Genomic DNA, 96,454 nt, shown 5'->3' with positions numbered 1-96,454 from the left:
TTGGGATCCGACGTTCAATGCATACCTCGCCAAAAAGCGGGCTGAAGGGAAGCATTATTATGTCGCTGTATCCCATGCGGCGAAGAAGCTCGTTAGACTGATATATCAGCTTGAGAAATCTCATCAGTCATACAACAAAGCAGCTTAACTAATTCCGTACAAATCTTCTTTCAAGAGCATCTAAAACGATGCTCTATTTGTCATGCAGTTTTCAAGGTACTGATTACGATGAATGTGTCATCGCCACTTTATTCAAAACATTTCTGTTTTAGAACATTTTTATTGACTTTCTTTAATAGTTAGTCTTCTATCTGTGTTCTTCATTTTTAAGCAGCGTAGAGTGAAATTTTCAAGCAGTTTTTCAAAGAGTTATTTACAAACCCATATTTCCGCTATTTCCTTAACCTATCGTCACTTCTCCACCGTCTCCGGCACGGTTTTTTCTGTATATTCGGAATCGTTTGTATATAATTTATCGCCTTCGCCACCTACATTGAGATTAAGATATATCTTTCCGCTATCCGTCATCACAGCCTTATATTCCACGCCATAAGTAGGGACAATGCAATCCACAACTCTGCACTTCTCGCCTGTCTTGGTTTCGGTATCCTTATAATCAACCGCTCCTATCTCAGTTCCAAACTTAAAGTAATCATCGTACACTTCATCGTCGCCGATCATCTTTTTTATCTCCGATAATTGAGACTCGGTGTAAGCTTTGTTGATGATACCAGCATTTACATATTCAGGTTCTTTTTGCGAGTATTCTCCCTGCGCCGATACGTTCATGCCCATGCCAAGTATGCCCTTTTGAACGACATTCATAGTATCACCGTCCATAACGAAACCTAAATACTCATCATCTCTTCTTGCTCCTTAAACTTAAATCATTCAGTAGCGCATCAAGTTCCTTACAGCATATCTAAAGAACCTGTCTCTTGTGCCTTTACCTTTGCAAACACTGAGTATTATTCCCACAAAGATATAAGCCATCACAATATAACTCGTTTGTGATGAAAAGAACGGCAAGAACGTATCAGTGTATGGTATCGTCCCGGTATTTTCAAATATGTTGATCACTGTATTTTCCAAAAGGACGTTAAGACACCCTGTTCCCATCAGGAAACTGAGATCGTTTTTACACCTAAAGACCGACTTGTAGCCAAATGCGATAACAGCTATAACCAGAAGTGCAATGCCGATTGCCGGTAAAAGTCCATATCGATTTGCCTGATATGCAAGCAGATAATCCAAGTCGGGCTTTGGCAAAAATTTCAAATTCTCTTTTCCCGAACTGCCGACAAGATTCACATCAAAGAAAGATTGAACCGTTGATTCGTCCAGTGAAAAGACATTGCTCATTGTTTTATGTCCCCATCTAGCAATCACTCCGGTCTTATCGACAAATACCGATGCAGCAAACACGATAACCGCAAGTGCTGCCAGAGACAAAAGAAAATTTATCTTAAACCATCTTTTCTTGATACAATACAAAAGCTGCATGATCATAGCCGACAAAAGCACAATCTCCGTCATCACGCGCGTGCTTTTATGTATGATCAAAATGGGAACGATCATCCAAAGTATTGCCTTTAGAAGCTCCAAAATCCCGCCGCGCCTGTATTTATGCAGAACCGCTCCGTAAACCGGAACATAGAGACACATAACCGCCGCAGTCAAAACTTTCACGGAGCCAAATCCGAGATACATATTTTCAGGTTGAAACCTAAGAAATACCAGAATCAGTATTATGCCTACCGCAATCTCTTTTGCCCGCTTTGCTATCAGATTATGGCCTATCATATACACCGCGATCATGACAATTATTCCAATGCCCACACTTGTATAGAAAGTACTGTTTCCGGTTAGTTTTATTGATTTATCTTTTCCCATAAACCAATGTACAATGATGCTTATAACTCCTATAAGCGCTGCTGTAATAACTACATCCCACTCAATCTTACGATGCATGTAAAAAAACTCCTCCCTGAGCTGCGCCTCCATTCGGAGCGCTTTTTATATCATAGAAAATGAATTTCCTATTGATATAAAAAGTTGTACATTATCATAATGCCGCTGTAAAGCGAATACAGGCAGGATTCACAAAACTTTCATAACATACGTTATCATTTAGTAAGCCGAAAACACTCAAAGGAGACGACATCATGAATGGCAAATCTTTTTCTTCTCCCCCTAAGGCACTCCATGATAAGAATGTTGGGACAGCTTCTTTTGACATGCCTGTTCTTTTGGTTTTATACGGCAAAAGTCGTTAATACGAAAGAAAAGACATTCCGATATAGCGTTACAGTAAACTTTGTTCCCTTACCAACTTCACTTTCTACCTCTATTTTTCCATCATGCGCATGGATTATCTGCCTTGCTATGGCAAGGCAGATTCCTACGCTGTCATAAGATGAATTCCCTGCCTTATAGAATCTTTCAAATATATGCGGAAGATGTTCTTTTCCGATTCCTTTCCCGTTATCCTCTATAACAATAGTAGTACGCAGATTATTCTGCGCGGCAGATACCTTAACAAAGCCACCTGCATCGGTATGCTCAATGGAGTTTTTGATTATATTTGAAAGAGCCTCTTTAAACCAGTGTGTATCCACTTTGAGTTCAACACCTTCAGGAATATTGCAGATGTATTCCACCTCTGCAACTTCTGCCATGATCACGATCGGCTCTGATATATCCATGATCACTTCATTCAAGTCCGCCTTTTCTTCCTTCATCTCCAAGACTCCCGCTTCCATCTGAGAAAGCGCAAGGAGATTCCTGATAAGCCATGTCATCTTATTGATCTGAGAATCAATCTTTCCGGCATATTCAAGGCGTTGTTCATCACTGTAAATACTAACCTTTTTCTCATTATCAGATTATTCTCCATATCAATCTTCATACTTTTCTATTGGAAGTACATCATCAGGCGCAAATGATGTAAGAGAATATGCATCAGGAACCACATCTTCTATAGATGTATATTTATCATCATAGTCACCCGTTTCCGGATCTTCAAAAAACGTTCTTCCGGAATATAATTCTTTTGATGTGAGCTTATTATTTTTTAAAGAATATAGTTCAACCCATTCGTCTCCCATCCAGGCTCCAGCCATAATTATTCCTTTTATGCTCGGAGATAGAAATAACTCGTCGTGATTATAGCCAAACTCACCAACATAATGAACTTTGCCGTCACTATACGTATATACCCATACACAGTGAAAGCCTAATACTATTAATTCAGGCGTTGAATCTTTGTTGATGTCATATATTGAATAAAATGCCCCGGGACAGCCACATTCCTCAACTTCCAAATAATCAATGACCTTAAGAAAATCAATATATGCTGATTTGTAATCACTATAGGTATTTTTTTCCGCATCACTTATTATAGTTCTGGCTAAACTACGTACTCCATCTACTCCATCCTTCAACAATACAGTCTTTAATTCATTCATAGAAAAATCATTTCCAAGCAATCCTTGAATAGAATCTCCATAAAACAGACATGAACGATAACTAGAGCCATTGAAACATGTTCCGCACACACAAACAGTAGTGTGAGAAGAGGAATTACCAATAATTACAATTTCTTTTTCCCCTTCTTCCCCATCGTAGGCACATTCAAAACAATCTATGTCTGTGATTTCACTGAAAAGGCAATGTGTATTTATGGTTTCATTTGTCTCATTATCTTTTATGATATCAATAAAGGTATATTTGGTTTTAACACCGTCATCTACAAAAACGTCATTATAAACGCAGATCTGTGCAAGTCCCCGCTGAGGAACAAGCTCAGCTTCGATTTCTATCAACTTTTCTTTGGAATCAGAACATAATTCGACTGCTTTATCTTCAGGTTCCGGATCTATTGAGCTTTCTTTCCCCGCTGATCCACAGCCTGTAGTAAATATAAGTAAAAGTAGCGGTATTATTATGTGTAGCCTCATCTTTCTAATCCTTTAACCAGCAAAATTTTTCCATTATCCTTTGGACTATATCATCATACCCTTTAAAACAGCGGCATTCTCCGATTTCTTATATATGGCTCGGAATAACCTTTGGAATACATCTATTACAATTTCCGAAGTACTCTGTCATATAAAAAACCTCAGAACAGAGATGAAGTGGACGTAAAATCTTGATATTTATCCCGTCTATAACTGATTTCCCCATCTATTATTTCAGATAATGTATAATTTTCGCCATCTTTAAGGAATGCAGAAAGAAAATATAAATCGCTGTTATCCCCTTTTTTGTAAAAGGTAGTCTTTACTTCATCCGCCAGAAACTTATCATAAAGAGCTGCAGATTCAGCATCGATACTCACTTCTTCTCTGCTTTTAGGACTTTTTGTGTGATCTATCACATCTGTCTCTTCTTGAGAAGCAGCCAAATCACTATTTTCTTCTATACTCACGCCATCAGATACAGTTTTTTCTTTAGCACATGCACATAGCACCAAAGTAGCAATAATTGTCGTAAATAATAACTGTTTTCTCACTAGCAACTTGTTCTCCAAATCAATAAATAACTTAAATCAGTCATGAGTATAGATTAATAAGGCGCGGAATAGTAGAACCATTTTTCTTTATCATACATCACTCGATTTTGGAAAAAATGTTCATTAGGCTCTTCTATAAAGAATCCATCTTCTGTAATATCGGTTTTTTCAGCATACCCCCACCCGGTGCTTGCCATGTAAGATGAATCATAATATGCATAAATTTTTTCTCCCTGCTTACTCAGAATTATACGAATAGAATCTTCACTATCTTTTTTCAGAACATAAAAAATACATTCATACACATTATCTAAATTAAGATCTGCATATGTTATATCCTGTATTTCCGATGGAGAATGTCCTATTTTTCTCAAAAAGTCACTAAAATGAATATCTTTATAAATCGGATCGGTTCTGTACTCGGATACTGCATTCAGAATACTGTCTTTTTCAATGATTTCCGAGTAAAAATCAGGATTATTATTCGGAAAGGTATAATTCGAATTGTCTTGAGATGGCACATATGCTGAGATAATCTCATATTTTTCTATCGGAATTACATTATCAGGCGCAAATGATGTAAGAAAATATGCATCAGGCACTACATTCCTTACAGGTGTGAAATTTGTATCATATTCTCCGGTTTCCGGATCTTCATACACAGTACTTCCGGAATATAATTCTTTTGCTGTTAGCTCATTATTATTTAAAGAAAAAAGGGTAAATTCTTCTCCTCCCATATGAGCCCAATATTGCAGTATTCCATTCCCACTTGGATATGCATATAACTCACTGTGACCGGTGTATATCTCATCAATGCACTTAACTTTGTTATCAGTATATGTATATACCCATACATGATAATCAGCTTCGCAGCCTCCATAGTGTACAATTAATTCAGGTGTCGAATCTTTGTCAATGTCATATATTGAATATGCTCCTCCCGAACAACCATATTCATCAACTCCGCACTCATCAATAACCTTAAGAAAACCAATATATGCCGCCTTGTAATCACTATACGTAACTTCTTGCGCCGCACTTATCGCCCTTTCCGCTCTTTCCGCGTTGATCTCTGTCGAATAAGATGCGCCTTTCGACAATATATTCTTTAATGTGACCATAGAAAAATCATCATCTAACGACTCATTAATAGCCGCTCCCACACTATTCCATCCGGAAAATACCTCATACTGATATTCAGACGTAGCCTCATATATTAAAACCATGTTTTCAGAATCCGAAACACCTATAACTGCAATGTCTTTTATTCCGTCATCATTAAAGTCAAAACAATCCATATCGGTAACTTTATCCAGATGGCGATATGTATTTATGGTTGCTTTGACTTCATTGTCTTTGATTATATCAATGTAGGTATAATTCTTTTTCTTGCCATGATCCATATAATCATCATTATAAACGCTGATCTTAGCATTGCCCTGATTTTGAACAAGCTCGGATTCCATTTCGATCAGTTTTTTATTTTGGGATTCACATGCAGTTGCAAGTATAAGTATAGAAAGCGGAAGTATTATTCGTAATCTCATTGTTTGTCCTTTTCAAGTAATATATTTTATGCTATTTCATTCTGGTAAGTTCCGCATGTCCGTTTAATTCTTCATAAGATACACTCACTTCATATATGCCGGCTGCATAGCTTCCCAATTCATATTGATTGAAACAGTAAGTTATATGATCGCCATAATAATATATACTTGTAGAATCAATATAAGCTGCACCATATGCCCAGTTATAAGCATCTTCTTCTGAATTCATTTCAAATATTCCGGGACATTTGCAATAATCTTCTTTGATTTTTCCGGCAATCAAATCTTTAAATTCAGACTCTGTGCCGGAATAAAAGTTTTTCAAACTTAGTTCCTCACCTGTTGAAAGATCAAACACATAAATATCATCATGCGTAAGTCCATGAGGTCCTCCACCGTACCACCAGTAGTTCATATTAAGCACAAGGAATCGTGAATTAACTATGTCGACATCGTATAATGATTCTTCTGACTCGCCCCCCAAATAATATAGTTTTTCATCAATACATTCACCATCCCAATGCACAACACAATCAAGCTCATCTTCCGAAAAAGTGTTTATAAAGTCGTCCTTTTTTTCTTTAAGCTTTTCATTGATGACTGATGCATGTTTGGAATACTCCTCATTCAATTGAAAGAGATCATAAGAATGATTCAGAATCACCGCTCCGCAAGATGGGCAATTCATCTCCGACTCAAACTTTGTTACCGTGCCATATTTATATGCGCCGACAACTTCAATGGGACAATCAATATCATCAACTATATATCCGGATTTATTATCATCATACCCACCCAGTCTGAACCACTTAAGCTCTGCATCCTTAAGATCACAGACAAACACTTTACCATTTATAATCTGGCATCGAAATGAATCATATATCGAAACCCCTGCTTTATTTTTTAAAGGATATAACTGTTTATCTTCTTCTTTTTTTAAATCGAATACATAAAGATTTTCGCCTTTACGATCTGAATGTAACAACTTATTATCTGCAACCTGCCTATATCCGATCCCAATATCATCCAAAATAAGCTTAGAATTGCCTGTACTTATATCAACAGAATAAACCTCTGTATCACTACTGTAAGTGCCGGTACAATAAACTATATCTTTATCATAATAAAGTACCTCTCTTAATCCATCGGATAAACATTCAATTGCTTCAGCAGTTCCATCCGGCAGTATTTTAATATATTCATATTCACCCGTCTGGCCGTATCTTGTAGCCATAACATACCCGGCCTCGTCAAATGCTCTCGCCGGAGAAAAACCTGCTTTTGCAATGTGATAGCCATCTGATTCTTTGTATGGTGTTTTTTCAATATAGTATTCACCAATTTTTTTTAATGCCTCAACATACTCAGATTCTCCCTGAATAAAAGAAAAATCATCCGAAACAGTAAAAACACTCTCCGTATTTTTTTCATTCCCATAAAAACCGACATACAGCTTGCCGTTGTAATAATCGATATAATCAATCTCCCCGTTATCAGTGACTTTCACCAATCTACCATTATCAGGATCAATTGCATATAAACCAACTCTATTATCGTTATCATCCAAGCCACCATAAAATCTAACATATACTATTTCATTTATATAAAGATATTGGGCTTGCAATCCATCCTTTACGGCAGAAGCCAAATTGTTCTTTTCAAGCACCTCCTGCACAGTATCGGATAAATATCTTTTTTTATTTCCGTTTTCATCTATAAGATACATAGATCCTACAGAATTATCACCGGTCTCATAATATAATAAACAATCTTTCTGCTCAGATTCCTGCTTGGTATCACCACCCGTTCCGGTTTCTTCATTCTTTGCAGAACTGTCCTGCTCTGTCGCTGCCTCTGTATCTGTCGTTTTGTCATGGCAAGATGATAAACATAATGTAAAAACAGTGAGTAAGAGTAACGGAAATATTTTTCTTTTCATTTTTTAGCCTTTCTTGCGATAGTAAATTCCCATAACCATCAGACTCTTTCCCAATATTTATATCTTGTTTTAATATCTTTTGTCATTATTCCCCAATGTTTTCCACGTCCAAAAATAGTTGTACATTATCGCATTACTGCTGTAAAGCAGATGGGCGCAGGATTCACAGAATTTTCATAACACCTGTTGTTCTATAATCAAGTGCGGTCCTCATTGTTTTATCCTCATCCCGGTAGTAAATGCAAAGGGATATACAAATTTCCTTTCTATTCCATTATCGAATTTTACGGTGAACTTGGTCGGCACTTCATCGTCATCCCAAGAAACATCTGTTATAATGCCTTCTCCGTATTTTGTCTGAATTATCTGTTCTCCGATGATAAGATTGTCCGGAACATTTACACCGGATGTAACCGGAACAGATTTCTTTTTTAGAAGCGGAGTCGGTTTTAACAAAACGTTTTCTACCTTTTTCGCATTTGCATGCGTTTTTGCCATATCCTTCTTTTTCTTGGGTGAAAGCTCGCCTGTAAATACAGATGGTGCATCATCGTATTTAAGTATTGTCAGATTATCTTTTGCCCTGGTGATGCCCACATAAAAAATTCGGCGCTCCTCTTCGTAATCGCGCTTCTCTTGTGGTGTTGCGCTCTTAAAGTTCTTGATCATCTTGCCGGGAAATACGCCATTTATCACGTCCATCAGAACAACATTATCATATTCAAGCCCCTTGCTGGAGTGGATGGTCGAAAGAATAAGTTTTGCCGTATAGTCTTCTCTCTTTTCCGTCAGTATCTTGCGAAGCAGGTCGAGCCTTTCAAGGAAACCGGGAATGGTCTTTTCTTTTTTTGCCAGCATCTTTAATATAAAGAGCTTATTTGTGGCAATGTTGTTATCTTTCAGATAATCACCATATCCCATATATTTATCAATACGATTAAGCGCTTTGACCGGAGGCTCCATAGCCAAGTTTCTAAAATGTGTTCTGAGAGACCTTACATTCCCGAGGACTCTCCCGTTTAGATCAATACTCTCTGCGGCATCCAAAATACCGATGTGCTTTCTGTCTGCTATATAGATCATTTTCTCTGCATCAGGTTTACGAAGATATGTTTGGAACTTGAAGTAAATATTCATAAAAAACGCAGGATCCGACGGATTTAACGCAAATTTCAGTATATTGGCAATATCAACCACTACTCTGTTTGAGAAAAAAGACATATCAGTGCTTTTTATTCTATAAGAAAAATCTTCTCTCTCGAGAAGATCAATAAGCGGAATAACACTTTCATTATCTCTATAGAGAATCGCAAGCCCTGAATCACTTGCCCCGGCCATTTCAAAAAGATATTTATATTGCGATTCTCTGCTCTTTAATGTTACATAATTTACTTCTGAAGAAGCTTCTCTTTCTGCGCACATATGCTTATTGTGGCGGTTAAAGTTCTTTTGTATAAAAAGATCTGCCGTCTCAACAATCTTGGCATTTGATCTGTAGTTTTTATTCATTACGAGAACTCTTGCACCTCTATGGTCTTTTTCAAAATTAAGAAGTGCATCGGGGTATGCGGCTCTAAAACCGTAAATACTCTGGTCTTCATCTCCCACCATGAAAAGATTACCGTTTTCTCCGGCAAGAAGTGAAATTATCATATGCTGGCTTTTTGAAGTATCCTGTGCTTCATCTACACATATGTATTTGTATCTGTTCTTGAAAAAAGAAAGCATCTCCGAAGAACTTTTGAGCATTCTATAGGCATAGATCATCTGATCGTCATAATCCATCAAACTTCTTGCTTTTAATTCTGCATTGTAACGATCGTATATTTTAAAGAGGTCTAGTCCTTCGTCTTCTCCGCGCTTTTTTATCTCTTCTTCCGTAAGAAGCATGTTCTTACAATATGTTATAAGAGTGCGAACGTTCTTTATATCGCTTTCTGTAGGATACTCTTCCATTACTTCGGTATATATGTCAGTAAGGATTTTTCCGGATAACTTATCGTCCGTTATAAGATCAAAAGGCTTTTTGCCGATACGTCTTCCATATTCTCTTATTATCTCGTAGCAGATTCCATTAATTGTCCTAAATTCAAGTAAATTAGAGGAAGCTCTTCCAAATACAGATTCAAATCGTCTTGCCATATCCTTTGTTGCGGCAACGGTATAGGTAAGAGTGAGTATATTTTCAGGTCGTATTCCTTTTACATAGAGCATATATCCGAGACGATTTATAAGGACCGTTGTCTTGCCGCTTCCCGGAACTGCAAGAAGCAGAACGAAGCCCTCAACCGCTCTTACAGCTGCAATCTGCTCATTATTAAGTTTTTGTCCGTATTTATCAATAAATTCCTTGTCTGTCATTATTTCCTTTTCGCTTACCATTTCCTCAGATACCATCGAGCCTATCATCTTCAATATCAGCTAAGCTCGCGCCTGCTTCCTTCGCGCCGGTGTGCAGATGTATTTAATCTTCTCCCCAAATCTCTACAAACTTGTCAAAATGCGGAAGTCTGAGCTTCATATATCCTCTTATTTCGTCGCTGACAAGATGTTTGTTTATCAATCTGCTCCTATAAACCGAATACGAAGCTGCATTCGTCATAAGTTTTTTAATATCTTCAGCTTTACCGTCTTTGGTCTTACATATGCATCTGACAACTTCTTTTTCACCGTTACTCAAAGATTTCCAAACCAGATCATATGAATCTCTAAACATTATCCTTTCAAATTCGGGAATGATATCATTTAGTGTCTCATTCTTCTGTTTACCGAAATAAAGAGACCCAAGTACCTGATATGCATAAGCATATCCTTTGGTTTCCTCTTCGATTTTTTTTGCTTCCACAGCATCTATTTTCAACAGTTTCTGATACATGGCCGTAATATCATATTTGTTTAATCCCTTTATCTCAAGTTCATCTGCTCTCTTGAAAAAAGTAAGGTTTTTTTCTGATGAAAACTCCTCAATATTTTCAGCCAAACCTGTTACCAGCAAATAAATATGCATTCCTTCAAGTATCATCGAACCTATCATCGATAAAAGTCTGATCATTTCTGACGTCTTGGAAATATCATCTACTCCAACCAAAACATTATATTTTTTCTTATTTGCTTCTGCTACCATCTTAGTAAGCATCGCTTCATCAGAATAAAAATGCTCATTATCGGAAACCTTTTTCCCGACACTTACCTCGCCTTTACCTGAAGCCACATAAACATTTCCACTCGCCGAAACCGAAGAACTTACCTCAGTTACCCTACTCTTGGAATCTATAAAGTTCTCCATACTGAGTTTGGATATAAGAGTCTTAACAGCATCTCCTGCAGCAGAAAGAGAATATACCAGCCACTTCTTATCAGCTTTAAGCGCACGTATAACATTCCCGTATTCTACCGATTTGCCGGATCCCCTTATACCGGTTATCTTATAAACATATTTCGAGGACTCCTCGCTTGTAAAACTATTGATGATCTCATCAGCTATACATGTATCAATATAAGCCGCTCCTGCAATTCCCGGTGTTCTGGTAAACGGATCAACTCGCTTTTCCATCTTTCCTCCACTTTTATCCTTGTACTTCGTATTTTATCTTTTGTTATTATTATACTATATTTTTTATCTTTCGTTATTATTTAATATATTTTTTATCTTTCGTTATTATTTATTATATTTTGTTATCTTCACATGCTCTCACTTAAATATCAACTCCATATATCATATAAAATAAAGGGGACAAAAAATTTCTTTTTTGCCCCTAAATCTCAAAATTATTAAAGCAGTTTGATAAGCTTATCAACAACGCCTTTCATGCGCTCATCGGAAATTCCAAAATCCATCTCTTTGTAGCTCCATGCCGCGCGTCCGATTCCGTATTTATCAAAACAGCTGCATATGTCCTTATACCATTTAAGCGCATCCTCCGGAGTTGCCTTATCTATAACTCCGTATTCTCCGCAGTAGAGCTGAACATTTCTTTCCTCCGCGATCTTAACGGCCTCTGCAAGATAATCATCAAAGAACTTCGCACTTATCAGCTCCTGCTTGTCATATGATGACATATCACCTGTTATGTGATCAAGCTCTCTGTCGTTATTCTCAATATATGTGCCATATGTTGAATCATAAGGCATCCTGAAATCGTCATTCATTTTCTCGATCCAGTGCGCACCCTGATGTGTAAAAATAAGTGGCTCGTAGCAATGGAAATTATAAACAATATTCTCATCATAAGGAGCCGCAAGGTCTTTGAGCGCCTCGATACTGTTGTTGTAATATCCGCCTACAAGGATTTTTACCTTCGGTGCGATCTTTCTTATTCTTCTGATGCATTCATAAGAAATATCGTTCCATTTTTCGCAATACTCTTTTTTGGTAACTTCGTTAAGAAGCTCAAAAGCAAGCATATCTGCGTTCTTACCAAATCTCTGCGCAAATTGCTCCCAGAGCTTATAGAATCTGTCCTGATATTTTACATTGTCAAAAAAGCCTGATTCATTCTCACCGTCATCAAAGCTGTAACCAAATGTCTTATGAAGATCAAGAACCACGTTAAGTCCAAGCTTCTTGCAAGTTTCGATGGCTCTTTGTATATATGCGAAACCGTCCTCTATATAGTTTCCGGCTTCATCCTCAACAAGTTCATAGTCAACGGGAATTCTGATGTGATCGAGTCCCCATGACTTTATTACCTTAAAATCATCTTCCGTAATGAAATTATCATATCTTTCCTTAGTGTGATTGCACTGTGAAAGCCATCCCCCAAGGTTAATTCCATGCATATAGCCTTTGAATTTTTTCATTTTGTAACCTCCACCATGTTTTTGTTACCCCAATTTTTGACTCTTGTATATAATACCATAGCTATGTGGTTCTAAGGAATACCGCTCATTACATAACGCCAATTATCTTTTCTGCCAGCATCAGTCCTGCGATTGTGCCGTTTACTTTAATCTTGTTTGACATACACATATCAACTGCTTCCACTTATCCATGTTGTCCCTCCTCACCTTCTACTTTTCTTTCTCCACAAAAGGTATAACTTTAAGCTTATGATACCTGTAGCTATCCAAAGATTCTTCATATTTAGAAGCAATGCTATCATCTTCAAAAGAATAGAAATCATCTTCCGAATAGTTTCCTGTGTAAACCTCCTGTCCATCTTTATAGTAAGTTCTATTACCGTTGTCCCAGTAAACGCCTTCTATGAGTTCCATTTCTCCTTTGGAGTATTTATAGAACATCATATCTCCACTGAATGCACTGTTCGAACCTTCATTTGCTATCACGCCGTCGCCACAGAGAAAATACCGATTTCTACACCAACCTTTAAAGACATGCAGAAGTTTTCCATCCCGAATAGTGAATAAGTCATAAATCTGATCGTCATTATCACAGGACCAAGGCTCACCGTTTTCCAAAGTATCCGGACTATTGGTTCCCAGAATAAGCTCATCAACTCCGTCGCCGTCAATATCGGTTTGCAAATATCCCGCCGTAATACCGCAATTATCTTTTATGTAATAATATAATTCATACGAAAGCCCATGTTTCTCAACGTAATCATAAAGGGAATCCCAAGATTCCTCTGAAAACTCTGGCTTTGTTTTACAAATCTCTGTCTTTAGTCTGCAAATAAGATCATCGTACACGCCATAATCAACATCCGCTGTTTCCTGAGTTTCTTCATCAAGAAGGTCTTTATTATCAAGTTTAGTCCAACTTACTCTCTCCCCGTTCTTGATTTCCTCTGTAAGCCCCGCTTCCTTTTCTTTTGCCGCTATCAATCCATCAAACTCGTCAACAGTGCACAACTTAAGCCCTTTTTGGTCAAAAAACTCTCTGAAACGGCGTGCTGCCTCAAACGCATTCGAACTGCCAATATCTGCAGAAACATCATGTTCACACCACTTAAAGCTCTTAACATAATAATGTGTAAAACAATGTCCGGTCATAATACCACAATATATGTCATCAGCCTTATTTTCCGGAGTATCATTCAGATCGGCCCAATAAATCTTATACCCATCGGCATGAATTGTACCCTTGGGTAAAAATCCATATTTCTTATCCGGATCATCCTTTTTCAGATCATCTTTTTTCGTCTCATCCTTCTTTTCTGTAATATCCAACGTTTCACCGTCATAAACAAAAGGGTAATCCTCTGTGCCTACCATTAATTCAGAAGAAATATACTGATTATTTCCGGAAGCATCAATGTACTCCCTTCTTTTTTCGTGCAAATAATCATCAGTACTTTCGATATACCCATACTCATTAACATCAAAGTGCCCTGCATACTCAGAACTGCATTTAATATTATTTCCGTATACCGTCTTTAAGTGTCCGTCAATTTCCTTAATTACCAAGCACTCTTTAAACCATCTTGTCCCCAGCATATTTACTTCAAGCGCAAGTTCTTCATTGCCGTCTTTTCCGCAATCGACATATGCATATTCAGTCCATTCAAGTGTCACATAAAAATCGTCAACAGCATTACAAGAATCGCGGACAGCCCTAACAACTTCCGATAATGTCAGCTCCTTGCCTTCCGCATTTTTCAAAGAAAAGACTTTTCCTACATCACCGCTGCAATCCATAAGGACTTTTTCTTCGTTTCCAAGAAATCTCTTATATATGTCTGCGTGTTCTTTTTCCTCTGCTGCCTCTATGTCGTTTGCAGCCGTCTCCGCTGAATCCATGGTCTGTTGCGCCTTTTCTCCGGAGCACGCTGTCATGGTCAAAAGACATAACGCCAACGGAATTATTCTGCCTAATCTCATTTTGTCTAATTCTCTTTCTCAATAATAGGTATATAATCAATCTTTTGATACTTGTACTTGGCAAAATCACGAAAATCAAAAGAGTACATTCCCACGACTGAATCATCCACTTCAGATTCCTTTGAGCCGTCGGTGTAATACATGTGTTCCGTCAACTCACTGTCGAGACACGTATAAAGGCCTTCTATCAGTTCCAATTCTCCTTCATGATACTTGTAAAAAGACCATACTGTTTCAGATGCAGAACTTGCACCCTCATTTGCTATCGCACCGTTCTCACACAGATAATAGCGACTTCTTTCCGCGCCGGAAAAAACATGGGTAAGTTTGCCACCTCTGATAGCAAACATATCATAAATAACACAGTCAAACGGAGATGAATAATACTCATTGTCGTCGTTTCTGCAACTTCCAAAAAACAATTCGTCAATTCCATCACCATCTATATCTTTTATGAAATATCCAACCGTAACATCATCGTCAGCAAGTTCCCAACTCAAAACGTATGAAAGCCCCGTCAGCTCCGGTGTTAGTCCGTTATAATTGTCATCTTCTATGTTTTTCTTTAAGCGGCTAATCAATGCATCATATGCCAAATAATCTCCATCTTCCGATATCGATCTGATATTCATAGAAAAAGAACTGCAATCAAACTTGTTCCAATTCAATAAATGCCCGTTCTTGATTTCATCTGTAAGACCGCTTTCCTTCTCTTTTGCCTCCAATATCTTCACGTAGTCCTTACGGCTGTATAACTTAAGTCCAAGTGATTCCGTATACTCAATTATTCCGCGACTGTCTTTGAAGATAGTATGATTAGCCGCATCTTCCGAAGCGTTGAAAACATAAGGTGAGCTCTTTAAATATTTAGGAAAATTAATATGTCCGACCAGATTTCCGCAACAAATATCATCCATTTCATTACTCTTAGTATTGTTTAAGTCCGCGCTGTCAAAAACATATCTGTCAGGATAAATCTCAGTTTTTGCAAAAGAAAAATAATCCTGCTCATTCTCTCTTTCTGCAGACCTTCTGATCAAATTTCCGTACGGAAACCTGTCGCTATCTGTCTTCTCAGTGGCAATATAGTGGTAGTTTCCCATCCCGTCCACATATTCCTTACATACACTCTCACAGTAAGGGCTATCCTTGCTTTCAATATATCCATACTCATTAATGCATATTTTCTTTTCAAAATATTCCAAATTGGAATATACCGTTTTAAGCTTTCCGCCTATTTCCTCAATGATCACATATATTTCCCGCTCAAAATCTCCCCGGACGCCCACTCTCAAAGCTATTTCATCGTTGCCATCTTTCCCACAGTCAAGATATGCATATTCAACTTCCCCGAGGCTTACGGCTGACTCATCCACAGTATAGTAGCAATTAACGATGTTATTGATAACCTCTGACAAAACGAGTTCTTGCCCTGCATACCTCTTAAAAGAAAAGAGCTCTTCCGCGTCGCCGCTGCAATCTATAAGGACTTTTTCTTCGTTTTTAAGCAGCCTGTCATATATGGCTGCGTGTGATTCAGCTTCCGTCGCCTTAACCTGTTTTGTATTTATACCGAAACATTCCGCCACTGTTAAAAGACATAACAATGACGGAAGTATATTTTTTATCCACATATTCTTATTTCTTTCCGAATTTGTTTGACTTGAATACTAGGTTGTCTCCGGACTTAGTGAATGTGATGATTCTTTCAGGCTGCTTATACTTTTCATCCCAGTTTTCATTGTTAGGCTGATATTTGAGTGTATAAGTGTCACCTGACTTAGTTCCTGACACAAATTTACCGTCATATAAAGGCGAATCATCTCCCCACGGATTACAACCTATAAGGATTGAATCATATTTCTCATTATATGTCCAAAAAGGATAATCTTTCGGGTCAATGTTAATATCAAGTCCGGTATGATCTTTGGCATATTTAATGAGCTTATCCATTCTTACCACAGTATCCACAATAAGATCCAACTCTGTAGAACCGTAAAATTCTATCTTTTCTTCATCTGGAAGTTTGTCTTCATCTTCAGTAAGACCCTCAACTCGGTAAGCTATAACCCGATCCCATTTGATTTCTTCAGGGCTACTGTATTCAGGTCCAAGGAAGCCAAAACAATCGCTACAGGTCGCAGTAAACCTCTTTGTAAAATCGCTAAGTTCCTCATCAGATACAGGCTCGCCTTCTACCTCTGTAATTTCATCAGTAGAAGATTCTGCCTCAGCAGTTTCATCAGTTGAAGCTTCCGTTGTTTCCTCAGTAGTTTCATCAGACGCAAATTCATCTGAAGCAGTAACTTCCTCAGATGCCGATTCTTCTTTTTCACCTGAAGTCTCAGTAGTGCCTTCCAATGGAATCGGTGTACATGCGGATATAACAAAAGCAGTTGCGAGTATCAACAATGTAGTTCTTCTTTTCATTTTGCTTTTCTCTCCGTTTTCTTTTGTATTAGGAATCTCTGTGTCTTTTATTATACAGATCAAATGTGTTCAGCCTGTTAAAAAACAGCTCACCTTATAAATATAAGATGAGCTGCGCATTTTTCTCCATATCAGAAAATCTTAATTAAATAAGCGTTTTCTTATTACTTTCCAAGTTTGTTTGACTTGAATACAAGTTTGTCACCGGACTTAGTAAATGTGATGGTTCTTTCAGGCTGCTTACAAGATTCATCAAACATTTCATTACCGGGCTGGAATTTGAGTGTATAGGTGTCACCTGACTTAGTTCCTGACACAAATTTACCTTCAACTAAAGGTGTATCCTGTCCCCACGGGTTTTCACCTATAAGGAATGCATCGTATTTCTCATTGTATGTCCATGAAGGAACATCTTTCGCATCAATGGTAACATCAAGTCCGGTATGATCTTTGATATACTTAGTAAGATCCTTTTTTCTTACCACCGAATCTACTAGCTCGCCTTCTATATCAGTAAAGCCATAAAACTCCTTCTTTTCTTCATCAGTCAGATCTTCTGCTGTAAGTCCCGGAGTATAACAGCCTATAGCCTGATCCCACTTGATTTCTTCAGGGCTGCTGTATTCAGGCCAAAGGAAACCAAAACAATCGCTATTCACATCAATAAACATATTTGTAAATGTGCTAAGTTCCTCATCAGATACAAGCTCGCCTTCTGCCTCTGCTGTTTCATCAGTAGAAGATTCTGCATCTGTTGCTTCCTCAGTAGTTTCCTCAACCAAAGGCTCGTCTTCAACAGTAATTTTCTCAGAAGACGCTTCTTCTTTTCCGCCTAAAGCCTCAGTAATGCCCTCTAAAGACGGTGTACATCCTGTAACAACAAGCGCGGTTGTAAGTATCAACAATGCTCTTTTAATTTTCATAGTTCCTTTCCTCTCTTTCCAAAATCTCTTTTCATAAAACCCTGTTATCCTTTAATCCCCAATATAATTAGGATGAGCGGCATGTCTCTTTCTTATCGTATCATTATTGCCGTATGCAATATTATATACCTTATCGGTATTTGTGTCGAAATTAAAGTATAAAGTGAATGTATCAAACTTATACTTGAAGCCATATCCCTGATAAAAACTATATGTCTCTGCAGGACTACCATAAGCAGCTATAATACTATCTTTTGAATCACCAACTCCGACATTGCGAGATGTCTTTGCGCCCTGCTTATAGATGCAAAGATCGTAAGTTAACTCTTCGCCGTTATTAACAAATGTGTATAAGTTTATGTTATTTGAATCATAAACATATCTTGGTTCATCAGCTGTTGATGTATCTTTCTTTTCACACTGACCGAGGTTAGCCATAAGTGTTGACGCTCCGTCAAGGATAGAAAGTTTCTTGCCGTTATACATGATCTCAGCCTCAGAAACGCTGCTGCTATTCTGAGTTGTAGTTGCTGCAGGTGCAGGAGCTGCGTTATTAGTTGTCTGCGCAGGTGCTGTGTTGTTTGCAGCAGGTGTTGCATTGGCATTTGTGTTTGATGTTGTTGTATTTGTAGCAGTTGTTGCATTTGAGCTTGATGTAGTAGCCTGAGCTTTTCCGGTCGCAACTATATTCTTTGTAGAATCCGCGATATTTGACTTAACAGGGTACATCTTTGACAAAGTATCGTTATTATCATATGAATAGCTTACTACTGTATCGTTCTTGGTATTGAAATAAAAACATAAAGTATATGCATCAAACTTTACTGATATACCATAATCTTTATTCAAGCTAAAAGAACTCTTATTGCATCCGTTATACGCATTGTTTATTTCGGCCAATGTTGAGCCTACACCAACGCCGCGTGCTGTAAGAATACCTTTTTTATAGACTGCGATATCAACAGGAAGTTCATTTCCATCTTTTATACCTGTTATAAAAATAATGCTTCCTCCATCATAGGAATAAAAAGGCTGTTCAGGACAAGATGTGTTTCTGCTCTGATACTGTCCGAGATTAGACATTATAGTATTGGTGCTGTTCAAAACAGAGTGTACTTTTCCGTTATATACAAACTCATGATCTGCAAGCTTAGCAGGAATCGCATTTGCTGCTTCGGTAGTTGCAGTTGTGTTTGAATCTGTAGTTGAAACAGTAGATGCAGATGAACCAGTAGTAGCTGCGTCAGGGGTTGTTGCCGTTGCTACGCCGGTAGTAGTTGTGCCATTTGTGGTTGTCGCAGTTGCTGTACCTGTAGTTGTTAATGTCTCAGATGAATTCAATGTTGTAGCTGCTACTTCGGTTGAAGTTGCTGTTGTTGCTACATCGGAAGAAGCTGCCGTAGCCGCATCTATTGATGATGAAGCCGCTGATGCATCCTCGCTTGATGAAGCTTCTGCCGCCTCAGAAGCAATCATTGCCTCTCTTGCAGCCTCTCTGAGTTCAGCCTCTGTCATTTCCATTTCGCTGCTTCCGGAAGCAGAAGGTGCTCCGTTACATCCGACAATCGAAAGCATCAATGTTGAAGCAATCAAAATTGCTGTTGTTTTTCTTTTTTTCATAGTCTCCTCCAAATATTCTGCCTGTACACATTATCCATTGATATACGGATAGTTCCATGGCTGCCGCCATTCTCTCAATCCTATCCCATACTATATTTTACTCAAAAAAAATGTCATTTAAATTATAAAAGTATGTTTTTTCTGTGTTCTGTTTTTATAGGGCAAATATCATTGCAGCCATAGCTTGCCGCTCTGGCATTGACTCTATGGAGCATTTCTGCTTATAGGGTCATGCTTTACAGCAAATACACTACCTTGGAGCTCTTGTTTATATGACCCTACAGCTCATTTTTTGCCTGTAGGGTCATACCTTTCAGCAAATACATTCCCTTGGAAAGCTTGTTTATATGACCCTACAGCTCATTTTCTGCTTATAGGGTCATGCTTTACAGCAATCACACTACCTTGGAGCTCTTATTTGTATGACCCTACAGCTCATTTTCTGCTTATAGGGTCATACCTTTCAGCAAAACACTGCCTAAACAAGCATAAATAGCATGACCCTACAGAGCATTTTTGCTCCGCAGGGTCATACTCAATAAATTTCATGTTATAAATGCCTAAATATTCACACAAGAATACTCGATGTATCAAGCATACATCACGCATTCTCAGATTTGATACCGTCTGTCTTGATAATGAACTTCACGCTGCTGTCGGTATCATCGGAAGCGCCGCCGAAGGTGCTGTAGTTCTCGCCGGCTTTCTCGATAGCTGAAAGTCTGTCTGAGAAATCAGAAAGGTCGCCGTCAAATGCCTCGTAGATCTTCTTGATTCCTTCTTTGTCAAATTTAATAACTCCGTCAACAAGTTCCTGAACACCGTCATCAAGCTCGCCTGTTCCGTCGTACAATTTGCCTACTCCGTCGTAGAGCTCTCCTGCTCCTTCGTCCAGCTTTCCCGCTCCTTCATCAAGTTTGCAAGCGCCGTCATAAAGCTTGAATGCACCGTCAACTATTGTCGCATTATTGTCCGTTAAAGTATCGGCACCTTCACGAAGCTTGGAAGAACCGTCCTTGAGCTGTCCTATTCCATCATCAAGTTTAACCGTTCCTCCATAGAGCTTTTCTATTCCTGCTGCCAGCTGTGCATTTCCGTTCGCAACTTTATCCGCACCCGCAACAAGAGCATCAAGCTGAGATAATTTCTGAAGCACCGACGGATCAAGTTTTGTAAGAGTATCAAGGTGCGCCTGCTTAATAAATGTAAGGACCGCCTTAGTCTGAGCAAGATAAGCCGAATATGTGGCAATCAAAGTTGTCTGCTGCTTTGCCTGGTTCATAACTTCAGTTTTCGTAGCTGATTTTGTCTGCTCTATTGCCGCATTTACAAGCGCATCAACTTCTTCCTGCGTATAATACTGCGTTCCGTTAAGATTGACCATAAGAGATGTTCCAAGAAGCGCAGGATCTATCGCTCCCGTGCCCAAATCACTCGCACTGAAAGTTGTTGTACTCTCATTGTTTGCAGGTTTCGCCGCATCTATCTGTATATTGCCAGATTGCGCCTTGCTTCCGCTTTCGTTAACACTGTTTCCGGCAACATTGATTCCCGTTTTTCCTCCTGTGCCGTTTCCGTCACCGCCTGTGTTTGTACTTGCGTTGCCGCTGCCTGAAGCTCCTCCGTTATTTTCCGATCCTGCACCGGTTCCGGTATCACCTGCGTTTGCGCTTGCGTTGTTGCTGCCTGCAGTTCCTCCGTTATTTCCGGATTCCGCACCGATTCCGCTATCACCTGCATTTGCGTTACCGTTGCCTGTAGCTCCTCCGTTATTTCCAGATCCTGCGCCGATTCCGTTACCGCCCGCGTTCTCTCCATTATTTCCGCTTCCGCTGTTTTCACCCGGATTTTCGCCGTTTCCTCCTGCATTTCCTCCCGCGCCGGTTCCGTCACCGCCTTCGCTTGCGTTACCACCGCCTGCGTTTTCTCCGTTATTTCCACTTGTGCTGCTTTCACCTGAATTTCCACCGATACTGCCACCATTTTCGTCTCCGCCGTTTTGCACCAGTTCGCCGCCTCCGGCAGTCATCACCATCGCCGCATCATATGTCACCGCTGTAACCGCTCCGGGATTAACCTCTGAAAGTGCCGGCTTTCCTACAGCGATTATTGCATCAAGCGTATTCTTATCAACGCCCAGTGTCTTACAGGCAATAGCTGCCTGCGTGGGATCGCCGCTACCAAGAAGATATGACTGTGTTGCGAGATATGCATTTTTTACCGCAGTAAGCTGTGTTGACGCAGTCATAAGACTTGAAAGCGATGCCGCCATCTGAGCCATCTGCTTTACACCACCGTTGATTGCTTCCGTTCCCTGTGCAAGAGCTTTGGCATTGTTAACAAGATCTGCATCTTCCATTCCCTTTCTAAGCGCAGAAGTTCCGTCTTTTGCCGCCTTAACACCATCTTCCAAAGCCGCCGCGCCGTTTCTAAGCTCATGCGCACCGTCCGTATATTTTACGATTCCGTCATAGAAATCCTTTGTGCCGTCGCTGAGTTTCCCCGTGCCGTCTTTTAATTCCGCCGTTCCGTCCTTAAACTCCTTTGTTCCGTCATAAAGATCCGACACTCCGTCTCTGAGCTCTCCCGTTCCTTTCTTAAGTTCCTTGGAACCGTCAACAAGATCATTCGAACCGTCGTTTAACTTATTCATGTCATCCTTGAGGTCATCGATCTTGTCTGAATTAGAAAGATCTGACATACCAAAGTCTGAAAGCACATCGGAACTTGCCATTGTCATAGTCATACCAAGTTCAAAGTCTGTTGTATCAGCCGTTATCTCGAAACTGTTACTAAGTTTTTTCTCAAGATCCTCATCATCAAGCTCATCCCACTTATCTTCCGATATATCAAGGCTGTCTTTTAATCCCGGAACCGCAACTCCCATAACGATGTAGTTTCCGCCGTCCGAAATGACCTTTCCGTTTGAAATATCAACATTTGAGAACTTGTCACCATCGAGGATCATTCCTGACATCATTACAAAAGGAGTGAATACCTCAACATCTTTTCCATCCACATCTACAGTCTGCTTGTCGGTATTCTCATACTCGAAGCGAATCGTGACCTTTCCGCTCTTTCCCGCAAGTTCTTCGGGCTTAATTTCTTTTCCGTCAAGGCTGTATGTAATCTTCATATTTACGGGAAGTTTTTTGTCCGTAACTCCCTGATAGTAGATATCAGAACCCTTTGCCTCCCATGTCAAAGTTCCGTCGCCGTTATCCTTGAACGTCTCATCGCCTTTGACATTTACAATGTCCTTAAGTTCAGTCTTATCAGCAAGTTCAGCCGTAGCACCTGCGTTTTTGAGCCACTCGCTTACGATAATATCGTTTGCGGCGCCGCTTGCATCTGCACTCACATATACCGTCTCAACTTTTCCGGCATCGTCAGAAGATCCGATGCTCTTTGTAAGACTGTCAGAAAGTTTGTCTTCCTCGGCAGTAGTTGATACTCCTGCATTCGCCGCATCTGAAACGCTATCTTTTTTTGCACCACAGGCAACCGTCATGATTGCAAGCATCGTTGCCAGGGCAAGTGATAATGATTTGATTAGTTTTTTTCTGATCATAATTCTGTCCTCACGCTATTTTATTAACACAATCTGTAATTTTATCTTGTGACTTTGCACCCGGATTCACGCCAAGTGTAGTCTTTATTATTATCTTGTCGAATATCATATACATCGCGGGAAGCACCAGCAAAACAGTGAACATGCTGATAATTGCGCCCCTCGACATAAGATTGCACAAAGAGCCGATCATATCGATACTTGAGATAAGTCCCACTCCGAATGTTGCCGCAAAGAAGCTGAGCGCGCTGACAATTACCGATTTCATACAGGTAGTCAGCGTAATAAGAGTCGCTTCTTTTTTATCATGTCCCGCGTTTCTTTCCGACAGGTACCTCGTAGTCATCAGGATCGCATAGTCAACAGTAGCTCCAAGCTGGATGGTTCCTATGACAACTGATGATATGAAAGGTATGACCGTTCCCGTATAATAAGGAATTCCCATGTTTACAAAAATCGCAAATTCAATTACCGCAACCAATATAAACGGAAGTGACAAAGACTTAAGTACCAGTGCGATTATCAGGAACACAAATCCGATAGAAACCGCGTTTACAACCTTAAAGTCATGATCCGTTATATCTATAAGATCCTTGGTACAAGGCGATTCTCCGACAACCATCGCCTTCTTGTCATATCCTTTTACTATGCGCTGAACCTCATCAATCTGAGCGTTTATCTCGTTTGAAGCCACTCTGTAATCGGTGGTCAAAAGAACTACTTTCCAATCATCGCTTTCGAGCGCATCGAAATATTCCTCAGGAATAAACTCTTTCGGAAATGCAGGTCCCATGATAGCGTCGATTCCGAGCACTGAGATGATACCGTCGGTATTCTTGAGCTCTTTTATCATCTTATTCATGGAAACACTGTCGAGGTTCTTATCAACAAGGATCATATACGCGGAGTTCATGTCGAACTTCTCATCAATCTCTTTTGACCCCTGTATACTTCCAAGCTTGTCGGGAAGCGTATCCGTCAGGTTGTAGTAAACCTTAGTGCGGTTGTTTCCGTAAACCGCAGGGAATATGAGTGCCAGGAAGATGATGAAGAATACAAGGTAATGCTTTGCCACCATCTTCGGTATTCTTACGAATTCGGGCAAAAGAGGTTTATGCTTTGTCTTTTCAATCGCCTTATCAAAGATAAGTATCATGCTCGGCAAAATGGTAACGCATCCGACAACGCCGAATATTACACCCTTGGCCATTACTATTCCGAGATCCGTTCCAAGTGTGAACGTCATAAAGCAGAGCGCCAAAAAGCCTGCGATCGATGTAATTGAACTTCCGACAACAGACTTAAATGTTGCGGCTATGGCATTTGCCATCGCGTCGTTTCTGTTGTCATTCTTTTCAAGTTCTTCCTGATAGCTGTGCCACAGGAATATCGAATAATCCATGGTGACTCCGAGCTGAAGTACCGCGCTCAGCGCCTGAGTGATAAAAGAAATCTCTCCGTTAAACACATTGGTTCCCATGTTGTAGACTATCGCCATTCCTATGCTCAGAAGGAAAAACACAGGAATAAGATAGGAATCCATTGTGATTGAGAGAACTATCACAGCAAGTACAACCGCCATTACAACGTATATAGGTGTCTCCGAAATTGTAATGCTCTTAAGGTCGGCCACTATAGCGCTCATTCCGCTCATAAAGCACTGCTCATTCGAAATTTTCCTGATATTTTCTACTGCTTCCAATGTTGTGTCGGCGGATGTTCCGTCATCAAATACAATGAACATCATCGTCGCATCTCCGCTGTTAAACGCATCATATACATCGCTCGGAAGCATCGACATGGGTATCGACAGATCCATCAGAGAATCGTACCAGAGCACGTTCTCAACATGATCCACCTGCTCTATCTTTGCTTTCAGAGCCGCAACATCTTTTTCCTCCATACCTTCAGTCACATACAGGACAAAAGAGCCGGTTCCGAACTGATCTAGCAGGATATCCTGCCCCTTCATAGTCTCGATGTCCTTTGGAAGGTACGACAAAATATCGTAGTTTACTCTCGTATTTATATATCCGATCGCAGCCGGGATAAGGAGCCCGATTGCAACCAAGAGTATCAGATATCTTAATTTGACAATTATTCGAGAAATCTTTTTCATACTATTACTCCATTGAAATTATTGACTATCGGTCATTTATGGTATAACACTTTTATGACCATTAGTCAACATTTTAAAAGAGAAGATTTCCCAAACTTTATTATCTTTTGCTTACTCCTCTCGTCTTCCCCCATTCAACGCAAAAATCCCCTTTCAATAACCGATTAAAATGCCTGATTATCAAAAGAGGGATTATCTGATTTTACACGTTGTTAGTTATTGCTAACAACGCTATTCTAGTACATTCATTTTTCCATGTCAATGAATCCACTATTTTTGTCTTAATAACTTTCCTAAATTTATGTTATATTTAATTTGAAAAGAGAAAGGTGAAAAAATGGGAAAAGCAGACCAAAACAAAAAAGCAAAACTGGAGAGATTACTAAACACTTCCTTTGAGCTTTTTACTTCAAAGGGACTTAACAAGACTTCCATATCGGACATTGTAGAAAGAGCAGGGGTTGCAAAAGGAACTTTCTACTTATACTTTAAGGATAAATATGACATCCGCAACAGGCTTATCGCTCACAAGTCAAGCCAGCTGTTCATGCAGGCTCACGAAGCGCTCAGCCATGAGAATCTGACAGAATTTGATGACAGACTGATATTTATAATGAACTATGCGCTGGACGCTCTTGCCGCAAACAAAGGCCTTCTTTCTTTTATCTACAAAGACCTCAGCTGGGCAGTTTTCAAAAAAGCTCTAAACACAAACGTAAGCAATTCAGACGATGAATTTGGAACCATCTACAACAAGATGCTTGAAGAATCGGGTCACAAGTTCAAAGATCCTGAAGTAATGCTCTTCCTCATCATAGAGCTTGTAGGCTCAACCGGCTACAGCGCCATCATGTACAACGATCCTGTTTCGCTGGAAGAGCTTAAGCCGCACCTTGAGCAGACTGTACGAGATATAATAAAGAATAATATTGTGGAATAAAAGGAAATGATTATTTGACGATAATGAACCGTGATGGTAATATATGAATTGAAAAAGGTGCTACCGATAGACGGTTAGCCCTGAAATATAAAATGGTTAAGAAATAACCGCTCTATGTTTGCGAGGCAGAGGGCGGTTATTTTTGTGTCTTGGAATCATGCTTTCCATTTTTAAACTTCAACACCTCTTGCAATCACCATCTTCACATCAAGTGTCTCCTTATCAAGAAGCACCAGATCTGCGTACTTGCCAGGAGTGATAGAGCCTGTAACATCATAGCAGCCTGCTGCCTTGGCGGGAGTTACGGTTGCCGAATATACGGCATCTTCGAGAGAAATCGCTGCCTGCTTAACTGCATATTTAAGGCATCCCATGAGATTCGTCACAGAACCTGCAATTGCGCCGTCGCTAAGGCGCGCTTCATTTCCTCTTACAGATACAGGCTGTCTTCCGAGTTCGTACTCTCCATTGCCAAGACCAGTTGCCATCATAGAGTCGCTTATAAGCGCTATCCGCTCTCGTCCAAAAAGTTTGAACGCAGTCCTTATCATTGGTGCCGCAACATGAACGCCATCACAGATTAGCTCAGCGATTACTTTGTCTTTCTCCGCAGCAGCCGCGATCGGGCCGGGATTCCTGTGACCTAACGGTGCCATTGCATTAAACAGATGTGTAAGATGGCAGGCTCCACTTTCAAAAGCTTGTTTTGCGGTATCGTAGTCACAATCGGTATGCGCAAGCGAAACCGTACATTTCTTAGAAACTTCTTTTATAAAATCCATTGAAGGAGTATCTTCTTCGGGTGCAATATCACAGAATCTGATGCACTCTTCCGATGCCTCATAGAGCCTGTTAAACATATCTATATCGGGCTTTCTGAGATACTTCGTATTCTGCGCGCCACACTTTTGGGCTGATACGAACGGGCCTTCCATGTTTATTCCATGAAAATAAGAGAGCCCCACTTTCGTAGCCTCTCTTTCATACTCTCCATCGTATCGACTGCCGTCATCTCTTCCCTGTTCTCTCCTATACTCAGCAGCAGCCTTCATTATCTTCATAAGTTCTTCTTCCGAAAGCGTCATTGTCGCAGGCACAACCGTAGTTATGCCATTCTTTGCCTCATATGCAAGAATCTTCCCAATCGACTCTGTCATCCCATCACAGAAGTCAACGCCATCACAGCCGTGCAGATGGATATCCACAAGTCCCGGAATCGCATAGCAGGAGCTCGCATCAATTATCTTGGCATTCTGACAGCCGCCGTTTTGGCAACTGTCAGAAAAGTATTCTCCATCCACAAATATATCTTTTTTAATAAATCTACCGTCTTCCGTAAATGCAGATGCATTCTTAATAATCATCTGTACCACTCCAATCCTTCACACCACGGCAACAAACCTCTTAAATTCGCTCTCCGCATCTTCCACATATTCCAGCATTCCGCCATGAAGTTCCATGATCTTTTTAGCCACCGAAAGCCCCAAGCCACTTCCGCCGTTTTTACCTTTTATATATGGCTCAAAAATATGCGCCTTGAGTTCTTCATCCAAAAACGGGCCGTTATCGGCAACAACAACCTCAACTCCACCGCCCGTTTCTGTCATAGTGACCTTTATGGTTGTATTCTCAGGATTATGTCTGACAGCATTGTTTATAAGGTTGGAAAAAACTCGGCGCATCTGCGAGTGATCATATTTACAGATCACGGTGTCAGGTATCTCCAAATTAAGGACAAGTTTTTTCTCTTCGAATTTATAAAACATATCCGCAAGAATTCCTCTAAGAAGCGCCGCAATATTGCCCTCTTCGGGAATAATCTTATAACTTGCACTTCCAAATTTGGAGTACTCCAGCATATCCTCAAGCTGCACATTCGCAGCTTCTATCTGCTGTTCTATTACAGTCAGGCAGCGTTTTAGCTCCTCGTCAGATATATCTTCTTTCTTAAGTAATTTGGCATATCCCATTACCATCGTCATTGGAGTCTTGAGATCATGAGCTATTCCTGCGTAGAGCTGTCTGTTATGCTCATCATTTTTTTCCCTGAGCGTCTGAGCTTCTTTTAACCCCACTACCATGTTGTTGAAAGCTTCTTCTATCTCGCCGAACTCAAAGCTATCCTTTGCTTCAAGTCTGACATCAAGATCACCGCTGCTTACCTTATTCATACTGTCTGCGATTCTTCGTGCAGGATCTGAAATATATTTCTTTGCGATATGAGAAATCACGCCAAATATAATCAGGATGAAAATCACACTTGCAACATTAACCTGTGTCTTAAGTCCATCTCCAAGCCCTTCTTTGCCGGACCATCCCGCAATAACCCCCTTTATAAAATCTCTTATCCTGTTAAAAAGAAGCATCAACAGAATAACAATCGCGATCAAAAATCTAAGAAATGCCTGAAGTTTCCTGCTATATTCTTTTTTCATTTTTCTTCCATCCTATATCCCAGCCCTCTGATAGTGTGGATATACTCCGCGCCGTCATCCGATATCTTGCTTCTAAGCTTACTTATCGCGACCATGATGCTGTTGTCATCGGGGAATTTATCGCTTTCCCATGCCTCCTCGTATATTCGGTCTTTGGTAAGCACATGTCCGATATTGCTCATGAAGCATTCAACCATGCGATATTCCAGCGCTGTCAGTTCTATAGCTTCACCATTTTTATAAAGTCTCTTAAGATCAACATCCAATCTAAGGCTTCCGCATACAAGTTCCACAGCCTTGCCTTGCCCATCATATCCGTAGCATCTTCGAAGTGTGGACAATACTCTTGCCGCAACTTCCATCGGGTCAAAAGGTTTAACTATATAATCATCCGCTCCGATATTAAGCCCCTTTATCCTGTCAAGAACATCGCCCTTGGCAGTAAGGAAAAGAACAGGTACATGGCTCTTTAGTCTTATCTTTTCAACAAGCTCATAGCCATCCATAACAGGCATCATCACATCGGTTATTATCAGATCAAAGCTCCTTCTGTCAAACATCTCATAGGCGCTGTTTCCGTCATATGCTTCGCTCACTTCCATGCCATGCATCTCAAGACACACCTTGAGAAGTCCCGCTATCTGAGGCTCATCGTCAACTACAAGTACTTTGTATTTTTCTTTTTCCAATTTTCATTCTTCCTTTTATCAGTATTATCGTAACCAGCAGAACTGCCGTAAGAAGCACAGGCAACGTATATATAATATATCCGTTCAGATTATAGCTTAGCTGCACGCCATGCCTTTCAAAAGCATTCATGATACTCGCAGATGCGTTATGCATCATATGCGCACATATACTATACATAATATTACCACTATGCTCATATATCAGTGCATATAATATTCCGCTGAAAAAGACTGAAAGAAATCCCTGAAGGTGGTAACCATGAAGTTCGGCAAATATCAACGACGTTAAGATTACTGCAATAGGGATATTTATTTTTTCTCTGACATAACCGTATAAGCCCTTCCTAAAAAAATATTCCTCCGCCACCGGTGCTATCAGGATTGCAACTATATGATCAAATGCTGTTTCATCAAGTGCTACATCTTCTGTTACAGGAAAAATCCCGTTAAGTAAAAAACCGACAAAAGAGTTAAAAAGTATCATACCAATACAAACAGAAAAAACTGCTACCACGATCATCTTGATAAAGCTTCTGTCTTTCCTTAACTCCAAATCCTTGGATATTCCCTTTACATGCGAAAACCAAACAACAAACAAAACTGTTACAACTGTCCCAAAAGAGCCGCTGTAATGATCAAGCTGTTCCTCAGTCAGCAGGAGCCTCCCTTCCGCAAAAACCTGAAATCCCAGTATTCCAATAAAAAACACCAAAAAATACAAAAAAATCACTCCAACTACCGAAAGCACTCTTTTCACCATTAGTTTCATCTCCTTTGTTTTGATAAAACCATGATAAATAAAATACATTTCCGTAGATTGAAGTGAATCTTAACGTAGCCTTAATTTGATCAATTTTTACAAGGCGCACTCATTCCGAGACAAGCCTTGCCACTCACACCTGCCCAATCTTCTTCATCAGCGCACAGTACTTCTTATCATATCCGTACCTGTCGCCGTAAAGCAGCGCCTTCATAAGAGTCGAATGCGCCTCCTTATCTTTTTTGCAGACCGCGGAAGCACTGTAATAATTCTTAAGATACTCGTGAATCTCCTTATTGTCGCGGTCAACGTTTACGATATACAAGCCAAGTAGCGTTTCAAAGCCCATAAAGCGCTTATCCTCCGTAAAGCCGCCTTTTTTCATAATTCCCAGATCATCACTGCTTCCGATCATGGCGTTTGAACTAAGAACCGCTTCGTACGCAAGAATATTTTCAAAAGAACCGTCATCCTCGTACCACCTCGGAACGGGAACTTTCTTGTTCGCATTTCTTATGAGATTGATGTAATGACACTGCTCCCTGATATAAAGACTGTTGTACTTCTCAGAGTTTGAATACTTCGTATTCGGGAACGTGCTGTAGTATTTAAGCACGCTGTCAGTTTCCGCATGGCCATCCCATATCTTCATCAGGTCAGAAGTCCTTCCCATCTGGAATGAATCGGGGATTGCGCCGACAAGCTTACCGTCCGTATTCCTGCCGTCATACATTCGCTCGTTTATAAAAAGAACTCTCTCATCAAAGATCTTGTACTCAGGATTATACGAATCCATGATCTTCTTCCAGTAATTATAAAAATCAAGAAGCGTCGAGTTCTTGAAAACATGGCAGGATTCCATCTTTACACAGTACTTTGTCTTGACCATCTTAAGCGCCGTACTGTTGAGGCTCTGAACCATATTTATATCGTTTATTTCATCATCGTCCGAATCGCCCAGATGAATGCTGACTCTCGGAGACTTTTTCTTTTCCACAAAACAGATCTTATCGCACAGCTTCTTGATATGCGAAGGAACCGTCTCATCATCCCAGGTTCCGAGAATGATCGAAGCTCCGGGGAAAAATCTCTTAATGGAATACAGACATGCGATTGTGTTAAGCTCACCTGAAACTTCGATTCCGCCCGTAACCAAAAATGTCAGCTCTTCTGCCCTGACATCGTCCAAAACATCCGCAAACTCTTCCGTCACCGTATTCTTATAATTTCTTACAACACTGCTCCACTTAAGGATATTGAAATAATCAGGATTTACCTTATATTTCAATTTGTAATTCATTCCAAGATACGCAAGCTCTCTTTTTACCACAACATTATCAAGCGTCCTGTATTTTCTGCAGAGTTTAAGCCAGTCGCCGTAACTTGCATTATATTTGTAGGCCGCCGAATTGTTGATGTAGAGCGCTTTTGGAAGCACAACCTTGCTTATCGGAAACTCGACGCAAACGAAATTATTAGCAAGAAACTTCTCATACTCCCTTCGAAGCTGCGAAGAATCATCCGTCACATTCATAAGTCCGACGAAATCAGAAAAAATCGGTGTAAAACTGTTCACATAGAAGTTATACGCGATATACTGCTCCGGCGTCAGATTGCATCTGTATTCGCTCTTGTAATCTCTTTTCCCCACATCCTTATAAAGATCTGCCGAAAAAAGCTTTAGCAGGTCGTTCCTAAGTCCCATATACCACCAGTCGGAAATGCCAAAGTTAAGCACTCCGCTCTTGGAAGTCGAAAGCGCCTCGACCATTATCCTTCTTGAGACAACCGACTCCGTGGTAACGTACCTCGAAACCCTGTTATATATATCAAGAAAATCAGAACCCGTAAGGATCATATCGCTTCGCATCTTAATGCAATACTTTCTCGTGCATGCCTCAATTCCCGCGCGGCTCGAAACAATTTCCCTGTTTACGTTGTTCCTCTGCTCATGCGGATATTTCCTGATAAAGCCACATGTACCGGGGTCCTTACTCATTACTACGATATCCGCATCAATGCCATTTGCGCTCTCGCCCTCGAAGATTGACAGAATAACCTGTGCATGCGGAAGGTGCTTTCTTATGCTCTTAACCGTCTCACCGGTCGTATCTCTCACCATTCCCTGAACGACAACGCCTATATCCCTGCTGTCTATGATCTCGTTGTAATAGTCGACAGCGTACATCTTATCGAATTTTCTTTTTCCAATCCTGTTAAGAAAGCCCTTAAGCCTGTTGTATGCAGGGTGTAAAAAAGATTTAAAGCCCTTCGGCATAACTTTTTTAATTCCGTTAAAGAGCAGATTCTTAAAAAAATATCCCGGCAGAAAATAAAGATTTTTTACAAAAATAAGCAATAAGTACTTGATGTACTCCTTTGCATCGTTGCAACAATAGAAAGCATAGAGCTTCTCCCAGTCCTCGTGGGTATAGCAGTTCTGCGGCACAGCCTCTTTCCTGTAGATGCTGTTAGAAAGCGTCTTAAGTCCGATATCGTCGTTACTTAGGATTATAAGGTTTGCCGCAAAAGTCGCTTCGCTCCTGTCTATATCTTCCCTAGTGTATTTCTCGAGGTCATCGGGCGCTTTGAAACTTATGCCTTTATTTACAAGATTCATCCACAGATACGACTCCGCATCGTACCTGAATGTTGATATGGAATTATTCGGATAATACTTCCACATCATGTATTCTTCGTCTTCTTTGGAAAATAACGGAACATCAAAAAGCCTCACCAGATCTTTCGTATATCCAAAAAAGAAAATATCCGAAGGATGGTAAGCTCTTTTCATATCTGAAAAAATGTACCGCGGATTTCTCGAATAGAGCTCGCAGCATATCACCTTGTGCTCAAAAATCTTGTATTCGGTACATTCTCTGTTATATATATTAAAATAATCTTTGAATCCATCGTCGCACAGATAGAAGTCTGTTCGTAACTTCAGCGCATAGACAGTCTTTGCTTTCAAAAGACCGTGATAAGTCGACACAATCTGTCTGTTGATGTTGTTCTTAGGCGAAAACGGCACATTGAACTCATCAAATCCGCCCGGATCTTCGCTAAAAACAACTTCATCATATTCAAGACCTTCTACATCGGTTCCTTCCCATGTAGATAATATAATAAATGCTCCCGGGAGCGCACGCCTTATGCTCTGCAGGCATATCGGCGTTTTTTCCCCATCTACGTCTCCCTGTACAATAACTGTAATCTCTTTATTATCAACTAATCCCATGTCCCCTACCAATCATTGGTTAACTCAAAAGAAATCTGTACACAGATCAAGCTGCATGCAGGCACTCATGCCTTCATTCCCCCCGAATCCATGCATATCTGCCCCAACGTTGCAGAAACTGATCCTCTTTCCGTCATTTATCATTTCGTTATATACAGGAGCAACGCCAAATTCATTGTTCTCTCTCACATCATTGACTATCATCCTGTATGCATATTTCACAAAGTCAGAACCCTTCTTAAAATTAAAGATTCCAACGATTGCTTCGTTTGACATATCCTCTTTTTCCCTGACGAGTGTCACTTGTCCGTTTTCATCATATTTGACATAGCTCCACTTGGGCTGATTAGCCGGCGTTGTCATGATAAGTCCGTCATAATCTCTCATTTCATCGAGATATGCATCTATATTCGTATCAATAACCTGCGCACAGCCTGCAATCATAAGTTCATCATCATTATCTATAAATTCCTCCGCAAGGAGCACCGTGCAGGCATCTCCTTCGGTAGTTGCATCGGTAGATATAATCTCGCAGTCGGGTGTTATTTCTCTTAGAATCCTGTCAAGCTCGAATCGTTCGATGTGATCTTCCTGGCAAACATAAATAAATCTATGCTCACACTTAGGTCTGATATTCTGAGTCACATATTCGATCATCGGATGACCGAATATATCGGTAAGTGGCTTGGGAGTTTCGTAAAAAGACTCCGCATATCTGTTACTGCCACCGACCATGGGTATTACAATATTAAGCATTGGTTCTTCCTTTGTAAGTTAAAATCGTTAGTTTCACATCTCCGTTGCTGCGTCACGATATATCTTTTTCATGCGTCTGCTGCTGTCTTCCCATGAACTTTCGGGAATCTCAGCTTCGATCGGATCGTCAACAAGTCTGCAAATCCCCTCATAGATGTCCTCTTCATCATAAGGGTCAAAATAAATTGCTCTGTTGCCGAGTTCTTCATGCGCATGAGGCATATCAGCCACAGCTATCGGTCTTCCGCAATTAAGCGCCTCAATAGGCGATACCCCCGCACCTTCTACAAATGCCGGACAAATATAACCTTCCGACTCGTTTATAAGAGCCGCAAGATCAAGTCTGTTCTTGCATCCTGCGAAAATAATCTCGTCTTCATACTCCTCAAATTCTTCGTACAGATCGTCATAAAGATCATTCTTTCCTACGATCACAAGGCGGATATTTGTATCCCACCTGTCTTTATACATAATGTAAGCGTCTATGAGTCTTAAGATGTTTTTTTCTGACCGGGTATCACCGACACACAACAAAAACGGTGAATATCCAATGTCATACTTTCCCCTTACATCAAGCTCATCGAGTTCATCGTCGTCCATAATCCTGAACTCGGATGAAACCGCATTGCCTACAACTTCAATCTTTTTCTGCGAAACATCATATGTGTTTGCAATGTCCCGTCTGCTGATATTCGATACGGTTACCACTTTATCCGCATGCTTTGCGCAAAACGGGATCATAAGCTTGTTCTTCAGATACTCAACCTTATTAACATTGTTCTTATTCTTTTCATGTTCAAAAGAAATGTCATTTATGGTACACACCACAGGACACGGACTGTTAAAAGGCACGTAGTGCAGAGTGTGAAGAACATCCAGATCGTATTTATAACAAAAACTTGTTAATTCAAAAAAATTTCTTGTAAAAGCGTTATTGCTTCTAAAAGGTACAACTTTAAACTTCTTCATGTACCTTGATATATCGGCATCTTTTTCGACAAAAAGATAATACACGTCCCCCTTGTCAGGCTTGAGAGCATCCAATATTCCCCTATAAAAGCTCTCATCCTCGCTCGCGCATCCGAGCATATGTGCATCTATTCCAACTTTCATCTATATATCACCTTTTCAGATTGTTTTATATTTATCATCTTTCATCACGAAAAATGTTAAGTAAAATTATGACTTGGCAAGATCCGCACCGTAAGCTGTACATGTGGTATTGAGCTTATACAATTAGTTAGTTCTCAAATGTTTTTGCTTTCACAGGCTTCATTGTTTTAATAACCATAAGGTTAATGGATCGTCCAAATAATTTCTTACGGTGCGAAACACTTCTGCTTGCCCAGTCGTGTCCGTCGAGGTATAAAAAACTCGTTCCCCCCAAGTTTTTTCACTCTATATTTGAAATACCACATTACAAGTGCAAAAAATTTTTCTCTCTTTCCTTCTGTGAAGCACTCTGATACTCTTTCTTTTATAAGCTGTTAATCTTAATGTTTGTGTAACTTTTTACAAAATTCGTACACCTGTGAGCAAATATATGCAATTATTCAGTTTTACTGGATTGTTGGCTTTTTCTATAATTAAATTATATACAATTTGCTTCACATTTGCAACATTTGTTTTAACGTTTACGAACATTTCTTTGAGATTTTTTCCAAAAAAATTCCGAGGCAGCACATGCTTCCCCGGAATTATATAAAAAACTAATTGTTAACGAACCTCTTTGAATTCAGAACCACCCTTGCTATTTCCGCCTGAAACCTTGATAGTACCGATCTTATTTGCACGGATACCGTCATTGAAGCAATCAGGGTTAGCAAAGCGAATACCTGTCTTTGCGGAAGCCTCTTGTGTATTTCTGTTATTTCTGATCCTAATGTAAACATCCCAATTTCCGGAAGCGATGTCTGAAGGAACAGAGAATGTCCACTTATAGTTCTTGGTAGCAAGAGATGTAAGGTCGTTTGCGTTAAATGAATCAACGCTTGCCACATATGTCTTGTCACCGTTCTTAAGGATTACTTCCGTATACTTCTTTGTAAGGAAGTTACCAAAGCCAAGGTTCTTCATTGAACCGCTCATTGTAAATGTGCCGTCCTTGCTTACCTCTGAAGAAAGCTTTGACTCTTTTACAAGAATTCTGTATCCCATGTGATCACGCATGAATTTTCTGTATGAATGATCGATGTATGGTGCAACATCTGATGCGTCAAGTCCCTTAACAAGATCCGACTTGGATACATCAACATGGTTAAGTTCACTTATAAGCACCTCATCCTCACTGTTGATATTGTGGAGGTATGAAAGGTGTGTTCTGTAAAGCTCTGACATAAACTTGGAACCGTCATAGATAGGTGAGCCATGTGACTTTAATGTATCGCGGTCAACATATGCGCACTCACCGCCGTAAGGAACCTCTGTGAGCTTTTCAAGCATATCTATGCCCTTATCACGAGTGATATAAGGCCATTCGTTCTCTTCACCGAATGTTCCGTAATCGGTAGATGTTCCGAGATATCCGTCGTTATACATTCCAAGCCTTTGATTGAGCTTAAGGCTTCCGTTTGCAACTGCTGCGTTAAAGCCTGCTGCGTCATTTGCATATCCGTAATATCCCATAAGATGCTTGGGCGCTCTTACAAGTACCTTGATACTGGGATCAAGCTTATTGAGCCATCTGTCTATGATCGCATTTGAGAACTGAGGATCATAGTTGTTACATTTATCAATATCATACATTGATGAATGCATCTCACCCCAAGGTCCGAACATTCCGCACTCAACAGCAAGAACAACATCTTTGTTCCTGTTGATGACTTCGCTGAGCTGCTTAATGTGCTGACGGATAAGCTCTGTGTTGTGGTACACCGTTGAGTCACCGTCTTTTGTCAAACCGGGCTCATTTCCTACCGTCTTGTCACTTGCATAAGAGAATCTAAGTACAAGTGATGTTCCGTTCTTTCTTGCATTTGAAAGTGTATTCTCAAATGCTTTAAGGAAATTCGGATGCTCAGTCAGATTCTTGTTTCCGCCGCATCCGTTTGAACTGTTATATCCATCCTTTGAGAAACTGTTTCCACTTGAAAAGTATCTGAGATCATACATGATACTGTACATTCCACCCTTAGGATTAAGTACAGGACATGAAGAACTGTCAACCTTAACCCATGTATATGGGCATCTGCCTCTTTCGATGTTATCGGCAAGTTCTACCCCCGTATCCTCGAGGCGGATTGTTGATCCAAGTGATTCAGCTTTAACGTCTAACGATCCTGCACCGATAGTACCGATTACCATACCGAATGTCAGAATCAAACTCATTAGTCTAGTCTTATTCTTAATCATAATCATCCCCTTTTTTGTTCTTTTCGCACAGTCATTCATCTAAAGAACCACAATTAATGTCTGTGTAACTTTCTTAATAAACCATGTTTATCTAAACAACCATGTGTGTTTTCCCAACATAACATATGTTTTAATGCTTCATACCAATGAATTATATAAGACTGCGCTCCCAAATGCAACAATCACTTTAACAAATATTTTCATATTTTTTTGTGTATTATTAATGTTTGCTTTTCGCGCAGTTATCGCATTTTATTCACACCTGTATCGTTTAAGGAAAAAAAATTTATATTGTTTTTACTCAAATATGGTGCATTTTTTTGTCGTATCTGTTATGATGTACATATAATGTTACACATTTGTTACGTTTATACTTCGATATAATTAAGAGAAAACGCCATAAAAGGAGGGGTTGCAATGAAATCAGTATGTGAAGTATATAATAATAATTTTGGAATCCGTCTTTCAAAATTAAGAATGCAAAAGGGAGTTTCGGCTCGAGACATGAGCCTTTCTATAGGACAGAACGCCGGTTACATCAATTGTATAGAAAATGGCAGATCGCTTCCTTCAATGAAAAATTTCTTCTTGATCTGCGATTATCTTGGTATCACACCAAATGATTATTTTAATTACCAAACTTCTTTTCCCAAAAAGTTAAGCAGTGCGGTAGATAACCTGTGTCATCTGGATGACGACAAACTATCTCACATCTCGTCAGTCATTGAATATATGGTAGCTAATTAAGTCACTCCAAAACTAACGCATTTTGGAGGATTATGGGGATTAAAAAGGTCTGCGAACATCTCGCAGGCCTTTTTGAATGCACTCACTTCCCCGCCCCCTGTTGGGTGTGGGGAGGTTGGGCGCTTGGTGCATCAGCATTTCCAGATGTCTCTGTTATACTCTTCTATCGTTCTGTCAGATGAGAAGAATCCCGCTTTTGCAATATTTACAAGCATCATCTGTCTCCATCTGTCTCTGTCTTCATATGCCTCAAAAATCTCGTCCTTCTTCTTGATATAGCTTTCAAGGTCGAGAAGAGTCATGAACCAGTCTTTATTTAAGAGCTCATTGTAGAGCCTCTCAAGGTTCTCTTTATGCCCTACTTTCAAACATTTCCTGCTGACAATAAAATCAACCGTCTCTTTTATCACGGGACTTTTCTTGTAATAATCCTTTGATACATAATCGGCTTTCTTGTAATGTTTGATAACTTCGTCAGCGCTCGCGCCAAAAATAAATATGTTATCATCTCCGACAAGCTCGTGAATCTCGACATTTGCTCCGTCATCCGTTCCCAGTGTCACGGCTCCGTTTAGCATAAACTTCATATTACCGGTTCCCGAAGCTTCTTTTGAAGCAAGCGATATCTGCTCAGAAACGTCACAGGCGGGAATAAGCTTCTCGGCATATGATACGTTGTAGTTCTGAGCCATAACGACTTTCATGTACTTATTTACATCTTTGTCGTTATTTATTATTTCCTGAAGCACAAGAATGAGATGAATAATATCTTTTGCAATAACATAAGCGGGAGCTGCCTTTGCACCGAATATAAATGTGATCGGTCTCTTAGGCTTTTTTCCGCCCTTTATCTCAAGATACTTGTGAATTATATAAAGAGCATTCATCTGCTGCCTCTTGTACTCATGCAGCCTCTTTACCTGAATGTCAAAGATTGATTCGGGATCTATCTCGATGTTTTCATGCTCTTTTATAAATGCCGCAAGTTCTTTTTTCTTTAGCATCTTTATCTCATCAAGCTTTTCGAGAGTTATCTGATCATCCTTGTATTCAAGGAGTTTCTCAAGCTTTGTGGCATCTTTTTTAAAGCCGTCTCCGACAACGTCAGAGATAAAATCTGTCAGAGGGCTGTTGCATGAAAAGAGCCATCTTCTGAAAGTTATTCCGTTTGTCTTGTTATTAAATTTATCGGGATAAATCTTATAAAAGTCTTTTAGTTCGCTGTTTTTAAGTATCTCGGTATGTATTGCCGCAACGCCGTTTACCGAGAATCCATAGTGGATATCGATAAATGCCATATGGACTTTCTTTTCTTTATCAATGATCTGAACTTTAGAACTCTTGTACTTAGCCCTTATCCTCTTATCCAGTTCTTTGATATAAGGAACAAGCTGCGGAACTACCTTTTCAAGATACTCAAGAGGCCATGTTTCAAGCGCTTCCGCAAGAATGGTATGATTTGTATATGCACAGGTCTTGCTCACCACGCTTATCGCCTCATCAATATTAAACGCCTTCTCCTCAACAAGTATCCTGATAAGCTCAGGAATTATCATTGTTGGATGCGTATCGTTGATCTGAATCACAGCATGGTTATGAAGCTCGTGCAGATCGTACTGACGCTCCTTCTGTTCTCTGAGAATCAGATGTGCAGCGTTCGATACGAGGAAATACTCCTGATATATCCTAAGGAGATTTCCGGCCACATCCGAGTCATCGGGATACAGGAAAAGAGTGAGATTATTCTTGGTCTTTGTTTTATCGAAGTTAATTCCCTCTTTTACAAGTTTTTCATCTATCGACTCTATATCAAACAGCCTGAGCTTGTTGACACCGGATCTGTATCCGACGATATTCATGTTGTAAAGGCGCGACACTACTTTCTTTCTGCCAAAATAAATATCAAAAGTCGTATCTGTCTTCTCAAGCCAACTGTTTTTCTCTATCCAGTCATTCTTCTCTTCAACTTGGAGATTATCCTTAAACACCTGCTTAAAAAGTCCAAAATGATAGTTGAGTCCGATTCCCTCCCCGGCAAGTCCGAGAGTTGCTATAGAATCAAGGAAGCATGCGGCAAGCCTTCCGAGACCACCGTTTCCCAGAGACGGCTCAGGCTCGTACTCTTCGATCTTGGCAAGATCTTTGCCGTTTTTTGCCAATATATCTTTTATCCTGTCATAGACACGAAGATTAATAAGATTATTGGAAAGAAGTTTTCCGATCAAAAACTCCATAGAGATGTAGTATATTTTTTTCTCACCGTTATTAAGTTCCGTAACATCCATCAAACGGCTCGTCATTTCCAAAAGCACATAATAAGCTTCACGATCTGTGCAGTCTTTTAACACCTTTCCAAACTGATCTTTTGCAATCCCTTCAAGCTGCTCTTCAAGATTAAGAATCAGTACATCTCGTTGCATATTGGTATGCTTTGACATATTATTATCTCCTTATTCATCCGTATTACGACACCACTTTTTTATAAAACCTTACTTTTATATCTTAACTCTATAAATCCAAAAAGGCTACCGGCGCTAAAAGTACCGATAGCCTTCATATATGTTTATATATTCATATTAATATCAGCGATCAATAGCCTTTGTTCCTTTGTGTCTCTTGATCTTGATACCGCTTCCACCCTTGATGGTCTCTTTTACAAAAGAGTTCACGATGGCGATATAGCCCGTTCTGTTGTCTCTTGTATAATTATCTTCGAATGAAGCAAACTCTTCATCTTCATAAACAAGAGCAACCGCTTTGCCCTGGACAGTCTTCATGATGATTGTTTCTTTTGTTCCGGACCATACATATGTGTAGTCATAATCTTCGCCATCAAGGAAATTCTGCATATCCTTTGTTATTCCGTCAATAGCATCGTCAAAACTCATAATGGCGGATGAATCCTCTTCATCTTCAGAAGATGTCGTAAGAGCATCAACCTCTGCGCCAAGAATAGAATCAAGCTTCTCTTCGGGAGCTTTCGCAACAGGAGCCTTTGCTACAGGAGTCTTAGCTACGGGAGCAATTACAGGCTCGGCTACGGGCTCGCTCTTTATGCTCTTCTCCTCTTTAAATACAGGAACATCGTCAAATGCAAGTCTGTCTTCTTCAGCAGCTGCTGAGATCATTGCATCCATATCCAATGTATCTGTCTTCTCAGGTGAAGCCTTATATGTATCGCTAAACTTTCTAACCTTATCTGCATCTCTGTCTACAGGCTCGCTGCTTACAGAAAGAGACTCAAACGCATCGCTGCGGTTCTCAGACTTAATTACATCATCACGCATATCAGAACTAAACTTATCTTCACGTCTGTCTGATCCGAATCTGTCTGAACTTAACTTGTCTTCATATCTGTCAGAACTGAACTTATCTTCGCGTCTGTCCGAACTAAATCTATCTTCACGCCTGTCCGATCCAAATCCGTCCGATCTAAACTTGTCTTCACGTCTGCCGGAACCAAATCTGTCTGATTCAAACTTGTCTTCACGTCTGCCGGAACCAAATCTGTCTGATTCAAACTTATCTTCGCGTCTGTCGGAACCAAATCTGTCTGATTCAAACTTATCTTCGCGTCTGTCGGAGCCAAATCTGTCTGATTCAAACTTATCTTCGCGTCTGTCCGATCTGAATGCATCTCTTCTGTCTGCGTCGCTGCTTACAGAAAGAGACTCAAATGAATCGCTGCTCATCTCTGAACCCAATGTATCCATGCCAAGTGAATCTGTATGAGCAGCAGAAACCTTGATCGGATAATCAGAATCAAATCCGAGGTCTTCTCCCTCAGATCTCATTGCATCCATATTTGCTCTTGCACGTGTTGTATAAGCTCTGGGCTCACGATTTGAATCATCTACCTTTATCTCATCACTGAATCTTCTGCCGGCACCTGAATCTGCAGGCTTAACATCAAATCCAAAATCATCGTTCTTGAGAGAATCGCTGAATTTCTCAGTCTTCTTCTCAGCAAAAGGCTTAACAGTATAATCAGACTCTTCAGCTTTTATAGCATCCTCATATACTCTGTCGGGTCTTGCCGGTGAAGGCTTAACCGTATAATCAAATTCTTCAACCTGTATCCGGTCGTCAAATCTTCTGTCAATTCTTGTTGCGGAAGGATCTGTTGTCTTTCCAAACTCTTCCATCTTGATCTGATCGTCAAATCTTCTGTCGATTCTTACTCCGGAAGACTTCTCGGAAGATGTTCTGTCGAACTCTTCGACTCTTATCTCATCATCAAATCTTCTTCCGACTCTGGGCTCAGAAGGCTTCGCTGCAGATCTGTCGAACTCTTCGATCTTGATCTCATCATCATAGCTTGGATTCTCATCAAAATCGAAATCATCTTCATCTATTATATCTTCATCAAGCGCAGGCTCTTCCATACGCTGAACTGAAGGCTTAACAGGAATGTCAGCCCTCTCACTCTTAACATTATCCCTTGCGGAATTATTTATTTCATCAGAGAACTTAACCGTATCCTTGGGTTTTTCTTCCTTTTGTGCATTCTGAGCGGCCATTTCTTTTTCCTTGGCAAGAAACTCACCTATATAATCAGGAATTTCTTCAGTTTTATTCTCTTCCTCTACTTCTACATCTTTGCTATCGATAGGAATATCAAATACATTTTCGGGCATCTCTGCTTTTATTGCTGCCATCATGGCATCAATATCGGATAAGTTGACATCCTCTACGGGTGTATCAAATGTTGTGTTCGATTTTTTCAAAGACGAATCTCTCATATAATCACCACCTGACATATTTGGCATTGCTTTACTTATATTTACAATTTCTGCCCCCTCCGAGCGGTTCTCTGCTCTGTCTGATTTCATTTGAGTCCCTCCTTTGGAAGCTTCTTTATTATTCTTTATTTCTGAATCCCTCTGTGATGATGAGAACGTCTCCGGTTCAAAATCATCGTCATCCTCCATGTTATTTGCAAGAAGGCCGTCAACAAAAACTGTTGACATATCCTGTTCATTCAAATAGTCCTTATTTCTCATGCCGTCCATGTCTCGTCTCCTTTCGAGCGTCATATATCAAACGATATTTCACCCCGTTTAAATATATTATCATTTATTTCTGTTAGATTTTACAGTAAATTTTCTATAAATTCTTGCTTATCGCGTATTCATTATTAGAAACATTTTGTGTAAAATCTTCCCCATACCAGCATATTACACGGATATTAATAGTACAACAACAAAACATTAACATTCTAACATGAACTGCCATAGAAATCAATGTTAAAACGTTAATGTCTTGTTTTATGGGCTTTTTCGGCCCTCGGTATTCAATTATTCATGTTTATAAAGCTTCTTTTATAACAAGATGTCTCGGAAGTCCTCCTGCCATAATAGGAGTTACTTCGCCAAAGATAAGCGGACGGGCATATTTCTCAAACTGTTCTGTAAGGCCGCATCCGTCGGGCGTGATCCACTCATCGGGAACCATCTTCTCGTAATTTGCTATTGAATGAATGTCGTATGTTCCGTAAGAGCACATATAAGGGCATTCACTGCTCCAGTTGTTATCGGTTCCGCCTGTCTGATACATCATTCTCTTCATGATGATCATCTTGCCGGTCTCGCCTGCGTTTGCAGCGTTAACAGCTTCAAAGCCGCACTGATATGCTTCTCTTACATCTGTAAGTGACGCAATATGTGAAGCCGCTCTCTGAAGTGTGCTAAGCTCAACGGTTCTCGTTCTGAGTCCCAGCTCTGAGGAAAGTTTATCAGAAAGAACTTTGCACGCAGCACTCATCTGCTTATGTCCGAATGCATCAGTTGCTACGTCTCCGCCAAGCTCACATACATAGGTTCCGTCGGCAAGCTTGATTCCTTCTGAAATCGCAATAAGAATGGGTTTCTTCTTATCAGAAAGATCTTTCATATGTTTCATGAAAGCATCCATATCAAAAGGCTTTTCCGGAAGATATATCGCATCCGGTCCCGTACAGTCATCTGCTTTTGAAAGAGCTGCCGAAGCAGCAAGCCATCCGGCATTTCTTCCCATTATCTCAACAATCACGGTAGCCGGATTTCTTGTATCTGCTGCCTGGTTATCGCGAATAAGCTCTTTTACACTTGTCGCGATATACTTAGCTGCCGATCCGAATCCCGGACAATGATCGGTAACGGGAAGATCGTTGTCTATTGTCTTTGGGATACCTATAAAGCGCTGGGTTTTGCCGTGATCTTTGGCATAATCAGACAGCTGCATTATAGTGTCCATTGAATCATTTCCACCAACATAGAACAATTTATCAATATTGTTCTTTTCAAGAACATCAAAGATCTTCTTGTAATCAGTATCGTCTTTTGAAGCATCTGATAACTTGTATCTGCATGTGCCAAGTACAGAAGCAGGTGTTCTCTTAAGAAGTTCAACATTGGTCGGATCCGACAGATACTTGTCCAGATCGATAATGTTGCCATTTACGAGTCCCTCGATACCGTGTAACATTCCAAAAACTTTTTGTGCTCCAAGTTCTTTTGCCCTGACGTAAGCCCCTGCAACAGAAGCGTTGATCGCTGCCGTAGGCCCGCCGGATTGTCCGATTATGACGTTATTCATGGTTCCCTCCCAACATTAATATAGTTATCATTAATGATAGCCTCAAAACCACAAAAAGAACAAGTCTTGACTTTTTATCGCCTTTCTTTAGCTACCATTGCAAGCAATATAAAGAACATAGGTGTTGCACACACCATTGAAAAATTCGCAAATGAATATGCCATGTATGAAACAGCAGCTATGAAAGCTATTTCTCTATCTTTTTTGCCAAGTCCGGTCTCTAAAAAGCGCTCTACTACGCGGAAGATCAGATATAAATATGCCAAAAGCCCGTGGAATCCCGTACAAACGAGATAGTCGAGATACTCACTATGTGCGGAAGTAAGTGCAAGGCCGTTAAAGCGCGAAGCAAACTCAGCTGCGGCTTCAGGCTTGGCAGCAAGATAATCGTTAAGCGCATACATATATCTGTTAGGACCGACACCTATAATCTTCTTATCCAAAGGAAGACTTCCGTACAGGTCAAAAGAAAGCTTCCATATATATCCTCTTCCGTTTGCAAGATCACCGTTTCTGCTGATAAACAGGACACACACCAAATAAACCAGCATTACACCTGCCACAATCCAAGGTGCAAGCTTTGCGTCAACGATCTTGCGATCCGGTAAAAATTTTCTTTTAAATGCAAACAAAACTGCAATAAGAGCTGATACCAACATCATAGTGGTTCCGCATGAAATAATCGCAAAAACAACAAGTGCGACATATGCTCCGTAGAGCACTCTTTCAATCTTGTCTTTTGTCGTAAAGAGCATGTATACAGCTATCGGAATGATAATCGCCATATACTCGCTGTACCAGCCGTAGTTTCCAAATGTCGAAACATACAAGCTGTTCTGCGCATCTGCACTGCTTGAAAACATAGAAAGCGGATCGAATCCCGTTCTGTTCAAGATTGCCAGAATTGTCGGAAGCACAGATGAAGCTACGATAACATGCACCACCCATGTGTTATAAAAATAGTATCTGGAAATAAAGAAAAACGACAAGATCATGAGGATTATGGTAAGTGCCCCCATGCCAAATCCGGGAACACCGTAGACTGATTCTTTTATAGAATCCGACAACAATGTTGATATCAGGACCACTCCTCCAAAGATAGCCATTGCAACATCAACCTTAGAAAATGTCCTCTTTCGCAGACTTTCGTCATTTATCTTTTGCAAGTCATCTATTACAGATGTAATGACATAAAGAACAAGAGTGATCCCACACAAAAATAAATAAGCATCTGTCTTGTGTACACTTATATTTTCGTAGGTACCCTTGTTATAGATCGGTATTACAAAAAACACCGAGAGCACGTAAAAAAGCGCGACGTAGTTCTTATATTTTTTCATAATCAACCCCAATTACTCATATTTTTCCCCATCATAAAAAACGGAATATGCCGCTTCCCGTTTGCTATATGTTCAACAGCCCCTTCCAGTTGAACGTAAATAGGTCCCGCTTCATGTTATGAGGCGAGACCTAACATTTTAGCTAGTATATAATATTACACAACTATCCGTGGTTTACAACCATTTATTAACGTTCAACAGTATATAAACTACGAAAAATGAAAATTTGCGCATCTGTTACCATCCACATATCGCAAAATCTTTTCCCATGTGATATTCAGGAAAAAGACATCCCTCAAAGCCTTAATTTATCTTGAAGACTCTGTTGATGCACTGTCAGAAGCCTTCTCTGATGTCTTGGAAGTCTTATCAGATGCTCCTGTTGATGCGCTGTCTGATGCTGTATCGGAAGTCTTGTTTGATGTCTTATCTGATGCACCGGTTGATGCACTCTCAGATGCTTTCTCAGTTGTCTTATCTGAAGCACCTGTTGATGAACCTGCAGAAGCGCTCTCAGATTTCTTCTTATCCTTATCTGCGCTGTTATTTGCGGTTCTGTCTGTTTTATTGTTTGTTGTACTGTCAGTAGCATTGTTAGCAGCCTGTACAGGTGCTGTTCCTGCAGGGCTCTTTACAACCGCATACATTACGTTTGAAGATGCAGCCTGCTCAACATTGGCAGTAACCACACTTGCAATAGTGCTGGTATTATTAAATACCTTGTATGCTCCGCCTGCATAAACGGCAACTATAGAATAATCCATGCCTGCTGTCTGGAAATCTGCAGGAATTCCGATACTGATAGTACCTGCTGTTCCTTCTGTACTGCTTGTAAACTTGCCACCGGCCATCTTTCCGTAATAAACATTTATACAAGGGCCAACCGTTCCGCTAAATGAAGCCGCAACATTGTTTGCAACCGCAACTGCTGCTGAACTCTTTGTTGCATCAGTATCTGCAACCTTTACAAATGATCCTGTTCCGGGAATAGAAGGTGTAAGTGCCACACCCTGAACTTTCTTTGCAAAATAATAGCCGTCAACCGCTGACTTAACGCCTGCAACAGTTTTATTTACAGGAGCCGTTGCCTCCTTAATCATATTCTCAACTTCTTCCTGAACTTTCTTCTGTCTTGCCTCCTCAGCACGTTCTTCTTCAGTCGGTCCATCATCTTTCTCTTCTCCTGATACTGCAGCAACCGCCTCAGTAACCGGTGTCATAAAGATAGCACCCATCAAACCTGCAACTACAACGTACTTCATAAGCTTTCTAAATTCCATTTTACATTCCTCCTTATTTACGAAAATCAAAATAGAAATGCCTGTATTTTAGATGCTACTCTCATTAAAACTTTTTGCAATTCTTTGGATAGATTCTTTAGATAGATTTAAGATGGATGATTGAAAGTTTATGATTTGTTCAGAGAATGTTTATTATTTTTGGAGTTTTTATCTTGCTTGTTCTGCTTATATTGGAATTTGTTCAATAATAGGCAGTGCATTTTTCATGTCATCGTATCACTATCTCCGCCGTCATCTGCTCACATATAGTATATTTTTATTATAGGCAGTGCGTTTTTCCGGTTCGAATCTGCTCAGATATGTCTTATCTTAATTATGAGCAGAGCCATTTTCCTAGTCACATCTGCTCAATTTTCTACATCTCATAATATAGTCAGTTGAAAAAGCCTCAGTAGCTTTTATTTTTTCTAATCGCAATCCAATATTGTCTGCTCATATGCCCCTTCCCTAAATTATAAGCAGTCCATTCTTTCTTTCAGCAACTGCTCATATTTCCGCATCCCTCTATATAGTCAGTAAAAACCTCTTAATTTTGCCTGCTCATTCCATTGATTTCACAATAATGAGCAGAGAATCCCACAAAATCCGCTCTATTCCGAAATACGTAAAGTGAAATTTTAAATCCACTCTATTCCGAAATATCCCCCTTATAGTAACCATCTGCATAAAAGATGATGAACATATGCATGCCTCAAAAGAAAGCATCTGATTTTATTCATATGAAGCACCGTCTTAGCAAATTGCAAGTTTCCTTAGTGAATGGCATAGAAATGCACGACATAGATGTGCTAATCTAATACTTGAACAAAAAACAACATATTTCTAAGTTTAGTTAGCATTCAATCTTTTATTCACTTATTCGTAAATGAATCAAAAGACAGCCGTCCGCTCTGCCTGTCAAGTACATTAGCACCACAACTTATACATCATAAGGAGAACACATTTTGGAACAGATTCTGATAGTCGAAGACGATTCTACGCTTAACAACGGCCTTTGCCAGGCATTGAAGGATGCGGGCAGGCAGCTTGTTTCGTGTGAATGCATCAGCGAAGCAAAAGAGCAACTGGCTCTTGGCATGGTTACTCTTGCAATTCTTGATATAAATCTTCCGGACGGGAACGGACTTGATCTGTTAAAAGAGATCAAGGACAGCACTCCTGATATTCCTGTAATCATGCTTACCGCAAATGATACGGACAAAGACATTGTGTCAGGCCTCGAACAAGGCGCAGACGATTACATAACAAAGCCATTCTCTCTTGCCGTACTTCGTGCAAGGGTTAATACGCAGCTTCGCAAGGCTCATACAGGAAAAGACACTGAAAAATATGCAGAAACACCTTATGTTTTTGATTATAAAAACATGATTTTTTCAAATAACGGACAAACCGTGGAGCTTTCCAAAACAGAGCAGCGACTCCTGCGAATCCTCACCGACAACGCAGGCATGACCGTTAAAAGAGATACTCTGATAGACAGGCTCTGGACAGGCGATGCAGAATACGTCGATGAGAACGCTCTTTCCGTCACGGTAAAAAGACTCAGAGACAAGCTCTCTGCTCAGGATAAGATCAAAACAATATACGGAATCGGCTACAGTTGGGTGAAACAGAATGGATAATATAATTCTTATAATCGGTATCTTCTTGATTCTCGCAGCCTGCATTATCGCAGTCACCGAAAGGCTTCGCTCCAAGAGAATACTTGATTCTATAGAAAAAATGCTTCATATGGCAATGAACGGTGAATTCCCCGCAGAAACCTTCGATGAAGGAAGGCTCTCCAAGCTTGAATCGGAGCTTGCAGCTTTTTTAAGCTCCTCTTCCATTTCCGCCAAAAACATAGAAAATGAGCGCGACAAGATAAAGTCGTTGATCTCAGATATATCGCACCAGACCAAGACTCCAATCGCAAATCTCATATTATACAGCGAGCTCTTGGAAAACAGCGAACTATCCGGCGTTGATTGCACAAATGCCGAAGCGATCCATGCTCAGGCTGAGAAACTAAGATTCCTCATAGACAGCCTCGTCAAACTCTCAAGACTTGAAAACGGAATACTTGCACTGGAACCGCAAGAAGTGCCTTTAATGCCACTTCTTGAAGATATAGTCCGTCAGTTCGAGGAAAAAGCTGAAAAGAAAGAGCTTAAACTTGAGCTCAATAAAACAGATGCCAAAGCTGTTATCGACGGAAAGTGGACACACGAAGCCCTCGCCAATATCGTTGACAACGCCATAAAATACACAGAAAAAGGCTGCATCAAAATAAGCGTCATCCCTTACGAAATGTTCGTGCGCGTAGATATCTCAGACACCGGCATCGGCATTTCCGAAGAAGAACATCCCAAGATATTCAAGCGTTTCTACCGTGGAACTGACGTTAAGCAAAAAGAAGGCGTAGGAATCGGCCTCCACCTCGCCCGCGAGATAATTTCCGGCGAAGGCGGCTACATTAAGCTGTCCTCCACTCCGGGCGAAGGATCGACATTCTCAGTCTTCCTGCCTCGGTAATAATCTAAATAAACAATCATCCGCTGCCCTGTGTCGCCGAAATACCGTCTGTTACTTCATCTGAAAACACAATATTTACCGGAGGAATTGTATAAAAATATTCTTCACTTCATGATAATATCCCTATCGAAAAACGCAATCCGCGAAATATAGACAGGGTAAAGACTGCTATTTTCCCTGTCTAAAAGTCCTATCTGCCGAAAACAGACAGGGTAAAGACTGCTATTTTCCCTGTCCAAAAATCTCATCTGCTGAAAACAGACAGGGATAAACCCGCTATTTTCCCTGTCCAAAAATCTCATCTGCTGAAAACAGACAGGGATAAACCCGCTATTTTCCCTGTCCAAAAATCTCATCTGCTGAAAACAGACAGGGATAAACCCGCTATTTTCCCTGTCCAAAAATCTCATCTGCTGAAAACAGACAGGAAAGTCTTTATTGATTATGTCAAAACTGTAAGAATCTCCCCTCCATCAGAAAGATTCCGGAAAGATTTTTATGTAATAATCATTTATTATAAGTTACTGCTGTCACCGGTTTATTACTTGATAACAGCAGCACTACATTATAAAGGGAGGTCACATACAATGGGGAGAAAAAGTCAGTTTTGCACAATTCTTTTTTACGAGATAAAAAAAATCCTGACCGCTCGCACCACACTTATCTTATTTATTTTCATTGCGGCATATTCCGTTATTCAAGGAAAAATCCAGGCAAATCAACTTGATAAATTTGATATAGAAACCCGTGATCTGCAGCGCTCAATCGACGGACGCCCCATCGACGATGCGCTTATAGCAGAGACCGCGGAAGCAGCATATAAACTTGGAATGCCGTTTGAATGCTGGGATTATTCAAACTGTACTTACATGAATCTTTCGCACTGGCTAAAGCAAATTGCCGATGACAATTCCAAGCTCACAGACTACAATTCCGAATCCATTTATCAAACAAGAGACAGCTCCGTCAGCGAATCAATGAACTCGATGAAGCTTACAGAAAATGAAAAAGAATACTGGCAAACACAGGAAGAAAATTTAAGCAAGCCAATCATCTGGCATTACACCGAAGAAATAAACGGCCTTATTTCCACTCTGATCTCCCTCCCGCTTATATTGCTCTTTATGACTACTCTGCTACTTAGTCAGATCTTTGCAGGAGAGATAAAAGATAAAACGGATCCGCTAATCAAATGCACTGTCGGCGGCTGGGGTGACACATACCTTGCTAAAGTCACAGCCGCCTTTATCTGCACTCTTTTCCTAAATATCGTTATAGAGGCTGTCACAGTACTTACAAGCTTTTTTCTATGGGGAAAAGATACATGGAACATCCCTATACAGCTCTTTATGCCCCTTACTGCGTACTCCATGACGATAGGACAATTTATCCGCGCGCAGCTTATTATGATCACGGCAACCTGTCTGCTCATGACCGCAGTCACATGTTTTTTATCGGAAATCCTAAAAAGCCCCGTAGCAGTAATGAGCGGCGTATTCGGAAGCTTTCTTATAGTTTACATAAGCTCGAATCGCATCCCTTACAGCAGTCGAATGCTCTCACAGCTTTTTTGCCTGCTATCGCCCATGTACATGACCTCAGGATCGGCGCTGCGCGAATACAGGCTGATTGGAGGAAGCGGTCATTACCTTACGGCGCTGCAATTTGCTCCAGTCCTGTACATAGCGATATCAATCACTCTTATCACAAGCGGATATTTTATCTACACAAACAAAAAATAACCCACAATGAGCATTAAAATATTTTGCTCCAAAATCACATATAAGGAGAAAAAAATGGAAATCCTACGCGTTACAGACTTAAAAAAGACCTACGGAACCGGCGATACGGCGGTTGAAGCCTTAAAGGGTGTAAACCTCTCCGTCGAGAAAGGAGAATTTATCGCAATCGTCGGAACATCGGGAAGCGGCAAATCTACTCTTTTGCACATGTTAGGAGGTCTGGACCGCCCGACTTCGGGAACGGTCTCGATTGACGGAAAAGATATTTTTACATTAAAAGACGAAGAACTCACAATTTTCAGAAGAAGAAAAATCGGCTTTGTCTTCCAGTCTTTTAACCTCGTCCCTGTTCTCTCAGTCTATGAGAACATCGTGCTCCCCATAGAACTTGACGGAAACACACCAGATAAAGAGTTTGTGGACACTATCATCGACACTCTCGGACTTTCGGACAAAAGAGATTCCTATCCAAATCAGCTTTCCGGCGGCCAGCAGCAACGTGTTGCAATCGCAAGGGCACTCTCATCCGCGCCGCAAGTGATCTTGGCAGATGAGCCCACAGGTAACCTCGACTCCAAGACAAGTCAGGACGTTATGGGGCTTCTAAAGGTTATGGGCGAGCGCTTTGCACAGACTATCATCGTCATCACACACAACGAAGAGATTGCTCAGACAGCGGACAGAATCATCAGGATTGAAGACGGACTTATCGCAAACAAAGAGGTGCTGACATGGCAAAAGAAAAACGCATAAACGGACCTATGGTCAATAACAAAAAAGTGATTCGCAGTATCGCCGCCAAAACCGTAATGGCAAATCCCGGAAAGAGCCTTGTGGTAGTTCTTTCCATCGCGCTGTGTACATTTATGTTTTCAGCTCTTTTCACCATAAGCGGAAGCCTTATCGCCAAATTCCAAGATGATACCAACAGACAGATTGGCACGTCATGTAACGCAGGCGTAAAGTATCTCAACGAAGAAGAATACAACCGCATCGCTTCCGACAAGAACCTCAAAAGCGTGACCAAATCTATATTTGTGGCAACCGCAGTAAATGACGAGCTTAGTAAAATATTTGCACAAGTGGATTACCACGACGAAGCAAGTGCGAAAAAAGACTTCTGCTACCCTGAGGTAGGAAGACTGCCTGAAAAGGAAACCGAAATATCCGTAAGCAGCCTGATCTTGCAGGCATTTGGCATGAAAGCCGATTCCAAAGAAGACTATGAGAGCCTCTTGGGAAAGAATCTTTCTCTCAAGCTCTCAGGCAAAGACAAAGAACAGACCATAGACTTCGTCATAGTCGGAATACACACGGGAGATCAAGTCGCAATGGCACAGATAATCGTGGTATCAAAAGAGTTTCAGGAGAAGTTTTCTCCGACTCCCACATCATCCTACTATGATAACGCCGCATCCATGAGTTTTAATGATTGCTTCGGAAGAATCGATGCAGAAGTGGATTTCTTCTTCCCTCTCTTTTTCAAATACCAGATTGAAAAAGCAATCAAAAGAAACGGGCTGCCCGAAGATACACAGTATGGTATTAACTGGGGAAGTGTCGGTTCATCTGCGGATTTCGGCGCTATCGCATTCGTAGTACTGATGCTGTTTACCATATTCCTGTCCGGATACCTTATCATAAACAACATCTACCGCATCAATGTTTACACGGATATCCGCTCCTACGGACTACTAAAAACAGTCGGAACAAGCAGTAAGCAGCTTAAAAAAATCGTAAACCGGCAGGCATTATATCATTCAGTTCCCGGAATCATCATAGGAATCACAGGCGGAATAGTAGCCGGAAGTCTCCTGCTTCCGATGTTAATGGATGGAATGGCCATTTCCGAATCCATAGATTCCAAAGCCGTTATAAATATATGGATTCTTTTATTCTCTGCGCTCTTTTCCTATGTCACCGTTCGCATCTCGGTCAGAAAAGCAACAAAGCTGGCTTCGGGAGTATCTCCCATAGAAGCGCTTCACTACACGGAAAATAACAGTTTCCGAGGGAGACATCGCAATCATTCGGCCACCTTCACAGCTACACGCTTTGCTTTCAGAAATGTATTTAAAGAAAAGAAAAAATGCTTTTTCGTGGTGCTCTCTCTGGCTCTTTCAATGACTGTGCTCAGCACTGTGTTCACCCTGCTGATAGGATTTGATGAGAATAAATATATCTCCAATTTTTTGATGACTGACTTTTCCGTTGCCGACGCCACCACTGATAACCTTGCTGTTTCAAATAACGTCTATGACGGAATAACACAATCTTTCCTTGATGAGGTAAAAAAACTTGCAGGTATTTCGAAGCTTGGAAACGTTTATGCAGAACCTTCCATCCAGGACTTAAATGACCGTGATTATGCACGTTTCAAAGAAAGACTGCTTGATAATGAAAAAGCATATGAAAATTCTGCACGGCATCTTTCCGCTATATATTATGATGAATCCGGAGAGCAAACAAACGATGATACTTACACTATAGCCAACATATATGGAATGGATGATTATGCATTAAGCACTCTTAAGATACTTCACGGAAATTTTGATGCCGAGAAATTTAAGACAGGCAAATATATTTTGGTAAACGAATATGATTACGATGGTAATGAGAGTAATTTCGTAAGCTATTTTCTCCCGGGTGAAACAATTGCCGTAAACAATGCAAACGGCGACATCAGAGAATATGAGGTAATGGCGACAATAGACATTCCTTTCGCGGTAAGAATTCAGGCTTATACCGACATGGACGTAAATTATGTTTTACCTACGGATGAATTCCATGATTTCTTTGGAGAAAGAGCTCCCATGAGAACTCTGATAGATGCTACAGATGATGCCGAACCAGCAATAGAGAATTGGCTTGCGGATTATACCAAGAACGTAGAGCCATCGCTCACCTATACATCAAAATCGGTATTTAGAAAAGAGTTTTCATCCATGACAGAAATGTTCAAGATGGTCGGCGGACTTCTTACAACAATCCTTGCACTTATAGGAATCCTTAACTTCATCAACACCATCGTCACTTCCGTGATCTCCAGAAGGCTTGAACTTGCCATGCTCGAAGCAGTCGGAATGACCAAGAGCATTCAGAAAAAGAGTTTATGCATTGAAGGCGTGATCTACGGCACTCTATCACTACTCTTTGGCGCGATACTAAGCAGCATCATCTCTATACTGATGATAAAGCCCCTGGAGAGTGGCCTGTTTTTCTTTTCCTATATGTTCACACTCCTTCCGATCGTCGTTGTCCTTCCGTTCCTGATACTTGTCATGATCCTCATTCCTTATATCGTGTACAAGCGTGCAATGAAGGAAACGATAATTGAAAGACTGCGACTGGCGGATGCGTAAAGTGATTGAGAAAAAATAAAAGGGCTAAAAAGGCCCTTTTATTTCCAAGTCAGATTTAGTTTTTTCTTTTCATTCACACAGTCTACCAAATACAGATTAATTAAAGTCTGATAAGGTATACCCGTTTCAGAAGACTCATTTTTAAAATACTCTATAACAGTAGGTGCGATTTTTATAGTAATTTGCTTTTTTAGTTCTTTTGCATACGGATTAGGTCTGGGATTTAAATTATCAATATCATATTCCTCTAGCATATCTTTCACTCTCCTTTCTTGTTGCTTTTCTTGCAGAAATCAGTCGAATCACCGTATCTGATTCTCTATAGCAGTGACATACAATGCACACTCATCGAAAAATACTGTACTTGCTTCATCAAAACTTATCCCATGTTTTGTAATATTTATTTTGTTTTTGTTCTCGTCCCAATCAAAATAATACATTCTTTTAACCATTTATCATATTTTCACTATAATTATAATATATTTACTTTGTAATTTCAATTATATCAATACAAAAGCTCACCTGAAGAATGAATAAAAAGCGCTATAGAATCCTATAATTTTGAACTCCATAGCGATCTTATCATATTTTTAATTTGCCATCCTTTTTAGAGCATCCCTAAATTTCGAACAAAACTCTGCATACAATATACATGTAATCAATCGCATGTTCATTGCACCTAAAACAATCATCAATACTTCAATGAGCATCAGGCAAATAATATCTCTTTTGCTTAAATATGCGTCTTTCCATATACGAAACATTCCTATTCCAAAGACCGCAACACAGATTAATCCCGATATAGCCAATTCCGTAACATTCTCATGAAAAGACATTAGAAATGCTATTGCAAGGAAATTCCCGATAATAAACGGATAATGCGGTTCCATGTATGATGAATCTATCTTTTTCATTCCATTAATCGCATCAAGGACATTTATATTTAACGATCTTACTTCATTGCATATTTTCACTTTGCACAATATAGAAAAAGAGAGACAGATGACATTAATGATCACTGTAAGCAGAAAGAAATTGTATGCAAAATACAGCGTCTGCGCCCACATAATAAACTTAAGTATCATCTCAAAATCTATATATTTTACTGTACTTTTTATTATCCCTGCTTCCCTTAGTAAACTCGGAATAAAGGAAATACCAATTCCCACAACCAGTACTATAAATATCATAGTCACTCGGTAATCTGAAATATTTGCATGTGCAGCTATTTCCATCGCCAAAATGGACAGATCAAATAAAAACTCCCCCACAACAAGTAGTTCAAACATCGTTTTTCCTCAATATTTTTTGTAACTTCTAAGCATATATAGTAAAGTTTTCTTTCGAAGTCTTTTTTAATTGATTATAACTCTCCTTATCAACCTTAAGATATTCACTATAATCTTTTAGCTCATCTAAATCAGGATAACTAAGATGAATATATATAATCCTATTACTTTCCTCATCAAGCAGCGCATATTCATATCCACTGCAATATCCGTCACTTGCTATATACGCAGGATAATTATACATGGTATCATCATATTTAATATTTTGTACTTTGTGCTCCTCTTTGCCCCAATTAACGTTCTTCAGATCATAACTAATATCAGAAATACGCTTCACTTCTGACAAATAATCATTCTCTTCATAAAGAGCCTCAAGTATTATATATCCGTAAGAGCTGATCATATCCGATTTAACATCCGAATTAAAATTTCCTTCTTTTATTTTTGTCGTATCATCAGGAAAGATTAAGAATAGAGAATCCATATCATCCCAATTATTTTCAACAATCTTCGCTTTATCATAATTGGATATATCTGAAGCTTCTTCATGATTTCCCCCAAAAAAACCAATAGCCAAAATCAGAAATGCAACCGTCATCCTTATAGCACAAATCACAACAAGTATCGCCACTACCAAAATCAAAGTTTTAGTTCTCTTATTACTCGTTTTATTCTCAGGCATACACAATCATCCTCCCTACATTAAAGTTCAGAATCAAATATGGCAAAAGAAATTTATTTTTTAAAGTGTTTTATTTTGCGCCATTTTACCGGCCATCCATGCAAGAAAACATATTATCCCAGGAAACAACAAACTAAATACAATTCCCTCCAATATTCTTATAGGAGTATCCATGAGTCCAAAATTATAAAAGATAAAAAGAATAATTAAACACTGTAACAAACAACAGACAAAAGCAATAATCTTTTTTGATTTTTTCACTATATTCCCCCTCCCTATTCCGCCAACTATAATATTTATGATAATTGCATATTTATCCAATCACAACACATTTTGAGTAAACGTAGGATATCTTGTGTGAAGAATAAAAAACCGCAATAGGATACAATTGTGAATCCCATGCGGTTTTTATTGATGATAGCCAATCTTTTTCCTCAATTTATATGAGCTTTACGATACTCATTATCCTCAGAAACATCCAATCCTTCTAAAAGATACTTCTTTGGAATATAATCTTCCACATTCAAATCAAGAAAATATGGCGCAAATATTATTTCAACATATGTAACCGTATTATCTTGATTTTCAGGAATCAAAGCATAAACAAATCCACCAAAAGAATCAGCTTCCAAAGCAAGTAAATCATAATTTTTCGGCTCATCCTCCGCACAATAAAATCCTTTATATTCATCAATTCCCTGTTCCTTAAGCCTTCTCTTCTCCAATCTGTACATATCATCAGAATATTGAACTGTCAAATATGATAGAAACTGCTCTTCCCAAGGATTGTAATACGTCATCTGATATTCAAGTGTCTTCATATCGGAAGTTATAGTTTTCGGAAAAATCACCTCATCTACACTATGCTTATTGATAAATCTATCTTTTGCATTTTGCCCGATATAGTCTTCATATTTCGTAATATTAGTATTAACTTCAGGCTTAGCAAATTTATACTGTACCCAAAAAATAAAAATAGGTATCAGAGGGAGAATCACAAAATATAATAGCACTCCGACAAATAAAGCAACCAAAGTAATTTTAAATGCTCTTTTCCTTGAAAAGTCTATTTTTCCGCATTGTACATCTTTTTTTACTTTATTCTCGGACATATTTATTCATCCCCCTCATTCCTATCACTATAACTATTCAGCTACAATATTATTTGGTTCCCAAAATTCCTAGATTTCCCAATGCCCAGCATGCCTCAAATGCCATAACCCTTGAAGCTGTATCTTTATGATCTTCTAAATCAATACCATTCATAGCATGTGCACTCAACGCATCAATTTCCGCACATACAGCCCCAGCATTAGCCCCTATCAATGCCGCGCTTGCTGCTACTGCCACTTTTGCTGCACCTGCATAATATGCTGCACAGGCATGCCCAAATATTTCCTTTGCAACATCTAATACATCCATATTATTACAGAAACCATATGTAAGTAGCCATTCTGCTTTTGAAATACAATAACTTCTACTAAGATACGCTGTACTAATTGGTAAATTAGTAGGTTTCCCACCTTCCAAATACTCCATTTCACTTTTAGAAATGCATAAATAATTTATAGGCATTTCTAGTCTTTCGCTACAAATCATACATTCAATCCTCCTTATAATATTTTTGAAAAATCTATTCGCGACTAGATTTCTCTCCAACCTATAATCACCATATCGACAGCAATGATATGTGTGCGTTTCAGTATCTACCAAAACCAATATTGCTTCTTCACACCAACATAAATTCCCAATAAGACAAAAATGAAGCTTGTTCCGCCAAATCCCATGGCCAAATAATTATTCTTTGTTCGTTTCTTTCCATCCGAAAACATGTATTTACCGGCTTTTGTAATAGAAATACTATCTAAACTGTCAAAATAGATTTTCTCATATTTATTCTTTGCTTCATTATAAAGAAAAAGTTTCTTTCCATTTAAGCTATACTTATCAACCATTTCAGAATCAAATGAGATAACTATTTCTCCGCAAAGATTATTTCCATCGTTTACTGAAAACTCACAGTCACCGTATTTATTGGAATTCATTACAATGCTTGTCGACAGCTCATTTTCATAATTAAGAATCTTATCTCCATCGATTCTGATAGTATATCCGTTTCCCAATACACATATGTTTTTTTCATTTTCATATATATATCTGAGAAGTTCACCGGTAATTTTAGAACACTCAGACTGTTTTATGATTTTACTGTATCTTATATCCGCAAACGCATTGCTCTCTGCGCAATCGGAATCAATTATGTTTTCCTCCGAAGCCTGTTTCCCTGATGTGTTGACAATTACAGTTGCAGAAATAGAGACATCTCCATTAGATACTATCACTGATGTATTTCCTATCTTTTTTGCCTTAATATCTCCATCATCAGAGACACTTACAATTGATGAATCCGAGGCCTTAAAAGTTAGTTCTTGCGCTGCATCAGCCGGAAAAACTGTAGCTTTTATTTTTCCACTCTGTCCCGGTTTTAATATATAATAATCGTTTTCCAGCTCAATCTTTTTTGTTGCAACAACAACGTCCAGCTTTACATTTTCAGTAACTCCGCATGCAGACACCTTTATAGTTACTTGTCCTTTAGAAATTCCTTTCACTTCTCCGGATGAATTAACAGTCGCAATCGCCTCATCAGAAGATTCATATTCAATCTCCGCTCCAACGGTATCAATCGGATAGACTTTTGCAGATATCCTCATCACATTGCCAACCTTTAGCTTTTCTTCATAATCCGAAATTTCAATAGTAACAGATTTTTTCTTCTTTACTGTCAATTGAAAAGAATTCTCTTTTTCTCCGCATTTTACTGTAATAGTTGCAATGCCTTCCGATAAAGCATGAATCCTACCAAATCCGTTTACTGAAGCAACCGCCTGGTCACTTGAACTGTAAGAAATTTTTCTTCCCATTGCACCTGCAGGCAAAATGCTAACCGATAATAATTGCTTTTCGCCTTCAGTCATTTCTGTTTTATATTCACCAAGATCAATTTCCCTTACCTCAGCTTCAGCAACCTCTTCTTTTTCAACATTCTTTACCATCAACCGGAATGAACTGCTTATATCTCCACAAGTCGCAGTAATTGTTGCTGTTCCCTCCGAGACAGCAGTTATCCTACCAAATCCATTTACAGAAGCTACTGACTGATTATCGGAGCAATACGTAACCGGTTGATTCGATGCACTTAAGGGCAATATTCCTACCATCAGAAGTTGTTTCTCTCCAACAGACATCTGTGTATTATAATTTCCCAAATCAATCTCTGTTACTTTTATCTGAGTTTGGAGCTCATCTTTCTTAGCTACTTTTTCCGGTCGCTCTTCCGCTTCCTTTTCCTCGTTCTGATTTTCTTTCACCTGTTCTATTACTGTTTCTTGCTTATTTTTCTCTGTAAGAACATCTTTTTGCTCAGGATATTGATTCGCTGGCTCTGTCACTTTTTCAACAGTATCTGTTGATTCTTCTATTTCATCCTCCACTCTATTTTCTTGTGAATTGTTCTCATCCTCTTTTATCAACTCCGTCTCTTCTACTGCATATACTAACGGTGTACAAACATTAAACATAATACTAAGAAAAATACCTGTAACTACAATAGTCATACAATGCTTACAAAGTTGTCTTTTCATCTTATTTTCTGATTTTCACCCCTAGTTTTTCTAATGCATAATTAAAATATGTCACCTTGTCGTAAGTCACTCTGCATATTCCTGTCATTCCGTTTACAACATCCACCTTATCACCGCTTCTGCTGACCACATAATCACAATCCATTTCAACAAGAATCTTAAACACCTGATTTACACTTCCTTCTTTCCCCTCCCTACTGGAAACGTTACTATCAATCTGTTTAACCACTCCGCTTATTGTTCCATATACATTCTGTGCAAGACCATCAATTACGATCTGTACCTCATCTCCCACATGCATTCTTGCCATATCTGATGTAGATACAAATGCTTCCAAAATACTGGCCGTATTTGCAGGAGTAATGCTTGCAACTGTTTGAGTTGTTTGTACTACCATTCCATCCTTATAATCTGCAAGAAGATGAATTCTTCCTGTAGCATTTGCCTTAACAGTGTACTCACTTTGTCCGGAACCTATTGCAGAAATCTGCGCATCTATTGCTTCTATCTGTTGTTTTGCTTCAGAAATTGTTTTCTCAGCAGATGAAATCGTATCATAATAAATCTGAGAGATCTTACCTTCATTCTTTTCAAGCTCAGCTTCTATCTGTTCATCTGAATAATCATATTTTTCATAAACACTTGTATCCATTGTGTTTTGCTTTACTTGTGACTTATACGACTCAAAAGCGCTGTAAAAAAGCACATCATCAGGATCACTGTCGCTAAAATAATTCGTATCATCCTTTATAGATTTTACGAGCAATTGATTTTTCTCTATCTTATCTTGATAAGATTCTTTACTTAGTTCCAGTTGCTGCGCCTGAATATTATAATCGGTGCTTTTTACCTTAAAAAGCTCATCGCCATCCTTTACAAGCATACCTTCCGATAAATTACAATCCGTTATCTCTCCGGTATATGTGCACATGACATAATTTGACTTTTCACTTGTCACCGTGCCTGAAGCCTGTATCACATATGTCTTTGGGGTTCGAATACTCCACACCAGCGCAGCTAAGCAGATAAAAGCAACTAAAATAACAATTGCATATCCAAAGGCCGGTGGCTCTTTATCATACATTATCCGCGAATCTCTGAGTTCATCTATTGATTTTATCTTCTTTTCCATATGCAATATCAAGCCTTATTCTTCTATTTTTATTGGCATAAAAATATCTGCACTGATCACTTCATCGTCTCTATTTACAAACACAGTGTAACTAGCGCCTTCCAGTTCAATTTCATTTTCAAAAGCATACACTCCGAGCTTATCATAGGCAAACTTAATCGTATTCTCTTTACCTGTATATCTGGCAAAAAGACAATTCTTTACTCGAAGCATTAAATCCATCCTATAAGGCGACTGTACATTATTTATAAAATTGTCACTCTGAAGCATAAACTGCAAGTTAATATCAGCCTCTCCATTCTGATTCATTTCTACATTTGAATACTGTATTAAAGGACCAATCTGCTTTGCACCATGTGTAGAGATAAAAACATTCATCTTGTTGATCTCATTATCAAAAGTTCCTGTATTTATCTTTGAAAGATCCATTTTACAAGAAAGGACATTTTGTAATCTTAGCGTTTTGTTTTCTTCTACTCTTATAGATCTCATACTTGCTTAATTCCTACTTTCTCCTACTATTTATACATCAACCTCTATAAACTAAACCATATTAGTGTTTACTCCTCAGTCCTGCAATTATATTACTGATAACAGATAAATATCATAACTATCATCTTTTTCTTTTCTTGAATTTATCCCAAATAAACTCAAATATACAACTCATTGGCGGAAGAATAGCAACCAATATTGCAAATATTCCATGTTTAGTATTAAATATTCCAAACATATAAAAAATGCATAATAATGGTACACTGCTAAAAAGCGTTGTCAATATAGTTTTAGTAACTGTCTTGTTGTTTTTCATATTTTAATCTCCGTTCCTATTATCACAAAGAAAATACATTATCATGTATTTTCTTTGTGATTTTTTTACTAATCAAAGTGCATCATTACGTATTTACCGCCTTAACAGACATACCAGTACAAATCCAAAGAACACTATAGTCCAATGTCAATTGCACCAGTTGTCTTTTACCTTTGTCTCTAATTATTTTCTCGACATCTGAATAAATATCATTTGCGCCTTTTACGTAAGAAGTTGCTATAACCCCAACACCTACCATAATTGCTTGTTGAAGAGGAATAAAACCCAAAGCTTTGCCAAAAGTCGCAATAAGATCAGCAGTAGCTGCCAATCCAATCATTCCATCTAATCTGCCTCTAATAGCTTCTGCGGTGTCAGTAAATTGAGTGCTTCCGCCGCCTTCAACATAAGTCATCTCTTCTTCATCCATCAAAGAATAGCTAAGCGGCATATCAATTGCTGCACATAAACAGTTTCCCATTCTTTTTATCCTCCATTTTTCTCTCTTTTGTTTTGGCTCATTCATTCGCGACTGAATTCACCTGTCATATATCAAAACACACACTCAGCATAACTTAGGCCTATTTACTTCACTGTGAAGATGATACTAAATGCATGTTGATATCCCCCACTATTTAAAATCACGTATAAACAAGTTCATCCAAATTCTCATCCACATCTGCTTCGTCAATAACGTTTTCTTCGCTGTTTACACTAAAGTTGCCCTGTTGCATCTCCCAAAGCTTCCAGTATTTCCCCCTTAGTTTTAATAATTCTTCATGGCTTCCCTGTTCGATTATCTGCCCTTTATCCATAACAATTATCTTGTCGCAATTCTTAACTGTAGCCAGTCTATGGGCAATAATAAGCATCGTCTTTTTCCTAAACTTGTTGTAGATCATATCGAAAATAATGTTTTCTGTAGCGAAATCCAGATTACTTGTAGATTCATCCATGATATAGAACTTATTATCTTTAAGAAATGCCCTTGCTAATGCTATTCTCTGTTTTTCACCTCCGCTTAGTCCATTTCCGGCTTCCTCAAGATAGGTATGATATTGCATCGGAAGCCTTTTTATAAAGTCATGAGCATCAGCCTTTTTTGCAGCTTCTTTTACCTCATCAAGCGTTGCATTCATCCTGCTGACACGAATATTGTCATATATACTTTTCGAGAACAGCTCTATATTCTGCGGAACATACGATATTGCTCTTCTTAAAGATGAATGTGAAAACTCTTTGATATCAGCACCATCAACTGTTATTTCTCCGTTTTCAGGTTCATAATACCTTAGGAGCAACTTTGCTATCGTGGATTTCCCACTCCCGCTTGCTCCAACCAGCGCAACCTTCTGTCCTTTTGAAATAGTAAAGCTGATATTATCAAGCGCAGGCTTTCTGTTTCCATACCTGAATGTAAGATTTTTTATTTCTATATCTCCATCTATATTTGTTATTTCTTGCTGATCTTCCTCATTTTCTTCCCTCTCATAATCCAGAATTTCCGACAATCTCTTCATGGAAATATTTGCTTCTTGAATCTGTAACTGGAGCCCCACAAGATTGCTTATCGGATTCATAAAATACCCCGAAAGCGTCATAAATGCCATATAGCTTCCAAGTGTAAGTTCGTTATTGATTACCGAGCTAATTCCTACATACAACAGAACAATATTTCCCATTCCCGATATAATGCTTGAAATAGTTCCCTGTACATTTGAAAGCATGGATTCTTTGTAGCCAATCCTAAGTGACTTTATGTACTCTTTTTCTATGCTCTCAAGCTCGGTATCTTCATTTGCATTTCCCTTTATTGTCTCTACTGCACGAAGTCCTTCAATAATTTCTGAATTGAGAACCGATGCCTGCTGCATTTGCTCTTCATTAATCTTCTTGTACGGTTGCTTAAAAATAAAAACCAATATAATACTGACAACTGTCATAAATAAAATGATGGAAAAAAGCTGTGAATTCATCCGGAACAGGATGACACCGGACATAAGTGCCATTGATATATCCATGATCAGCGATAATGCTATTCCGGTAAAAATATTTTTTATAGTAAACGCATCAGAAAATCGCGTCGTTATATCTCCCGTCTTTCTTGTAGAAAAGAATTTCATCGGAAGCTTATATATATGTTCGAAATATCCCAGCATAAGAGGGATATCTATCTTAATTGATAGATGTAGCAGGATCCACTGTCTTATAAAACCAAGAATAGTTGACGTAAACGATATTCCAAGAAAAACAACCAGCATGATCTTTAGCGCATCTTTCTGCTGATAGGTTAGAATCTCATCATATATAACATTATTAAACAATGATGATACTATACCTAAAAGTGTTGTAAGCGCCGATGCCAGGAAAGCATATATAAACAGTTTCTTTTGTGGAAGCATGAGCTTAACATATCGCTCAAATATATTGATTCCTTTTACTTTACCTGTTTCAAATTCGCTGTTAGGTTTTAGTAATAGTATTGCGCCGGTAAACTTCTCATAGAAAGTATTTATTTCAATTCGTTCCAAATCTCTAGCCGGATCACCAACAACTACATGCTTTTTATCTTTTTTAAAGATAACCACAAAATGTGATAGTCCTTCTTTGGTGACAATATTTGCAATACACGGGAGAGAAAAATCGCTAAAGAAACCTTCTTTGTCAACTTTTACAGCCTGTGTCATGAATCCCAGCCTTTCGGCACATTTTGACAAGCCTATGAGATTCGTCCCTTTTAGATCTGTCCCCATCATATCGCGAAGCCTTGTAATGGTTGTCTCTTTTTTGTAATGTAAGCAAACCATTGCCATGCAAGCTGCAGCACAATCAGTATAATCATGCTGATTTACAAATGTATATCTCATTCCACAATTTTATCCTTCAAATTTTTTATTTATAATTTGTTTTATAGTTTCTTTTTCATTTAGACTTCCACAACAATTAATGATAATTGTATAATTCCTCTCACTCAATACATCTTGAGTGAACGCAGGGTATCTTGAGTAAACAAAAAACTCCGGTAGATTTACTACCGAAGCTTTCACAAAATCATTCATAAAGCTATAAAAGCTATGAATTTTCCTTTTTCAATTTTGTTACTATAAAATCCATTGTACTTATTAACTACAGTTCTTACACTCTTAATGCCAAAGCCGTGATTCTTAATGTCTTTCTTTGTGGTAAGCACATCACCATCAATGACTTTATCTTTCATTATCGTATCATTTTCCACCTTAATCAGAAGTTGCTCTCCATTATTTACGACCTTGACATCTATACTTTTTTCATCACATCCTACCTTTTCGCAACCTTCTACAGCATTTTTGAGAAGATTGTAAAAAATTGTGCAGAGATCATAATCGCTTATTTCCTCTCTAATTTTTGGGCAGCCCTCGTATTGGAACTTTATGTTTTTGTCCTGCATTACTTTTGTTTGATCATTAATCACAGCATCAGCAGCCATATTGCACGTATACTTTTTAGTTTGGTCGATGTCAACTTGTTTTTGCATACAAGCTAGATACTCCTGCATTTTTTCAGTATTGCCTTCGTCAAGATATTTTTGTAGTGCTGTAATATGTGCACGAACATCATGCCTAAATCTTCGCACTTTTTCTTGATCATTCTTTAAACCGTCAAAATAATCTGATTGAGCTTTAAGCATATATTGATACTTGATTTCGTCTTGCTTCATCTTATTATTTCTATTTACAACAAAGCTTTGCCATACCATAACAGCAATAAATAGAAACAATAGTCCCAGCATAGCAAAAGATATAATAACGTAAGCCTTTGGATCATACTCATTTCTTCTCACCATTTTCCCCAATGCAGGAATTATAAAAAGCCCTCCAATAAAGCTCGAAAAAATCACTCCTAGTTGTGAAGTAGAAAGATAATAGTCTACCTTCCTTTTTATAATAATATTCATTAAAAAATGATATATCATAGGAGCAATTAAAACCAATACCTTATCCCAAAGAGGTCTTCCGACAAGTGCTCCGTATAAATAACAATCATCTTCAAACATGGCATAAAAGAGCATTTTAGATAATGTTGATAGTAAATCCATAATTATCCAAGATACTGCCATGTATATAAGCCCCTTAACCCTTTTTCCTTTCTCTATTAACACAACAAAAAGAATGGAGCAAAGATTCGGAATTCCACTAAGCCATCTATCTCCTCCACGGATTTCAAAATATAAAAGGCAACATAACATCGAAAAAACAAAATAAATTGGAACAGATATTTTCTTCTTGTAAATTGGAAAATTAAATGCAATAAGAAAAAAAGAAAAGTATTTCAATAAATCCAACAAACTATATTCTGCGGCCCATAAAAGATCCTTCATACACTCATCCCCTCATACAAATATTGTCTATAACTTCTTAAAGCAGTGTCTTTATAACTTTTCCCAATCGGTATACTTTCTTTTGTTATCAAGTTAATATAAGCGCCGGATAAATTAGATATTTTATTTACATTAATAAGATATGATCTATGCACGCGAAGAAACGGCATCCCTCCGAGAATATTTTCGCACTTTTTTAATGTATAAGAAGTAACTATTGTCTTTTGTATAGTATGTATATCACAATAATTCGAATCCGCTTTAAGATATATAATATCCGATTTGCGAATATGATAGTCGCCACAATTGTCCGAAAAAACTACCAATGCATCAGATATCACTCTCTTATAAACCTTTTGAATCCTTGCATTAAAATCAGTTTCCTTTATCGGCTTTTGGATAAACCCTAATGTCTTATATCCATATGCATCTCCGGCAAATTCATGATGACTGGATACAAATACTATATTTAAAACATTAGGCATCTTTTCAAGTCTTTCCATTACAGACAATCCGTCGATTCCGCCCATCTCTATATCCAAAAAAACGAGATCAATATGCCTGTCAGTCTCCTTTATAATCTCTTCTCCCGAATAATATGAGTAAACCTTATAATTTACTTTTTTATCAATAAAAAATGAGTTGCATAACCCGATTATTTCGTTGTGCAACTCTCTATCATCATCACATATTGCAATATTGAATGTACCTATATCCATTACATATGCCCCCTATAATCAAGTAAATAGCTACATTTTTAAAAGATTATATCATAAAAATTCCTATATAACACTTTTGCTTTATTATGGTTTTAAAATCATTTATCTATAATCGCATTTCCATACACTCAAGATAGCCGCAGTTTACTCAATGATATACTCTCTGCTAATCGAATTGTAATATAATGCAATCTGTCATCTCAAAACAAAAGGAGGAATGTATTCATGTATCAATATGATATACTTGAACTTATTTTCGGAAGCGGCAATCCTTAATAGTCATTTCCCATCTATAAGTCGCCAAAAGCGGTCAAAATAATAAGACTTTGGCGATTTATACGCTTAAAAATGCTTATAAATCGCCAAAGTCTGTTTTTCAAGTGACATCCCTCAAACGAATGACCACTACATTGATTATTTATTCAATCTACTCAAACTGCATTCTGTAATACTTCTCGTACAATCCGCCTGTCCTTAAAAGTTCCTTGTGGGTTCCGCGTTCTTCTATGCCGTTGCTTCCAAGGACGATGATCTCATCGGCGCCAAGGATTGTAGAAAGTCTGTGTGCAATCGTGATGGTTGTTCTTCCGACTGAGAGTTTTTCAAGGCTGTCCTGAACATATCTCTCGCTCTCGTTATCGAGTGCGCTCGTCGCCTCATCGAGAATAAGAATCGGAGGGTTCTTAAGGAACACTCTTGCGATGGCAATTCGCTGTTTCTGGCCACCTGACAGTCTTGCTCCCCTTTCACCGACAAGTGTGTCAAATCCATCTGACAGAGTGTTTATAAAGCCCGTCAGGTCTGCTTTTTCAGCTGCCTCTCGTATCTCATCCATCGTGGCATCAGGCTTTCCGTAGGCGATATTCTCGCGAACCGTACCGTTAAAGAGATACACGTCCTGTTGCACAATTCCGATAAATGATCTAAGAGATCTCTGAGTTACGTCACGAATGTCAACTCCGTCTATTTTAACACTTCCGCCCGTAACATCATAGAATCTTGGAAGAAGTGAACAAAGCGTTGTCTTTCCGCCGCCTGACGGACCTACAATAGCTATATTCTTGCCTTTTTCAACATGTAGACTGATGTGGTCAAGGACGCTTTCTTCCTCGCCGTAAGCAAAAGAAACGTCCTCATAATCGATAACGCCCTCAACGTGCGTAAGCTCTTTTGCCCCATCCTTATCAACAATCTCAGGTTCCGTCTCCATGACCTCGCAGAATCTTCCAAAGCCCGCAAGACCTTTCTGAAGCTGTTCCGTAAATTCAACAAGTACATTGACCGGATTGATAAATATGTTGATGTAGAGCGCATAAATAGCCATATCTTCAACCGTCATCTGTCCTTTGGCAATAAACACACCTCCGGCCACAATAACAGTCACAAACAATAGTCCCTCGAAGAAGTTGTTTCCCGAATGAAAAAGCGCCATCTGCTTGTAATTGTCCTTCTTTGACTCAAGGAAAGCGAGGTTACTTTTATCAAATTTCTTTTCCTCAATCTCCTCTCCCGTAAAGGACTTCACGACCTTGATACCGCCGAGCGTATCCTGAAGGGATGAGTTAATTCCCGCAACCTTCTTCCTGTTATCGGAAAACGTCGCTCTCATCTTCCTGTTACGGCTTACAGAGAATACCGCCATGACAAGCACAACAGACACAAGGCACAGCGTCATTGGCACGTTTATACGCATCAGAAGTATGAAGGAACCGACTATTTTCACAAAAGAGATAAATATATTCTCGGGGCCGTGGTGCGCAAGCTCGGATATATCAAAGAGATCCGATACCAGCTTACTCATCATCTCGCCCGTATTGTGTGTGTCATAATATGAAAAAGAGAATGCTTCAAACCTTTCAAAGAGCTCTTTTCGCATGCCGGACTCCATCTTGGCGCCCATCATGTGTCCCCAATATGTCACGTACCACCTGCACAGGAATCTGATGAAATACAGAACAAGCAACAAAAGTCCTATGATCCATATTCTTTTCATTATGATCTCAGGTTCTTCAAGAAACAGCGTCTCTCTGAGTATCCTTATGAACTGCGGGAAAACGAGGTCTATCACAGACAGCACCGTTGCGCAGAGCAGGTCGAACAAGAACACTCCGATATAGGGTTTGTAATAAGGTATAAATTTCTTGATAAGATCCATTGTGTATATTTCCTTTTATGTAATTTACTCTGCATGCCCTATTGCAAGGTTGTTGAGCCAGTTCTCTTTCTTTAACCAGAAATGGAAAATAGTGATCTTGATAAAATCAACAAGCTTTACACATATAAAGAGCTCTATAGGGCCTATATCGGTGTATTTACCAAGGATAAGTATCATAGGAAGAAGTACAACCAAAGTTATTACCGCATCTCCGTACGCGCCCATCTTGGTATCGCCTCCGGATCTTGCAACCGCCTGCTGAGCATTGATATATACCCATATAGGCATAAATATCGACAGAACAATAACCATTCTTCTGCATATGTCTATAGCGCCGCCGCTCAATCTTCCATATACGACAGGCACGATAAGTGTAGTCACGAAACCAACAATCGTCATTACACATCCAAAAGCGAATGCTCCCGACAAAAGCCAATTCTTTTGCTTGCGCGCTTCTTCAAGCTTGCCTTCTCCAAGTGTCTTGCCCATAATGACACTTGTAGCAGAATAAATTCCGCCAAATGCCACAAAGAAGAGATTTGCGATAGCAAAACCCGCTGCCATTCCGGATACTACTTCCGCTCCCCCTCTGCTGTTAAAAATAGCGGTATTTACAGTCTCAGAAAGCACCCATGTCATCTCACAGAAGAGCATAAGCGCTCCTTTTCTCAATATCTCGCCAAAGAGACTGAAATCAACTTTAATACCGCTCTTTAATGCGATAGCAAAATCAGGTTTCACCTTAATATATATGCCTGTGAAGATAACAAATTCCAGTGTTCTTGCTATAACGGTCGCAACAGCCGCTCCTCTTACGCCAAGTGCCGGGAAACCAAAGTTTCCGTAGATAAGAAGGTAGTTAAACGTAGTATTGGTCAGCGTAGCGATTATAGTTACAATAAGCGGTGCCTTTACTCTTCCCATGTCTCTCAAAGATGTCGCTATACAGACAGAAAAAGTCATCGGAAGTCCCATCCAGAACATGATATGGATGTACTTTACCGCCTCATCAAGAATAAAAGGCGCCTGCGTATTTCCTAAGAGCATGAGCGACAGGAACTGCCTTGGGAAGACTCTGCACACCAGAAAATAAGGTATAAACGCAGAAAGTCCCATAAACACTTTAAAGATGAATGCCTGCTGCATTCCTGCCTTGTCTTTTGCACCAAAGAACTGTGTGAGGAATATTCCTCCCGACATGCAGATGGTATTAAGAAACACCATAAAAATAAACAGTATCTGGCCTGCGACGTTAACTCCGGACATGGACACGTCTCCAAGTCCCGATACCATGAAATTGTCGATAAGCGATACCATGTTCTGTATAAGCTGCTGGAGCATGATGGGTACCGCAATCTTTAATGCATTTCTATAAAAAGAAGCTTCTCCGAATAAGCTTCTTTTCTCCTGTATTATTCCGTTCATAATAATTCAACCTCGTCCACTCAATAAGAACAAAAAAACAAAACAAAGAGTTTTGGCAATTATAATACAAGTTTGTGTATAAATCGCCAAAACTCTCTAGATTCAAAAAACATGGTATATATCAATTACTCAACCGTAACAACCTTAGCAAGGTTCCTTGGCTTATCAACATCAAATCCCTTTGTATATGATGTGTAATAAGCTATGAGCTGCATAACAACGGCTGCAGGGAACGGCATGAACATATCATCCATCTCAGGAAGTATAAATGTATCATCCTCAGGGATATTCATGTCCTTATAAAGAGATTCTCTGGTAATAAGGATCATGCTGGCTCCACGAGACTGAACCTCTCTGATATTGGAGTATTCCTTAGATGCGATCGCACTCTGTGTAACAAGCGCAACTACAGGTATTCCGTCCGTAATAAGAGCAATTGTTCCGTGTTTAAGCTCACCGGATGCGTATGCTTCCGAATGAACATATGATATTTCTTTAAGTTTCAGCGAACCTTCAAGAAGAAGTGAGTAATCAAGTCCTCTTCCGATCATGAATGCGTTCTCTGAAAGGAGGAACTTACTTGTCATCTTCTTTACGAATTCTTTTTTCTCCAAAATCTGACCGATAACTTCAGGTACTCTCTGAAGTTCCTTCAAAAACTTGCTGCTCTCTTCCTCTGAAACAAGTCCGTTAAGTCTTGCCGCATGGATTGCAAGAAGATAGAAAACAGTAAGCTGGCTGGTGAAAGCCTTGGTACTTGCAACAGCGATCTCAGGGCCTGCATGTGTATAGATGCAGTAATCACTGATATCTGAAATCGTTGAACCTTTTACGTTTACAATTGACAGTACCTTTGCACCTTTCTTTCTTGCATACTTAATAGCCTCGATAGTATCAACCGTCTCACCCGACTGTGAAACCGCGATAACAAGAGTTCCGGGCTTGATAACGGGATTAGTGTATGTAAACTCAGAAGCCACCGCTACATCAGTGTGGATATTGGCAAGTGTATGGAAGAGCTGCTGACCTATAAGTCCCGCATGCATAGCTGTTCCGCAGGCAATAACCACAATGTTCTGATTATCTCTGAAAAGAGAATTCGGAATGCCTTCTGCTTCAAATGAAGTGCTACCGTTTACAATATGAGGTGTGTAAGTATCTTTTACGGCGTCGGGCTGTTCATGGATCTCTTTTTCCATATAGAAAGCATAGCCGCCCTTACCACCGCGACTTGTATCCCAGTCGATAGTCATGAGCTGAAGAGGAATCTCATGTCTCTTCTCGTCATGAACCACAATTCCCTTAGTTGAAAGGCACGCAACCTGATACTCGGGAAGGAATGCATATTCCTTTGCATGTACGCCAAGAGCCGCAACATCAGAAGCAAGCATTGCGCCATGCTCAGTCATTGCAACAACGATGGGACTTACGTTTCTGATCGCATATATTTTACCTGGCTGATCAGCAAAAATAACCGCAAAAGCAAATGTTCCCTTAAGCTGAGAAACAAGATCTCTTAAAGCTTTTTCAGGATCTCCGTCATACAAGCAATTCAAAACTGCGGCAGCAACCTCAGTATCTGTCTCTGAAATAAGCTTTCCCTTAAGATCATACTCTTTTACAAGCTCCTTATAATTCTCAATAATTCCATTATGTACAAGTGTTACTCTGCCATTCTGATGGGGATGGGCATTCTCATCGCTGACGCCACCGTGTGTAGCCCAACGTGTATGTCCTATTCCTGCACACGCCTCATCTGTAAGGCCGACACATACTTCTCTTAATTTGGAAACTCGTCCGGCAACCTTATTTACAGTAGGTTCCTTCGCTCCATCAGGGAAAAGAGCTATTCCGGCACTGTCATATCCTCTATATTCCAAAAGTTCAAGTGAGTCCAATAAAATATCTTTTGTGCTCTTTTTTCCGATATATCCAATAATTCCGCACATAACCTCTCCAATCAACTATATATATAAATTTTCCTATATAATATAGTATGTTTATATCATACCAAAAGCGCCTGTTTCAAGCGCAAAACCAACTAATGCTTTATTATAAAAGTTTGTTGCTTTTTAGTCAAATTTGACATCTTGTTAAACCTCATGTAAAATTTCATAGAATTATGAGTGGTGAAGATATGAAATTAAAAAATCTAAAAAACAAAAACTTAATACTGGTATCCGGTGCACTTATGGTCGCATCATTAGCCGTATGCGGCGCAGCATTTGCAACGGACGAGATCAAGGTTTCGGCAACGGAAGCGATTATCGCTTCAACAGAAGGCGTTTCGGTTCAGCCTGAAATAGCTTCTATCGAAGGAAGCTCAGCTATAGCAGACGAAAGTTCAGCTGCAGCATCTTCCTCAGTAGAACCTATCGACCCTAACGTGGTTGTACACTATGAAGTTCCTGCGAACATGTTCGCATCAGCTACCGTTAATGTAAGAAACGGAGCGGGGATTCAGTGTGATAAGATCGGTAAGCTCTCATGGGGCGCACAGATCACAGTAACAGGCGAAACAGGCAGCGGTTGGTATGAGATAGCATACAAAGACGGAATAGGATATGTCAGCAAGGATTATGTATCTACCGGAATCCCCGGCGTGCCTTTTCTTTTTGTAGGAGACTCAAGAACAGTTCAGCTTAAAACTGCCGTAGGTTCAACCGATAAGGCATATGTTGCCAAGGTCGGTGAAGGTTACAGCTGGTTCAAGAACACTGCTCTTCCCCAGATTCCCAATTACGCCGGAAACGGAACCGTAATGGTAATCAACTTTGGCGTAAACGATCTTGCAAACGCATCGAAGTACATCAGACTTGTAAACAGCAACATCGATTCATGGGAAGCTGCCGGAATCAAGGTTTACTACGCAGCAGTAACTCCCGTAAAGAACTGCAAGACAGTTTCTAACGAGCAGATAGAAAAATTCAACGCAAAGCTCAAGTCACAGCTTGATCCGAGAGTCACTTGGATAGACGGTTACTCTTACTTAAAGCAGAACGGTTTCTCAACCGGTGACGGGCTTCATTACAACAACTCAACATACAAGAGTCTTTACTCTTACTATATGTCAGTAATTGACGCTTAATTTTAAGGCTGTCGCACTTTTGTGTGGCAGCCCTTTTTGTCCCCAATTAACGCCAGCCCCAAGGGCATCAGGTCTGAAATTGTAGCTGTTTGTTTTCACAGTAAGGGTATAAGGCGAATTTTCTTGTTGTTACATATGTTGATATTCAAGGCATAAAAAGACTTAAGCTTTCATTCTTCGCTCCAAAACTCGCCCATAAATGGGCTCAAACAATTGGAGCGATAGCAGAATGAAATCTTAAGTCTTTTTATTGCTATTGAATATTGCAACATCTGTAAATACAGCAAAAATCCGCCTTATACCCTTACTGTGAAGCCAAAAGTTATCGACTTTCAGACCTAATTCCCTTGGGGCCGGGCTGTCTATGAATGAATCTACTCAAACAAAAAATCCGCCAAAAGCGACTTTCTCTAAGCTGCTGACGGGAATCGAACCCGTGACCTCCGCACTACCAATGCGACGCACTACCGACTGTGCTACAACAGCGCATGCCCTAAAGCACGATGTTTATTATAACAATCCTAAATAACGGTGTCAATCAGAATATAGTGAAAGAGCATATCTCCTGCTCATGCATGAAATATCTCGAAGATAGGCAGTACATTTATCTTGCACACATCTGCTCTTTTCTTTATTCCCGAAGATATGAGCAGAAAAAACAGCGATTCGCATTTTTCAATCGCAGCAACAATGGCCTGAGAATACTGCCTGTTTCACCATATGGTGCTACCTGCAGTATTCACATCATCAGTTCTTCGATAAGGTAGTGGTAGATCTCTTCGTTCTTTTTTTGCCACTTATCGCAGATTGACTGTGCAATCTCTTCGGTGGGAACGGGAATTGAGATGTTAAGAATACACTTTCCGTTCTCCATAGCTACAAGCTGAGCAGTGTACTCCTTGTCGCCTGTTTTTCTGTAGTCACTAAGTATGGAGGCTTCATTTCTGAGTTTCAGGCTGTTCGCTGTGAGGAATTCATCAGCCTGCTGCCTGATGGACGGATTAATTCTGTTGCCAAAAAACTTGAGCGTCTCTTCGCCTTCGGCAGTTATCTCCAGAAATGTCCTGTTTGCCATAGTTTTTTCTACGATAAGCTCCGATGAAACAAGCTCCGCAAATACTTCCTGAAGCGTCAGGAACGTCGTATATTCTTTTTCCAATATAAAGTCATAGATCTGCGACTTGCTAAGAGGTACCTCGCAGCGCTTTAGCATGTACAGAACGATCATTTTGTATAAAGTAAGATACCGTGAGCTCACAGTGATGCCTCCATCTTAAGTACTATAGTAAACGAGCCGGCGTGCCTCTCCGGCAGTTGCCGGCAAAGCACTACACTACTCAAATGTGAGCTTTTACAGCTGCTGAAATAACATCTGCTACTCTCTCATCAAAAGCTGCAGGAAGGATATTCTCATCATTAAGCTCATCATCAGGGATAAGTCCTGCAAGTGCAGTTGCAGCCGCAAGTTTCATCTCCTCTGTGATCTGCTTTGCTCTTCCTTCAAGCGCACCGCGGAAGATTCCGGGGAAAACAAGAACGTTGTTTACCTGGTTGGGGAAATCACTTCTTCCCGTTCCGATAACCCTTACTCCTGCTTCCTTTGCAACATCGGGCATGATCTCGGGAACAGGATTTGCCATAGCGAACATGATCGCATCTTTGTTCATTCCCTGAGCCATCTCTTTTGTAACGATTCCGGGAGCCGAAACACCGACAAATACGTCTGCACCCTTAAGAGCATCGGCAAGTGTTCCGTTCTCCTGATCGGGGTTGGTCACATCCATCATCTTCTCCTGCATCCAGTTAAGATCGGGTGATGTCTTGCTGAGGATTCCGGACTTATCGCACATGATAACCTTCTTAAATCCATAACGGAGAAGAAGCTTTGTGATAGCTATTCCGGCACTTCCCGCACCGTTTACAACTACCTTGCAGTCTTCCTTTTTCTTTCCGACAACCTTAAGTCCGTTGATAACACCTGCAAGAACAACGATGGCTGTTCCGTGCTGATCGTCATGGAATACGGGGATATCAAGTGTCTCTTTTAATCTCTCTTCTATCTCAAAGCATCTGGGAGCAGAAATGTCCTCAAGGTTGATTCCGCCAAATCCCGGTGCAAGATATGTAACAGCTTTGATTATCTCTTCTGTATCCTGAGTATCAAGGCAGATAGGCACTGCGTTCACGCCTCCAAACTCCTTGAAAAGAACTGCTTTTCCCTCCATAACCGGCATTGCTGCATAGGGTCCGATGTTTCCAAGTCCAAGAACCGCGCTACCGTCAGAAACTACGGCGATGGTATTGGACTTGATAGTATACTTATAAGCAAGCTCTTTATCTTCAGCTATAAGCTTACATGGTTCTGCAACTCCGGGTGTATATGCAATAGCAAGGTCCTCTTTTGATTTCACCTCAGCTTTTGAAAGTGTCTCAAGCTTTCCCTGCCATTCCTCGTGCATTTTAAGTGCCTTCTCAGCGTTAGTCATAATAGTACTACTCCTCTCTTGTCAAAACTCTTTTCCAACTATACTGTAAGCAAACGACACGACTTCGTTTCGTTTGTCCGTATCAATGTATTTGAAGACATCATATAGCTTCTTGTGTCCTCCGCCCGTGTTTTCAAGGCCGAGCGCAAGCCCCAGTGCCGATATCTCCTCCTGCGCATCAACCTGCCTGGACAGCATGAGCGCGTCGATATGGCCATTTTTTTCCATTTTGGTATAAGCATAGGCAAATGCCGCTGCCTGAACATCTTCTCCGGATGTAGATGAATATCCCAGCTCACTCAGAATTATTGAGCGAACATTTCCCGAAGTATCCCTCATGGAATCTTTTTGCATATAATTAGTAAGCACCTCGATGTTATCCATTGTTATCGTAGGTGTTGTTTCCGTGTGATTTACGTACCTGGATGCATTCCAGAACGCCGTATTTCCGTTGGGGAAAGAATACGGATGAGCCGCAAGTCCCCAGTCTATATTTCCGTAATTTGATATGGACGACGCAAATATATCTATAACGTCTTTTGCGTCATAATCACCTGTCTTTTCCGTATTATATGTCCAGCGCTGGTCAATCGGAATGTATACCTTAGCGCTTGAATTTTCGCTCATTATGGCATTGTAAAAGACTCTGAATGCTCTTGTAAATGCCGCTGTATATGTATTTACATCGGTCTTTGCCATATAATTATATTCTTTTCTGGCGTTGACCTCATTGGCAATAATCCACATACTTACATTGCCATGGCCGGTTCCCGAATATCTTCCCGCCAAAAAGCTTCCGATAGCGGCAAGTGCTTTTACACCGCCTTCATCTGCAGCGTTAAACATGTAATACGGTGCAGTTGAGCCGCTTCGGGCATCCGGATGAGTAATCTCGGGATATGTTGAAGGGCTGGCATCATTTAATATGATAGCAGCTATGTCTATCCCCATTCCATTTAGCTTCTGGAACAGATTATCATAATCATTCATTATCTGCGAGTTAAAATGATAAACCTTACCGCCATAATCATACTCAATTCCGCCGGAAGTCGTAAGTATATGCGAAAGAGGAATATTGTAAGAACAATAATTCACTCCGAGATCCGGAAGTTCGGAAAGCTTCAGCGGATGCGGAAGAATTCCCTTTATCGACTTGTGCTCCATCCCGCCATAGCTGTGCCTTGCGCACGCTTCGGGATTTGTAATGTACTTGGGATGGCTTATGCCGACAAAACCTCCGTCTTTTCTGACAGCAAGTGTAAACTTGGAAAAAAGCCTTGAATCCGCAGAATCTTTTTTCAGATTAAGCTTAAACTGTGCCTCTTCACCCTTATATATCCTGTCAAGAGGCTCTGCACCTTCTGCAAGACCGTCCTCATATGTTGCCTGTTCAAAAATATAATAGTATTTGTCATCACTTGCCGGTATTCCCGCAGAAGTCGCTTCTATCTGGATTTTGTCATCATCCACGATAGCGCAGTTATTGATGCTGGCAAATTCGGCAGTGTTCTCGGGCGTAAGTTCAATTGTTTCCGGTCTCTGCATAAGGGCTTCCGTAACCGTCATCCCCGATCCCGTTATGAAATTTATAATATCCTGATTTAAATACTCATGCTTTCCGTTATTGGTAGTATCATGTGCTACTTCAATAGTCTCAAGAAAAGATTCCGGCTCAGAATCGTCTCCGTTATATACATTTTTTAGCAAAGTTACAACTAATACAGTAACAAAAACAAGCGCAAAGGCTGTAACTATTCCTGTTAAGGCAAGCAGTCTTCTGTTTCGCCGGATTCTTTGATTTCTTGTACTTCCTTTACCGGTTCGCATCCTGCGCTTTCTTTTTTTCATCAGTCTCCCTTTTTATTTCTGTTTTTTAGTTTCTTCATATGATCCTTTATCTTAAGTTCGTAGCCATTTCCCGTCGGGTTGTAAAATTCCTTTCCATTAAGCTCATACGGCAGATACTGCTGTTCAACATAATGGTCCGGATAATCGTGGGCATATTTGTATCCAAGGCCGTGCCCAAGCTTTGCGGCCGATTTGTAGTGTGCATCCTGAAGATGCGGCGGAATCGGAAGATTTCCCGTTTCCCTGATCGCATGCTGTGCATTCTCAATAGCAAGATATGCCGCATTGCTCTTAGGCGCCGTAGCGATGTAGCTTGCCGCCTGAGCCAGCGTTATACGCGCTTCCGGCATGCCGAGTCTCTCAACTGCAAGTGAAGCTGCAACCGCCACCTGTAAAGCTTGCGGATCGGCGTTTCCTACATCTTCGGAAGCACATACCATCATTCGCCTTACTATGAATTTAGGGTCTTCTCCGGCATCCAGCATTCTTGCAAGATAGTAGACCGCAGCGTCCGGATCCGAACCTCGCATACTCTTTATAAAAGCAGATATAGTGTCGTAGTGATTGTCGCCGTCCTTGTCATATCTGGCAACTTTACGCTGAATGCACTCCTCTGCCACTTCTTTGGTTATATGTATCAGGCCGTCGCTGCTGCGCTCTGTTGTCATAACGCCAAGTTCAATGGCATTTAACGCATGCCTTGCATCTCCATCAGAAAGATCTGCAAGAAAATCTGCAGCATCATCTTCAAGAACAGCGTTATAACCGCCCATTCCTCTCTCTTTATCGGTAACGGCGCGGTTTAGAAGCACTTTTATATCATCAGCCGTAAGCGGTTTAAGTTCGAAAACGACCGATCTTGATATAAGAGCCCCGTTCACCTCAAAATAGGGATTCTCCGTCGTTGCACCGATAAGTATCACAGTCCCGTCCTCAACAAACGGAAGTAGGTAGTCCTGCTGCCCCTTATTAAACCTGTGAATCTCGTCTATAAAAAGAATGGTCTTCTTGCCGTACATCCCAAGGTTATCCTTAGCCTTGTTAACGACCTCTTCCATATCTTTTTTGCCCGCTATGGTAGCATTTATCTGAGTAAACTCAGCCTTAGTCGTACCGGCTATGACCTTAGCAAGCGTGGTCTTTCCTGTTCCGGGTGGTCCGTACAGTATTATGGAACTTAGCTTATCTGCCTGAATTGCGCGATAAAGAAGCTTGTCTTTTGCAATGATATGCTGCTGTCCCACCACCTCATCCAAGGTTCTCGGGCGCATTCTTGCGGCAAGCGGAGATTCTTTATCCATATTGTTTTCACGCATATAGTCAAACAAATCCATAACATTTTAGATTTTACTATTTTTGATAAAAAAAATAAAGGTACGCTTTCGCTGCATTGTATAATAGATTTTATAAAAAATCACAAAAAGTATTGACCTTCCACCTTATGGAAGGTGTATTTTCCTTATATCAGCAGAGAATTCAATGCGATTGGAGAAACATCAATGAAGATTAGTCAGGTAGAAGAACTTGTTGGTATCACCAAAAAGAATATCCGTTTTTATGAAGACCAAGGTCTTCTTTCTCCGGAGAGGGATCCCGAAAACGGATACAGAGAATATTCTCTTAAGGATGTTAATGAGCTTATGAAGATCAAATTCCTAAGAAAGCTCTCCGTTCCTCTGGAGGACATTCGAAGAGTTCAGGAAAAAGAACTATCACTTAGCATGTGTCTTGAAAAACAGAGCAGTAACTTAAAAAGCGAGATTACTTCCTTGGAAAGTGCGATTGAACTGTGTGATTCCGTAAAAGACAAGAATCCTGATTATTCTGATTTCAAAGCAGAAGAATATCTCGAAGAAATGCATAAGATCGAAGAAAGGGGTGGAAAGTTCATGAACGTTTCCAAAACAGATGTCAAGAAAAAGAAAATAGGAGCTTTATTGGCAGCTGCAGTATTCTTAGCTATGATGGTCGCTTACATAATCTTCTTCCTTACAGTAAGCGTAAGTGACGGAACTCCGATGCCTCTGTTCATTGTGATCATGTTTGTAGGCATTGCTGTAATAGTTGGTTGTATTCTTGCTTTAAGGCAAAGACTTAAGGAAATCGAAGGAGGAGAAGAAGATGAAGCTAGTAAGTATTGATACCATTCCCGGAGCAGAGATTGAGGCTCTCGGCCTTGTAAAAGGAACTGTTGTGCAGTCCAAGAATTTGGGAAGAGATTTTATGGCCGGCATGAAGACACTTGTCGGAGGTGAGATCAAGGGATACACTGAGATGCTCACGGAAGCAAGGCAAATTGCCACAAAGCGTATGGTTGATGAGGCTATGAATCTTGGTGCCGATGCGATCGTAGGTGTTCGCTACGGCTCATCCGCAGTCATGCAGGGTGCAGCAGAGATCGTTGCATACGGAACTGCCGTGAAAATAAAGTAAATCCGGGCCTTATATAGCGCTTGGGGCGTGCGGGCATAGGCGCTGTAATGTTTGTGTTCGGCTGCGCAGTGATTATCATGAATTTATAAAAACAGGAACCGTTTCCTTTCATGTTGTTCAGAAAAGTTAGCGGTTCCTGTTTTTTTAAATATTGATAATCATCTTGCTCGTCCGAGAACTACGCACTACAGAGCCTATGCCCGCACGCCCCAAGCGCTATATAAGGCCCTCACTTACTGCTCTGCTCTATCGTTACGCCGTCGGCGTTCATCTTAATGGTTATGTCTCCGCCTCTGGTGATATAGGTTTCCACACCTTCAGCTTCCAAAACATTAATCGTCTCCGCATCCTCATGTTCCTTCTTACTTGCTGTAATGATCGCATACTTAGGGGAGACACTTTTTATAAATTCATCAAGGTTCTTTTTGAATCGTCCGTGATGTGGCATTTTGAGGACATCACATTCAAGTCCGTCTGTCGAGATGAGTTCGTTGATACGCTCTTCTTCCGCATCTCCCGTAAAGAGCATTGTCTTATCAGCACACTGCACCTTGATCGCAAGTGATGAATTGTTGCTGATACTGCTCTTATACACTGTTGCTTCCGGCGGATAGATTGTATATACAACTCCGTCTTCTTTAAAAGAAAAAACATCCTTTACAATAAGGTCTTTATAGCCTTTTTCCTTGAGGGCACTGTAATATTCCGTTATATCATCGGAATCCTTTGATAGATATGTTGTGTAGATCTTTCCTACATTTTTGGCCCTTATTATCTGATCTGCACCTCCGACATGATCTTGATCAAAGTGAGTGATTATCATCTCATCTATGATATCTATCCCCTGCTCATCGATAAGTTCAAGGAAATTGTCGCCCTTTTTATCTGTCGCCGTGTCTATTACAACAGTGTGATTCGCCGTTCTCAAAAGAAAAGCATCAGCCTTTCCGCACTTAAACGCAGTGATAGTGATCTCTGAATCGGGATCGGGTGTAAGATTTTTGCTCGCTTCGTCCGCATAAACTTCCTCAGCCGTATCATCACCGGGCTGAAAAACCTTGGAATTATTATTGCAGGAAGAAGTTGCAAAAATTGTTGCCATCAAAGTTAAAGCCGCTACCAGTCTTTTTTTCATATGTCCCCCTTTAACTTTTCACATTTATATTGTCCACAAAAAAAAGCCATTTTAAAGTTTATATCCCGTACCTTAAATAAACCTAAATTTCATCATGCTTAAGAAATAATCTCATTACACTTTTTGTTCAGCATATTGAGAACTCTCTTTTTATCAAGGCTCCACAACGGTGCCTCAAGAAGGCGCCTCGGCCCGTCTCCCGTCATCCTGTGTACTACGGTTTCTTTGGGCAAAAGAGCTATACAATCACGCACAAGATCCGTATACTCCTCCATTGACATCACAGGAAACGGCTCGCGCATATAATCATCATACACCGAAGTCCCCTTCAATATCTGAAGATTCTGAATCTTGATGCCGTCAAGTACGGGGTCAAGCTCCGCAAGATACTTAACCGACGAAAGCATATCGTCTTTTGTTTCACCCGGAAGTCCCAGAATAACATGCACTATGACCGTTATGCCGGCTTCTTTAAGCCTCTTGTACGCATCTTCAAAGACTTTAAGTTCATAACCCCTGTCAACCTTTCGGGCGGTCTCTTCATGTATCGTCTGAAGTCCAAGTTCCACCCACACAGGCTTCTTGCGGTTAAGAGCTGCAAGCATCTCCATTACGTCATCTCCCAGGCAGTCGGGTCTTGTTCCCAGGGAAAGAATCTTAATATCATCCCTGTCAGCAGTCTCGTTATAGAGCTTGGAAAGACGCCCGACATCTCCGTAGGTATTCGTATAAGACTGAAAATACGCGATAAAGCTCTTTGCATCAGTCTTTTGCCTTATCCTTGCCTTTGCATCTTCTATCTGGACAGCGATCGGTGCGATCTTTGCCGCAAACTCACCGGAACCCTGCTCAGAACAAAAAGTACATCCCTTTGTCAGCTTTTTTCCGTCCGGAGTGATTATTGAGCCGTCCCTGTTAGGGCACGTACAACCTGATGAAAGAGAAAGTCTGTATATCTTTTCACCGTATGTTTCTTTTAAATATGTTGAAAGCTTTCGAGGCATGGCTCAGCACATCTGCTCCTTTGTTTCCTCTATGCACTCAACCGCGTGTCTTACACAATCATCGCAGTCGCACAGTACCTTTCCGGTCTCCACTCCCTTGAGTTCCTTGCAGATAGTGGCTCCGGACTTTTCCTTAAAGCTTGCAAGCATCTTTTTTGCCGTCATTACAGTCGGGGTAGTCGTATCGTTTTTTAGCCCCGCAACCATTGTTGCCGCACAAAGAGCACCGCATGTGGCTTCAAGGCATCCCATTCCCGTTCCGAATCCCGAGCCCATCTTCATAAGAAGTTCCTCCGGAACCTTAAGCTCATCCTTATACGCTTTCAGAACAGCCTGACAACAATTGCATCCACTGTGTTTGTACTGAACTGCCAATTCTCTTTTATCCATTTTTTCTCCTACCACTACGAGCAGGTGCCTTATCAAAAAACACCTGCTCGCCTGATTTTTTACCGTTTCAAATTATGCAAGGAAACCTATATCGGAAACTATCGGAAGTTCTATAGCTTTTCCTTTGAGCGCTCTCACAAATGCTACGATCCTTACTATAAAAAGTACGATCAGCATGATGGGTGATGCAATCCATCCGATAAACGGAACGATGAAGACAACTGCTGCAATAATATTTGCAACTTCGATCATAGCTGCGTTTCTTGCATGGAATCTTGCAAACGGTGAATTATTTACCAAAAGAGCTATGATCATGCCCATAAATCCTATATATGCAAGGGTTGCAAATATCTTATTATCTGCAATATCCCTTTTATCATAGTCAGAAGTGTGATCCTTTGGATCAAATGCTGTATACTGAGGAGCAAACTGGTTAAAGCTCTGCCCGTTCGGATTAAATCCGGGCTGCATCTGTGGTGCAACACCATCCTGAAAAGCATTCGGATCGACTCCCTGATTCTGGTTATATGGCTCTAAAGAGCAGCCACATTTCTCGCAGAATTTTACGTCATCTGCTAACTCTTTCCCACAATTTGGACAAATTTTCATTGCAATTACCTCCTACCCCAAAACTGCTATTTACTTTCAAATTATTGTACATTCTGTGAAAAACATTTGCAAGTTGCACACAATTTAATAATGTAATCCATTGCTTATTTTGAACAAAAAATAGTAACATTACTATATGAAACAATTAAGGATGTGATATATGAAAAGAAATGTGACCCTTGGCATACTTGCCCATGTTGACGCGGGTAAGACTACCCTTTCTGAGAGTCTCTTGTATCTTGCCGGCCGTATTAAAAAGCCGGGAAGAGTCGATCATAAAGATACTTTTCTTGATACATACGAACTCGAAAGATCACGCGGAATTACAATCTTTTCCAAACAAGCCATTTTTGATTACAACGACATACGCTTTAATCTGCTTGACACTCCGGGACACGCAGATTTTTCTCCGGAAATGGAAAGAACTCTTCAGGTTCTTGACATTGCTACGCTCATAATAAGCGCACCGGACGGCGTAACTTCACAGGCCAGGATGCTTTTTAAGCTCCTTGAGCATTACCGTGTCCCGACTGTGATCTTCGTAAACAAAATGGACCAACCCGGAACCGATGTAGGTGCGGTGACATCTGAGATCAGGGAAACACTTTCATCCTCATGCATCTCTTTTGATGAGAGTGTGCCTGAAGATGAATTCTTTGAAGAACTCGCCATGTGTGACGAAGAGCTTTTATCAAGTTTCCTTGATGGTAAAAAGATAACTCAGGAAAACATTAGCAATCTCATTCATAAAAGGAAGTGCTTCCCGATTCTCTTTGGCTCAGCCCCTAAAGCGGACGGCGTACAACAGCTCCTTGACCTTATCTGCAAGGCAGCTCCGAGTATGACCTGCGAAGCTGAAAACCCTGACGGTACGCCAAAAGAATTCGGAGCCAGGATATATAAGATAAGCAGAGATAATTCAGGAAACCGTTTGACTCACATCAAGATCACAAGCGGCGTCCTGAACGTCAGAGACAGTATTCGCGGCGAAAAAGTCGATCAGATACGACTTTATTCGGGCGAAAAGTTCGAGCCTGCAAGAAGTGCCTATGCCGGAATGATATGCGTCGTAACAGGCCTTACAGGGACAAGAGCCGGCGAAGGACTCGGCATTTTGGAAGGCAGTAATGTCTCAGAAATCCTGCAACCCATTTTATCCTGCACTCTCCTTCTTCCCGAAGATGTGAATCCCGTTCCCGTCTTTAAGCAGCTTAAAGTTCTCGAAGAGGAAGAACCTATGCTTCAGGTGACTTCTCTTGAAGAAACCGGCCAGATTGAGATTCAGATAATGGGTGAAGTGCAAAAAGAGATCCTTCGTCACATGCTAAAGACCCGATTTAACATCGACGCGGAGTTTGGCCCCGGACACACCGTATATAAGGAAACGATAGCAAATACCGTTGAAGGCGTCGGTCATTTTGAACCGCTCCGCCACTACGCCGAAGTGCATCTTCTCCTTGAACCCGGAGAACCGGGAAGCGGTCTTGTCTTTTCGTCAGACTGTCCGACCGATGACCTTGCACTTAACTGGCAGAGACTGGTCCTTACGCACCTTGGTGAAAAGAAGCATCGCGGAGTCCTTACAGGCTCTGAGATAACCGACATGAAAATCACGCTCATAGCAGGAAAGGCTCACGAAAAGCACACAGAGGGCGGTGATTTCAGGCAGGCCACCTATCGCGCAATAAGGCAGGGACTGATGCAGGCAGATTCAGTTCTTTTAGAACCGATACTCGATTACAGAATGGAACTTCCGCAAGAAACTGTAGGAAGGGCTCTCACGGACATACAAATGATGAACGGAACCGTGGGACTGCCCGATATTGAAGGCGGCAAATCAATTCTTACGGGAACTGTCCCCGCAGCATGTCTCGGTAATTACGCGCAGGAACTATCCGCATATACCAAAGGCGAAGGCCATATCTACACCACGCTCAGCGGCTACGGCCCTTGCCACAACGCAGAAGAAGTTATTGCTTCATCAGGTTACGATCCCGACCTTGATCCGGACAATCCCTCTTCTTCCGTATTTTGTATGCACGGTGCGGCAACCTTGATCTCATGGGATGAAGTTCCGGATCATATGCATCTGGACGCAAGAAAGCCCGATTTAGCAAAAAGCGATGCAGTAACAGATCTTACAAACGGCCTCGACCTCGAAGCCCTAAAGAAGATAAATACGCGCAGAAGCGCTGAAGATACACGCTCTTTTGCAGAAAAACAAAAAGACTATTTCGCCGCCGAAGACGAACTAAAGTCCATATTTGAAAGAACCTACGGAACCATAAAGCCTCGCTACACTGAGGACCGATCCGTACTTGCTTCAGCAGACAGCATTGCGACCGAAAAAAACAGAGACCTTGATATCGAACAAGAAAAACGCGATAAGCACAGAAACGCCACCGCAGCAGAAAAAGCAGCAATCGAAGCATCAAAGCACTATCTTCTGGTCGATGGCTACAACGTGATCCACGCATCAAAGGAATTAAAAGATCTTGCCAAACACGATCTCAAGGCCGCGAGAGACTCACTCATAGATACGCTGTCCAACTTCCAAGGATACAGGCGTGAAGAAGTCCTGCTTATATTTGACGCCTATAAGGTACCCGGCGGAAAAGAGCACATTGAAAAACTAAATAACCTTACAGTGATATACACAAAAGAAGCTGAGACAGCCGATCAGTACATTGAAAAGGCTGCTCACGAATTCAGTAAGAAATACAGGGTGACTGTTGCCACTTCAGACGCAATCGAGCAAGTCATAGTATTCAGTGCCGGTGCGATAAGGATGTCTGCATCGGAATTCTGGGAAGAAATTGAGGTGACACGGCGATCTATACTGGATAAGATTTTGGAAAAAAAGCATAAAGATTAGGAAAAAAGTATAAACTTTTTAACGAAATTGCCGATATATTTGTATAATAGACTGACACGGAGGTAATTGTTTCTATGAAGGAAAAACGAACACCTAAGTTCCACGCCAGCATGGCTGCTGTGCTGTTAATGGTCACTATCCCGCTTATAATAGCGCTGATCGGTAGCATCATTTTCAGTAATGTGCAGATGAAGAACATTGAGAAGACCGACGAGAAGATTTATTATGACATGCTATATACAATAAATTTTGAGCTTGTAAATGCAGACAAAGACTTGAACGAGGCAATGCTTTCAATCAGTCGCTACCTTTCAGAATTTAAGTATGCAAATATGAGTGTCCTTACAGGATATATGGAAAACACTCAGAATTGCATCGACCAGACATCAAGCAGAGTTGAAAACGCAAACGGGCTCGCCCAGACCAATTCATATTTGTATAACACTATAACTTCAGATTCCGGAGCAACTTTTACAGCAACTCATGATTCATTTGTTGCCGCTCTCGCAGAATGGCAGGAAGATTACAAACAGACAATCGGATCCGGCTCAGATGAGTACAATGCAGGATCCGGCGAGATCAAGAAGCTCACGGATGACTACGCGATTGCCAGAGGTTATCTCTCAGAGATGACTCAGATTGCCGAGAAATGGGCCAATGATGAGAAAGAGATGAACAACGCTTCAATAAACAGAAGTATCATCGTAAGCTCAACAATATTCGGCGCGATCGCAGCTGCACTCTTTATCTTTACTATCATCATGCTCCTTAACATCGTACACAACCTTAAGAGTATCTCTCTTGCGGTTAAGAACGTTGCTACGGGAGACTTTGTTACCAAGATAAGACCCAACAGCATTATAAAAGACTTTAATAATATCGCTGCTTCTCTTGAGGGAATGAGACACGAACTCAGACACGCACTCCTTAAAGTCATTACTCATGCCGATAGCGTAAACAGCAAAGCTGAGATTGCAAAAGATTCAATCACAAGCTCGCAGAAAACCACAACCGATATCAGCTCCGCAGTAAACGATCTTGCATCGGGAGCAACAGCTATGGCTGAAGATGTTCAGAGCACTTCTACCATCACGATCAACATCGGCTCTTCTGTTGACAGCGTGCTTGATTCAGCAAACTCCAACCTTGAAAAAGGCCGCCTTGTTTACAATGAATCTGTCAAAGTAAAAGAACAGCTTGAGCAGATCAAGATTCAGGACCAGAAGACAGACGAAATGGCCGGACGTGTTGCAGAGTCAGTTAACGAGACCGCAAATGTAGTTGAACAGATCTCGACAGCCGCAGAATCCATCATTTCAATCGCAAGCCAGACAAACCTCCTTGCGCTCAATGCTTCAATTGAGGCCGCAAGAGCCGGCGAAGCAGGAAAAGGATTTGCAGTCGTTGCCGATAACATCAAGAACCTTGCAGGCGATACAAACGCTCTTGCAGGCGAGATCACCAACATGCTCTCAACAATCACCGACTACTCAAACACTAACAAAGAACTTACAGAGAGCATCAAGGCCGCTACAACAAATGAAGCTACAGCCCTTGAAGAGATGAGTATTTCCTTCGATGAAATGCTAAGACTCCTTCAGGAAACCGAGGAAGGAAACAAGCAGATTGCTACTCTCGTAGAGACAATGAACTCCGATAAGGAGAACATCCTTAACTCCATCGAGTCCCTTTCAAGTATCTCCGAAGAGAACGCCGCTTCCACTCAGGAAACAAGCGCATCTCTCATGGAACTTGATACCAATATGGAATCTGTTGTAAATCAGGCAAAAGACCTCCAGCAGATTGCCGAAGAGCTTACAGCCAATGTTAAGTACTTCAAGATTCAGGTTCCTGCCAAAAAAGAAAACTAAGAAAAATAAAAGGATAAAAACTTATCGGTGATACGCCGAAAGTTTTTATCCTTATTTTTTTACATATTCTGCTCACACGGACGTTACGCTGATATCTTATGCGTTATGCTCAATAAGATAGTCGTTAAGCGCATCTACAATCTCTTCACCGTCAATACCATGTACTGCACAAGCCTCAGCAAGTGTCTCCATCTGTGAAGCGGGACAATAGATACATCCCATTCCGCACTCCATCAAAAACTGTGACGCGAGCGGATGCTTAACCAAAAGGTCTCCGACAAGCATATCTGCTGTAACAAGTGCCTCTGCACCTGACTCGTTCTTTACTTCTTCGTTTGCCAATTTAATCTCCTCACTTTCACTATTGCTACGTTCTTCATCGCTACCAAAGAACAGATCTTTTAACTTACTCATATATTCTCCGTTCCAAACACAATATCTCGTTAAACGCTCTACTCAATAAAGCTGATTATAATTCAATAAATTGTGCAAAATCATTTTAGCGCACACATTCATTTATAGCAAGTATCATTTTGAACTCTTTATACTTATATAAGAATTCCGGCCATTATAACGTCTATCGATGTTTCCATGATCTCGCTGAAGCTAAGTCCCACCTTAAGCATCTCCCTGGATGCAATAAGCTGTTTAATAGATCCTATAAATATAAGTCTGACGAAAGTAAGGGGCATATCCTTGATCAATTTCTTTTCCATAGCCTTGATAAGAAGCCTGTCGACGTTATCCCAGCTATTCTCTATCCTATAGATCAAATACTCGTAAACGTCAGGATATTTGGTCTTAAGCTGATAAACTTTTCTGAAATCGATATCTTTGTACTTATCAGGAAGACATACTATAGCAAGCTTTATCTTTTGCACAAGATCGATGGAATCATCATCGATTATCTCAATCTCTTTTTCCCTGATTCCTTCAAACACGTAATCGATAACAGCCTTTAAAAGATCGGCCTTTTTGCCAAACTGCTTATAAACCGTCTTCTTGCTTATATGCATTCCGTCTACAAGTTCATCCAGCGTAAACTTAAGTCCTTCTCTGCTAAAGCGCATTATAGTCTCGTCAATGATTCTTTCCTTTATATCATCCATGCGACAGTCCCCCGAGTTTTTCACATTATATGGCAAACATGCGATAGCTCTGCATCTTACTTGATCATGCGAGTACAGCCTTTAAGTACTCCCATACATTCTTTGCAGACTTAACAGACAGTTTTTCCTTTGTGGAATGAATATCTGCCATATCGGGTCCGATTGATATGCAATCAAGATCTTTTATCTTATTGCTGATGATACCACACTCAAGTCCTGCGTGAATTGCATGAAGAACAGGCTCTTTTCCATACAGTTTCTTATAAACGTCAACCATATGGTCTCTGAGCTGAGAATCACATCTGTACTTCCATCCGGGATAGATGCCTTCCATAGTTGTCTTGCCGCCAAAAGACTCCGCTACAACTTCAAGTTTCTTTACAAGAACTGCCTTGGATGATTCAACACTGCTTCTAAGTGACTGAACAGTCTTTGCCTTGTCACTGCTTGTTTCCACAATACCAAGGTTAACAGAAGTCTCAACAAGTCCTTCTACAGCGGCACTCATCGCAAGAGGGCCGTTTGGCATTGCAATGATCATCTTAAGAAATCTCTCAGCATCCTTTTTATCAATACATTCTGCTGTTGTCTTACCAATCTCGTTAAATGTTATCTCAACGTTTGGATCCTTAAGATCAAGCTCGCCTTTGACATCTGTAAGCGTCTTTTCAACACTTTCTTTTATCTTGGCAACATCACCTTCAGGAACAACAATATTTGCAGCTGACGCAAATGGAATCGCATTATCGGCCATTCCGCCGCCAAAGTTCTTTACATGAAGCTCCGCAACATCCATTGCCTCAAGCATAGTCCTAGCACATATGATATTGGCATTTCCTCTCTCATACTTGATCATCTCTCCCGAGTGTCCGCCCTTAAGACCAAGTACTTCTATCTTACATTCAACACCGGAAATGCTCTCTCTCTTTACCGTAAGTTCAGAAATAAATGTTGCACCCCCTGCGCAACTTGTAATAAATTCGCCTTCAATCTCGTTGTCTATATTGATCATCTTCTTGCCTTTGAGTGAAGACAGATCAAGCGCCGATGCACCGATCATTCCAATCTCCTCGTTGGTAGTGATGATAACTTCAAGCGGAGGATGCGGTATATCCTTAGAATCAAGGAGTGCAAGAATATACGCAACCGCTATTCCGTCGTCTCCTCCAAGGCTTGTACCGTCTGCCCAGATATATTCTCCGTCAGTCTTCACCCTAAGGCTGTCTTTTGCCATATCTATATCACAGTCATCTTCTTTTACTGCAACCATATCCATGTGGCCCTGAAGAATAATAGTTTCCCTATCTTCATATCCCTTAGAAGCAGGTGCCTTGATGATGACATTAAGCTCATCGTCAGATATTACTTCCAGATTCCTCTCCTTTGCAAAATTAACAAGAAAAGCACTTATCTGCTCCAAATTTCTGGAGCCGTGCGGAATCTTACATATCTCCTCAAAAAAATGAAAAACCTCTTTGGGTTCTAAGTTCTCTAATACTGACATTTGTGTTACCTCCAAAAAAATAAAGAAGCCTCTTTCGAGACTTCTTTATTCTATCGCAACAATATCGTTTTATCAACGCATGTTTTAATTTATGCAATCTTTGTCTTTGCAAGCTCTGCAAGTGTCTTGAATCCTTCAGGATCGTTAACTGCGAGGTCTGCAAGCATCTTTCTGTTGATGTCAACGCCTGCAAGCTTAAGACCGTGCATCATGTTGCTGTATGAAAGACCGTTGATTCTAGCTGCAGCATTGATACGTGTAATCCAAAGAGATCTCATATCTCTCTTCTTCTGCTTACGTCCGGCGAATGCAGAAGTAAGTGCTCTCATAACTGACTGCTTTGCAACTCTATACTGCTTTGATCTTGCTCCTCTGTATCCTTTTGCAAGTTTTAATACTCTATTGTGCTTTTTCTTGGCATTCAATGCGCCTTTAACTCTTGCCATTTAAAATATCCTCCTAAAATTTTTCAAAAACATTTTAAAACTGTTAGTGCTCTTACACTAAACACGATAAAACCTTGCTAAGTGTTCTGCTTATGGGATATATACTAAATTCGACAAAACCTCATGTAAGTATATCCCCATAGCTCGCACTAAGCTCGATAAAACCTCGCTAAGTGCTCTGCTTAAGCGTAAGGAAGAATGCTCTTCATTGCCTTTACATTTGTAGCATCAACAAGTCCTGCATGTCTCAAGTTTCTCTTTCTCTTTGTGGACTTCTTTGTCAAGATGTGGCGCTTATACGCTTTGTTTCTCATAAGCTTGCCTGTGCCAGTTACCTTAAATCTCTTGGCAGCAGCTCTCTTTGTTTTCATCTTTTGCTGCATAACTAAATCCTCCTGTGAATCTTAAGTTTATTCTATAGTGTTCAACCAAAAATAATGGTAAAAACCTTAGTTTTTCTTCTCTGTAAGGAACATTGCCATGCTACGTCCCTCAACCTTAGGCTGCTTCTCGATAACAGCAATATCGCTGAGCGCCTCGGCAAAATCTGTAAGAATGTGTACGCTTGCGCCCATATGAGCCATCTCACGTCCGCGGAAACGAAGTGTTACCTTAACTCTGTTTCCTTTTTCAAGGAACTTCTTAGCCGCATTTACTTTTGTGTTAAGATCGTTCTTGTCGATATTGGGAGAAAGTCTGATCTCCTTGATCTCAACTGTCTTCTGCTTCTTTCTTGCCTCTTTTTCTTTGCGAAGCTGTTCATACTTAAACTTACCATAATCAACAACTCTGCAAACAGGTGGTTTGGCGTTTGGAGCGATCATAACAAGATCAACACCTGCATCATCGGCTGTCTTTCTGGCATCCTGAATTGACATAACACCGAGCTGTTCGCCCTCAACTCCGATTACACGAACTTCCTTAGCTCTAATCTGTTCATTGATAAATAACTCGCTAATGGCTTTATCCTCCGCAAAATAAAAAAAGTGAATACGCAACGTATCCACTTTTCTATTCATAATAAAAAACCTGACGGTATTATTCTTGAAAAGATATTAACGCCTGCTGGCTGTGCCGCAGGGTGAGAGTGGATACTCTGCTTTGTTATCAAATACTAAAGTAATATATCATAGTAAAAAGTCTCTGTCAACTTTTTATTTCAATTATTATTTTGTCTTTACCGGAATAAGCAACAGATCGTTTGTTCCAAAGAACAGACTGTTTCTTATCATACCGATCTTGTAAAGATTCAATATATAAAACATCGCACAAAATACGGTTATCAGACCAAAAGCACTGATAAGCTCTTCAACTGTCGGCGGATAACCACGACGTCTTGTATAATTTCCAACGTATTCTGCAATCTCTGCTTCAAATCCACCCATGATTCCTGTACCTCCCCTCTGTGGTTTAAATAGTAGATATATCTATAGTACAAGAGTAATGTTTCTAATTTGTGGAATAAAAATAAAAACAATATAAACAATTATTGTCGCTGCTCACAAATAGTATAATGTATTTATGAAAAAGGGAACTGTAAGGACAACTGTTACTTTATTCCTAATAGCGATATTCATGCTGCTTTTATATGTATTCGTCGGCAGACCCATGATTGGTTTTGTCAAAGATCCCGAGGCTCTGGATGCTTTTGTGCAAAGCAAAGGAACCGCAGGTCTGTTAGTTTTTGGCTTTTTTGTCCTGATACAGACAATGTCAAGTTGCATTCCCGGACTGCCTTTTTATCTGGCTTCAGGCTATCTTCTCGGCGGCTTTAAAGGAGCTCTTCTGTGCGATACGTTTGCAACGCTCGGAAACACAGCCGCTTTTCTTATCGGTAAGAAATTCGGAAGAGATTTTTTACTATATCTTTTCCCTGAAGATAAGCTTGTGCATGTTGAAAACATAATAAAAAAAGGAAAGCCAAAGATCATTCATATTTTATTCATGCTACTGCCCCTTCCCAAGGATACATATGCCTGGCTTGGCTATTACTCGGAAGAACCGCTTATTATGTGGATTCCGCTCACATTTATTGCAAGATTCCCGCATATTTTCCTGTATACTTACGGCGGCGAGCAGCTTATGTCCAATAAGTATATGGTGCTTATCTTGGGAGGAGCCTTTGCAACGCTTGTATACGCCGTTGTTTTGATGTTACTTAAGAAAAAGAATTAGTTTCATATATCATGGAATTCCCTAATCAATAAAAAAGCATTTCGCTCGCGAAATGCTAGCGCGCGAGCGGATTGCGTAAGCAATATATTCCTTACCGCGAGCTGCGCATCCCTGCGGAGCTTTTTTGTTGAATAGGGAATTTCAGAGAAATTTCCTATTCAACAAAAAAACGCTTAACTCAATGAGTTAAGCGCTTTTAGCAACAGGGGAAGAGGGATTCGAACCCCCATGAGCGGTTTTGGAGACCGGCATACTAGCCATTGTATGATTCCCCTATTTATACGGTTTGTCGGCACATGTCGCACCAACGAATGAAATTATATCATAGCAATTTAGGCTTGTAAAGAATAAAAATAAAAGAGTTTATCTCCGTTTTTTGCCGCGATCTTCATCTTTATGATTGGACAATGGTTTGAAAATAGTCATTCTTCCCGTCCATCCTACAATTCTTGTAAGTATTATTCCCGTAATCGCTCCGCTGGAGTCTATCATTACATCTTTTGGCGAAGGCCCTCTACCGTGGACAAAAGACTGATGGAATTCATCAAGACTTGCGTATCCGACACAGAATAGTCCTGCAAAAAAGATCAGCTTCATTCCTCTTACGCCATATACATACAGCGGAAAAGCTACAGATACTCCCAAAAGGAAGTATTCCGTAAAGTGTGCTGTCTTTCTTACATAATACTGATATTTTGTGGAAAGCTGATCGATACGTTCTTCGCTCCAGCCTTTATCGAGCACCTTGTTTGTAACAGTAAAGATCTTTACCCCCACTTTGTAACTTAACTGGCTGCTGGTCGTACCTTCCTGCGATGAAAGCATAAAGATAATGCACATCATCATTATTGCAGGCAGAAAGGACATTGGTTTTAATACGAATCTAAGTGTTTCTTTTATGTATAATAAAAAATATTTCATTTTTTCCTTTTCGATGTCTTCTTTTTCACTACGCTGTATCCGAATTTTCCGATCTTTTCACCAAGAGTAAAATACTCTCCGTGTGAATAAGAGATCAGATCTGCGGCGCGCAGGTCAAATTTTCCTTTGTTGTCTAATAGTTTCTCATCAACGGTAACGCCCATCACTTCAGCCACAAACATATCATGGCTTCCAAGTTCCAGAACGTTTCTTACCTTACATTCAATATTTACGGGGCTCTCTGCGATTCCGGGAGCTGACACGAATCTTGATTCTAACGGCGTCAGATGCATTTCTTTGAACTTGTCATAGTCTTTTCCCGATCTTACTCCGCACCAATCGGTTGCGTAAGCAAGCTTTCTGTTCGTGAGATTAACCACAAACTCGCCCGTCTCCTTCAAGATATCATAGGAGTAGCGCTCCTTACGAACAGATATGGATAACATCGCAGGTGAACTGCAAACATTCCCTGCCCAGGCTACGGTAATGATATTGGGCTTCTCGCCTTCTCTTTGGCAACTTACCATAACTGCAGGTATGGGATACAGCATGTTCCCCGGTTTCCATAATTCTTTTCCGTTTTTATTTTCCAATGAATCTACCTCATTATCTTAAATATATTTTAAAAGTATACCACATCAGCGGCATTAAGTGACAAATGTATGAGGAATCATGCCAATATATCTGAAAAAGGTGAAAGAAGACAGAAAAATATCTTTTGTTAACAATATATTTAGCAACTATTGCCATTGAAACGCCAATACATGCTGGTATAATGAAAAGGGCATTTGGAATGCTAAATAAAAATAAACAAATAACAGGGTGAAAATGAATGGAAGACTAACTATTAAAGAAAGTCAATAAAAATGTTCTAAAACAGAAATGTTTTGAATAAAGTGGCGATGACACATTCATCGTAATCAGTACCTTGAAAACTGCATGACAAATAGAGCATCGTTTTAGATGCTCTTGAAAGAAGATTTGTACGGAATTAGTTAAGCTGCTTTGTTGTATGACTGATGAGATTTCTCAAGCTGATATATCAGTCTAACGAGCTTCTTCGCCGCATGGGATACAGCGACATAATAATGCTTCCCTTCAGCCCGCTTTTTGGCGAGGTATGCATTGAACGTCGGATTCCAATGGCAGACGT

At 40.2% G+C, this 96,454-nt stretch carries 77 protein-coding genes, 2 tRNA genes and 2 pseudogenes; 14 read left to right on the top strand and 67 right to left on the bottom strand.

All coding sequences use genetic code 11. From position 1 onward, the window contains the following. A pseudogene (locus DL92_RS21825) lies at positions 1 to 148 on the top strand (IS110 family transposase); the annotation flags it as partial. A gap of 263 nt (positions 149 to 411) precedes the next feature. Here the strand turns inward: DL92_RS21825 and DL92_RS0111560 are convergent. The 17 genes from DL92_RS0111560 to DL92_RS19070 all read right to left on the bottom strand — a co-directional run bounded on the left by DL92_RS0111560 (position 412) and on the right by DL92_RS19070 (position 25,445). Continuing rightward, a complete protein-coding gene (locus tag DL92_RS0111560; protein WP_026667795.1) occupies positions 412 to 840 on the bottom strand; it encodes a hypothetical protein in 429 nt (142 codons plus the stop codon). Positions 841 to 891: 51 nt separating this feature from the next. After that, positions 892 to 1,971 carry an FtsW/RodA/SpoVE family cell cycle protein gene (locus DL92_RS0111555; protein WP_074463154.1) on the bottom strand — a complete coding sequence of 360 codons (1,080 nt, stop codon included), beginning with the start codon at positions 1,969 to 1,971 and terminating at the stop codon, positions 892 to 894. A gap of 284 nt (positions 1,972 to 2,255) precedes the next feature. Beyond that, a complete protein-coding gene (locus DL92_RS19085; RefSeq protein ID WP_185750350.1) occupies positions 2,256 to 2,741 on the bottom strand; it encodes a sensor histidine kinase in 486 nt (161 codons plus the stop codon). Positions 2,742 to 2,897: 156 nt separating this feature from the next. Further along, a complete protein-coding gene (locus tag DL92_RS0111540; protein WP_026515045.1) occupies positions 2,898 to 3,959 on the bottom strand; it encodes a hypothetical protein in 1,062 nt (353 codons plus the stop codon). A gap of 161 nt (positions 3,960 to 4,120) precedes the next feature. After that, a complete protein-coding gene (locus DL92_RS0111535) occupies positions 4,121 to 4,513 on the bottom strand; it encodes a hypothetical protein (RefSeq protein WP_155841137.1) in 393 nt (130 codons plus the stop codon). A 53-nt stretch (positions 4,514 to 4,566) separates the two neighbouring features. Then, positions 4,567 to 6,063, bottom strand: coding sequence for a hypothetical protein (locus DL92_RS0111530; RefSeq protein ID WP_026654062.1), 1,497 nt, complete (start codon positions 6,061 to 6,063; stop codon positions 4,567 to 4,569). A 31-nt stretch (positions 6,064 to 6,094) separates the two neighbouring features. Continuing rightward, complete coding sequence (locus DL92_RS0111525) at positions 6,095 to 8,002, bottom strand: RsiV family protein (protein ID WP_026667794.1); 1,908 nt, start codon at positions 8,000 to 8,002, stop codon at positions 6,095 to 6,097. Between the two features lie 210 nt (positions 8,003 to 8,212). Next, positions 8,213 to 10,411 carry an ATP-dependent helicase gene (locus tag DL92_RS19080; protein ID WP_242845857.1) on the bottom strand — a complete coding sequence of 733 codons (2,199 nt, stop codon included), beginning with the start codon at positions 10,409 to 10,411 and terminating at the stop codon, positions 8,213 to 8,215. Between the two features lie 55 nt (positions 10,412 to 10,466). After that, positions 10,467 to 11,555 (bottom strand): hypothetical protein, encoded by a 1,089-nt coding sequence (locus DL92_RS0111515; protein ID WP_026667793.1) that lies wholly within the window; start codon positions 11,553 to 11,555, stop codon positions 10,467 to 10,469. Between the two features lie 218 nt (positions 11,556 to 11,773). Continuing rightward, entirely contained in the window at positions 11,774 to 12,802 is a 1,029-nt protein-coding gene (locus DL92_RS0111510) for a glycoside hydrolase family 5 protein (protein WP_026667792.1), read from the bottom strand. A gap of 210 nt (positions 12,803 to 13,012) precedes the next feature. Continuing rightward, the gene (locus tag DL92_RS0111500) at positions 13,013 to 14,782 is read right to left on the bottom strand and encodes a hypothetical protein (protein ID WP_026667791.1); all 1,770 of its coding nucleotides are present in this window, start codon (positions 14,780 to 14,782) and stop codon (positions 13,013 to 13,015) included. A 5-nt stretch (positions 14,783 to 14,787) separates the two neighbouring features. Then, positions 14,788 to 16,416, bottom strand: a complete 1,629-nt coding sequence (locus DL92_RS0111495) for a hypothetical protein (RefSeq protein WP_026667790.1) — start codon at positions 16,414 to 16,416, stop codon at positions 14,788 to 14,790. A 4-nt stretch (positions 16,417 to 16,420) separates the two neighbouring features. Continuing rightward, a complete protein-coding gene (locus DL92_RS0111490; RefSeq protein WP_074463294.1) occupies positions 16,421 to 17,212 on the bottom strand; it encodes a hypothetical protein in 792 nt (263 codons plus the stop codon). Positions 17,213 to 17,376: 164 nt separating this feature from the next. Further along, positions 17,377 to 18,135 carry a hypothetical protein gene (locus tag DL92_RS0111485; protein ID WP_026667788.1) on the bottom strand — a complete coding sequence of 253 codons (759 nt, stop codon included), beginning with the start codon at positions 18,133 to 18,135 and terminating at the stop codon, positions 17,377 to 17,379. A 51-nt stretch (positions 18,136 to 18,186) separates the two neighbouring features. Further along, the gene (locus tag DL92_RS0111480) at positions 18,187 to 19,755 is read right to left on the bottom strand and encodes a hypothetical protein (RefSeq protein WP_026667787.1); all 1,569 of its coding nucleotides are present in this window, start codon (positions 19,753 to 19,755) and stop codon (positions 18,187 to 18,189) included. 601 nt (positions 19,756 to 20,356) lie between these two features. Continuing rightward, positions 20,357 to 23,326 (bottom strand): hypothetical protein, encoded by a 2,970-nt coding sequence (locus DL92_RS20320; protein WP_026667786.1) that lies wholly within the window; start codon positions 23,324 to 23,326, stop codon positions 20,357 to 20,359. 10 nt (positions 23,327 to 23,336) lie between these two features. Further along, entirely contained in the window at positions 23,337 to 25,445 is a 2,109-nt protein-coding gene (locus DL92_RS19070) for an efflux RND transporter permease subunit (protein WP_034469012.1), read from the bottom strand. 337 nt (positions 25,446 to 25,782) lie between these two features. On the opposite strand from DL92_RS19070, the gene DL92_RS0111465 reads away from it, so the two are divergent. Continuing rightward, positions 25,783 to 26,385 carry a TetR/AcrR family transcriptional regulator gene (locus DL92_RS0111465; RefSeq protein ID WP_026667785.1) on the top strand — a complete coding sequence of 201 codons (603 nt, stop codon included), beginning with the start codon at positions 25,783 to 25,785 and terminating at the stop codon, positions 26,383 to 26,385. Positions 26,386 to 26,555: 170 nt separating this feature from the next. Here the strand turns inward: DL92_RS0111465 and nagA are convergent, their stop codons facing one another. From nagA to DL92_RS0111425, 8 genes are all read right to left on the bottom strand, one after another. Beyond that, entirely contained in the window at positions 26,556 to 27,749 is a 1,194-nt protein-coding gene (gene nagA, locus DL92_RS0111460; RefSeq protein WP_026667784.1) for an N-acetylglucosamine-6-phosphate deacetylase, read from the bottom strand. Positions 27,750 to 27,767: 18 nt separating this feature from the next. Then, a complete protein-coding gene (locus DL92_RS0111455; protein WP_026667783.1) occupies positions 27,768 to 28,820 on the bottom strand; it encodes a HAMP domain-containing sensor histidine kinase in 1,053 nt (350 codons plus the stop codon). After that, positions 28,817 to 29,509, bottom strand: a complete 693-nt coding sequence (locus DL92_RS0111450) for a response regulator transcription factor (RefSeq protein ID WP_026667782.1) — start codon at positions 29,507 to 29,509, stop codon at positions 28,817 to 28,819. Before DL92_RS0111450 ends, DL92_RS0111455 begins: the two co-directional genes overlap by 4 nt. Beyond that, positions 29,475 to 30,269, bottom strand: a complete 795-nt coding sequence (locus DL92_RS0111445; protein WP_026667781.1) for a CPBP family intramembrane glutamic endopeptidase — start codon at positions 30,267 to 30,269, stop codon at positions 29,475 to 29,477. Before DL92_RS0111445 ends, DL92_RS0111450 begins: the two co-directional genes overlap by 35 nt. 133 nt (positions 30,270 to 30,402) lie before the next feature. Then, positions 30,403 to 33,507, bottom strand: coding sequence for a WavE lipopolysaccharide synthesis family protein (locus DL92_RS0111440; protein ID WP_026667780.1), 3,105 nt, complete (start codon positions 33,505 to 33,507; stop codon positions 30,403 to 30,405). A 24-nt stretch (positions 33,508 to 33,531) separates the two neighbouring features. Beyond that, positions 33,532 to 34,263 (bottom strand): glycosyltransferase family 2 protein, encoded by a 732-nt coding sequence (locus DL92_RS0111435; RefSeq protein ID WP_026667779.1) that lies wholly within the window; start codon positions 34,261 to 34,263, stop codon positions 33,532 to 33,534. 33 nt (positions 34,264 to 34,296) lie between these two features. Then, entirely contained in the window at positions 34,297 to 35,376 is a 1,080-nt protein-coding gene (locus tag DL92_RS0111430) for a glycosyltransferase family 4 protein (protein WP_026667778.1), read from the bottom strand. Between the two features lie 603 nt (positions 35,377 to 35,979). After that, positions 35,980 to 37,614 (bottom strand): DUF4832 domain-containing protein, encoded by a 1,635-nt coding sequence (locus DL92_RS0111425; RefSeq protein ID WP_026667777.1) that lies wholly within the window; start codon positions 37,612 to 37,614, stop codon positions 35,980 to 35,982. A gap of 417 nt (positions 37,615 to 38,031) precedes the next feature. Here DL92_RS0111425 and DL92_RS0111420 point away from each other — a divergent pair, with 417 nt between their 5' ends. Further along, entirely contained in the window at positions 38,032 to 38,361 is a 330-nt protein-coding gene (locus DL92_RS0111420; RefSeq protein WP_034462185.1) for a helix-turn-helix domain-containing protein, read from the top strand. A gap of 131 nt (positions 38,362 to 38,492) precedes the next feature. Here DL92_RS0111420 and DL92_RS0111415 read toward each other — a convergent pair whose 3' ends face one another. From DL92_RS0111415 to DL92_RS0111395, 5 genes are all read right to left on the bottom strand, one after another. Next, positions 38,493 to 40,799, bottom strand: a complete 2,307-nt coding sequence (locus DL92_RS0111415) for a glycogen/starch/alpha-glucan phosphorylase (protein WP_081816892.1) — start codon at positions 40,797 to 40,799, stop codon at positions 38,493 to 38,495. A 144-nt stretch (positions 40,800 to 40,943) separates the two neighbouring features. Continuing rightward, positions 40,944 to 43,373: a hypothetical protein gene (locus tag DL92_RS0111410; RefSeq protein ID WP_026667775.1), complete on the bottom strand. Its 2,430-nt coding sequence runs from the start codon at positions 43,371 to 43,373 to the stop codon at positions 40,944 to 40,946. Positions 43,374 to 43,668: 295 nt separating this feature from the next. Continuing rightward, positions 43,669 to 44,937, bottom strand: a complete 1,269-nt coding sequence (locus tag DL92_RS0111405; RefSeq protein WP_026667774.1) for a 6-phosphofructokinase — start codon at positions 44,935 to 44,937, stop codon at positions 43,669 to 43,671. A 74-nt stretch (positions 44,938 to 45,011) separates the two neighbouring features. Next, complete coding sequence (locus DL92_RS0111400; RefSeq protein ID WP_026667773.1) at positions 45,012 to 46,277, bottom strand: O-antigen ligase family protein; 1,266 nt, start codon at positions 46,275 to 46,277, stop codon at positions 45,012 to 45,014. A gap of 308 nt (positions 46,278 to 46,585) precedes the next feature. Further along, entirely contained in the window at positions 46,586 to 47,557 is a 972-nt protein-coding gene (locus DL92_RS0111395) for a hypothetical protein (protein WP_026667772.1), read from the bottom strand. 965 nt (positions 47,558 to 48,522) lie between these two features. Between DL92_RS0111395 and DL92_RS0111390 the strand changes: the two genes are divergently transcribed. The 5 genes from DL92_RS0111390 to DL92_RS0111370 all read left to right on the top strand — a co-directional run bounded on the left by DL92_RS0111390 (position 48,523) and on the right by DL92_RS0111370 (position 55,196). Then, positions 48,523 to 49,200, top strand: coding sequence for a response regulator transcription factor (locus tag DL92_RS0111390; protein ID WP_026667771.1), 678 nt, complete (start codon positions 48,523 to 48,525; stop codon positions 49,198 to 49,200). Next, positions 49,193 to 50,092 carry a sensor histidine kinase gene (locus tag DL92_RS0111385; protein ID WP_026667770.1) on the top strand — a complete coding sequence of 300 codons (900 nt, stop codon included), beginning with the start codon at positions 49,193 to 49,195 and terminating at the stop codon, positions 50,090 to 50,092. Before DL92_RS0111390 ends, DL92_RS0111385 begins: the two co-directional genes overlap by 8 nt. 587 nt (positions 50,093 to 50,679) lie before the next feature. Next, positions 50,680 to 51,834: an ABC transporter permease gene (locus DL92_RS0111380; RefSeq protein WP_026667769.1), complete on the top strand. Its 1,155-nt coding sequence runs from the start codon at positions 50,680 to 50,682 to the stop codon at positions 51,832 to 51,834. 54 nt (positions 51,835 to 51,888) lie between these two features. Next, positions 51,889 to 52,587 (top strand): ABC transporter ATP-binding protein, encoded by a 699-nt coding sequence (locus tag DL92_RS0111375; protein WP_026656964.1) that lies wholly within the window; start codon positions 51,889 to 51,891, stop codon positions 52,585 to 52,587. Continuing rightward, complete coding sequence (locus DL92_RS0111370; protein WP_026667768.1) at positions 52,566 to 55,196, top strand: ABC transporter permease; 2,631 nt, start codon at positions 52,566 to 52,568, stop codon at positions 55,194 to 55,196. The genes DL92_RS0111375 and DL92_RS0111370 overlap by 22 nt, the downstream gene beginning before the upstream one ends. A 38-nt stretch (positions 55,197 to 55,234) precedes the next feature. On the opposite strand, the gene DL92_RS0111365 is transcribed toward DL92_RS0111370, so the two are convergent. The 17 genes from DL92_RS0111365 to glmS form a co-directional block, all read right to left on the bottom strand. Further along, positions 55,235 to 55,450, bottom strand: a complete 216-nt coding sequence (locus DL92_RS0111365) for a BrnA antitoxin family protein (protein ID WP_026667767.1) — start codon at positions 55,448 to 55,450, stop codon at positions 55,235 to 55,237. 48 nt (positions 55,451 to 55,498) lie between these two features. Continuing rightward, on the bottom strand, positions 55,499 to 55,636 hold the full coding sequence (locus DL92_RS21820; RefSeq protein WP_334291144.1) for a BrnT family toxin: 138 nt from the start codon (positions 55,634 to 55,636) through the stop codon (positions 55,499 to 55,501). A gap of 150 nt (positions 55,637 to 55,786) precedes the next feature. Then, positions 55,787 to 56,485 (bottom strand): hypothetical protein, encoded by a 699-nt coding sequence (locus DL92_RS0111355; protein ID WP_026667766.1) that lies wholly within the window; start codon positions 56,483 to 56,485, stop codon positions 55,787 to 55,789. A 28-nt stretch (positions 56,486 to 56,513) separates the two neighbouring features. Further along, positions 56,514 to 57,167, bottom strand: coding sequence for a hypothetical protein (locus tag DL92_RS0111350; protein ID WP_026667765.1), 654 nt, complete (start codon positions 57,165 to 57,167; stop codon positions 56,514 to 56,516). A gap of 434 nt (positions 57,168 to 57,601) precedes the next feature. Further along, the gene (locus DL92_RS0111340) at positions 57,602 to 58,279 is read right to left on the bottom strand and encodes a hypothetical protein (RefSeq protein ID WP_026656958.1); all 678 of its coding nucleotides are present in this window, start codon (positions 58,277 to 58,279) and stop codon (positions 57,602 to 57,604) included. Between the two features lie 49 nt (positions 58,280 to 58,328). Next, the gene (locus DL92_RS0111335) at positions 58,329 to 58,766 is read right to left on the bottom strand and encodes a hypothetical protein (RefSeq protein WP_026667764.1); all 438 of its coding nucleotides are present in this window, start codon (positions 58,764 to 58,766) and stop codon (positions 58,329 to 58,331) included. 107 nt (positions 58,767 to 58,873) lie between these two features. After that, positions 58,874 to 60,811 (bottom strand): Ig-like domain-containing protein, encoded by a 1,938-nt coding sequence (locus DL92_RS20315; RefSeq protein ID WP_051625312.1) that lies wholly within the window; start codon positions 60,809 to 60,811, stop codon positions 58,874 to 58,876. 1 nt (position 60,812) lies between these two features. After that, entirely contained in the window at positions 60,813 to 61,943 is a 1,131-nt protein-coding gene (locus DL92_RS0111320) for an HlyD family secretion protein (protein WP_026656953.1), read from the bottom strand. A 15-nt stretch (positions 61,944 to 61,958) separates the two neighbouring features. Beyond that, on the bottom strand, positions 61,959 to 62,435 hold the full coding sequence (locus DL92_RS0111315) for a hypothetical protein (protein WP_026656952.1): 477 nt from the start codon (positions 62,433 to 62,435) through the stop codon (positions 61,959 to 61,961). 121 nt (positions 62,436 to 62,556) lie between these two features. Beyond that, the gene (locus tag DL92_RS0111310; RefSeq protein WP_026656951.1) at positions 62,557 to 62,751 is read right to left on the bottom strand and encodes a hypothetical protein; all 195 of its coding nucleotides are present in this window, start codon (positions 62,749 to 62,751) and stop codon (positions 62,557 to 62,559) included. A gap of 85 nt (positions 62,752 to 62,836) precedes the next feature. Next, entirely contained in the window at positions 62,837 to 63,232 is a 396-nt protein-coding gene (locus tag DL92_RS0111305) for a hypothetical protein (protein ID WP_026656950.1), read from the bottom strand. 160 nt (positions 63,233 to 63,392) lie between these two features. Continuing rightward, positions 63,393 to 65,618 (bottom strand): peptidase domain-containing ABC transporter, encoded by a 2,226-nt coding sequence (locus tag DL92_RS0111300; RefSeq protein ID WP_026667763.1) that lies wholly within the window; start codon positions 65,616 to 65,618, stop codon positions 63,393 to 63,395. A gap of 188 nt (positions 65,619 to 65,806) precedes the next feature. After that, positions 65,807 to 67,108, bottom strand: a complete 1,302-nt coding sequence (locus tag DL92_RS0111290; RefSeq protein WP_026656947.1) for a sensor histidine kinase — start codon at positions 67,106 to 67,108, stop codon at positions 65,807 to 65,809. Next, complete coding sequence (locus DL92_RS0111285; RefSeq protein WP_026667762.1) at positions 67,105 to 67,827, bottom strand: LytR/AlgR family response regulator transcription factor; 723 nt, start codon at positions 67,825 to 67,827, stop codon at positions 67,105 to 67,107. Before DL92_RS0111285 ends, DL92_RS0111290 begins: the two co-directional genes overlap by 4 nt. A 427-nt stretch (positions 67,828 to 68,254) precedes the next feature. Then, positions 68,255 to 69,982 (bottom strand): ABC transporter ATP-binding protein, encoded by a 1,728-nt coding sequence (locus DL92_RS0111280; RefSeq protein ID WP_026667761.1) that lies wholly within the window; start codon positions 69,980 to 69,982, stop codon positions 68,255 to 68,257. Positions 69,983 to 70,006: 24 nt separating this feature from the next. Further along, positions 70,007 to 71,407, bottom strand: coding sequence for an MATE family efflux transporter (locus DL92_RS0111275; RefSeq protein ID WP_026667760.1), 1,401 nt, complete (start codon positions 71,405 to 71,407; stop codon positions 70,007 to 70,009). A 125-nt stretch (positions 71,408 to 71,532) separates the two neighbouring features. Further along, positions 71,533 to 73,356 (bottom strand): glutamine--fructose-6-phosphate transaminase (isomerizing), encoded by a 1,824-nt coding sequence (glmS, locus tag DL92_RS0111270; protein ID WP_026667759.1) that lies wholly within the window; start codon positions 73,354 to 73,356, stop codon positions 71,533 to 71,535. Between the two features lie 188 nt (positions 73,357 to 73,544). Between glmS and DL92_RS0111265 the strand changes: the two genes are divergently transcribed. Beyond that, on the top strand, positions 73,545 to 74,495 hold the full coding sequence (locus tag DL92_RS0111265; protein ID WP_026667758.1) for an SH3 domain-containing protein: 951 nt from the start codon (positions 73,545 to 73,547) through the stop codon (positions 74,493 to 74,495). A gap of 413 nt (positions 74,496 to 74,908) precedes the next feature. On the opposite strand, the gene DL92_RS0111260 is transcribed toward DL92_RS0111265, so the two are convergent. The 5 genes from DL92_RS0111260 to DL92_RS0111240 form a co-directional block, all read right to left on the bottom strand. Beyond that, positions 74,909 to 74,981 (bottom strand) — tRNA-Thr (locus DL92_RS0111260). A 253-nt stretch (positions 74,982 to 75,234) separates the two neighbouring features. Beyond that, the gene (locus tag DL92_RS0111255) at positions 75,235 to 75,753 is read right to left on the bottom strand and encodes a DUF4364 family protein (RefSeq protein ID WP_026656941.1); all 519 of its coding nucleotides are present in this window, start codon (positions 75,751 to 75,753) and stop codon (positions 75,235 to 75,237) included. Between the two features lie 79 nt (positions 75,754 to 75,832). Then, the gene (locus DL92_RS0111250; RefSeq protein ID WP_026656939.1) at positions 75,833 to 76,981 is read right to left on the bottom strand and encodes an NAD(P)-dependent malic enzyme; all 1,149 of its coding nucleotides are present in this window, start codon (positions 76,979 to 76,981) and stop codon (positions 75,833 to 75,835) included. Between the two features lie 21 nt (positions 76,982 to 77,002). Continuing rightward, a complete protein-coding gene (locus DL92_RS0111245; RefSeq protein ID WP_026656938.1) occupies positions 77,003 to 78,829 on the bottom strand; it encodes a DUF5722 domain-containing protein in 1,827 nt (608 codons plus the stop codon). Then, positions 78,829 to 80,163 (bottom strand): replication-associated recombination protein A, encoded by a 1,335-nt coding sequence (locus tag DL92_RS0111240; protein WP_026667757.1) that lies wholly within the window; start codon positions 80,161 to 80,163, stop codon positions 78,829 to 78,831. Before DL92_RS0111240 ends, DL92_RS0111245 begins: the two co-directional genes overlap by 1 nt. Before the next feature lie 165 nt (positions 80,164 to 80,328). Between DL92_RS0111240 and DL92_RS0111235 the strand changes: the two genes are divergently transcribed. Continuing rightward, positions 80,329 to 80,970 carry a MerR family transcriptional regulator gene (locus tag DL92_RS0111235; RefSeq protein WP_026667756.1) on the top strand — a complete coding sequence of 214 codons (642 nt, stop codon included), beginning with the start codon at positions 80,329 to 80,331 and terminating at the stop codon, positions 80,968 to 80,970. Continuing rightward, the gene (locus DL92_RS0111230; protein ID WP_026667755.1) at positions 80,951 to 81,262 is read left to right on the top strand and encodes a YbjQ family protein; all 312 of its coding nucleotides are present in this window, start codon (positions 80,951 to 80,953) and stop codon (positions 81,260 to 81,262) included. Before DL92_RS0111235 ends, DL92_RS0111230 begins: the two co-directional genes overlap by 20 nt. Positions 81,263 to 81,491: 229 nt before the next feature. On the opposite strand, the gene DL92_RS0111225 is transcribed toward DL92_RS0111230, so the two are convergent. The 4 genes from DL92_RS0111225 to DL92_RS0111210 form a co-directional block, all read right to left on the bottom strand. Further along, the gene (locus DL92_RS0111225; RefSeq protein WP_026667754.1) at positions 81,492 to 82,397 is read right to left on the bottom strand and encodes a ComEC/Rec2 family competence protein; all 906 of its coding nucleotides are present in this window, start codon (positions 82,395 to 82,397) and stop codon (positions 81,492 to 81,494) included. Positions 82,398 to 82,495: 98 nt separating this feature from the next. Beyond that, positions 82,496 to 83,401: a tRNA modification radical SAM protein MnmL/YtqA gene (locus tag DL92_RS0111220; protein ID WP_026667753.1), complete on the bottom strand. Its 906-nt coding sequence runs from the start codon at positions 83,399 to 83,401 to the stop codon at positions 82,496 to 82,498. 3 nt (positions 83,402 to 83,404) lie between these two features. Next, complete coding sequence (locus DL92_RS0111215) at positions 83,405 to 83,791, bottom strand: C-GCAxxG-C-C family protein (protein ID WP_026656931.1); 387 nt, start codon at positions 83,789 to 83,791, stop codon at positions 83,405 to 83,407. A gap of 72 nt (positions 83,792 to 83,863) precedes the next feature. Beyond that, positions 83,864 to 84,400, bottom strand: a complete 537-nt coding sequence (locus tag DL92_RS0111210; protein ID WP_026656930.1) for a DUF4870 domain-containing protein — start codon at positions 84,398 to 84,400, stop codon at positions 83,864 to 83,866. 160 nt (positions 84,401 to 84,560) lie between these two features. Between DL92_RS0111210 and DL92_RS19055 the strand changes: the two genes are divergently transcribed. Both DL92_RS19055 and DL92_RS0111200 read left to right on the top strand, forming a co-directional pair. Continuing rightward, positions 84,561 to 87,275 carry a translation factor GTPase family protein gene (locus DL92_RS19055; protein WP_034469006.1) on the top strand — a complete coding sequence of 905 codons (2,715 nt, stop codon included), beginning with the start codon at positions 84,561 to 84,563 and terminating at the stop codon, positions 87,273 to 87,275. A gap of 74 nt (positions 87,276 to 87,349) precedes the next feature. Next, entirely contained in the window at positions 87,350 to 89,146 is a 1,797-nt protein-coding gene (locus DL92_RS0111200; RefSeq protein ID WP_026656929.1) for a methyl-accepting chemotaxis protein, read from the top strand. 96 nt (positions 89,147 to 89,242) lie between these two features. Here DL92_RS0111200 and DL92_RS20760 read toward each other — a convergent pair whose 3' ends face one another. From DL92_RS20760 to DL92_RS0111165, 7 genes are all read right to left on the bottom strand, one after another. Continuing rightward, positions 89,243 to 89,560 (bottom strand): DUF1858 domain-containing protein, encoded by a 318-nt coding sequence (locus tag DL92_RS20760; RefSeq protein ID WP_026656928.1) that lies wholly within the window; start codon positions 89,558 to 89,560, stop codon positions 89,243 to 89,245. A 134-nt stretch (positions 89,561 to 89,694) separates the two neighbouring features. Then, entirely contained in the window at positions 89,695 to 90,255 is a 561-nt protein-coding gene (locus DL92_RS0111190; RefSeq protein ID WP_026656927.1) for a TetR/AcrR family transcriptional regulator, read from the bottom strand. A gap of 64 nt (positions 90,256 to 90,319) precedes the next feature. Continuing rightward, positions 90,320 to 91,759, bottom strand: a complete 1,440-nt coding sequence (locus DL92_RS0111185) for an aminoacyl-histidine dipeptidase (protein WP_026667752.1) — start codon at positions 91,757 to 91,759, stop codon at positions 90,320 to 90,322. Between the two features lie 89 nt (positions 91,760 to 91,848). Further along, positions 91,849 to 92,205, bottom strand: coding sequence for a 50S ribosomal protein L20 (gene rplT, locus DL92_RS0111180; RefSeq protein ID WP_026656925.1), 357 nt, complete (start codon positions 92,203 to 92,205; stop codon positions 91,849 to 91,851). 182 nt (positions 92,206 to 92,387) lie between these two features. After that, positions 92,388 to 92,588 (bottom strand): 50S ribosomal protein L35, encoded by a 201-nt coding sequence (gene rpmI / locus DL92_RS0111175; RefSeq protein WP_013280183.1) that lies wholly within the window; start codon positions 92,586 to 92,588, stop codon positions 92,388 to 92,390. 66 nt (positions 92,589 to 92,654) lie between these two features. Then, on the bottom strand, positions 92,655 to 93,224 hold the full coding sequence (gene infC / locus DL92_RS0111170; RefSeq protein WP_242838997.1) for a translation initiation factor IF-3: 570 nt from the start codon (positions 93,222 to 93,224) through the stop codon (positions 92,655 to 92,657). Between the two features lie 147 nt (positions 93,225 to 93,371). Then, on the bottom strand, positions 93,372 to 93,590 hold the full coding sequence (locus DL92_RS0111165; RefSeq protein ID WP_026667751.1) for a hypothetical protein: 219 nt from the start codon (positions 93,588 to 93,590) through the stop codon (positions 93,372 to 93,374). Between the two features lie 136 nt (positions 93,591 to 93,726). On the opposite strand from DL92_RS0111165, the gene DL92_RS0111160 reads away from it, so the two are divergent. Then, positions 93,727 to 94,380 carry a TVP38/TMEM64 family protein gene (locus DL92_RS0111160; protein WP_143002113.1) on the top strand — a complete coding sequence of 218 codons (654 nt, stop codon included), beginning with the start codon at positions 93,727 to 93,729 and terminating at the stop codon, positions 94,378 to 94,380. Positions 94,381 to 94,583: 203 nt separating this feature from the next. Here the strand turns inward: DL92_RS0111160 and DL92_RS0111155 are convergent. The 4 genes and pseudogenes from DL92_RS0111155 to DL92_RS21815 all read right to left on the bottom strand — a co-directional run. After that, a tRNA-Trp gene (locus DL92_RS0111155) sits at positions 94,584 to 94,655 on the bottom strand. Between the two features lie 88 nt (positions 94,656 to 94,743). Continuing rightward, positions 94,744 to 95,301 (bottom strand): VanZ family protein, encoded by a 558-nt coding sequence (locus DL92_RS19045; RefSeq protein WP_034462180.1) that lies wholly within the window; start codon positions 95,299 to 95,301, stop codon positions 94,744 to 94,746. Continuing rightward, positions 95,298 to 95,852 carry a flavin reductase family protein gene (locus tag DL92_RS0111145; protein WP_034469015.1) on the bottom strand — a complete coding sequence of 185 codons (555 nt, stop codon included), beginning with the start codon at positions 95,850 to 95,852 and terminating at the stop codon, positions 95,298 to 95,300. The genes DL92_RS19045 and DL92_RS0111145 overlap by 4 nt, the downstream gene beginning before the upstream one ends. A gap of 444 nt (positions 95,853 to 96,296) precedes the next feature. Further along, positions 96,297 to 96,454 (bottom strand): annotated as a pseudogene (locus tag DL92_RS21815) (IS110 family transposase); the annotation flags it as partial.

Origin of the sequence: Butyrivibrio sp. AE2005 (assembly GCF_000686965.1) — a bacterium.
GTDB lineage: Bacteria > Bacillota > Clostridia > Lachnospirales > Lachnospiraceae > Butyrivibrio > Butyrivibrio hungatei_A.
Note: the sequence above shows the minus strand (reverse complement) of the source record. Positions and strands in the feature narration are given on the sequence as shown.

Bases quoted from the DNA above. Each gene is read 5' to 3' on its own strand.
- DL92_RS0111200 (WP_026656929.1), top strand. From the start codon at position 87,350: ATGAAGGAAAAACGAACACCTAAGTTCCACGCCAGCATGGCTGCTGTG.
- DL92_RS0111385 (WP_026667770.1), top strand. From the start codon at position 49,193: ATGGATAATATAATTCTTATAATCGGTATCTTCTTGATTCTCGCAGCC.
- DL92_RS0111365 (WP_026667767.1), bottom strand. From the start codon at position 55,450: ATGCTAGAGGAATATGATATTGATAATTTAAATCCCAGACCTAATCCG.
- DL92_RS0111335 (WP_026667764.1), bottom strand. From the start codon at position 58,766: ATGATTTGTAGCGAAAGACTAGAAATGCCTATAAATTATTTATGCATT.
- DL92_RS0111350 (WP_026667765.1), bottom strand. From the start codon at position 57,167: ATGCCTGAGAATAAAACGAGTAATAAGAGAACTAAAACTTTGATTTTG.
- DL92_RS0111280 (WP_026667761.1), bottom strand. From the start codon at position 69,982: ATGGATCTTATCAAGAAATTTATACCTTATTACAAACCCTATATCGGA.
- DL92_RS0111405 (WP_026667774.1), bottom strand. From the start codon at position 44,937: ATGAATAACGTCATAATCGGACAATCCGGCGGGCCTACGGCAGCGATC.
- DL92_RS0111305 (WP_026656950.1), bottom strand. From the start codon at position 63,232: ATGGGAAACTGTTTATGTGCAGCAATTGATATGCCGCTTAGCTATTCT.
- DL92_RS0111315 (WP_026656952.1), bottom strand. From the start codon at position 62,435: ATGAGATCTATAAGAGTAGAAGAAAACAAAACGCTAAGATTACAAAAT.
- DL92_RS0111435 (WP_026667779.1), bottom strand. From the start codon at position 34,263: ATGCTTAATATTGTAATACCCATGGTCGGTGGCAGTAACAGATATGCG.
- DL92_RS0111465 (WP_026667785.1), top strand. From the start codon at position 25,783: ATGGGAAAAGCAGACCAAAACAAAAAAGCAAAACTGGAGAGATTACTA.
- DL92_RS0111490 (WP_074463294.1), bottom strand. From the start codon at position 17,212: ATGAAAAGAAGAACTACATTGTTGATACTCGCAACTGCTTTTGTTATA.
- DL92_RS0111285 (WP_026667762.1), bottom strand. From the start codon at position 67,827: ATGGATATAGGTACATTCAATATTGCAATATGTGATGATGATAGAGAG.
- DL92_RS0111440 (WP_026667780.1), bottom strand. From the start codon at position 33,507: ATGGGATTAGTTGATAATAAAGAGATTACAGTTATTGTACAGGGAGAC.
- DL92_RS19045 (WP_034462180.1), bottom strand. From the start codon at position 95,301: ATGAAATATTTTTTATTATACATAAAAGAAACACTTAGATTCGTATTA.
- DL92_RS0111480 (WP_026667787.1), bottom strand. From the start codon at position 19,755: ATGAAAAAAAGAAAAACAACAGCAATTTTGATTGCTTCAACATTGATG.
- DL92_RS0111220 (WP_026667753.1), bottom strand. From the start codon at position 83,401: ATGCCTCGAAAGCTTTCAACATATTTAAAAGAAACATACGGTGAAAAG.
- DL92_RS0111165 (WP_026667751.1), bottom strand. From the start codon at position 93,590: ATGGGTGGATTTGAAGCAGAGATTGCAGAATACGTTGGAAATTATACA.
- DL92_RS0111525 (WP_026667794.1), bottom strand. From the start codon at position 8,002: ATGAAAAGAAAAATATTTCCGTTACTCTTACTCACTGTTTTTACATTA.
- DL92_RS0111310 (WP_026656951.1), bottom strand. From the start codon at position 62,751: ATGAAAAACAACAAGACAGTTACTAAAACTATATTGACAACGCTTTTT.
- nagA (WP_026667784.1), bottom strand. From the start codon at position 27,749: ATGATTATTAAGAATGCATCTGCATTTACGGAAGACGGTAGATTTATT.
- DL92_RS20320 (WP_026667786.1), bottom strand. From the start codon at position 23,326: ATGATCAGAAAAAAACTAATCAAATCATTATCACTTGCCCTGGCAACG.
- DL92_RS0111540 (WP_026515045.1), bottom strand. From the start codon at position 3,959: ATGAGGCTACACATAATAATACCGCTACTTTTACTTATATTTACTACA.
- DL92_RS0111215 (WP_026656931.1), bottom strand. From the start codon at position 83,791: ATGGATAAAAGAGAATTGGCAGTTCAGTACAAACACAGTGGATGCAAT.
- DL92_RS0111510 (WP_026667792.1), bottom strand. From the start codon at position 12,802: ATGAAAAAATTCAAAGGCTATATGCATGGAATTAACCTTGGGGGATGG.
- DL92_RS21820 (WP_334291144.1), bottom strand. From the start codon at position 55,636: ATGTATTATTTTGATTGGGACGAGAACAAAAACAAAATAAATATTACA.
- DL92_RS0111530 (WP_026654062.1), bottom strand. From the start codon at position 6,063: ATGAGATTACGAATAATACTTCCGCTTTCTATACTTATACTTGCAACT.
- DL92_RS0111300 (WP_026667763.1), bottom strand. From the start codon at position 65,618: ATGAGATATACATTTGTAAATCAGCATGATTATACTGATTGTGCTGCA.
- DL92_RS20760 (WP_026656928.1), bottom strand. From the start codon at position 89,560: ATGAGTAAGTTAAAAGATCTGTTCTTTGGTAGCGATGAAGAACGTAGC.
- DL92_RS0111455 (WP_026667783.1), bottom strand. From the start codon at position 28,820: ATGAAAAAAGAATATAGCAGGAAACTTCAGGCATTTCTTAGATTTTTG.
- DL92_RS0111290 (WP_026656947.1), bottom strand. From the start codon at position 67,108: ATGAAGGATCTTTTATGGGCCGCAGAATATAGTTTGTTGGATTTATTG.
- DL92_RS0111495 (WP_026667790.1), bottom strand. From the start codon at position 16,416: ATGTGGATAAAAAATATACTTCCGTCATTGTTATGTCTTTTAACAGTG.
- DL92_RS0111485 (WP_026667788.1), bottom strand. From the start codon at position 18,135: ATGAAAATTAAAAGAGCATTGTTGATACTTACAACCGCGCTTGTTGTT.
- DL92_RS19055 (WP_034469006.1), top strand. From the start codon at position 84,561: ATGAAAAGAAATGTGACCCTTGGCATACTTGCCCATGTTGACGCGGGT.
- DL92_RS0111230 (WP_026667755.1), top strand. From the start codon at position 80,951: ATGAAGCTAGTAAGTATTGATACCATTCCCGGAGCAGAGATTGAGGCT.
- DL92_RS0111210 (WP_026656930.1), bottom strand. From the start codon at position 84,400: ATGAAAATTTGTCCAAATTGTGGGAAAGAGTTAGCAGATGACGTAAAA.
- DL92_RS0111555 (WP_074463154.1), bottom strand. From the start codon at position 1,971: ATGCATCGTAAGATTGAGTGGGATGTAGTTATTACAGCAGCGCTTATA.
- DL92_RS0111370 (WP_026667768.1), top strand. From the start codon at position 52,566: ATGGCAAAAGAAAAACGCATAAACGGACCTATGGTCAATAACAAAAAA.
- DL92_RS0111395 (WP_026667772.1), bottom strand. From the start codon at position 47,557: ATGGAATTTAGAAAGCTTATGAAGTACGTTGTAGTTGCAGGTTTGATG.
- DL92_RS0111420 (WP_034462185.1), top strand. From the start codon at position 38,032: ATGAAATCAGTATGTGAAGTATATAATAATAATTTTGGAATCCGTCTT.
- DL92_RS0111340 (WP_026656958.1), bottom strand. From the start codon at position 58,279: ATGTCCGAGAATAAAGTAAAAAAAGATGTACAATGCGGAAAAATAGAC.
- DL92_RS0111430 (WP_026667778.1), bottom strand. From the start codon at position 35,376: ATGAAAGTTGGAATAGATGCACATATGCTCGGATGCGCGAGCGAGGAT.
- glmS (WP_026667759.1), bottom strand. From the start codon at position 73,356: ATGTGCGGAATTATTGGATATATCGGAAAAAAGAGCACAAAAGATATT.
- DL92_RS0111185 (WP_026667752.1), bottom strand. From the start codon at position 91,759: ATGTCAGTATTAGAGAACTTAGAACCCAAAGAGGTTTTTCATTTTTTT.
- DL92_RS0111415 (WP_081816892.1), bottom strand. From the start codon at position 40,799: ATGTCAAAGCATACCAATATGCAACGAGATGTACTGATTCTTAATCTT.
- DL92_RS0111355 (WP_026667766.1), bottom strand. From the start codon at position 56,485: ATGTTTGAACTACTTGTTGTGGGGGAGTTTTTATTTGATCTGTCCATT.
- DL92_RS0111190 (WP_026656927.1), bottom strand. From the start codon at position 90,255: ATGGATGATATAAAGGAAAGAATCATTGACGAGACTATAATGCGCTTT.
- DL92_RS0111410 (WP_026667775.1), bottom strand. From the start codon at position 43,373: ATGGACGGCATGAGAAATAAGGACTATTTGAATGAACAGGATATGTCA.
- DL92_RS0111515 (WP_026667793.1), bottom strand. From the start codon at position 11,555: ATGGAAAAGCGAGTTGATCCGTTTACCAGAACACCGGGAATTGCAGGA.
- DL92_RS0111560 (WP_026667795.1), bottom strand. From the start codon at position 840: ATGGACGGTGATACTATGAATGTCGTTCAAAAGGGCATACTTGGCATG.
- DL92_RS20315 (WP_051625312.1), bottom strand. From the start codon at position 60,811: ATGAAAAGACAACTTTGTAAGCATTGTATGACTATTGTAGTTACAGGT.
- DL92_RS0111445 (WP_026667781.1), bottom strand. From the start codon at position 30,269: ATGGTGAAAAGAGTGCTTTCGGTAGTTGGAGTGATTTTTTTGTATTTT.
- DL92_RS0111380 (WP_026667769.1), top strand. From the start codon at position 50,680: ATGGGGAGAAAAAGTCAGTTTTGCACAATTCTTTTTTACGAGATAAAA.
- DL92_RS0111145 (WP_034469015.1), bottom strand. From the start codon at position 95,852: ATGCTGTATCCCATACCTGCAGTTATGGTAAGTTGCCAAAGAGAAGGC.
- DL92_RS0111225 (WP_026667754.1), bottom strand. From the start codon at position 82,397: ATGAAAAAAAGACTGGTAGCGGCTTTAACTTTGATGGCAACAATTTTT.
- DL92_RS0111240 (WP_026667757.1), bottom strand. From the start codon at position 80,163: ATGGATTTGTTTGACTATATGCGTGAAAACAATATGGATAAAGAATCT.
- DL92_RS0111400 (WP_026667773.1), bottom strand. From the start codon at position 46,277: ATGAAAAAATATAAGAACTACGTCGCGCTTTTTTACGTGCTCTCGGTG.
- DL92_RS0111500 (WP_026667791.1), bottom strand. From the start codon at position 14,782: ATGAGATTAGGCAGAATAATTCCGTTGGCGTTATGTCTTTTGACCATG.
- DL92_RS0111160 (WP_143002113.1), top strand. From the start codon at position 93,727: ATGAAAAAGGGAACTGTAAGGACAACTGTTACTTTATTCCTAATAGCG.
- DL92_RS0111250 (WP_026656939.1), bottom strand. From the start codon at position 76,981: ATGACTAACGCTGAGAAGGCACTTAAAATGCACGAGGAATGGCAGGGA.
- DL92_RS0111275 (WP_026667760.1), bottom strand. From the start codon at position 71,407: ATGAACGGAATAATACAGGAGAAAAGAAGCTTATTCGGAGAAGCTTCT.
- DL92_RS0111235 (WP_026667756.1), top strand. From the start codon at position 80,329: ATGAAGATTAGTCAGGTAGAAGAACTTGTTGGTATCACCAAAAAGAAT.
- rplT (WP_026656925.1), bottom strand. From the start codon at position 92,205: ATGGCAAGAGTTAAAGGCGCATTGAATGCCAAGAAAAAGCACAATAGA.
- DL92_RS19085 (WP_185750350.1), bottom strand. From the start codon at position 2,741: ATGAAGGAAGAAAAGGCGGACTTGAATGAAGTGATCATGGATATATCA.
- DL92_RS19080 (WP_242845857.1), bottom strand. From the start codon at position 10,411: ATGATAGGCTCGATGGTATCTGAGGAAATGGTAAGCGAAAAGGAAATA.
- DL92_RS0111245 (WP_026656938.1), bottom strand. From the start codon at position 78,829: ATGAAAAAAAGAAAGCGCAGGATGCGAACCGGTAAAGGAAGTACAAGA.
- DL92_RS0111320 (WP_026656953.1), bottom strand. From the start codon at position 61,943: ATGGAAAAGAAGATAAAATCAATAGATGAACTCAGAGATTCGCGGATA.
- rpmI (WP_013280183.1), bottom strand. From the start codon at position 92,588: ATGCAGCAAAAGATGAAAACAAAGAGAGCTGCTGCCAAGAGATTTAAG.
- DL92_RS0111375 (WP_026656964.1), top strand. From the start codon at position 51,889: ATGGAAATCCTACGCGTTACAGACTTAAAAAAGACCTACGGAACCGGC.
- DL92_RS0111265 (WP_026667758.1), top strand. From the start codon at position 73,545: ATGAAATTAAAAAATCTAAAAAACAAAAACTTAATACTGGTATCCGGT.
- DL92_RS0111425 (WP_026667777.1), bottom strand. From the start codon at position 37,614: ATGATTAAGAATAAGACTAGACTAATGAGTTTGATTCTGACATTCGGT.
- DL92_RS19070 (WP_034469012.1), bottom strand. From the start codon at position 25,445: ATGAAAAAGATTTCTCGAATAATTGTCAAATTAAGATATCTGATACTC.
- infC (WP_242838997.1), bottom strand. From the start codon at position 93,224: ATGAATAGAAAAGTGGATACGTTGCGTATTCACTTTTTTTATTTTGCG.